Raw genomic sequence first — 83,584 nt, 5'->3', positions numbered from 1 at the left:
CGAGGGAAAAAGCTGTCCTCGCGAGAAGACAGCTGAGAACCCGCGGGTGAGCGGCTTTTCGACGTGGGCTATGCGCTGGCGCGCATCCAGACACGGCCTTCGGCCGCAAGGCAGGCGGGCTTCGCCGCCCACTGCACGGCTTCGCCGCCCAAGGCACGGCTTCGCCGCTCGGTGTGGCCTCGGCGTGACCAGGCGTGGAACTGGGAGCTGTTGAGGACCGTCCCTCTCGCGCGCAGGAGAACGGCCGGGGTCGCTCGCTGGGAGCTGACGTCCGGCCGTTCTTCGTCCCGGGGAGCCGGTCAGGACTCCGTCAGCTGGGCCTGCCACATCCAGTGGGACTTCTCCAGCTCCTGCGCGATGCTGATCAGCAGGTCCTGCGAGACCAAGTCGGTCTTGTCCGTTTCGTCGATCCGGGCGCGGACCCGGCCGATCAGCGTTCCCAGCGCCTCCACGATGGCGGCCACGATCTCGCGGTCGGTGTGCCAGCCCTGTTCGAGCGCCGGCAGTCCGGAGTTCTTCGACACCGTCGACGCCCGGCCGTCGGCCGAGACTCCCAGGGCGGCGGCGCGTTCCGCCACGTCGTCGGCGAAACCGCGGGCGGCGGTGACCAGCTCGTCGAGCTGCAGGTGCACGTCGCGGAAGAACCGGCCCACCACGTTCCAGTGCGCCTGCTTCGCCACGAGGTGCAGGTCGATCAGGTCGACCAAGGTGCCCTGCAGCGCCTTGCCGGTGATGTCCTTGTCGGAGTCGTTGAGCGGGCTGGTGATCGGAGATTGGGACGCGGTCATCACGTACCTCCTCGTACCGGGTGCGCAGTCGGTTCGGGTTCCCCCTGACGGGTACCCGCCGCGCCGCGGATCAATCACCGCCCGGCGAAACTGCAGGTCAGCAGCGGTGTTCGGCGAACTCCACGAGCTGGGTGCCGATCGTGCGCAGCGTCCCGGCGAGCTTCGGGTCCGAGCACTCCCCGTCCGGCCCGAACCGGACCTCCGTGGAGTTCACCGCCGCTCCCAGCGGCGTCGGCCAGCCGCGCAGCGAGTGCACCACCGAGCGCAGCGCCTGCAAGGTCGTCACCGCGGCCTGCCAGCCGTACGCGGCGCCCACGCAGCCGACGGCGCGGCCGTCGAAGTACGGCCGCTCGTCGTCGCGCAGGTCCTCGACGTAGTCGACGGCGTTCTTCATCAGCCCGGAGATGGTGCCGTGGTAGCCGGGCGAGGACAGCACCACGCCGTCCGCCGCGCGCAGCGCCGCCACGAGTTCCCGCGCCGCGTCGGTCCGTTCGGCGACGTGCGGGTCGTAGAACGGCAGGATCAGGCTCTCGCCACCGATGGCCCGCACCTTCGCGCCCGCCTCGCGCGCCCCGTCGAGGACGGCGTGCATCGCGCGCTCGGACTGCGAGTCCGGGCGCACCGAACCGCCGATTCCCACCACGGTCACGGTCATCGTTCGATCCTTTCATCAGACGGCGTCCGATCCCACCCGGACTTTGATCACGCTACGACCTCCAGTTAGCTTCAAGTCAAAGGTCCGCGCGGGTGTCCCGGGCCACAGCTACCTGCTAGTAGCCTCGCGGGAACGGTCCGTTCCCGGGAGGTCTTCACCCATGTCGAAAGTCGTCGAGCTCATCCCGCCCAAGCTGCGTCCCCGAGTTCTCGGCGCCGGGCTGCACGCGGCGTTCGCGCTCCCGCGCCCGCTGCGCCGGTTGATCGCGGGCGCTCCGCTGCGGATCGACGGCCAAGAGCTCTCCCTCGACGCCCAGCTGCTGCTCACGATGCAGAAGCTCACCGGCAACACCCGGCTGTCCGCCGAGACCGCCGCCCAGGCCCGCGCGCTGATGGCCCAGTCCGGCGGCATCGTCAACCGCGCCCCGCTGACCGGCGTCGCCGTCGGCGAACGCAGCATCCCCACGCCGAACGGGGAGCTCGCGGCCCGGCTGTACCGGCCGCAGGAGCTGACCGAGCACAGCCCGCTGCTGGTGTTCTTCCACGGCGGTGGCTGGGTCATCGGCGACCTCGACAGCCACGACGACCTGTGCCGCTACTTCGCCAAGACCGCCGGGGTGCGGGTGCTGTCGGTGGACTACCGGCTGGCCCCGGAATCCCCCTTCCCCGCCGCGTTCGACGACGCGTTGGCCGCGTTCCGCTACGCCGTGGAGAAGGCGGGCGAGCTGGGCACCCGGCCGGACCAGATCGCGGTCGGCGGCGACAGCGCGGGCGGCAACCTCGCCGCGTCCGTCTCGTACCACACCACGCGGCAGGGAGAGCGCACTCCGGCGTTCCAGCTCCTGATGTACCCGGCGGTGGACGCGTCGGTGCGGCGCCGCTCGCGGGAGCTGTTCGGCGACGGGCTGCTGCTGACCGACGGCGACATGACCTGGTTCCTCGACCAGTACGCGGGTCCCGCCCTCGACCGCACGGACCTGCGGCTGTCGGTGCTGCTGGCCGAAGACCTCAGCGGCCTGCCGCCCGCGCACGTGGTGACCGCGGGGTTCGACCCGCTGCGCGACGAAGGCGAGGCGTACGCGCAACGGCTCGCGGAAGCCGGTGTGCCCGTGGTGGCCCGCCGCTTCGACGACCTGATCCACGGATTCGGCAACCTCCGCCAAGCCGGAACGCGCTTCAACGAAGCCCTGAGCGAAATCGCGGGGACGCTGCGAGCGGGGCTCTCCCTGAACGTGCCCGCGAAGTGAGCCCGGCGGGCCGCTCAGGAATCCAGCATCGCGCGTAGCCGGGTGAGCAGGTCCTCTCTGGAGGTGGCACCTAGGCGCTGCTTGATCCGGCCGATGTGGTGCTCCACCGTTTTGGCCGAGATGAACAGCCGCTTTCCCACCTGCTTGTAGGTGAGACCGGAGAGGACCAGCTCGGCCACCTCCCGTTCGCGTTCGCTGAGGAGGTTGTGCTCGCCCTGCTCGCCGACCGCTCTCGGCCGGGCGGGTTTCCCCTGCAGGGAGCGGGCGCATTCGAGCAACGCCAGCATCGTCGGGCGGTCGGCGGTGCGCAGCGCGGCCTGGCCCGCGAGGCGGGCGCCGTCCCAGGTGAGCCCGGCCGCGTGCAGGCCGCGCGCGGCCTGCTCTGCCTGGCCCCGATCGACCTCCCCCGCGAGCACGCCCAGCCAGGTCTTCGCGGCGGCGGCCATCGCGGCCGACATCGGGTTGTGCGCGGCCATCGCCTCCAGCGCCGCCACGTGCGTGCGGGCGGTGTCGGCGTCCTCGCTCACCACCGCGGCCTGCAGGCACTTCCACCGCAGCAGGCCCGACCACAGCGGCGGGTCGCCCAGCTCCCCGAGCAGGGTGAACGCGGCGCGCAGGTGCGGTTCGACCCAGTCCTGGTCGTGCAGCCGCGCGCAGGACACGGCGAGTTCGCCGAGCGCGAGCAGCCCGAACAGGTCCGCCGGGTGTTCGGCGATGGCCTGGCGGGCCCGTCCGCGCACCGCGTTCAGCGCGGTGGTGTCGTTGTCGCGGTTGGCGATCCCGGCCTCGATCGCCGTGGCCAGCAGCCGGTCCCGCGCCTGCAGCGAATCCGGCGAGCACACCGCGGCGTCCAGCGCGGCGCGGGCCGCGGGGGTGTCCCCGCGGGCGAGCGGGATCCACGCCGCGAGCAGCCGGTGGCGCACCGCCAGCATCGGTCCGCCGCTGCCCGCTTCGATGGCGCGCCCCACCACGGAGGAGGCGACGTCGAGCTCACCGCAGTGCAGCGCCGCCAACGTCGCGATGGCCGCCGGCGTGTCCGGTACGAGGGTGGCGCCCCCGACCGGTTCGGCGAGCGACGCGGACCTGGTCAGCTGGGACAGGGCGGTCACCGCGCTGCCCGTGATCGACTCCCGGAGCCCGTCGACGAGCTGGTCCGTCGAGCCGGACAACGAGGTGGGCGGCCCCGGGTCGGTGACCGCACCCAGCAGCCCTTCCGCCTCGACCAGCCGTCCCGTGCCGATCAGCGACACGGCGGCGTAGGCGCGGTCGCCGGGCCAGCGCAGGTGCTCCGCCGACCAGCGGCACAGCTGCGCCGAGCGGGCGGGCAGCCCGCGGTGCGCGAGCACGCTCGCCGCGACCTGCACGCCCAACGCCCGGTCCGGCACCGTCTCGTCCACGATCACCGCGTCGGCCAGCCGCAACGCCTCGTCGAAGTGCCCGGCGATCGCGGCGGCCCTGGCTCGGCGGGCGGCCAGCCGCACGGGCGGTGTACCCGCGGAGACGGCGGCGTCGAAGAACCGCGAGGCGAGCTCGGGGGCCTGCTCGGCCGCTTCCACCCCGGCCTGCTCGAACGCCTCGGCCAGCGCGTCATCAGCGGTGGCGGCCGTTTCGGACTCCAGGAAGGGGCGCAGCAGACCCAGCACCGGCCGCCCCCGGTCGAGCTGCACCCGCACCAGCTTGCGCACGATCCGCAGCCGCTGGTCTACGGGGGTGAGCAGCTGCGCGGCCTTGCGGGCCAGCGGCAGCAGCTCGTCGGAGCCGTCGGTCAACCCGCTCGCCCGGATCGCCGACAGCGCGGGCACGACCACGGCCGGGTCGAGTTCGAGCAGCCAGGCCAGCACGTCGGGGTGCGCGGCGGCGCCGACGGCGATCGCGGCGGCGCACGCGCGGCCTTCCACCCCGAGGCCGTCGATCTCCTGCTGGACCTGCTCGACGACCCGCGACGGCACGCCGCGCCGGGTGAGGTCGTGCGGGGCGGTGTCGGCGAGCACGCCCTCCACGAAGCGCGGCACGCCACCGGTCTGCGCCAGCAGCCAGTCCAGCCATTCGGCGGGCGGTTCGGAACCGAGACCGCGTTCGACGCGGGCGGCGAGGTCGTCCGGGGTGTACCCGGACAGCACGACGGGTGGCCCGGTCCGGCCCAGGGTGTGCACGAGCTCGCTCAGCTGCGCGCCGCGCGGCCACGGCCGGTAGGCGACGACCAGCCGCGCCCGCGGGTGCCGGGTCAGCTCCCGCAGGGCGCGCAGCGCGGAGTCGTCGAGCCGGTGCGCGTCGTCGACGATCACCGCGGTGGTCTCCGGGTCGACTCCGACGGCGCTCGTCGAGACCGGAACTCCGGCGGCCCGGTAGGCGGCGGCGAGCTCGTCGAGCAGCGTGGTCTTGCCGCAACCGCCCGCCGCCTGCACACCGACCTGCACCGGCGCGGCGGGGGCTACCGCGATCGACTCCCACAGCCGGACGGCGCGGAGGCCGGTGACCAGGTCTGGGGCGGTGGCTGTCGGGTGGTTCACAGGAATCCTCGGTTCACGGAGACCTCGTCTCACGGGTCACTCGGCGGGGGCACTCGGGGATGCGGGCGCGGGTGGTGCGGCTAGCGCTGCTGGCTGGTGATCGGGCTGGCCGGTTGGTCTCCGCCGACCCCTTGCACGACGGTCAGCACCAGACCACCGATGATCAGCAGCGCCGCGGCGCTCAGCTTGAGGATCTTGAACAGTCGTTGCCGGTCTTCGTCCGGCGGTTCCAGGTACATCGGTTCGACCTCCACCGGAGGCCGTACCGGGGCTTCGCGCTCCGGTTCGCCGTCGATGACGTCCAGCCCGCCGGAGCCCGGGCCTTCTACGCGCATCAGCACGCTCGTCTCGGCGACCGAAGCGGCCTGATCGCTCACCGAGGACAGCACGCCCACCGCCGAGACCGCCGCGCCGCGGGCCGCGACGAGCTCGGGCGCGGCATCGACCTGCGGGGTCCGTTCGAGCCGCTCGGCGACGAGCTGCTTGGCCATCGGGGTCCGCATCGTGCCGCCGGCGAGCACCAGCGCCGAGAGGTCCTCCGGACTCACCGCCGCGGACTGCACGGCCTGCAGCAGCAGCTCCGGAACGCGTTCCAGGTGCGTGCGGACCAGCTGTTCGTAGCGGGAGCGGGACATCGCGAAGTCGGTGCGCAGGTTCGGCAGGTCCACGTGGACGGTCGTTCCCGGGTGGTGGGACAGCGCTTCCTTGGCCCGGACGCAGTCGGCGCGCAGCCCGGCGAGCGCCGCGCGGTGCTCGGGATCAGCCGGATCCATCGCGTCGAGCTGGGAGCCGAATTCCGCCCGCAGGTGGGCGAAAACCTCGTCGTCGAGGTCCTGCCCGCTCGGGTGCCCGGAGTCCAAGGTGGACCCGAGCACGTCGAAGCCGGGAGCGCGGCGGCGCAGCACCGTCGCGTCGAAACCGGTGCCGCCCACGTTGGCGACCGCGACCGCGTCCTGCTCGGCGACCTGCTGCTTGCTCGCGTAGTCGAGCGCCACGGCAAGCGGCTCGGGCACCAGCGTCAGGTCGCGCAGGCCGAGCCCCGCGAGCGCTTGGCGCACCAGGTGGCTGCGGAACGGTCCCCACGCCGCGCTGTGCGCGACGGTGATGTGCTCGGCCGGGTGGCCGAGTTGCTGGGCGACGTTGTCGGCGACCCACTCGACCACGGCCGCTACCAGTGCTTGCGCTGTGACGAACTCGCTGCCGACCAGCAGGGGGGCGTCGTCGCCGACCTGGCGGGTGAATCCGCGGACGACCCACTCGTGATGGGTCAGTTCCTGCCTGCTCGCCGATTCCCCGGCGACGAAGGAGCCGTCCTGGACTCGGCACAGCACCGTCGGAACGGTGTGCCCGGTGGAGCTCAGCGGCAGCGGGGTGGCCGCACCCCACCTGCCGCCCTGGCGCCGCGCGATGGCGGCGGAGGTGGCCGTGGCCCCGACATGGATCCCCAGGACGTAAGGCATGCAACCCCTTCCCGTGATCACCTTCCGGGTCATCGGACGGACTCGGACCGCACGGCCGGGGAAGTCCGGTCACGGGTCGAGCCGACCGCCCGATGACACTCAGGGCGGTGACAACTTAGCGCGTGCCCGATCACAAAGCGCTGACGGATCCCCCCATGCGTCCCCTAACCGAGTCATGGGCACATCCCCTAATAGTGTCTGCACTCACTAGGAGTCGTACCCGATGGCCACAGGCACAGCCCGCAGTAGCGTGCTCGCTGGGAGTGAGGGATCGGGCACGACCTTCACTCGGTCACACGTAACCGAGTTCCGCTGAGTCAGGAGAAAGCGTCATGATCCACTCTCAGCCGGATGATGCCCCGGATCGTGCCGAGACCCCCACTTCCACCCCGGGGGCGCAGGACGCGCCCGGCCAGCCGGACGGCCCGACGCTGTACGAGTTCCTGACGCGGCTCGTCACCAGCCCGGACGCACAGGCGGCCTTCGACGCTGATCCGCGCGCCACGCTGGATCACGCCGGACTCGGGGACATGAGCGCGACGGACGTGCTGCAAGCATCGTCGCTGGTGCTCGACTACGCGCCGGTCGAGATCGCGGATGAATACGGCCGCTCACTCCAGAGCAGCGTCGAGAAGTTCGCCGCGAGCACCCAGCATGTCGCGATCAACGAATTGCATCCCGCACAGCCACACGAGCAAGAGATGGAACTGAGCATGCTGCCTCCGCACAACACCCCGGCCCCCTCCCCCGAAGCTCCCGCCGGTGACACCAACATCGACATCGAGCAGAACGACTCGCACAACCTGATCAGCGTGCACGACGTGCTCAGCGGCAACGACATTGCCAACGGCACCGGCAACGTGGTGGGCAACACCACTACCGAGGCCACCAGCTCGGTCGACAACGCCGTCAACACCGTTGGCGACGTGACCAGCGACGTGACCGGCACGGTCGGGGACGTCACGGGCGCCGTGGGCGACGTGACCGGCGTTGCCGGCGACGTGACCGGCGTTGCCGGCGACGTGACCGGCGTTGCCGGCGACGTGACCGGCGTTGCCGGGGACCTGACCGGCGCTCTGCCCACCGGTGCCCCCGCCGGGATCGAGGCAGGCGCCCTGTCCGGCGTTGCCGGTGGCGCGCTGGACACCGTGGGCGACGTGGCCGGCGGCGTGCCGGTCGCCGGTGACATCGCGGGCCCGGCCGTCGACACCGTCGGTGGCGTGGCCGGTGGCGCCGTGGGCACCGTCGAGGGCGTCGCCGGTGGAGCCGTCGACACCGTCGGTGGCGTGGCCGGTGGCGTCGTGGGCGGCCCGGTCGCCGACGTGACCTCCGCGCTGCCCGCGCCGGCCGACCTCCCGGTCGTCGGTGACGTGGCCGAGCAGCTGCCCGTCGACGACGTGGTCTCCCACCTGCCGGCCCCGAGCGACCTGCCGGTCGTCGGCGACATCGCCGGCCCGGCCGTCGAGGACGTCGCGGGTGCGGCCACCTCGGCGCTGCCGCTGGACGGCCTGCTCTGATTCCAGGCCTCCGGGCTTGATCAAAGCGAATTGACCCGAAAGCCGGGTTCGCACTCTTCGTGCGAACCCGGCTTTCGCGTTACCACACCACAGTCCTGACACAAGTCACCCGCTCGGGTTTCTCTTCTGCCACCGAACGGTCCACAATCGCTCCTGTGATCGAGACGGCGATGGTGGAACTGATCGATCGCGCGACTGCCGAATGCGCCGAGCAGCAGCGCCCCGACCTGCACAACCGACTACGGCAGATCCGCACGCGCGTCCTGGACCCCGCCCAGCTGGTGCTGGTCGTGGGAGAACCGAAGCAGGGCAAAAGCGAACTGATCAACGCGTTGGTCAACGCCTCCGTGTGCGACTCGGGCGAAGACGCCACCACGCTCGTGCCCACTCTGGTGCGCCATTCCGAGCAACCCACCGCCCAGGTGATCGAACAGGAACCGACGAGCGGGCACGCCACCCTCGACCGGTTCCCGGTGCCCGTGGAACAGGTGCGGGAGCGCATCGACCAGGCCATCAGCAGCGGCAGGCCGGTCAGCCGCGGCGAAGTCGGCATCCCGCGCGCCGTGCTCAAGGACGGGCTGGTGCTGATGGACACGCCGGGGGTCGGCGCCACGTCCGCCACGCTCACCGCCCGCACGCTCGGTGTCGTCGCCGAGGCCGACGCGCTGCTCATCGTCTCCGACGCGACCCAGGAACTCACGCACAACGAGCTGAGCTTCCTGAAGAAGGTCACCAAGCTGTGCCCGAACGTGGCCGTCGTACAACCCAAAACAGACATAACGCCGCATTGGCGGAAAGTGGTGGAAGTCAATCAACGCCACCTCGCCGGTGCGGGCATCAACGCCAAGATCTTTCCGGTGTCTTCCACGATTCGGATGCAGGCGATGCACGCGAAAGACGCCACGCTCAACACCGAATCCGGATTCCCGCAGCTCGTCGAATACCTGCGCGGCGAAGCACTCGGACAGCACGATCAACTCACCCGGCGACTCGTCGCACAGAACGTCGCCGACGCGGTCGACGAACTCAGCGAAACCCTGAAAGCGGAACTCACCGGACAAAGTCCGCGAACCGCCGCGGAAACGCTGATCGAACTGGAGACCGCCCAACGGCGCTCCGAAGATCTGCGCCGGGTCACCGGGCGTTGGCAGAAGACCCTCAGCGACGGAGTCGGTGAACTGTTCGCCGACATCGAGTTCGACTTCCGGGAACGCAGCTGGGCCATCACCGGCCAGATCGCTGAAACGCTCGAAGAAGCCGACCCGGTGGCCGTGTGGGACGACTTCGTGGAGTGGCTGGACAACGCGCTCGTCACCGCCATCGAGGAGAACTTCGCCTGGCTCGAAGGCCGCCGGGAGCAGCTGCGCGACCGGGTCACCGACGAGTTCCTGCGCGAGCACCCCAGCATGCGCCCGCAGATCGAGCAGGTTCCCATCCCGGAACCGTTCGACCAGGTCACGCCGTTGAAGAAACCCAGCAACGGCACCTACAAGCGGCTCGACCAGGTGCTGACCGGGCTGCGCGGCTCCTACGGCGGCGTGCTCATGTTCGGCCTGATCACCACCCAGCTCGGGTTGCCGCTGATGAACGTCGTGTCCGTCTGCGCGGGCCTGCTGCTGGGCAGCCGCAGCTTGAACGAGGAGAAGGACGCCCGGCTGCGCCGCCGCCAGGCCGAGGCCAAGACGACCGCGCAGCGCTACGTGGAGCACATCGTGTTCCACGTGAACAAGGAGGCCAAGGACGCCATCCGGGCCACCCACCGCGCGCTGCACCAGCACTTCACCCAGCTCACCGAGGAAGCGCAGTTGGAGATCAGCAAGGACATCCAGACCATCAAGCGCACCGCCGAGCGCAGCGCCGTCGACCGCGAAGACCGGGCCCGCGAGATCCGCCGGAAGCTGGAAGAGCTCGCGCTGCTGCGCAGGCGCGCCGGGACGTTGGCCGCGAACCGCATCACCGCGGCATGAGCAGGCCCGACACTCCCCAGGACGGTCTGCTGCAGCGGTCCCGCGCGCTGCTGATCCGCACGATGACGTTCTACCGGGACGACCCGCGCACCTCGGCCTGGTTGCGCGGGCGGCTGGAACGGCTCGACCAGCCGCTGCGCATCGCGGTCAGCGGACGGGTGAAGTCCGGCAAGTCGACGCTGATCAACGCGCTGGTGGGCCAGCGGCTCGCGCCGACCGACGCCGAGGAGAGCACCCAGGTCAACACGTTCTACCAGTACGGGCCGGAACCCCGGATCACCGTGCACACCCCGCACGGGGCGGTGCAGAACGTGCCGGTGACGACGCTGGACACGAGCACGATCCGCGATCTGCAGCGGTGGCGGCCGGACGAGGTGTCGCGGCTGGTGATCGAGGCTCCCGCGCCGGGCCTGCAGGCCATCACGCTGCTGGAGACCCCCGGGGTGTCCTCCTCGGCGATGCAGGACACGGGTCGCTCGGCGCTCGCGCAGATCCTGTCCGAGGCGGACGCGCTGCTGTACCTGACCCGCTACCCGCAGCAGACCGATGTGCAGTTCCTGCAGTCGGTGCACGAGTTGCAGCTCGCGCGGCGCGCGCCGATCAACACGATCATCACGTTCTCCCGCGCCGACGAGATGGGCAACGGCGGCAGCGGCGCGGTGGCGGCGGCCGAGCGGATCGCGCTGCGGTTCCGCGATGAGCCGGCGGTGCGGTCGTTCACGCAGTACGCGATCCCGGTGATCGGGCTGCTGGGGCAGGCCGCGGCCACGTTCACCGGTGCGGACCTCACCGCGCTGGTGGCGCTGCGGCAGTTGCCGGAGAAGGCGTTGGAGACGTTGCTGCTGTCGTCCGACCGGTTCTCGAACAACCCCACGCCGGAATCGGTGCCGCCGAGCGTGCGCCAGGACCTGATGAACCGCTTCGGGCGGTTCGGCCTGGCCCAGGCGTTGACCGCGCTCGGCGAAGGCGTCACGGACCACAAGCGGTTGAGCGCGACGTTGCTGGAGGCGAGCAGGCTCAACGACCTGCAGGAAGCGGTGCACCAGCAGTTCATCGAACGTCAGGACGCGCTGCGGGCGCGGTCGGTGCTGCTGGCGGTGGACATGGTGCTGCGGGCGAATCCGCGGCCCGGCGTGCAGCAGCTGCGCGGGGAGTTCGAGCGGCTGCTGTCGAACGCGCCGGAGTGGGAGGAGATGCGGCTGCTGTCGGCGTTGCAATCAGGTCAGCTGAGCTTCCCGCGGCCGTTGCAGAACGACGCGCGGCGGTTGCTGGGCTCTCAAGGCCAGGACGCGGCGGCCCGGCTGGGCCAGGAACCGGACACCCTGGAGTCGATCTTGGCGGAGGAGGCCGGAGCGGCGCTCGCGCGGTGGCGCGACCAGGCGGTGAACCCGCTGCACGACCGAGCGCACCGCGACGCGGTCCGCGTCGTGCTGCGCAGCTGCGAACGCCTGATCGCTTCCCGCGTCCAGCCCTGAAGCCTCGACGCCCGCCGGAACCCCTCGGATCCAGGCCCGGACTCGTCGGTCCGGACCTGGATCCTTGTGGTGGGAGCCGCAGTCAGCGGCCAGGGGCGCGACCGGATCGGGCGCCCCGGTTCGGGTCGGCGAGCTGGTCGCCGGTCGGTCGCGCGGCGGAACGGCAGTCCGGGCACGCGCCCCAGTACACGACCTCGGCCTCGTCCACCGCGTATCCGGCGGACTCGGACGGGGTCAGGCAGGGCGCGGTGCCGTGCACGCAATCGATGTCCTCGGTCCGGCCGCAGTGGCGGCAGACCAGGTGGTGGTGGTTGTCGGCGGTCCGGGCCTCGAACCGGGCCGGGTGACCGGCGGGTTCGATCCGCCGCAGCAGTCCGGCCGCGGTGCACACGCGCAGCACGTCGTAGACGGCCTGCGTGGAGACCCCGCCGAGCTCGGGGCGCACCGCGCTCACCGCTTGATCCGCGGTCGAGTGCGGGTGCCCCGCCAGCCAGCGCAGCACCGCGACGCGGGGCTTGGTGACCCGCAGTCCGGCGTCGCGCAACCGGCCGCGGAGGGCGACCGCGTGGCCGTCCGCAGCGTCGGTGTGCCCGGTACCGGGATCGCTGTGCCGTGTCATCTCACCAGCAGTATGCCACGAACAAACTGGAATCAGTCAAAACAATGCCTGGCCGAGGCCGAACACGGGTGGTCAGAGCTCCAGGGTGCGCAACGTCCGGTGCAGTTGGTCGACCAGCGGGCGCCGGCGGGCGAGCAGCTCGGCCGCGTCGGCATCCGGGGCTACGACGCGTTCGGGCCGCACCAGAGCAGACGCCGATTCCAGCGAATCGAGCTCGCCCAGCGCCCGCCAGCCGAGCAGCACCGCGCCCAGCCCGGAGCCGCCGCTGCTCTCGGCGAGTTCCAACTCCATGCCCAGCGCCGCGGAGATCGCGGCGGCCCACACCTCGCTGCGGAACCCCCCTCCGGTCGCCCGCACGGCGCGGACGTTCGCGCCCGCGTCGTGCACGGCGTCCTTGACCAGCGCCAGCTGCTGCGCCACGCCTTCGACGACCGCGCGGGTCATCTCGGCCCGCCCGTGCGACCGGCGCAGTCCCACGAACGCCCCGGTCAGCCCCGGTTCCCACCAGGGCGCCCGCTCCCCCAGCAGGTAGGGCAGGGCGAGCAGCCCTTCGGCGCCCGGTTCGACGGCCAGCGCCTCGTCGAGCAGGTCGGCGACGTCGACGCCGAACGTGTCGGCCGCCCACTGCCCCACGACGGCACCGTTGCTCACCGCGCCGCCGATCACCCAGAGCCCGTCGGCGAGGGCGTAGCTGAAGGTGCGGCACGCGTCGTCGACACCAGGTCGTTCCCGCACCACCCGCAGCGCCCCGCTGGTCCCGAGCGACAGCGCCGCCACCCCCGGAGTCGTGGCGCCGACCCCGAGGTTCGCCAGCGGTCCGTCCCCGCCGCCGAGCACCACCGGCAACCCCTCGGGCAGTCTGGTGGCCGAGGCCATCCGAGCCGTCAGCGGCAGCGCATCGGTCGGAGCTTTGATCTCGGGCAGCTGCTCGGCGCGCACTCCCGCCACCACCAGCGCGGGCTCGTGCCAGTCCAGCGAACGCATGTCCTGCAGCCCGCTGCCGGAAGCCAGCGAGTAGTCGGTCACGAACTCGTCGACGAACGCCCCGAACACGAAGTCCTTCAGCGCGCACCAGCGCTCGACCCCGCCGATGAGGTCGGCGCGCTGCCCGGTCAACCAGGCGAGCTTCACCATCACCGACTGGGTGTGCACCGGCGTGCCGGTGGCCCGGTGCAGCTCGGCGGCGACCCCGGACTCGTCGGCCCGCAGCCGCTTCGCGACCTCGGCGGCGCGGGTGTCGGCCCAGTTGAACGAGGGCGTCACCGGCTTCCCGGCGGAGTCCAGGCCGACCAGGGTGTGCATCGCGGTGCTGAACGACAGCGCCCGCACCTCGTGCCCCTGCTCGCGCGCCCAGGTCGCGCATTCGGCGAGCGCCTCGACGGCGGCGTTCCGCACCTGCTCCGGGTCCTGCGTCGCCTCGCCCGTCTCGTCGGTCCGCAGCGGATAGCCGCGCTCGGTCTGGTGCAGCACCTCGGCGTCGCTGGTCGCGGCGACGACCTTCGTGGCGGTGGTGCCGAGATCAATGCCGAGAACGACCGGTGCGGAGCTCATGGCCCCAACCTAACCGGGCCCGAACCTGGCACCTACGCCCCGGCGGGGACGGTGAGCACGATCAACGTCCTGGTCCGCGCACCACGAGTGAAGACAGATCGGCGGCGAACTCGAACGGCATGTTGGTCTTGAACAGCCCCCCGCCTTCGAAGACCGACTCGTACCCACCTTCGCCGAGCCGAAGCGCGGTGAGCGTCACAGACGTGTCGATGTCGAAGACCCAGTAGTGCGGAATGCCGGCTTGCGCGTACTCCTGCACCTTCGTCAGCCGATCGATGCGTCTCGAACCAGGCGAGATGACCTCGACCGCGAGCGCAACATCAATGGCATTCAGTCGATTCGGATTCACGTCGAACGCCTGGGTGGATGCCAAGATCGCGTCCGGGATTCGGACGGTAGGAGGGAAGCTGGTGCCGACGACGACCTCCACGTCCTGCATCGCCTCCCACTCCGGTGGAAGCTGCGCGTCCAGAGCAGCCGTCAGCCGCTTGACAACGCGCTGGTGGACGGCCGCTGCTTTCGGGGACACCTGGAGGACGCCTTCCTGGAGTTCATAGCGCCGCGAGTTGTCCTCGGGGAGCCGGTCGAACTCCTCCAAAGTCAACAAGTGATCGGGCCAACTCATCACGGACATACCTCCACCATCGGCTCGGTCGAACAGCAGCTCGATCAAGTCGGTCTGAAGATCACCTGTTCGGGCTTGCGATCCCCACCTCTTCGTGACAATAGAAGGGCGCCTCCCTCCCGGCCAGGAGGAAGGCGCCCGTCAGCGAGGCCGCGAGGTCACTTCACCAGCGTCTCGGCGATCTCGTAGGTGTTCAGCGCCGCACCCTTGCGCAGGTTGTCCCCGCACACGAAGAAGTCCAGCGTGTTCGTGAAGTCCAGTGCCTGGCGCACCCGCCCGACGTAGGTCGGGTCGGCACCGACGACGGCCGCCGGCGTGGGGAACTCCAGCTCGTCCGGGTCGTCCTGCAGGACGATCGAGGACTGCGCCTCGAACACCCGGTGCGCCTCGGCCACGCTGACCTCGCGCTCGAAGACCGCGTGCACGGCCAGCGAGTGCGTCGTCACCACGGGGACCCGCACGCAGGTCGCGGAGACCTTCAGCTCCGGGATGCCCAGGATCTTGCGGGACTCGTTGCGGACCTTCAGCTCCTCCGAGGTCCACCCGTCGTCCTTGCGCGAACCGGCCCACGGCACCACGTTCAGCGCCAGCGGGGCCTTGAACGGCGTCTCCTCCGGCAGCCCGGCCGCGGCTAGCGCCTCGGCGACGTCGCCGCCGCGCGCGCCGACCTGCTTGCCCGCCAGCGCCTCGATCTCCGCGTGGAGCCGGTCGATGCCTTCCTGACCAGCGCCGGAAGCGGCCTGGTAGGAGGACACGACGAGTTCCTTGAGCCCGAACTCGCGGTGCAGCGCACCGAGCGAGGCCATCATGGACAGCGTCGTGCAGTTCGGGTTCGCGATGATGCCGCGCGGCCGTTCGTGCACCTTCTCCGGGTTGACCTCCGGCACCACCAGCGGCACCTCGGGATCCATCCGGAACGCGCCCGAGTTGTCCACGGCGATCGCGCCGCGCTCGACCGCGATCGGCGCCCACTCGGCGGAGATCTCGTCCGGCACGTCGAACAGCACGATGTCCACGCCGTCGAACGCCTCCGGGGCGAGCTCGACGACGGTGTTCTCCTGCCCGCGCACGGTGATCTTCTTGCCCGCCGAGCGCGCGGAGGCGATCAGCCGGATCTCACCCCACGGCACGGACTCGCGGTTGTTGATGATGTCGATCATGACGGTGCCGACGGCACCGGTGGCGCCGACGATCGCAACGGTGGGAGCCATCAGCGACCACTCCCCGCGTACACGACGGCCTCTTCGTCGCCACCGAGCTCGAAGGCGCCGTGCAGCGCGCGCACCGCGTCCTCCAGCTGGGTGTCCCGGATCAGCACCGAGATCCGGATCTCCGAGGTGTTGATGATCTCGATGTTCACGCCCGCGTTGGACAGCGCCTCGCAGAACGTCGCCGTCACGCCGGGGTGCGAGCGCATCCCCGCGCCGACCAGCGACACCTTGCCCACGTGGTCGTCGTAGACGACCTCTTCGAAGCCGACCTCGGACTTGATCTTCTCCAGCTCGGCGACCGCCTCGGCGCCGTTGTCGCGCGAGACGGTGAACGTGATGTCGGTGCGCCCGGAGCTGCTGCCCGAGACGTTCTGCAACACCATGTCGATGTCGACCTCGGCGTCGGCGACCACGCGGAAGATCTTCCCCGCGACGCCTCGGTTGTCCGGCACACCGCGCACGGTGACCTTGGCCTCCGACCGGTCGTGCGCGACGCCGGTGATCATCGCCTGTTCCACGGAAAGGTCCTCCACTGAGCCGGAAATGAGCGTTCCGGGCTTGGGTGAGTACGACGAGCGGACGTGCAGGGCGACGCCGTAGCGACGGGCGTACTCGACCGCGCGCAGGTGCAGCACCTTCGCGCCGGTCGCGGCCAGCTCCAGCATCTCCTCGTAGGTGACGTGCTCCAGATGCTTCGCGTCCGGCACGATCCGCGGGTCGGCGGTGTAGACACCGTCGACGTCGGTGTAGATCTCGCACACGTCGGCGTTCATGGCCGCCGCGACGGCGACCGCCGTCGTGTCCGACCCGCCGCGGCCGAGCGTGGTGATGTCCTTCGTGTCCTGCGCGACGCCTTGGAATCCGGCGACGAGCACCACCTGCCCCTCGGCGAGCGCTTCCTGCACTCGACCGGGGGTGACGTCGATGATCCGCGCGTTCTGGTGCGCCGAAGTGGTGATCACCCCGGCCTGCGAACCGGAGAACGAGCGGGCCTGCTCGCCGAGCGCCTCCACGGCCATCGCGACGAGCGCGTTCGAGATCCGTTCCCCCGCGGTGAGCAGCATGTCCAGCTCACGCTCCGGCGGGGCCGGGTTGACCCGCTGGGCCAGGTCGAGCATCTCGTCGGTGGTGTCACCCATCGCCGAGCACACGACGACCACGTCATTGCCCGCTTTGCGGGTCTCCACGATGCGTTCGGCGACCTTTTTGATCCGGTCGGCACTTTCCAGCGAGGAACCGCCGTACTTCTGGACGACGAGCGCCACGTGAAACTAACCTCCTCGCGCCGTTCCTCGGGTATGGGTGCCCGGAGGAAGCGGTCGTCCCGGGTGCGGGGGTTGTCCCACACTGACGCCGGTGGACGAAGAGCACCAGCGCGGTCACACCGAGTCGATCGGCGCACCGGGGAGCCCCGCGACCAGCGAGAAGCAGCTTCGACCTGGCTGGTCGAGCGGTCCCTGACTGGTCGCTCCGCTGCTGCGCCAGCCTACCGAACCGTTACCGCCCAGACCCATAGCCGTGACTGACGACTAACCTGTCAGGCCGGTTTGTCGACAAGGGCGGAGGAGCGGTTTGTCCACCACTCCGGAGGCGGTCGGGCCGCACCGTTCCCCAGGCGGGAACACGGCTGACGACCAGCAAGAACGTCCCGTCGAGCAGTGGTGGCGACGAGCCCGCGACGGGGTCGAGGACCTGGGTGTCCGGTGGGCCTTCCTGGCACCCGGTGTGGTTTACCTCGCAATCCGCCTGTTCGGTCTGCTGGTGCTCGCCTGGCTGTCGGCGGCCAACGACGAAGCGCTGTCGGACAACCTCAGCGCGTGGGACGGCGAGTGGTACCTGGAGATCGCTTCGCACGGCTACGGCGGCGTCGCGAACAGCATGGTCGACGGGCACGGGAACCGGAATCCGGAGACGCCGCTGGCGTTCTTCCCCGGCTATCCGGTGCTGGTGCGGCTGCTCGACTCGGTGCCGGGGATCAGCCTGGCCGGGTCCGCGGTCACGGTGAGCCTCATCGCGGGGATCATCGCCGCCTACGGCCTGTTCCGCATCGGGCGCGCGGTGGGCGGCACCGCGGGCGTGGGGCTGCTGCTGGTGGTGCTGTTCGCGGCCTCACCGATGGCGGTGACGTTGTCGATGGCGTACTCGGAGGCGCTGTTCTGCGCGCTGGCCGTGTGGGCGCTGGTCGGGGTGCTGGAGCGGAATTGGCTGCTCGCCGGGTTGTGCTGCGCGGCTTCCGGCCTGGTGCGGCCGACGGCGGCGGCGTTGATCGGCGTGGTGGGGCTCGCGGCGCTCGTGGCGCTGTACCAGCGCAAGGACGGCTGGTGGCCGCTGCTGGGCGCGGTGCTCGCCCCGTCGGGCATGGCGCTGTACGTGGGCTGGGTGGCGGTGCAGACCGGCTCGTTGGGCGGCTACTTCGCGCTGCAGCAGCGCGGCTGGTCCTCGGCGTTCGACGGCGGCTGGGCCACCGGCAAGTTCATGATCGAGTCCCTGACGCAGTACAAGTCGGTGCTGGAGACGTTCACCGTCTGGATCGTGCTGGCCGCGCTGGTGCTGCTGGTGCTGTGCGTGCGCTCCCGGATGCCGTGGCCGCTGGTGCTGTTCGCGTTCGCGGTGCTGGCGATGGATCTCGGCTCGGACGGGCTGATGTACTCGAAGGTGCGGTTGATGCTGCCCGCGTTCCCGCTGCTGATCCCGGTGGCGATCGGGCTGGCGCACCGGCGGCCCACGACGGCGGTGTGCTCGGCGGTGCTGCTGGTGTGCTTCGGCGCCTGGTTCGGGGCGTACTCGCTGACGGCGTGGGAGTACGCGATCTGATGTTCCGGCGGCGCGCCGCCCGATGCTCTGGAGGCTGCTGGTGACCGAGGATTTCCACGTTCCGGACGGGAAGGCGGCGGAGTCGTCCGTCCCGCTGCATCCGCTGCTGGCGTCCCGCTGGAGCCCGCGTGCGCTGGATCCGGGCGCGGAGCTCGACGATGCGGGCTTCCGGGCGCTGTTCGAGGCGGCGCGCTGGGCGCCGTCCTGGGGCAACACGCAGCCCGCGCGCTACCTCGCCGGGCGCCGGGGCGAGCCGATGTTCGACCGGATCCACGGCACGCTCTCGCGCGGCAACCGGGGCTGGACCGAATCGGCGTCGGCGCTGGCGATCGGCGTCGCCCGGACCCTCGACGACGAGGGCGAACCGCTGCCCTACGGCGAGTACGGGGTGGCGCTGGCGACGCAGAACCTGGTGCTGCAGGCGGTGGCGGAGGGCTGGGCGGCCCACCAGATGGCCGGATTCGGCCGGGAGGCGGTGCGCGCCGAGTTCGGCGTTCCGGCGGGCTACGAGCCGGTGGTGGCGATCGCGATCGGCAGGCTCGGCTCTGCCGACGGGTTGCCGGACCGGTTGCGGGAGAAGGAAAGCGCGCCGCGTTCTCGGAAGTCGCTGGCGGAGCTGGTGTTCACCGACCGGTGGGGCACTCCCCAGTTCTGACGGGCCGGTTCTGAGGTGCCGACAGGCCGACGTCCCCCGCGGGGTCGGTCCGTCCTCCGTTCGCCTGACATTTCCAACGGGAATCTGCGAACCCCATCACCCCTGTGACGTGGGAGGACGACCCGTCCGGCGGTGTTCATCGACGTTTCGCCAGGCGGACGGGGCAGTGACGCGGAGTCGATCAATGCGGTATGAATCTCACTCGTGTGGACGAGCACGAGGGTGGCCGCGGAGGCGCTGGACCGCGCCGACGAGCTCGCCACCTTGCGCGCCCGCTACGCCCTGCCCGGCGGGATGATCCGGGTCGACGGCACCAGCGGCGGCCTGCGCCCGCGGTCGACGTCCGCGCGGCTGCGGGAGTTCGTGGAGCACCGCTGGGACCACACCGGGTGGCCGCAGGTCGACGACGGCCTGCGCAGGCAGGCGCGGCTGGCCGCGTCCGCCGTGGCGCCGCTGATCGGGGCGCTGCCCGCGGAGGTCGCGGTCGCCGATTCGACGTCGATGAACCTGTTCAACGCGCTGCGCTCCGCCGCCGCGCTGCGCCCGGAGCGGCGGGTGCTGGCGATCGGGCGGAACTGCTTCGCCGCGGACCACTACCTGGCGCGTTCGGCCGCCGACTTCGCCGGCTGCACGCTGCGGATGGTCGACGACGTGGCCGAGTTGCCCGCCCAGCTCGACGAACAGGTCGCGGTCCTCGCGATGTCGCACGTCGACCCGCTCTCCGGCGCGGTGCGGGACGCGGCGGCGATCACCGCGGAAGCGCACCGCCACGGCGCGCTGTCGTTGTGGGACCTGAGCCATTCCGCCGGTGCGGTGCGGGTCGACCTGCGGGAGTGGGAGGCGGACTTCGCCGTCGGCTGCGGATACCGCTACCTCGGGGGCGGGTCCGGGGCGCCGGGCTATTCGTTCACCTCGCAGCAGCGGCGGGAGGAACTCGCGGCCGTGCAGCGGTGCGGCACGTCGTTCCCGGCGATGCCGCCGACGTTCGCGATCTCGGACCTGCGCGCCGGGCTGGCGGCGCTCAACGGCGCGACGCCCGCCGCGCTCGCCACGAAGTCGGCGGGCCTGGCCACGTACTTCCTGCGCTGCCTGCGGGAGCTGCCCGCGGGCGTCGCACCGGTCCCGGTGACGGAAGGCTCCCGCGGCGCCCACGTCTGCGTGACCCACCGCCACGCCCACTACGTGGCCCAGGAACTGCTGTCCCGCGGCGTGATCGTGGACCTCGCCGAGCCCACCACGATGCGGTTCAGCTTCGCGCCGACCTGGTTGCGCTACGCCGACGTGTGGGAGACCGCCGACCAGTTGCGGGCCGTCCTGCAGGACCTCGCGGAACGCGTGCGGCCGTGAGCTCGTTCCGCATCCGGTTCCGGTGGCGCCGCCTCGACTGCCAGGTGGGCCCGAGGGCGACGGCACGGGTCTTCGAACTGGCCGCGGTGGACTGCTTCGCGGATCGGACGCGGGATCGCGCGGGCGCGGAGACCCCGCTCAGGACACGACTTCGGTGTAGACGTCGGTGAGGCGGTTGCGGAGGGTGTGAGCCGGCGCGTCGGGCTGGATGCGCAGCTGGCGGGCGGCGGTGCGCATCGTCGAGACGATCCGCTGGGTGTGCTCCAGCCGCAGGTCGTCGCCGCCGCGCTCGATCAGCAGCGCGCGTTCGGTCGCGGCGTCCACCAGCCGTTCCAGCACGATGATCGACGGCCACCACACTTCGGCGGCGCGCCCCACCGAGGCGGGCTCCATCAGCTGCTGCTGCAGCGCGGTCCGCAGGTCCGACAGCTCCCGGTAGGTGCGGCGGCGCAGCGCGGACCGGCCCTGCACGCGCCCGGCCATGGACAGCGACACGTACTCGGAGACGGTGTCCACCGCGTCGGCGAGCCTGCCCGCCAGCGCCGGGGTTCGTCCCGGTGGCCACATCAGGTAGCCGACGACGAGCACGAGCACGCAGCCGAGCAGCGAATCCACCAGGCGCACGCGGGGCAACTGGTCCACGAACAGGTCGCTCTGGTGCATCTGCAGCAGCACGATCATCGTGACGACCATGGTGAACAGCCCGTAGTGCCTGCTGAGCGCCTCGGGGACGAACGCGGCGACCAGCACCGTCGCGATCGCGAGCCCCCACCCGGACGGCACCGCCAGCATCACGAGCCCGGCGATGAGCACACCGACCAGGGAGCCGATGCCGCGCAGCACGGTGCGGGCGAACACCGACCCGGAGTTCGGTTTGAGCACCAGCGCCACGGTCATCGCGATCCAGTACGAGTTCTGGAACTGCAGCGCGATCCCGATGCCCTCGGCGACCGACAGGCACAGCACCATGCGCAGCGTCAGCAGCCATCCGGTGCGGCCGATGCTGATGTTGCTGCGCCACAGGCGCAGGCGCTCCCACGGGCCGAGCCGTTCCCGGTAGTCCGGCAGGTCGGTCTCCTTGGCGCGCCGCCAGGATTCGATGAGGTCGGCGAGGCCCTGGTCCAGCGCGTGCACCATGATCGAACCGGAGGCGGCGGGCCGGTAGTGCGGCACGGTGGTGCCGTCCCGCACGCAGCGCGCGATGGTGCGCATCGCCTCCAGGGTGGGTTCGGCGGGCCGGATCCGGGCGTGCGCGAGCGCCACCGACGCCTCCACGACGGGGGTGGCGCGGGTGAGGATCACGTACAGCCGGTCGTGCACCCGGCTGCGGGAGATGGAGGCGCCGCCGACGAGGATGTCGTGCGCGTTGTCGAGCGCCTTCGTGAGGTCCTGCCGAGCGGTGATCGCGGCATCGGTCCCGGCGGCGTCGAACAGCCGCAGCAGCGCCTCGAAGACCCGCGCGACCGCGCCCCGCGCCGGGGCGGACCGGCGGAACGGCCAGGTCGCGGCGACCATCACCAGCAGCAGGACCTCACCGGCGACGAACCACACGATCTGCTCCCCGACGGGGATGCCCGCCGTGACGTGCCCGGTGGCCACAACGCAGAACGTGAGCATCTGCGCCCCCGCCGCCGCGCACAGGTCGTTGACCCGGCTGGAGAGCACGGACGGGATCGCGACCGCGACGACCACGACGGCCGCCCACAGCGGGGTCGGGGCCAGCGCTCCCGCGGCGAACCCGAACCCGCCGCTGAGCACGGTGAGCCCGACGCGGCGGATCCGGTACCGGTAGGAGCCGGTGAGGTCGGAGAAGCTGGCGCACAGCGCGCCGACGGAGACGAGCACCGCTTCGTCGAGCCGGTCGAACGCGATGCCTGCAAGGGTGGGTCCGCCGATGCCGAGGGCGGCGGCCACGATGCGGGTCCAGTCGAGCGGCAGCGGAGCGGGGCGCAACATCCGCAACAGCCATGCGGGCAGCAGTGCGCGCGAGTACCTGGTGGGTGCGGCGAGCGTTTCGGTCCGTGTCACGCACATCCCTCTCGCTGGTGGGGAATCCGCGCTCCACGCCGAGCGGCTGAGTGCGTGCATTGTCACGCCACTTCGCCACCGGTGGTTCAGCTCAGTGCAAGCATCACACGTTGCGGTGCATCACATCACCGGGTCGGGGTCAGCCGAAGGCCCTGATGATCCGGACCGCGATGGAGGTGATGATCAACCAGAACACCGCGGCGATGCCGAAGTTCACCAGCACGGCCAGTTGCGGGTTCTCCGGCGTGAACAGGTTCGAGAATCCGAGCGCGAGCGGCTGGGACCAGTCGGCCACGAAGCGGGTGATCCCGTTGTCCGGGTTGGCGCCGCCGACCGTGAGCACCACGTGCACCGTGAGCACCAGCGCGGCGAGCGTGCCGACCCAGCGGATCACCGAGGCGAGCACTCCGACGACCTGCGCGCGGGTCTTCGCCCAGTCGTACGACTTGCGCAGCCGCCGTCGCCCTCCGTTGGACCGGTCGCCGTCCTGCTCACCGGTGGTCGTGCCACCGACGTTCTCCGACATGCCCGGAAGTGTGACACGCGGCAACCCTCGAGAACTACCGCCGGGTAGCTCCCGTAGCTGGCTCGTGACCTGCGCTCACCGTGCGCATCCGGCTCGGCGCTCAGCCGAACACGCGGGCCAGGAGGCTGGCCACCAGGACCCAGAACGCGGCGGCCAGGCCGTAGTCGAACAGCAGCTGGAGCTGGGCGTTGGTCGTCTGGATCAGGCCGGGGAAGAACAGCGCCAACGGCTCGGCGGCGCCGCGCACCGAGTCGGCCAGCCCGTTCTCGCTGGGCAGGTGGAACAGCACCAGGACGATGTGCAGCACCAGGATGACGGCGAGCAGGAAGCCCGCGCCGTTGATCAGGGTGGCGATGCCGGAACGCCCCTTTTTCGCAGCCATGATCCCCAGTCTGCCCTCCCCGGCGACCAGGTCATTCCGCCGCATGGCGGTCGCTGCCGACCCAGCATGTGGGATAGCGGGTTGCGTCGCGGGCACCTCGTGCGGTTAACCTGGCGGACGTGGCACGCGTTCTCCTGCTTCGCCGCCGCGACGGGGTCAGTTAGACCGGCCCCTCGTCGCGGGGTAGCAACCTGTCGGTCGTCTGGTTCGCATTCAGACACCCACCAGCAGGAGACAACGCAGATGACTTCCGCGCAGGAACCGCAAGCACCGTTCGCGGGCAAGGTTCGCACCCCGTCCCGCCCGGCCCCTGCCGATCAAGCCCCGTGGAATCCGCAGCGCGGTTCCTCGATGCCCGTCCACCGCTACCGCCCGTTCCACGAGCTGGTCGAGGACGTATCGCTGCCGGACCGCACCTGGCCGGACCAGCGCATCACCCGCGCTCCGCTGTGGTGCGCGGTCGACCTGCGCGACGGCAACCAGGCGCTGATCGACCCGATGTCGCCCGCCCGCAAGCGCCGCATGTTCGACCTGCTGGTCAAGATGGGCTACAAGGAGATCGAGGTCGGCTTCCCGGCGGCGAGCCAGACGGACTACGACTTCGTCCGCGAGATCATCGAGGACGGCGCGATCCCGGAGGACGTGCGCATCCAGGTGCTGACGCAGTGCCGCCCGGAGCTGATCGAGCGCACCTTCGCCTCGCTGGAGGGCGCGCCGCGGGCCATCGTGCACGTCTACAACTCGACGTCGATCCTGCAGCGCCGCGTGGTGTTCCGCGAGGAGCGCGAGGGCATCAAGAAGATCGCCAAGATGGGCGCCGAGCTGGCGATGGAGTACGCGAGCAAGTACTCCGACACCGACTTCCGCTTCCAGTACTCCCCCGAGTCCTACACCGGCACCGAGCTGTCCTACGCCGCCGAGGTGTGCGACGCGGTCACCGAGATCTGGCAGGCCACCCCGGAGAACCCGGTGATCCTGAACCTGCCCGCGACGGTGGAGATGGCCACGCCGAACGTCTACGCCGACTCCATCGAGTGGATGCACCGGAACCTGGCGCGCCGCGACTCGGTGATCCTGTCGCTGCACCCGCACAACGACCGCGGCACCGGCATCGCCGCGGCCGAGCTGGGTTACCAGGCGGGTGCGGACCGCATCGAGGGCTGCCTGTTCGGCAACGGCGAGCGCACCGGCAACGTGGACCTGGTGGCGCTGGGCATGAACCTGTTCAGCCAGGGCGTCGACCCGCAGATCGACTTCTCGGACATCGACCACATCAAGCGCACCGTGGAGCACTGCAACCAGCTGCCGGTGCACGAGCGCCACCCGTGGGGCGGCGAGCTCGTCTACACCGCGTTCTCCGGCAGCCACCAGGACGCCATCAACAAGGGCCTGGAGGCGGTCCGGGTCGAGGCCGAGCGCGCGGGCGTCGACGTGGCGGACAACGAGTGGGAGGTCCCGTACCTGCCCATCGACCCGAAGGACGTAGGCCGCAGCTACGAGGCCGTGATCCGGGTGAACTCGCAGTCCGGCAAGGGCGGCGTCGCCTACGTGATGAAGAGCGAGCACCAGCTGGACCTGCCGCGCAAGCTGCAGATCGAGTTCTCGAAGCTGGTGCAGGCCCGCACGGACTCCGGCGGCGGCGAGGTCTCCCCCGACGCGATGTGGCAGGTGTTCTCCGAGGAGTACCTGGAGCCGCGCACCCCGCTGGAACTGGTCTCCCGCACCCTCAGCGGCGAAACGGGCCACGAGACGGTGACGGCGAAGGTCGTCGTGGACGGCACCGAGCAGGAGATCACCGGCTCCGGCAACGGCCCCATCGCCGCGTTCGTCGACGCCCTGAGCACCATCGGCCACGACGTGCGCGTCATGGACTACAACGAGCACGCCCTCACCGCCGGCGACGACGCGCGCGCCGCGTCGTACCTGGAGTGCGCCGTCGGCGACGAGATCTTCTGGGGCGCGGGCATCGACACCTCCACCGTCACGGCCTCGCTGCGCGCGGTCGTCTCGGCGGTGAACCGGGCCCACCGGTGACCGCCTCCCGCTGAACCGCCGCGAAGAGCCGCGCCCGCACCCGGAAACGGTGTGCTGGCGCGGCTTTTCGCGAGCACGACCTCCGAACCGGGCGCGGCACGGCGCATCCGAGGGACGTCGGGCGAGGTTCAGGAGTCCTGCCGCCGGTGGGCGCCCACTCCTCTGGGGTCGACGAGGCTTCGGAGGTCTCGGCCGCCGGGTTCGAAGGTGGGGAGGCTGCCGACCAGGATGGTCTCGCCCGGGGTGAACGGATCGCCCTTGCGGTGGCGGAACTTCGAGCGCGGCATCCTCGTGTCCATGATGGACAGACCGGTCAGCCAGGCGGAGAGGCCGCGGTGGTTCGCGGTGCACCACACCGCGATCGCGGTGCCCAGGATGAAACCGGCGGCCACCCGGTTCAGCTCGCCCGGACCGAGGTCGGCGAAGCCGATCAGCAGCACGTACTGACCGCTGCCGAAGAACAACCGGATCAGCAGCCGCGCCTTGCCGGGCAGCGCACCGTCCGGCAGCGCCGGGCGCAGCAGCACCGCCCGCTGCCCCAGCGTGCCGCCGCTGCCGATCAAAGTCGGCACCAGCAGCACCAGCGCGCCCGGCAGCCAGGCGTTCAACACCGCCCGCGCCGGCTCCGGCAGCGCCATCGACGGTGACGCCCCCGTGGTCAGGACCAGCACCGCCACGGCCGCGCTGTGCAGCGCGGCACCGGTCAGCGTCACCGCCGCCGCATCGCAGGCCATGCCCAGCAAGCGGCGCCCCGGCGTCACCCGGCGCGGCGTGAGCGGGCGCTCGGCGGGCTTCCCGCCGACCAGGTCCAGCACCGGCGTCAGCAGCAGGCCGAACGCGGCGCCCGCCGTGTTCGCCAGCAGGTCGTCCACGTCGAACAGCCGGTACGCGCACGGGTAGAGGAACCAGACCCCGGTGAACTGCGTCGATTCGATCAGCAGCGAGGCGCCGAGCCCGACCGCGATCGTCTTGAACCGGCCGAACCGGAACAGGTGGCGCACGAACATGCCCAGCGGCACGAACAACGCCACGTTCAGCAGCGCCTGCCCCACCATCGGATCCCGCACCAGCGCGCCCGCACCTCCGCTGGCGGCGCGGAAATCGTCGAGGAAGTGCAGCGGAACGAGCTGCGGCGCGTACTCGTCGGTGGCGCAGAAACCCGGCGACACCTCGGGCAGCGGCAGCAGGGTGTAGGTCATCAACGCCCAGCAGTGCACGACGAAGCCGAGCACGACCACGAGCCTGCCGACGCCGATGTCGCCGCGCCAGCGGTATTCGCGAGCCACGAACGGGACGAACAGCAGCACCGCCAGCACGACGCCGAACGCGATCGCCGTCACCGCGGGCGTCACCCGGTCGATCAACTCCACTCCTCGATCACTCGGCGCCTGGCGGAGGGCGCTCGCTCGGCCGGGCGCCCGGCGTTCCGCGCCGCCCCACCATTTCGCACCGTGCGCCGAGATCCCATCGGTCCGCGTCGAATGACGCAATCCCGCCTCCGACAGCGGTGCGTGCGCATTCGTTCACCCTCCGCAGGAATTCACGTCCTCGCTGGCAGGAGCGCCGGAATTCGCATTTTCGAGCGGACGCGGATGGCCGGATCACGCATAGCGCGACGAGAGGCCGAACAGCGCAACATTCGATTCGCGAAATCCGCCTTCCGGACTACCGGTACCGCCGGGCGGACCGCCGCGACCGGCTCATCCACTCAACTAAAGGAGGTAGTCGCAGGCGATCTTGAAGGGAGAAAATGCCACCGCGGCAAAAGGTTGCTGTGATCAGACTCACCCCTGGGGAAATTCGGGAGAGCGGCCGGTGGGCCTCCGGCCTGTCGGGGCCGGCCGCTTTCCCAGCGCGACGCTCCTCGCCGCCACCCGGGCCGGTCGCCACCACGCGAAGTTGATCACGATTGGCCACCCGATCGGTCGATGCCACTTGTCGCTTCCCCTCGCGCGCGGTTCAGTCGTCCTTTGCCGCACTGGCTCCCGGATCAAGCCCGAGGTGGACTGGACGACATGCTGCCGACCGACGACCACAGCGAAGACCTCCGATGGCGGATTCCCTGCCGCGACTCGGGCGGCGAGAATCGCACCGTGTCGGTCCTGGTCATGGGCGACCGGGTGGCCGTCGTGCTCCCACCCGGCGACACGCTGATCTTCGACGCGAACGAGGCGGACGATTTCGCGGCGCTGCTGGACAAGGTTTCGACTTTCACCGAACCGTCCGCCTGAACCCGCGGGAGCGCTCATGGCCCTGATCGACGCGGACCTGAGCTTCGACCCCCGAGACCCGTACTTCCCGCTGCCCGGCGAAACCGGTGACGTCCGGTGGGCCGTGCAGATCTTCACCACAGACAACGGTCACGGCCTCGACCCCGCGAGCACCCGGTTCCACGACGGGCACCTGCGCTGCGACCGGCTCGCGCTGCTCGGCCAGCAGCGCACCGCCGAAGGCGGTGCCGACGTCGACGTGCACCGGCGCGGCGACCGCGTCGAATGGTCCATCTCCGTCCGGCACCCGGAACCGGTGAAGGCGGTGAAGCTCCTGCTCACCGGACTTCCCGAGCGGACGTGGTGGGCGGCGAACACCGCGCGCGGGCAGGAGCACGGCATCGACGGCCGGCGCTTCCAGCTCGAATACCCCGGCCCGGACTGGGCGACCCCCTGGGCGGCGAGCGGCGACCTCACGCTCAGCGTGCGGGATCCGCTGGTGCGGCGGCAGATCCTGCACGTGCACCGGCCCGCCTACGCGCCCGGCCGGATCGTCGAGCTGGTGCACGTGCCCGCCGCCTCCGCGCGGACCTCCCAGTACCAGGTGCCGCCGATCCTGCTGCGCCGCAACGCGTCCGCACCCGACGGCGACCTCGACGAACACCTGTCCTTCGTGGAACGGGCGCACCGGGTGCAACCGTGGGAGCGGCGCCGCGACGTGCCGGACTGGCTGCGGGACGTCGCGCTGGTCGTCACGCTGCACGGCCAGCACTGGACGGGGCACGTGTTCAACACCTTCCCCGCCATGGCCGAAGCGCTGCGCTTCGTCACCGGGCACATCGAGCCGCACCGGGTGCTGGCGTACCTGCCCGGCTGGGAAGGCCGCTACTACCACGACTACCCGCGCTACCGGCCCGGCGCGGAACTCGGGGGGACGCAGGGGTTCCGCGAGCTCACCGACGCCGCCCGCGCGCTCGGGGTGCGGCTGATGCCGATGTTCGGCGGGCACGGGGCCAACGTCGCGCAGTACGCGGACTGGCGGAGCTCGGTGTTCCAGAACGACACCGGGCGCTACGTGGAACTGCTCAACCGGCCCGACTGGGACGGGGACCGCACCGGCGAGGGCGATCAGGTCTTCCTCAACCCCGGCGAGCCGGGATTCCGGGCGCACCTGGTCGATTCCGTGTCCGCGATCGTGCGGGAGTTCGGCGTGGACGCGGCGTTCTTCGACACCGTCGGCTACTGGTTCAACGATCCGCGGTACGAGCTCGTGGACGGCTACCGGCGGCTCGCCGAGGAGCTTCGGGAGCGGCACCCGGAGCTGCTGCTGGCGGCGGAAGGCTGGTGGGACGCGTTGTCCGGCATCTTCCCGCTGAGCCAGCAGTGGTTCGGCGTGGACCGGGACCTGCGGGCGCCGCAGGTGCTGACGCGGTACGCGCGCACCACCGGCCACCTCGCGGAGGGCACTCCGGGGCCGGGCAGCACCGGGGTGCACGAGAAGGGGTTCGTGCCACGGCGCGCGGACGTGGCGCGGCCCGGCCACATCCCCGTCGTGAGCATCGTCGGGGACACCCTCCCCGCGCACGCCGGCGACGTCGCCGCCATCGCCCGCTGGGCCCAGGACCACGGCGCGCCCTGACCGCCGCAAAACGCTCGGAGGGGCGGATCAGCGCCCGCGCTTTCGCGAACATGTCGAGTCCACGAAGGACCTCCACTGCTACCTCCGAGTCGCTGAACCGCGCGCACCACGAAATCCGCGACTCATGGCCGGGAAGGCGGCGAACGATCTCCCGCGAGTCGTCCCCAGCCGTTCAGGTGGTGATGGCCGTGGATTCGGCGCGGAGGGCGGCGAGGGCCGCGTGCACGGCGGGACGCCCGGAGGCACCTCGGCGGGTGAGGGCCTCGATGTTGCGACCGGCGCGGACCCCGGCGAGCGGGCGCATCACCAGGTTCGGGTTGTCCACCAGGTAGCGCGGCAGCAGGGCCACGCCGTGCCCGGCGGCCACCAGCGCCTCGGTGATGCGGAAGTCGTTGACCCGCTGCACCACTTCCGGCCGCGTCCCGGTGCGCACCGCGAGCGAACGCAGCACGTCGTCCACCGGGAACCCGACGTTGACGCCGATCCACGGCTCCCCCGCCAGCTCCGTGAGCTCCACCCGCGCGTTCCCGGACAACCGGTGTCCCGGCGGCAGCGCCACGTCCAGCGGTTCGCGGTAGAGCGAGGTGATCTCCGCGCGGGCCGCGTCGAACGGCGGCGCGTGATCGTCGCGGTGGGTCACGACCACGTCGAAGTCCGCGAGCAGCGCCGGCACCTCCGCCGAGGTCATGTCGACGTCGCGGAACTCCAGGCGCAGCTGCGGCTCGGCCGCCAGCCGCCGCAGCAGTCCGGGCAGCACCAGCAGCGCACCGGACGGGAACATCGCCAACCGCACCGTGCCGCGCGGCGCGGACCGGAAGCTGTTGAGCTCCGCGTCCATCCGGTCCATCGCGGCGAGCACCTCGTCGGCCCTGGTCACCAACGCCCAGCCCGCGTCGGTGAGCCGCAGCCCCCGCCCGGCGGGTTCGGTCAGCGGCACGCCCGCCTCCGCCTGCAACGCCCTGATCTGCTGGGAGACGGCGGACGGGGTGTAGTCCAATGCCTTCGCGACCGCGGTCACCGTCCCCCGGTCGGCCAGCTCGCGCAGCAACCGCAACCTCCGCACTTCCATGCAGCAAAGCTACATGGATGATGCAGACAATATTGCTTGTCCTTCACAGAAGGCCCGAGCACGCTCGCAAGCGTGAACGCCAGAGACCGCCTCCTCGCCGTGTTCGTAGCCGTGCTGTGGGGGATCAACTTCATCGCCATCGACTTCTCGCTCCGGCAGTTCCCGCCGATGTTCTTCGCCGGGCTGCGGTTCGCGGTGATCGCGGTGCCGACGCTGCTGCTCGTACCGCGTCCCGACGTGCGATGGCGGTGGCTGCTGGGCTACGGGTTCGGCTTCGGCACCTTGCAGTTCGCGTTCCTGTTCCTGGCGCTGGAATCCGGGATGCCGACCGGGCTCGCCTCGCTGGTGCTGCAGGCGTCGGCTCCGTTCACGGTGCTGCTGGGCGGGATCCTGCTGCGGGAGAGGATCCGCGCGGCGCAGGCCGTCGGCATCGTCGTGGCCGTGCTCGGCATGGCGGTCATCGGCTGGCACCGGGCGCAGGCGGCGGCGCTGCTACCGGTGGTGCTCACGCTGTGCGGAGCGCTCGGCTGGGCGTTCGGCAACCTGTGCAACCGCCAGGCGAAGGCGTCGGACCCGCTGCGCCTGACGCTGTGGATGTCGATCGTGCCGCCGCTGCCGATGTTCGCGCTCTCCGCGCTGGTCGAGGGACCGGGCCTCGGGTGGCGCGCGCTCGCCGGCTCGGTCACCTCCGCCACGGGCTGGGCCGCGCTGGGCGGGCTGGCGTTCACCGCGGTGCTGGCGACGGTGCTCGGCTCGGGCATCTGGACGACGTTGATGGCGCGGCACCCGGCGAGCACGGTCGCCCCGTTCTCGCTGCTGGTGCCGGTCGTGGGAGTCACCTCGGCGTGGCTCGTCCTGGGCGAGCGGCCACATCCGATCGAGCTCCTCGCGGGCGCGGTCGTCATCACCGGAGTCCTGCTGGGCAGCCTCCCGCCCCGATCGACACCACCACCCCTCCGGCCGACGGGGACCACCGCCCCGGAACCCGCACGCCCCGCATGACTGCACCCGCTCCGGGATGAACGGCGTCAGGTCGCCGGTTGTGCGGTGCCGAGGGGGCTCAGGTCGGGGGTTTCCTCGGTGGCGGGGTGGAGCAGGCCGTCCCGGATGGCTTCGGCGTGGTGGCAGGCGACGCGGTGGCCGCCGGTGATGGTGCGCAGCTCGGGGCGTTCCGTGCCGCAGCGGTCCGGACTGCTCCACGGGCAGCGGGTGTGGAACCGGCAGCCCGCCGGTGGCGCCGCGGGCGAGGGCAGGTCGCCGGAGAGCAGGATCTGCTCGCGGTGGTCCTCGACTTCCGGGTCCGGCACGGGCACCGCGGACAGCAGCGCGCGGGTGTACGGGTGCAGCGGCTCGGCGTACAGGTCGTCCGAAGTGGCCTCCTCCACGAGCCCGCCGAGGTACATCACGCCGACCCGGTCGGCGATGTGCCGCACGACGGCGAGGTCGTGCGCGATGACCAGGTAGGTGAGCCCGAACTCCCCCTGCAGGTCTTCGAGCAGGTTGACGACCTGCGCCTGCACGGACACGTCGAGCGCCGAGACCGGTTCGTCGGCGACGATCAGGTCCGGCCCCACCGCGAGCGCCCGCGCGATGCCGATGCGCTGGCGCTGGCCGCCGGAGAACTCGTGCGGGTACTTGCGCAGCGCGGAGACGGGCAGGCCGACGGCGGTGAGCAGCTCGCGGAGCCTGGTCGCGGTGGCCTCGCGACCGCGGTCGAGCCCGTGCGCGCGCATCCCCTCCACCAGCAGCGCCTCCACGGACTGCCGCGGATCCAGCGAGGACAGCGGGTCCTGGAAGACCATCTGCATCCGGCGGCGCATCGTGCGCAGCGGTTCGCCCTTCATCCCCGACAGGTCGGTTCCGTCGAACACGACGCTGCCCGCGGTGGGCCGCTCCAGGCGCAGCAGCGCTCTGCCCAAAGTGGACTTCCCGCAGCCGGATTCCCCGACCAGGCCGTAGGTCTCGCCGCGCCGGATGCTCAGCGACACCCCGTCGACGGCGTAGACGTGGCCCACGGTGCGGTCCAGCACGACGCCGCGCTTGATCGGGAAGTGCACGGCGAGGTCGGTGACCTCGACCAGCACCTCGGGATCCGCGTCGCTACCAGTGGGTTCGTTCGTCATGACAGCTCCGCAGTGCTCACGGCGTTCTCCCGGACCGGGTTGTGGCAGCGCAGCAACCGCGCCCCCACGTCGATGCTCACGTCCGGCGGTTCCTGTTCGCAGATCTCCAGCGCGTTCGGGCAGCGCGGGCAGAACGCGCAGCCCGTGTCCCACGGGATGTTGTCGCTCACCGAGCCGCGGATCGGCGAAAGCCGTTGGCCCCGCGGCGAATCCAGCCGGGGCACCGAAGCCAGCAGCCCGGAGGTGTAGGGGTGGCGCGGCCGGGAGAACAGCTCGTGGCGGGTGGCGCGTTCCACGACGCGCCCCGCGTAGAGCACGTTGACCTCGTCGCACAACCCGGCCACCACGCCCAGGTCGTGCGTGATCATGATCAGTGCCGTGCCGGTGTCGGCGACGAGCTTCGCCAGCAGGTTCAGGATCTGCGCCTGGATCGTCACGTCCAACGCGGTCGTCGGCTCGTCGGCGATGAGCAGCCGCGGCCGGCACGCCAGCGCCATCGCGATCAGCGCGCGCTGCCGCATGCCGCCGGAGAGCTGGTGCGGGTACTCCTTGAGCCGCCGGGTCGGGTCCGGGATGCCCACGCGGCGCAGCAGGTCCGACGCCTCCGGCATCGCCTGCTTGCGGCTGAGGCCCCGGTGGCGCTCGATCACCTCGGAGACCTGCAAACCGATGGGCACCACCGGGTTCAGCGAGCTCAGCGGGTCCTGGAACACCATGCTCAGGTCCCGCCCGCGCCGCTGGTCGAGCTCCTTCTTGCCGAGCGCCAGCAGGTCCGTCCCGTCGAACCGCACCGAGCCGGTCACCTCCGCGCCGCGCTGCGGCAGCAGGCCCATGATCGCCAGCGAGGTGACGGACTTTCCGCACCCGGACTCCCCGACCAGGCCGACGGTGCGGCCCGGTTCGACGTCGAAGGAGATGCCGTCGACCGCCGTCATCGGCGGCTCACCTCGGCGCGCGAACACCACCGACAGGTCGCGGACTTCCAGCAATGCCATATCCGAGGTCCTCACACGGGGAAGGTGACGGCGATCAGCGTCGCCGCTTCGGGTCCAGGGCGTCCCGCAACGACTCGCCGACCAGGGTGAACCCCAGGGCGACGAGGATGATGCAGCCCGCGGGCCAGAACGCCAGCTGCGGATGCGAGTCGATGACGTCCTGCGCACCGCCCAGCATCTGGCCCCACTCGGGAACCGAGTCGTCGGCCGCGCCGAGCCCCAGGAACGACAGCGCGGCGGCGTCGATGATCGCCACCGCCAGCACCAGCGTGGCCTGCACGACCACCGGTCCGAGCGCGTTGGGCAGCATGTGCCGGAACACGATGGCGCTCTCCCGCACGCCCAGCGCCCGCGCGGCGAGCACGTGATCGCTGGCGCGCTGCGCGAGCATCGTGCCGCGCAGCAACCTGCCGAAGATCGGCACCTGCACGATCGCCACGGCCAGGATCACCGTGAACTGGCTCTGCTGCGCGAACAACGCCCCGATGGACACCGCCAGCAGCAGCGACGGCACCGACAGCAGCACGTCCACGACGCGCATCACCAGCGAGTCCACCCAGCCGCCGAACGCGCCCGCCAGCAGACCGAGCACCAGCCCGCCGCCGAGCCCGATCACCGTGGCCAGCAGCGCCACCAGCAACGTCTGCTGCGAACCGAGCAGCAACCGGGAGAACAGGTCCCGGCCGTACTGGTCACCGCCGAGCGGATGTCCGGGCTGCGCGGGCGGAATCGTGTTGTCCGCGCGCGACACCTGGTTCTCCAGCAGGTGCAGTCCCGGGTCGTGCGGCGCCAGCAGCGGCGCCAGCAGGGCCAGCAGCACGAACAGGCCGATGATCGTGGCCCCGACGAGGAACACCGGGCTGCGCCGCACCCGCCGCCACGCGGAGGCGACCAGGCTCACCCCGACGTCGGGTGCCGATTCGGCGAGCTCGTCGATGCGCGTCTTGCGCGTGGTGGGGGTCGTCATGGTCACCTCGCCCGCAATCTGGGGTCGATCAGCGCGTACGAGAGGTCGACGAGCAGGTTGACCAGCACGTACACCATCGCCGCTGCGAGGATCACCACTTGCAGCACCGGGAAGTCCTTGCGTTCGAAGCCGACGGCGACGGCTTGGCCGATGCCCGCGATGTTGAACACCCGCTCGGTCAGCACCGCGCCCGCCAGCAGCGCACCGGTCTGCAGGCCGATGGTGGTGACCACCGGGAGCATCGCGTTGTGCAGCACGTGCCTGCCGCGGATCACCATGGCGCTGAGGCCCTTCGCGCGGGCGGTGCGCACGTAGTCCTCGTCGAGCACGTCGAGCACCGCCGCCCTGGTGATCCGGAAGATCACCGCGAACGGGATGGTGGACAGCGCGATCGCGGGCAGGACCAGGTGCACGAACGCGTTCCACGACGCGTCCCACTCGCGGGTCAGCAGCCCGTCGAGGATGTAGAAGCCGGTGACGTGGGTGGCTTGGATCCCGGTGTCCTGCCTGCCCGACGCGGGCAGCACGCCCAGCTGCACGGCGAACACGAACTTCAGCAGGAACGCCAGGAAGAACACCGGCACCGCGACACCGACCAGCGACCAGGTGATGCTGATGTTGTCCCACCAGCCGCCGCGGCGGCGCGCGGCGAGGTAGCCGAGCGGAATGCCCACGGCCACGGCCAGCAGCAGCGCGAACAGCGAGAGCTCGATGGTGGCGGGGAACCGGACCAGGAAGACCTCCAGCGCGGGCGCTCCCCGCTCCACCCCGGTGGAGGTGCCGAAGTCACCGGTGAGCGCGCGCAGCAGGAACTTCCCGTACTGCACCCAGATCGGCTGGTCCAGGCCCAGCTGCGATTCCAGCTGGGCGCGGGCTTCCGGGGTGGCCCGGTCGCCGAGCAGCGCCGAGACGGGCCCGCCGGGCAGCATGCGCAACCAGCCGAACAACAACATGGACAGGACGAAGACGACGAGCACCAGCTGCGCCAGTCGTCGAATCGTGTAGCGGAGCAAGCGTCCCCCGTTGAGCGGTCGTGAACTGCGGAGCGGGGGCCGGACGCGACCGCGGGACCTGCTCGGTCACCTGCGGGCGGGTGCGCGCCCGGCCCCACCTGGTCAACCGGTGACGCTGACCCCGGCGAACTCCTCAGCGGTCAGCGGCGACGGGACCAGGCCCTGCACCCGCTCGCTGACCACGATCGCCGGCGGCGAGTGGGACAGCGGCACGGCGGGCAGGTAATCGCTGAGCAGCTTGCGGTTGACCTCCTGGTAGAGCGCGTCGCGGCGCGCGTCGTCGGGTTCGGCGTCGGCGGTCCGCAGCTCCGTCGCGAGCTGCTCGCCCCACGGGGACGCCGCGGTGTAGAAGCGGTTGTCCGGGGTGCCGAAGAACGTGCCGATGAAGTTGTCCGGCGTGTTGTAGTCGCCGGTCCAGCCGAGCAGGAACACGTCGGCGCGGGCGTTGTCCACGTCGTCGATGTAGCCGCCGTTCCACGGCTTGCTCACCGCGTTCACCGTGATCCCGGCTTCGCGGAGGTCCTCGGCGAGCGCGTTGAAGATGCCCTGCGGGTCCGGCATGTACGGCCGGGTGACCTCGGCGGGCCAGTAGAAGTTCAGCGTCAGCCCCGTTGCCCCGGCCTCGGCCAGCAGCTGCTTGGCGCGCGCTGGGTCGTGCGGGTACTGCTGCACGTCGTCGGCGTAGCCGTCGACGGTGTCCGGGTAGAACGCCTTCGCGACCTCGGCGCCTTCCGGCAGGTTCGCCTTGACCAGGTTCTCCCGGTCCACCGCGTGCGCCAGCGCCTGGCGGACCCGCAGGTCCCGCAGCGCGGGGTTGTTCTTCTGCGTGATGCCCAGGTACATGATGTTGAACGGGTCGCGGACCTCGACCTTGTTGCCCGCCTCGCGCAACGCCTTCAGGTCGGCGGCGTTGGGGAAGTCGTAGGCGTCGATGCCGCCGGATTCGAGTTCCTGCTTGCGCGTCGTCTCGTCCGGGATGATCCGGAACGTGAGGTCGTTGAGCTTGGCCTTCTCGCCCCAGTACTCGTCGTTGCGCTCCAACCGGATCGCGGCGTTGCCCGAGTCGTAGGAGGCGAACTTGAACGGCCCGGTGCCCGTCGGGTGCGCACTGGCGTACTCGGGGTAGGCGAAGCTGTCGCCCACGGCCCGCACGTCGTTGGCCTTGTACTGCTCCATCGCGGCCGGGGACTGCATGCTGAACGACGGAAGTCCCAGCAGGTCGGGGAACTTCGAGGTCGCGCGCGTCAGGTGCACCGCGGCGGTGGCCGCGTCCGGGGAGTCGCACGACGCGTACAGCGAGGGCTTGGCGCCGTCGGCGAAGCCGCCGAAGTTCTCGATCCAGTAGTACGACAGCGCGTTGTTCTGGCCCGCGCCGGTCTGGTCGTACCAGCGCTCGAAGTTCTTGCAGACGGCCTCGCCGTTGAAGTCGGTGCCGTCGTGGAACTTCACGCCTTGGCGCAGGTGGAACGTCCAGGTCTTGCCGTCGGGGCTGTGCTCCCAGCGCTCGGCGAGTTCGGGTTCGACGTCCGCGGTGCCTTCCTTGAACCCGACGAGTCCCTCCATGATCTGGCGGGTCACCCGGAACGTCTCCCCGTCGGACGCGTAGAACGGGTCGAAGAGGTCCGGGGCGCCGGCTGCGCCGAAGGTGAGGCTGCCGCCCTCACCACCGCCTTCGCCGCGCTGCGATTCGGCACATCCTGCCGCTGCGACCGCTAATGCGCAGGTGATCCCCACGACGGCGGCCCGACGCCGGACACCGGTCGAGCGGAGCGGCCTCGACGGAGCTCTCATCTAAAGCACCTCGATGTGTCTCAAGTCTCACATTGCCGAGAACAGTAGTCCGCTTCGCCGCCCCTTTGGAGTAGTTGAGGTTACGATCTCGCTACTCGAGCGGACTTTGCGCACTTCTTTTTCCCGCGACTTCCCGAAATACTGGGAATCCGGTCACCGCATTCGACGCGGGGCGCTCTTTCGGGCCGCGCACGTCCGCTGACCTCGAATGATCCGCGATGCTCCCGAAAGATGATCCGAGGACGATCAATTAACCCGGACGGCGCAACGAATGTGGACCGTTCACCTGAACCGCGCGGAACGACGAGAATCCGAGAACGATCACCGGCGAAGATCGAATTGCGCCCGGCGCGGAGATCAGTCGAGCGGCCCGTCCGGGCGAGCGCGGACGTCGGCGCGGGCTCGGGTGCGGTCCGCGGCGAACCACTCCCGCTCGAAGTGCTGCCAGCGGCGCAGTTCGCGACGGGAGCCTTCACCATCGCGGGCCACGGCGCGCTCCAACCGCAGCGACTCCGCCACCTCCACCCAGACCGCGGTGGACAGATCAGGCGCGGCTGCCGCGCGAGCGGCGGAAACCCCTTCCAGCACCAGGATCCGCGGCACCGCCACGTCGACGCGAGCCCCGAGCACCGGCCGCCCGCCCGGCCACTCCGTGCGCCGGTAGCTCCCGGCGCGACCCGCCCGCAGCGGTTCGAGCACGCCGTCGCGCAACCGGGGCCACCACTCGACGGGCTCGTCCCACGTGGCGAAGTCATCGGTGCGGATCAGCCGCACCGGACCGGGATCCGCATCACCGGGCGCCCTCGGGGCGGACAAGCGGGAGATCAGCAGATCGGCGAACGTGGACTTGCCGGAACCCGACGGCCCGTCCACGGCCACGAACCGCACCCCGCCGAGCCGAGCCGGAGCAGCGCGGACGTGCTCGGCCGCCGCAGCGACGGCCGACCGGAAATCGCTCATCACGCGCACCGCTCATCGCCAGGCGGCGAGCACCGCGTGGGCGGGCGCACGTCCCGCCCACGCGGGCTCACATCGAGCGACGCCCCGACAGGGCGCGACCCAGCGTCAGCTCGTCCGCGAACTCCAGGTCACCGCCCATCGGGAGCCCGGAAGCCAGTCGCGTCACGTTCAAACCGGGGAAGTCCCGCAGCATCCGCACCAGGTACGTCGCCGTGGCCTCCCCCTCGGTGTTCGGGTCCGTCGCGATGATCACCTCGGTGATCTCGTCGGTGCCGATGCGCGTCAGCAGCTGCCGCACCCGAAGCTGGTCCGGCCCGATTCCCGACAACGGATCCAGCGCCCCGCCGAGCACGTGGTAGCGGCCCTTGAACTCGCGGGTGCGCTCCACCGCGAGCACGTCCTTGGGCTCCTCCACCACGCACACCACCGACACGTCGCGGCGCGCGTCCTGGCAGATCCGGCACTTCTCGTGCTCGGAGACGTTGCCGCAGACCTCGCAGAACATCACGCCTTCCTTGACCTTCTGCAGCACCTCCTGCAGCCGGGTCACGTCCGCCGGTTCCGCCGCCAGCAGGTGGAAGGCGAGGCGCTGGGCGCTCTTCGGACCGATGCCGGGCAGCCTGCCCAGCTCGTCAATCAAGTCCTGGACCGGACCTTCGTACACTGTGGACGCTCCGTCACATGCCGGGCAGGCCGAGGCCGCCCAGTCCCTGACCGCCCAGCGCGCCGGTCACCGGGCCCATCTTCTCGGCTTGCAGCTCCTGCGCCGCGCGGTTCGCGTCGCGCACCGCGGCCACCACCAGGTCCGAGAGGGTCTCGGTGTCCTCGGGGTCGGCGGCCTTCGGGTCGATGTTGACCGACTTCAGCTCGCCCGTGCCGCTGACCACCGCCGTCACCAGGCCGCCGCCCGCGGTGCCGGTGGCCTCCGCGTCGGCGAGTTCCTGCTGCGCGGTCATCAGCTGCTGCTGCATCTGCTGCGCCTGTTCCATGATCTGCTGCATGTTCGGCTGGCCACCCGGTTGCACCGTGGTCCTCCCAGAGCTGTTCTTGGTCACCGCTGGAGTTCGCCGCGGGGCGTTCGCACCCGGCGTTCCGGTCGCGCGACCGGTCCGAACCCAGCGTGGGCACGTGCCCGAACCGGGCACACCACCAGGGTAGTCGTGCCCCGCCGCCACCCGGCGCAACCACCCAGCATGTCCCCCGCCGCCGCACACCGACCCCGACCGGAGTGAACGGACCGTTCGCCCAACGGGATCGGACGAACGGTCCGCTCGCTCAACGCACCACCGCCGCGCCGCGCCCCGGGATGGGGTGAACGGACCGTTCGACCAACCGGATCGGACGAACGGTCCGCTCACCCGGAACCGGCCGCGCGCTCCCGGCAAACGGCACCTCCCGCCCCGCTCGAAGCGGACGGGGCGAACGGACCGTTCGTCCCACGGGATCGGACGAACGGTCCGTTCACTCGCGGTGCCGTGCGCTGCCGGTTCCGCGGCGCGCCGGGATCGGCCATCGGAATGCCGGGACGCCCCCGACCACCGCGACGATCAAGGTGTTGATCATCACCTACCGGTCGATCACCGCGGCGGGCGTGCGTGACAAGGTGAGCGCATGGCGGTGGACATGGTGCGGTTGCTGGAACTGGCGAGCTGGCGGGCGTTCGACGTGGACGAGGCGGGACGAGTGCTCGCCGGATCCGACGAATCGGGCTCAACCCAGCTCGTGGAGCTGTCCCCGAACGGTCGCGTGACGGCGCTCACCGCCCTGTCCGGCGCCGTCACCGGCCGCTACCTGCCCGGTGAGCGAGCGGCGATCATCCAGCACGACACCGGCGGCAACGAACGCGGCCAGCTCTCCCTGATGCGCCTGGACCGCCGCCGCACCCGGCCCGCCGAACTCGGCGACCTCCAGCCGCTGGTCCGCGACCCGAGGTACGTGCACCGGCTGCTCGACGTGCTGCCCGGCAGGCTCGTGTACTCCACGAACCGGCGCAACGGAGTCGACTTCGACGTCGTCATCCGCAGCGCCGTCACCGGCGAGGAAATCGTCGTCTACGACGGCGGCGGCATGGTGCAGGAGGTCGTCGCCTCCCCCGACAGCCACTACCTGGCGCTGACGCTGCCCGGTGCGCAGCCGATGTCCGACCGGATCCTGCTGGTCGACACGATGCCCGCCACCGCCGACGAACGGTTCCGGGCGCTCACCGGCCTCGGTGAGCACACCCGCAGCACCCACATCCGCTGGCTGCCCGACGACTCCGGGCTGATCGTGAGCACCAACGCCGACCGGGACCGCACCGGTGTCGCCCGCCTCGACGCGCGCACCGGGGAGCGCACGTGGCTGGTGACCTCCGAGGAGCACGACCTGCTGGGCTGGTTGTCCCCGGACGGGCGCACGCTGCTGGTGCAGACCAACGACGACGGCGCCGCGCGCCTCGCGCTGCACGACGCGCGGACCGGGGCGCTGCGCCGCTCGGTTCCGCTGCCCGGAGACGGGTGGTGTTCGTTCCCGCTGCCGGCACCGGTGTGGTCGCCGGATTCGCGGCTCATCGCCCTCTCGTTCAGCTCGCCGGAGGTGCCCGGCGACGTGCTGGTCGTCGACGTCGAGCAGGAGGCGCCGATCACGATGACCGACTCGGCAGCCGCGCTCGCCGGTGAACGGCTCGCGACGCCGACCGCGCACCGGGTTCCCGGCACCGACGGCGCCGGGGTGCCCTGCTTCGTCTACGAACCAGCCGAGCCCACCGGCTCCTCCGTGCTGATGATCCACGGCGGGCCGGAAGGCCAATCGGTGCGCACGTTCAACCCCGTCGTGCAAGGACTCGCCGCGCAGGGGCACACCGTGCTGGTGCCGAACGTGCGCGGCTCCACCGGCTACGGCAAGAGCTGGTACAGCGCCGACGACGGGCGCAAGCGGCTGGACTCGGTGCAGGACTTGGCGGCGTTGCACGAGTGGCTCCCGCAGCTCGGCCTCGACCCGGCCCGGTCGGCGTTGTGGGGCGGGTCGTACGGCGGGTACATGGTGCTGGCGGGCTTGGCGTTCCAGCCGCAGCGGTGGGCCGCCGGGGTCGACATCGTGGGCATCTCGTCGCTGGTGACGTTCCTGGAGAACACCTCGCCGTACCGCCGGGCGCACCGGGAGCGGGAGTACGGGTCGCTGGCCGACGACGCCGAGTTCCTGCGGGAGGCGTCGCCGCTGACGCACGTGGACGAGATCTCCGCGCCGCTGTTCGTGATCCACGGGGCGAACGATCCGCGGGTCCCGCTGTCGGAGGCGGAGCAGCTCGCGGAGGCGGTGCGCCGCAACGGCGTCGAGTGCGAGCTGCTCGTGTTCGACGACGAGGGCCACGGCTTGGCGAAGCGCTCCAACCGCTTGGACGCCTACCCCCGCGCCCTGGCGTTCCTCACCCGCCACCTCCTCTGACCACCGCAGCCCCGGAGTGAACGGCCCGTCCGTCCAATCCCGTTGGACGAACGGGCCGTTCACCCTGCCCGGAGCACACGGCCGCACCTTCCCGAGCACACGCCGATGTGAGTGAACGGACCGTTCGCCCAAACCCGTTGGACGAACGGGCCGTTCACTCCGTCGGCTTTGGAGCCGTGCCGGAGCGCCGATCGCGGTGGAGGCACGTCGGTTCGGGAGTGAACGGCCCGTTCGCCCAAACCCGTTGGACGAACGGGCCGTTCACTCGGATCGCGGACCACGGCGGCGGTGTGCTCGGGAGCGGCGGCACCGCGCACGAGGAACGGCGCACGTCCCGGGCGGGGCGTGCGCCGTTCTTCTTGCTGCTGCGGGTGCGCCGGTTCAGTCTTCGATCTTGCGAGCGCCGAGTTCGGCGGCGAAGAGCTCGACGGCCTCTTCCTCGCGATCGCGGCGCGGGGCCGCGTCGGCCTCCGAGGCCGGGGAGGAGCCCGCGATCATGGCTTCCTCGTCCTCGTCGTCCGGCGGCGGCGCGGGCGGGAGGGCGTCTTCCGGCGGTGGCTCGTCGTCCGGCGGCGGCTCCGGAGGCGGCGGGATGTCGTCGGAGGACGACCGCGCCCGGCCGTTGGCACCGGACGGCCGCGCGGGCCGCTCCGGGGCGGGTTTGCGCTGGCCACCGTTGCCGGAGTCCGGCGCGGGCTGCTGCGCCTGCGCTTGCCGAGCAGCGCTCGGGCGGCTGTAGGTCGGCGGAGCGGCGGGCTGGGGCGGATCCTTCTTCGCACCGTTCCCGGCTGAGCCCGCCCCGGCGGCACCGGCGGGGCGCTGCGGGGCCGGTGCGGACCCGGCTTCGACGCACCGCACCTCGTAATCCGGCCCGGCGCCGAGCACGTCGCTCATCGCTTCGCGCACGAAGTCGATGCGGCGCTGCTGCGCGAACTGCTTCACCAATCCGGAGGTGGGCATCGTCAGCACCAGCGCGCCGTCGACGTAGTCGTGCACCGTGGCGTTGAGCAGCAGTGCCTGCGTCGGCCGGTTGCGCTGCGCCACGGCCCGCAGCAGGTCCGTCCACACCCGGCGCACGTCGGCGGCGCCGAAACCGGCGGAGTGCGCGGCGCCCGGTTCGGCGACGGCGGGCCCGGTCGGTTCGGCCTGCGGGGGCGCAGGAGCGGGAGCGGGACGAGCCGGTTCCTGCGACGCGGCGGGAGCACTCGGGCCCGGTCGCTCCGCAGGCACCTGAGCGGCGGGCTGCTCAGCGGTCGCGGCGGGCTGCTGCTGCGCGACCGGCTGCTCGTTCTCCGGGACGCGCTGCTCGTTCACGGACCGCTGCTCGGCGGCGGGCTGCTCGGTGGCGGGTTCGCTCGCGGCCTTCGGCGCGGCGGTCGGCGCCTGCCGGTCCGCGCCGTCGGAGCCGCCGGGCGCCTGCCGGTCGCTGGGCCGCTGGAACACCCGCCGACCGCCTGCCGGAGCCGCCTCCGCGACCGGAGCAGCGCCGGCGGGAGCTCCCGCGGCGGGAGCCGCGCCGGCTTCGGCGGGAGCGCTCGCCGGGGGCGCCAACGTCATCCGCCGCTCGACCTGCTCGATGCGTTGCAGCAGCGCGCTTTCCGACTCGGACACGGCGGGCAGCATCATCCGAGCGCACAGCAGTTCCAGCAGCAGCCGAGGCGCGGTCGCCCCGCGCATGTCCTGCAGCCCGGTGTGCACGATCTCCGCGTACCGGGACAGCGTGGCCGCGCCGAGCTGCTCGGTCTGGGTCTGCATCTTGGTGAGCTCGTCGCCCGCCGTGTCGATGAGCCCGCGGGTGCCCGCGTCGGGCACGGCGTGCAGCAGCACGAGGTCGCGGAGCCGGTCGAGCAGGTCGGCGGCGAAGCGGCGCGGGTCGTGCCCGGCTTCGACGAGCTTGTCCACGGTGCCGTACACCGAGCCGCCGTCCCCGGCGGCGAGCGCGTCGACCATGTCGTCGATCAGCGCCACGTCGGTGACGCCGAGCAGCGCCACGGCCCGCTCGTAGGTGACGCCGTCGTCCCCGGCCCCGGCGAGCAGCTGGTCGAGCACGCTGAGCGTGTCGCGCGCCGAGCCGCCGCCCGCGCGGATCACCAGCGGGTACACGGCCGGTTCGACCTGCACGCCTTCGTCGCCGCAGATGCGTTCGAGCAGATCGCGCATGACGCCGGGCGGCATCAGCCGGAACGGGTAGTGGTGCGTCCGGGACCGGATGGTGGTGAGCACCTTGTCCGGTTCGGTGGTGGCGAACACGAAGATGAGGTGTTCGGGAGGCTCTTCGACGATCTTCAGCAGGGCGTTGAAGCCCTGCGTGGTGACCATGTGGGCCTCGTCGATGATGAAGATCCGGTACCGCGACTGGGCGGGCGCGAAGAACGCCCGATCGCGCAGTTCGCGGGTGTCGTCCACGCCACCGTGGCTGGCTGCGTCGAGTTCGACGACGTCGACGCTGCCGGAACCTTCCGGGGCCAGCGCCACGCACGAGTCGCACTCGCCGCACGGGTCCGGGGTCGGGCCCTGGGCGCAGTTCAGCGACCGGGCGAGGATGCGCGCGGACGAGGTCTTGCCGCAGCCGCGCGGCCCGGAGAACAGGTACGCGTGGTTGATGCGCTGCGCCGACAGCGCGGTGCGCAGCGGTTCGGTGACGTGCTCTTGGCCGACGACCTCTGCGAAGGTCGCCGGACGGTACTTGCGGTAGAGGGCGAGCGCCACGGTCGAGACCCTACGCGGTGGCACCGACAGCCCGGATCGGGGCGGCCCCGGATCGGGCCGCGGGTGCGGCGGCCGGGGAAAAGTAAGCGGGACCCCGTGCACCCGCCAGAGCCCGCTTACCCTTGCTGCCTTCCGGCCCTGGGGGAGTTCACAGGATGGACGTCGCACGGAGTCCCACCAAGAGTCTAACGCGTCCGCTCCGGAGCCGGGAACACTCCCCCATCGGGGGTGTCGTCACGCTTACCACCTGGGCCGGTGATCGCCTGTTTCGCCTGTTTCCGGCATGATCTGCGACATGTCTCAGCGGATCACTTTTGCCGGTCGCCGGGTCCTCGTCCTCGGCAGCGCCGTCGCGGCCCTCGCGTTGACCGCGTGCACGCCCCCTGGCGAGCCGTCCTCCCAGCCGCCCGGCCCGGGCACGCCTCCGCCGCCGGCGGAGCAGACGCAAACCGGTGGCGGCGACGCGAAGACCGGTTCGTTCGAGGGCACGCTGGCCCAGCCCGGCGGCCAGGGTGCGGCCTTCACCTACAACCCGGCGCTCGCGCCGGCGGGGGCGAAGGTCAAGGCCACCGTCGAGGGCTCCGAGCAGTCCACGGTGGTGGACTTCGAGGTCACCGGCTTGCAGCCGAACCGCGGTTACGCGGTGCACGCGCACGTCAACGCCTGCGGCCCGACGGGCGACGCGGCGGGACCGCACTTCCAGAACAAGCAGGACCCGGCCGCCTCGCCGGAGAGCCCGTCCGCGGACCCGGCGTACGCCAACCCGCAGAACGAGATCTGGCTGGACCTGCGGACCGACGCGCAGGGCGCGGGCCAGGCTTCGGCGAACGTGCCGTTCGGCATCACCGGTGAGCGCGCGCCCAAGTCGATCGTGATCCACGAGGAGTCGAACACGAACACCGCCGAAGGTCAGGCCGGCAAGGCCGGTGGCCGCGCCGCCTGCTTGAACATCGAGTCCTGAGCCCGGAGGCCGGTCGGCACGGGGCACCCGCGCCGACCGGCCCGCAGGTCCGCAGCCCGGCGCTTCCAGCGGCGGCACCCGCGCCTTTCCGGAATGCGGCAGGACTTCTCGGGTATCCGATGAGTTCCACGTCCGCTCGGGGTCTACCCGGTGGAACGTGAGTCAGAGCTCTCCAGGAGGCCCGCCATGCGCATGATCTTCGTGAACCTGCCGGTCAAGGACGTGCAGCGCTCGAAGGCGTTCTTCGCCGAACTCGGATTCGGCTTCAACGACGAGTTCTCCGACGAGAAGACGATCTGCATGGTCGTCGAGGAGAACATCATGGTGATGATGCTGGAGCACGATCGCTTCGCCGAGTTCATCAACGGCGACATCAGCGACGCCACGACCACCACCGAGGTCCTCAACTGCCTCAGCGTCGACACCCGCGACCAGGTCGACGGCCTCATCGCGAAGGCCATCGAGGCGGGTGGCAAGCCGTGGAAGCCGACGGCCGAGATGGGGCCGATGTACGGCGGCAGCTTCCAGGACGTCGACGGCCACGTGTGGGAGCTGGTGCACGCCGAGAGCTGAGCCCCTGGTGACCAGGCCTTAGCCGTTCAGCGATCGCGCGACCGGCGGAGATCGTCGGTGGTGGCGCCTAGCCTCGCCCCCGACTCCGATCGGAAGCCGAGGACACCGTGCCGCTCGAACTGGACCCCGAACTGAAACCGGCGATGGACGCGTACTTCGCGAACCGCCCCGCGCCCGAGGCTCGCGGCGACGCGCTCGCGATCCGACGCCAGATCGAGACGGCCATGAGCGCGGTCGCCGCGCTGCCACCGGTGCCGGGCGTGTCCAGGACCGACTTCACCGCGATCAGCGCCGACGGCACCGAGATCGCACTGCGGTGGCTCGCCCCGGACGGCGAACGGCCCGGCTCGGCGGTGGTGTGGCTGCACGGCGGCGGGATGGTCTTCGGCGACGTCGAGCCGTGCCTGCCGCAGGCCGCCCGGCTCGCCGCCGCCTGCGGGGTTCCGCTGCTCGCCGTGGACTACCGGTGCGCACCCGAGCATCCGCACCCCGCGCCCGTCGAGGACGCATTCGCGGGCTTGGCCTGGTTGCACGAGCACGCCGCCGAACTGGACGTCGACCCCGCACGCACCGCGATCATGGGTGAGAGCGCGGGTGGCGGTCTGGCCGCGGGCGTCACGCTCCTCGCGCGGGAACGCGGGCTGCCCATCGCCCGGCAGGTCCTGATCTACCCGATGCTCGACGACCGCAACACCGAACCGGACCCCGAGTTGGAACCGCTGCTGACCTGGTCCTACGACCGCAACTTCACCGGCTGGCACGCGCTGCTCGGCGACCTCGCGGGAACCTCGGACGTCCCCGCCACCGCCGCGCCCGCCCGCGCCGACGACCTCAGCGGACTGCCCCCGGCCTACGTGGACGTCGGCGACCTCGACATCTTCCGGGACGAGGACATCGAGTACGCCCGCAGGCTCGCCGCCGCGGGCACGCCGGTGGAACTGCACGTGCGGCCGGGGTGCCCGCACGCGTTCGAGAGCGCCGTCCCGGAAGCCGCCGTCTCGCAACGCTCCCAGCAGGATCGGATCCGGGTGCTGCGCGCGCTCTGATCGGCACGCCGCTCGCACGGTCGATCTTCGCCGTCGCTGGTCAGCATGCGGGGGACCCCTGCACGGACTGATCATCGGCCTCACGTACACTTCCGCGTGGAGGATTGGCCGAGCGGCCTAAGGCGCACGATTGGAAATCGTGTTGGGTTAATAGCCCTCACGGGTTCGAATCCCGTATCCTCCGCAGATCGGAAGGCCCGGTGCTCAGCGAGCACCGGGCCTTCCGCGTTTTCGCGGGCTCGATCCGGGTCCGCACGACTCGGCGCCCACCGAACGCCCGGCCGCCGTGGCACGAGCTCGGCTCAGGCCGCCCCGACGTGGCCCGCACCGCTAGGCCGAATCGCCCAGCTCCTGCACTTCGCCTTTCGACACGTCCCGCTGCGGCTGCCCCATAACTCCCCCCTTCGTCACCCAGTGACCACAGCGTACTCACTTTGAGTGACACCCAGTAGGGCAGAAATGAAGTCGGCGACGCAAATAACCCTGGCCGACGAAAAGATTCACCAGATGACCCCCAGAACGGCGCACTGGAAAATTCCACATCCGAGCGCCAGACTCGACGAAGTACTCCACCTCGGTGAATCCCCTGAACGAGGCACGGCAACGACGCCACGCACCCAAGACGGTGCGCTACCCTGAGGATACGACTGGATACACTCAGTGACCGAGAGCGCAGGATGACCGCCGCACTGATTCGGGTCACATCCGCAGAACTCCACGCCCGACGTGCCCAGCTCTTGGCGCTCGTGCCGTTCAGCGAAGACGAACTCGTGCAACGAGCGGCAGAGGACCACACCGCATCACCTGACGAGCGCGAGATCTACAACGAACTCGTGGAGATCGATTTTCTGCTGGGGAACGTCCGTGCCGATGAACGTCCAAGCGAGGGCGACGGCCTTCGCTGAACAGGTCCAAGACCTGCTCCACGCCACTCTCCCCGTCGCGGCCGGAGCGAACCGCGAAGACCGCCGCGTCAACTGCCTGGTCTTGGGCGAGAACTACGCCGTCCACCCCGCACCACGACCAAAGGCGCGTTGGAGCCACTGCTGCACGCCGGTAGGCACGTCGCGAGCCTGCGCCTGTCGTACCTGTGCGCGGGAGATACGCACGGCCACTACCTCGCAGTGCAACGGTCGAGCTTCGAGCTGAAGGTCCACGGCCGGGGTGACAACAACGCCCCATCTTCCGGCTCGACTACCTGCGGGACGCCCATTCCGTACCGGCCGCGCATTGGAACGTGCACGCGGAACGCGGAGCGGTGAGCCACTTGCTGGCTCAGACGAACGAGAAGCACCAGGGCATGTTGTCGAAGGTCCACCTCTCGGTGGGTGGCGCACGCGGACGTCCTTGCCTCGAGGACTTCCTCCAGATGCTGCTCGACGAATTCCGCTTCGATCACGTGGACGGCGCGAAGGAGGCCGTTGAAGCGGGCCGCGAGGACTGGCGAAGGCGGCAGATCGCGACGCTGGTCCGTGACGCGCCCGAGGTCGCCGTCGGCGCGCTTCCCGAACTGGGATACACGATCACCGAGCCGTCCGCCGGCCCCCGCCCCGTGAACCGAGCGGCCTTGCGCCGCGGTTGACGCCCCCCGTCGCGATTTCGGACGCGGAGGCGGCGGATCACCGCACGCGGACGAGTTGGGGGTCGTGGTCGCTGGCCTGGTCGGCGAACTCGGCGTTGATGTGCACGACGTCGTAGTCGACCTCGCCGACGCCGGGCGTGGTCAGGACGTGGTCGAGGGCTTGGGCGTTGCCCTCGTAGACGTAGCTGTAGCGCTCGTTCGGCGGCAGCGCCGCAGCGGGCGACGACAGCAGCCCTCCTTCGGTCAGCGCGGACACCGCCGGGGAGAAGCCGAAGTCGTTGAGGTCGCCGGTGACCAGGACCTTCGCCTCCGGGTCGATCGTCACCAGGTCGGCGACGAGCCCGCGCACCAGCCGGGCCTGCGCGGTCCGCTGCTGCTCCGAACTCCGCACCGGCGGCTGGAAACGACCGTGCAGCGGCTGGTCGCCGCCCTTGGAGGTGAAGTGGTTCGCGACCACGAACACGGGCTCGCCGCGGAAGGTGAACTCGCCGACGAGCGGCTTGCGGCTCGCCCGCCACGCGTCGTCGCCTGGCGCGATCCGGCCGGGCGAGGCGCTCAGGCCCGCGCGCTCACCGGCTTCAACGGCCTCCACTGGAGTTCCCGCGTCCCCGCCGGGACGGTCCACGAAGGACACCCGCGCCGGGTTGAACAGGAACGCCACCCGGATGTTGCCGCCCGGTTCGCCACCATCGGCCCCGTCGACCGGGTCGATCTGCCGCCACTCGTAGCGCGGTCCGCCGGCCGCTTCGATCGCGTCGACGAACCGGCCCAGCGTTCGCTCCGCGGTGACCACGCCGTCGTCGGTGGCTCCGGTGTCGTCCTGCACCTCCTCCAGCGAGATCACGCCGGGGGCGGCGAGGTTCGTGGTCACGCCGTGGGCGAGCCGGTCGTACTTGCCCTGCTCGTCGGTCGCGGAGAGGTTCTCGACGTTGTAGGTCGCGACCGCCAGCTCGTCCTCGCCCGGCGGGCGGGTGACCTCCGGGCGCACCCCGACGGGCCGGTGCTCGCCCAGCGTCGTCGCCGCCAGCAGGTAGCCGCCGAAGCGGCTGTAGTCCAGCGGGCCTTCGGTGCTCCCGGCGAGCTGATCGCCGACGTTCGCCGCCGGAGCGGGCGCGCCGATCGGCTCCACCTTCAGCCGCCCCGAGTTCTGCTGGTCGTAGCCGGTGTAGGTGGTGGTGCCGCGCTCGCCCGCGTTCTGCCGGGGCTTCGAGGTGACGGTGAGCGCGCCGTAGGAGTCCGTGGGCCCGACCACGCGGGCGTCCTCGACGGCGATGTTCACGTGCTCGCGGGACTCGTAGAAGTCCAGCGCGAACCGGGCCGGGTCCAGCGGCAGCGCGTCCAGCTCGCCCTCCGGCGCGTACGCCTCCGGCACCGAAGCCGGGGTGATCGGCTCCGCGGCCGGAACCGGTGCGGTTCCCGTGACCTGCCACGTCGCGCCGGAGAGCTCGGTGACCGACTGGTTCGGCGTGGTCTCCGGCTGCTCGCCCTCACTGACCGCGTAGTACTCGGCGACGGTGCCGGACACCGACACCACGTCGCCCACCGCGACCCGCGGCGCCTCGTCGGGGGTGTAGACGAACAGGCCCTCGCTGGTGCGCGGGTCACCGTCCGGATTCGGGTCCTGGAACCAGAAACCCGGCGACGTCCCGTCCGGACGAACCGCCGTGACCACGCCCCGGACCCCGCCGACCGCCTGGCCCAGCAGCGGGGAGACCCGGCCTTGGCCTTGGACGTCGTGGATCCGGATCTCGGCCGCGACTGCGGAACCCGGCAACACCACCAGCACTCCGCACGCGGCCACCACCCCGGCCAGCGTCTTCGACGATCCGTGCACGCCCCACCCCCAGCAGTCGACGATCACAACGGAGCGACGCTACCGGCCGGGGATGACGCCCGTCCCCCTTTCCAGTGGCCGAACGGGAAACCCGCGCGCGGCCACGGGCGCCACCAGGCACGGGGGTGGATGCCGGTGGCGGATTCCCGCCACCGGCACCGTGCGGACTACGGCACCCGGATCTGCGGGCGGTACACGTCCATCCAGGTCGCGATGTCCAGGGCGCGGTCGAGCTTCTCGCGCTCGTGGTCGGGCAGCACCGCCGGCGGCGTGTTCACCGTGACCTCGAACCACTTGCGGTAGATGACCTGGAACATCCGATGGCCCTGGGCGAGCCGTTCGCGGCCCATCGCCTGCAGCTTGCCCGCGTAGCCGGGGTCCTGAGTGGACGGGTACTCTTCACCCGCTTCAGCACCGACTGCGGCAGCACGTCCCGCGCGGCGGCGCGCAGCAGGCTCTTCTCCCTGCCGTCGAAGCTCTTCATCGCCCACGGCGCGTTGTGCACGTACTCGACCAGGCAGTGGTCGCAGAACGGGACCCGCACCTCCAGGCCGACGGCCATGCTGATGCGGTCCTTGCGATCCAGCAGCGCCCGCAGGAACCGGGCGAGATGTACGTGGCTCATGACGCGCATCCGCGCCTTCCCCCGACAACGGCTCGACTTCGGCGACCGCGTCGCGGTAGCGGTCGCGTCCGGCCCGCGGCAGGCCATCGTCTCGGTCATCGCCTCGACGACATGCCGCTTCCGGTTCAAGTCGTCGCCGAACGACACCCCTCCCGCGATTCCACACATGTTCTGCGCTCCTCCGCCGCCGGCGCCTGCTGACCGGCCCCTGCTCGAAGGATTGCGCTTTCATCCTCGGCATTTCATCGAAGGTCGTCCGCGAGTTCGCGCGGGATTTCCCTGAGCCAGTCGCGATTCCTCGGAATCGGCAGCACGGACACGTCCGAACGGCGCATCAGGTGTTCCATTCGGAAACGCGAAATCGAACACGCGGAAGTCGCGGATGCGGATCCGCGCGCCCCGGTGCTCGCACTCGATGCCGAGGCGCTTCGACCGGACAGCGGTTCGCCCTCCGCTCAAACGCCCCGTCCAGGGCGCTCGCACGGAGGGCGATGTCCGCGGAGGATCAGCCGCGGATCACGCGACCCACAGCTGGACCGGCGGGTTCGGACCGGTCTCCGCGGGGCGGTAGGTGCAGCTCGTCCACCGGCCTTCCTTCTTCCCGACCTCGCACGCCTTGGCGGCCAAGTCGTGCGACGGGTAGGTGCGGTAGTACGACGGAGCGGCCGAGGCCGGCCCCGCGAGGGCGAGCATGCCGACCACCACCGACGCCACGAGCAGAGCACTGCGCTTCATCAAGAAGAGTCCTCTCAGTTCCGGAAGTGCTTCGCCGAAGAAGCTAGGGCACCGCGAACCCTCGCCATCCGGCGAGATCTTCTCCCGCCGAAAAACTAGAGAATTCCCCCACGAGACCACTCCCCCGCGGAGTTCAAGTGTGCCGCCAGGGCCGGGTTTCGCCTGCTGTTCGGCCACGAGATCGCCCGACTTTCCCGAACGCGCAAACCTGTCGCCCGTTCTCCTCCGTTCGATTTCACGACCTTCTCGTGAATCCGCGGAGTCGCGAATCCCGCTACGTCGACCGGCAATTCCGCGGAGCCCTGGATCGGCTGGCGCCGTGCCGTGTCGGGGGGCTGATCTAGTCTCGCGCGGCATGAGACCTGGATACGGATATTCGCTCGTGCTGCGGCCGGGCGAGCACCTGAGCCGACGCGCGGTGAGCTGCCCGACCGGCGAGTACAGCCTGGTGCACCAGCACGACGGCAACGTCGTCCTGTACCGAAACGCGGACTCGTTCGCGGTCTGGGCCACCGGCACGAACTACCAGCGCAGCGTGTGGCAGCACCACTCGCCGTACGCGTTCGACCACGACGCGGCGTTCGGGCTCCCCGGTCGCCTCGCGCTGGAGGAGGACGGCGACCTCGTCGTGTACTCGCACACCGGTGAGCGGCTCTGGTCCACCGGCCCCCAGCGCGAACCGATCGCGAGCCTGATGGTCCACGACTGGGGCAAGATCGTGCTGAAGAACGAGCAGGGCCACGTGCTGTGGGAGTCGCCGCGCGCGCCGAAGCGCTGGGACGGGTGGAACAGCCCCGCCGACGGCCACCGGATGCGGCGCGGGCAGTCGCTGCGCAACGGCTCGCTGACCTCGGCCAACGGCGAGTACCAGTTCGTCGTCGGTGAGCGCGACGCGTGCTTCCTGTGCCGAGTGGACGGTCCGGTCCTGTGGCACGAGCCGATCCGAGAAGGCGACGGGTTCGCGCTCACCGAGGACGGCGAACCGCGCACCGTCCGACCGGACGGCTACGCGCTGCCCGGCGTCTTCGGCCCCCTGGCGCGGGACGCGCGCGCCGAAGCGATGCTGGTGACCGATGACGGGCGCCTCGTCCTGGTCGACGAGCACGACGAGGTCCTGGGGGCGCACGAACCGAAGCAGCTGCCCCCCGAACCGCCCGCGAAGCGGTCGCGCCGCCGGAAGCCGAAGCGCCCCGCGGGCCTCCCCGAGCTGCCCGCCACCGAGGAAGTTCCCGTGGTGCGCACCGACTTCTCCGACGACGCGGCCTGGGCGGCGACCGCCGCCCGCACCACCGCCGAGTACTCCGAACCCGGATCGGACGACCTCGGGTCGGCGAACGTGGTCCCGCTCGACGACCGAGGTTACGCGGGCCTCACCCCGGAGCAGCTGGCCTCGCTGGTCCCGGAGGACTCGGACTGGCCGCTGCTCGTCATCGCCGACGCGCACACCATGACCGCCCCCGAGCACGACGTGCTGGTCGTCAGCCTCGACGAGGACAGCTTCGGTGAGACCCGGCGCGCCACCACCGGGGCGCTCGTCGAGATGGAGATCAACCTGTCCCTCGCCAACATGGACTGGGAGGACTTCGCGGGCGACGAGGACACCGGGCTCATCGAACCGATGAATCTCGAGAACCGCCCGCGCACCCCGGCCGCCTGACCCCGGAAACGCCGAAGAGCCGGCCCTCCCCGTGGGAGGACCGGCTCTTCGCTGGCGGTAGCGGTGGGATTCGAACCCACGGAGGCTCTCACCTCACGCGCTTTCGAGGCGCGCTCCTTCGGCCGCTCGGACACGCTACCGCCGACAAGGCTACTGGACGCCTGTTCGGCATCAGCAGACGGGGGTCAGCGATCGGCGGAGCCGCCGGTCTCGCCGCCACCGGAGCCCTTGAACTTGTCCTGGACGTCCTGCACGGCACCGGCCGCCTTGTCCTTCACGTCCTGGCCGGTTTCCTTCACCTTGCCCTCGGCCTGGTCGCGCTTGCCGGCGTCGCGGAGTTCATCGTTGCCGGTCGCGCTGCCCGTGGCCTCCTTGGCCCGGCCGGTCAGCTGCTGAGCTTGGTGCTTGACCTTGTCGAACACACCCATGGGTGACTCCTTCCGCAGGGTTCGTCACCGTGGGAGTACCCAACTTGATCCGCCATCACGCACGGGTGGGGCAGCTCACCGGCGGCCGTCGAAGAACTCTTCCAGCAGCGCGGCGCATTCCGCGGCGAGCACGCCGCCGACGACCTCCGGGCGGTGGTTGCTGCGCCGGTCCCGCACCACGTCCCACAACGAGCCGACGGCTCCCGTGCGCGGCTCCCACACGCCGAACACCACGCGGCTCACCCGCGACAGCACCAGCGCGCCCGCGCACATCGTGCACGGCTCCACAGTGACCGCCAGGGTGCACTCCGAGAGCCGCCAGCCGTCGCCCCACGCGCGGGCGGCGGCGCGCAGCGCCAAGATCTCCGCGTGCGCCGTCGGGTCGGCCGAGGCCTCCCGCCGGTTGTGCTCGCGGGCGAGGATCGAACCGTCCGGGGCCGCCACGACCGCGCCGATCGGCACGTCACCGGTGGTCAACGCACCGGGAGCGACCTCCAGCGCCGCGCGCACCAGCTCGGTGTCGCGGGCCGTCACTGGTCCAGCTTCTCCAGCACGCCCGCGAACTGCTCGCCGAAGCCGCAGCGCTGAGCGATCATCTCCAGCTGCTCGTCCGGGTACAGGTCGACCTCTTCGATGATCACCAGGAGTTCGCCCTCGGGCAGGCCGATGTCGGACAGGATCGACAGGTTGCCCTCGGGCCACACCTCGTCGTCGTCCTCATCCGGCGCGTCCGCGCGCAGCAGGTCCAGCACGTCGGCGGCGATGTCGTAGTCCAGCGCCGCCGCGGCGTCCGAGAGCAGCAGGTCCACCCCGCCCGGAATCGGGCGGATCAGCACGAAGAACTCGTCGTCCACGTTGCACATGCCGAACACCGCGCCGGTGGAGCGCAAGTCGCGCAACGCCGTGATCGTGGCGTCGAGCCCACCCAATACCGAACCGTCCAACGCGCTGCACCGCCACCGGCCGTCCTCACGAACAACGGCAACGGCGAAGCCCGCGACCGGCTCCTGCCCTGTCATGCGCCCAACCGTAGAGCGTGCCGGTGCCACCCGAAAGCACTATTGCGCGCTCGTGACCTTCAGCACCGCGATCGGGGGTGCACAACCGCACGACCGGGTGGCCCGCGCACTCACCGGAGTCGGGCAGGATGTGGTCATGCGTGCCGTGTGCGTGATCGGACTGGGATTGATCGGTGGCTCGGTGCTGCGGGCCGCCACCGCCGCCGGACGCCCTGGTTGGGGCGCCACCGCCGGGGCCGACGACGCCGTCAGAGCCGGCGACGACGGCTACGAGGTCACCGGCATCGAGGACGCGCTGCGCCGCGCGGCGGCCGAGGACGCCCTGATCGTCATCGCCACTCCGGTGACCGCCGCGCGCGACGTGCTGCGCAAGATCGCGTGGCACGCACCGGAAGCCCGGCTCACCGATGTGATCAGCGTGAAGGATGCCGTCGACGCCGAGGTGCGCAGCCTGCTGCCCGGGGCCCGCTACGCCGGTGGGCATCCGATGGCGGGCACCGCGTCGTCCGGGTGGGCCGCCGGATCCGCCGACCTGTTCCAGGGGGCGCCGTGGGCCGTCGCCGTCGAAGAGGGCACCACGCTCGGCGCGTGGCGCGACGCGGCCGAACTGGCGCTGGACTGCGGCGCCCACGTCGTCGCCGTCTCCGCCGCCGAGCACGACTCGGCGGTCGCCCGCATCTCGCACCTGCCGCACGTGTTCGCGAACATCCTCGCCGCCGTCGGCGCCGACGGGGGGCCGCTCGCGCTGTCGCTGGCGGCAGGTTCCTTCCGGGACGCCACCCGCGTCGCCGCGTCCGAACCGGAGCTGGTGCGGGCCATGACCGAGGGGAACCGGGTGGCGCTGCTCGACGCCGTCGACGACGCGCTCGGCAGGCTCGGCGCGGCGCGCGGCTCGCTCGCCTCCTCGGGGGCGTTGAAGACGACCGTCGACGGCGGTCATGCCGCCCGCGGCGAACTCGACCGGCTCAGCGACGGCGGGTGGACGCGCACCACGGTCCAGCTGCGCGGCGACCGCGATCTGCGCAAGCTGCGCGACCTCGGCGCACGCGGCGGGCGGGTCACCGCGCTCACCGAGAAGGCCGCCGCGGTGGAACTCCCGGCGACCGAATAGGCCCCGCGCGGACCTTTAACGACGCCACCCGTTCGGTCAGCATGGGGCCATGGCCCGCGCCTACGTCCTCGACGCCGCCCGCACCCCGTTCGGCCGATACCGGGGCGCGCTGTCCGGGATCCGCGTCGACGACCTCGCCGCGCTGCCCCTCACCGAACTGCTGCGCAGGCACGGGCCCGCGGGCAGCGGGCTGCTGGACCCGGCACGGGTCGAGGACGTGCTCTACGGCAACACCAACGGCGCGGGCGAGGAGAACCGCAACGTGGCGCGGATGGCCGCGCTGCTGGCGGGGCTGCCCACGACCGTCCCCGGCGTCACCGTGAACCGGCTGTGCGCCTCCGGCGGGGAGACCTTGGTGCAGGCCGCGCGGGCCGTCAAAGCGGACGAGGCCGAACTGCTCATCGCGGGCGGGGTGGAAGGCATGAGCCGCGCGCCGTTCGTGGTGCCGCGCGCCGACCGCGCCATGCCGGACCGGATGGAGACGGCGTCGACCGCCGCGGGCTGGCGGCTGGTGAACCCTCGGATGCCGTCGGCGTGGACGGTGCCGCTGGGGCACGCCGCGGAACGGACCGCGCTCGACCTGAGCATCACCCGCGACCAGCTGGACGGGTGCGCGCTGCGCTCGCACCGCCGGGCCGCCGCCGCCTGGGACGCCGGGCTGCACGACGGGTTCACGTTCCCCGTGACCACGCCGGACGGGACGGTGGTGCGCCGGGACGAATCGGTGCGCCCCGACACCGACCTGCGCAAGCTCGGCAGGCTCGGTCCCGCGTTCTCCCCCGACGGCCCGGTCACGGTGGGGAACTCGGCCCCGCTGTCGGACGGGGCGCTGGCCGCGCTGATCGGGACCGAACAGCAGGCGGAGCGGTTGGGCGTGCGGCCGTGGGGCGAGCTGGTGGGCTCGGTGAGCACCGGGACCGATCCGCACCACTTCGCGCTGTCCGCGGTCCCCGCGATCCGAGCGCTGCTGCGCAAGCTCGGCGTCACCGCGGCCGACGTGGACCTGTGGGAGATCAACGAGACGTTCGCCGCGGTCGTGCTGGCGGTCCTCGAATACCTGCCGGGCGTGGACCGGGAACGCGTCAACGTGCACGGCGGAGCCCTCGCCTACGGCCACCCGCTGGGGGCCTCGATGCCCCGCATCGTCCTCGACCTCTGCCGCCACCTGCGCCACCGAGGCGGCGGCCTCGGCATAGCCGCGGCGTCGGTCGGAGTAGGCCAAGGAATGGCCATCGCGATCAGGGCCTGACCCTCGTGGCGCTTGCAGGGTTGGCTCGCGCGGCGGAACCTCAACGGCTCCGCCGCCGACCAGGAGAAGACCCCGCCCATAGGGAAAGGGGCCGTCCTTACGGACGACCCCTTTCCAGGGAGCTGCCGGCCACCACCAGGTTCAGGACCACCCTCGCCAGGTCCCGCCGGTCGGCATCGGCCGAGCAGCGGAGCGGTGACTACTGCTGCGGCCCTGAGTCCTGATTGCGGAAGTAGTCCTTGCCCTTCTCGGCGGCCTGATCGACCTGCTGCTCGTGGCCGAACTTCTTCTTGGCTGCGTCACTTCCCTTGTCGATGCCTTGTTCGACCTTGTCGCTGTGCTGCTTGCCCATGTTCATCAGCTTGTCCTTGAGGCTGCCGAGTCCCATGACGGCTCCCTTCTCGCGACATCTCAGGTGACCCTCGAAGCTAGTCCTCCTGCCGGGCGAACGCGCGCCAGCCAAGAGCGTCCAGGCAGGTCAGACACTACGAAGCTGCACTTTCGGGTGACGAGGGACGGTGCTGGAACAGCAGCCGTGACGCACCGTCGCCGGTTCCGGTGAGCGCCCCGCGAGGTTCCACCACCCCACCGCGCGGCAGCACTCGGCGAAGGCTCCCAGCGAAATAACTCGACATCACGAGCGTGCGCTGGGGTCTTCCCGAATCGCAGTTCTGGTTGCGCGGTGAACGACAGGCGGCCCCGTCCAGCAGGAACGCGACCACCGCGGAGGTGGAGCCGGGCGGGCTGCGGAGCCCGGCGGACCGGCCGGTGACGGCGTGGCTCGGCGCTTGTCGACGGGCGGGGAAGGGGCTAGCGTGACCACGTGACCAGATGAGCAAATTCGGTCACGTGGACACGGCGGTCGGGCCGGAGGCCCGGCGCAGGAAAGGACACCAGGTGCCCCGCGACACCGAACGAGCAGACCGGATCCTCGACGCGGCAGGCGAACTGCTGCTGCGCCACGGCTACCGGAAGGTGACCATCGACGACGTCGCCCGCCAGGCGCACGTCGGCAAAGGCACCGTCTACCTGCACTGGAAGACCAAGGTCGCGCTGTTCCAGAGCCTGCTGGTGCGCGAGTCGATCGCGCTGGTCGAAGACCTCCGCGGCGGGCTGCGCGCGGACCCGAACGAAGTGCGCCCGCACCGGCTGCTGCGGCTGGCCTACCTCACGACCTTCCGCCGGCCGCTGGCGCTGGCGCTGGTCACCGGGGACGTCGAGATGCTGGGCGAACTCCGGCGGCGGTCCAGCGGCGACCAGGCCGACGACGAGTGGATGCAGGCGATCAACGAGCGCTTCTTCTCGGTGCTGGCCGAATCCGGACTGCTGCGCACCGACGTGCCCGACCTCGCCTACACGCTCAACGCCGCCGCGCTCGGCTTCTTCCTCGCCGATGACTACAAACCCGCGCTCTCCGGCATCGACCGGGAGCAGAAGGCCGACGCTCTCGCGCACACCATCCGCCACGCCTTCGAACCGCCGGGCGCGCCGGACGCGGCGGCGGTGCACGCGGTCGCCGACCGGGTCGACGCGTTGCTCACCGAACTGATCACCCGCTACCGGGAGCTGTTCACCGCGCTCGACGCGGCGAACGCTCCGGTGAAACCCACCGACCACTGATGGAGGGGACATCATGACCGCGATCGAGGAGTGGGGATTATCGGAGTCGCAGTTCTGGCTGCACGGGGAACAGCCCAGCAGCCCCGTGCAGCACGACGAATCGCTCGGGTTCTGGAACGTCTACGGCTACCCGGAGGCGATGCGGATCCTCAGCGACCCGGCGACCTGCTCCTCCGACACCACGCGGGTGTTCCCCCAGGGCAAGCAGTTCGCCGAGGGCAACCTGGTGCGGATGGACCCACCGGAGCACAACAAGCTGCGCAAGCTCGTCAGCCACGCCTTCACCCCGAAGGTCGTCGCCGGGCTCGAACCGCGCATCGCCGAACTCACCGGTGAACTGCTCGACGCCGTGGACGGAGCGGACCGGCTGGAACTGGTCGCCGACCTGGCCTACCCGCTGCCGGTGATCGTCATCGCGGAACTGCTCGGCGTGCCCGGCAGCGACCGCGACCTGTTCAAGAAGTGGGTGGACGGGATGTTCACCCGCGACGCGCGGATGTCGCTGAGCGACCCGACGCCGGAGCAGCAGCGCGAACTGCAGGAAGTGCTGGCCCAGGTCGGCCACCTCACCGACTACCTGGGCGAGCACGCCGCCGAACGCCGCAGGCACCCGCGCGAGGACCTGCTCAGCAAGCTCGTCGAAGCCGAGGTGGACGGCGAGAAGCTCACCCACGACGAGGTCGTCAACTTCGCGAACGTGCTGCTGATCGCCGGGCACATCACCACCACGATGCTGCTCGGCAACACCGTGCTCTGCCTCGACGCCCACCCCGAGCACCAGGCGCGCGCTCGCGCCGACCGCTCGACCCTGCCCGGCGTCATCGAGGAATCACTGCGGTTCCTCAGCCCGTTCGCCGCGGTCGGCCGGATCACCACCACCGAGGTCGAGCTCGGCGGGCGGCGCGTTCCCGCCGATCAGCTGGTGCTCACGTGGGTCGCCGCGGCGAACCGGGATCCGCGGCGGTTCCCGGACCCGAACGTCTTCGACCCGACCCGCGACCCGAACCCGCACCTCGGCTTCGGCCGCGGCATCCACTTCTGCCTCGGCGCCCCGCTCGCGCGGCTGGAGGGGAAGGTCGCGCTGAACCTGCTGCTGGACCGGTTCCCGAAGCTGGCCACCGACCCGGCCGACCCGCCGGACTTCCAGCCGAACCCGAACATGACCGGCGTCCGGAAGCTCCCGCTGCGCACCACCTGACGGCCTCCGGACGATTCCCGCGAACCGTCCGCTCCGCGGGAATCGCGGCGGTACCGTCCTCGACTCGGGGGTGGACCGGTACCGCCGCCCGACGGGCGCTCGGGGTGAAATCGGGTTGCCGGGCCGGACCGGACCGCGCCGGAGTTCGGAGATGACCGGCATCATCAACGCGTTCAGCGCACGACTCCGGGAACTCGAGGCCGGACGGCTGAGGGGCCGGACATGAGAAAGGGCCGCCGGTGCGCCCGGCGGCCCTCTCTCACGCGTTGAGGATCAGAACGACAGCTTGCGGAAGATCACCCGCGGCAGGTGCCGCAGCACGACCATCACCCAGCGCATCTGGCCCGGGACCCAGATGGACTCCTTGCCCTTGCGGACCGCGTCGATGATCGCGGCGCCGACCTGCTCGGGCGTCTGCGCCATCGGGGCGGGCTTCATGCCGGCGGTGAGCTTCGTCTTCACGAAGTTCGGGCGCACGACCGTGACCTTCACGCCCGAACCCTCCAGCGCGTAGGTCAGGCCGGAGTAGAACAGGTCGATGCCGCCCTTGGCGGAGCCGTAGACGAAGTTCGTCCGGCGGGCGCGCTCACCGGCGGGCGAAGCCATCATCACCAGGTGCCCGTGGCCCTGCTTGCGCAGCTTGTTCGACAGGTGCACGCCCAGCGACATCGGCGCCACGTAGTTGACCTCTGCGGTCAGCCGCGCCGCGGCCGGGTCGGTCCAGCACTTCTCGTTGTCGAGCTGCACGCCGAAGGCGACCAGGGTGACGTCGATGTCACCGTCGGCGAAGGCCTTCTCGACGACCTCGCCGTGCGTCTCCGGGTCGCGGGCCTCGAACTCGATCGTGCTGACCGTGCTGCCGGTCTTGCGCAGCCGCTCGGCCGCGGCCTCGACCAGGTCGGCCTCCTCCGGGCGCGCGGCCAGCACGATCCGCAGCGGGCGCTGGTTCGCGTACTGCTCCGCGGTCGCCAGGGCGATGTCGGAGGTACCACCGAGGATGAACAGGGACTGCGGGTTTCCAACGGCGTCGATCACAGGGCCAACCTTCGGGACAGATCGGAGTGGAAGATTCCTTGCGGGTCGACGGCGGCGCGCACCTTGCGCCACTCGTCGAGACGGGGGTACATCTGCTGGATCATCTCCGGCGTGGTGCGCGAATCCTTCGCGAAGTACAGGCGACCACCCGCACCCAGCACCAGGTCGTCGAGCTCCTGGCAGAACCGGCTGAGCCCGTCCTTGATCGGGAAGTCGACGGTGATCGTCCAGCCCGGCATCGCGAACGACAGCGGCGCGCGGCTGCTGTCGCCCATCCGCTTGAGCACGTTCAGGAACGACACGTGCCCGGACTCCGCGATGCGCTTCACCAGCGTGCGCAGGGCCTCGTGCTGCTCGAACGGCAGGATGAACTGGTACTGCAGGAACCCGTTGGAGCCGTAGGCCCGGTTCCACTCCCCGAACATGTCCAGCGGGTGGTAGAAGGCCGTCAGGTTCTGCACCTGACCACGGCCGGCCTTCGGCGTCTTGCGGTACCAGACCTCGCTGAGCGTGCTGAACGTCAGCTTGTTGGCCAGCCCGTTCGGGAAGACGTCCGGGAAGGTCAGCAGCTGCGGGGCGTCGAACTTCAACGGGTCCGCGCGCAGCTTCGGGGGCAGCTCGTCGAGCTTGGCCAGCGAGCCGCGGGAGAACGCCGAACGGCCCAGCTTCGGGCCGGTGGAGATCGCGTCGAACCACGCCATCGAGTAGTCGTAGTTCATGTCGGAGCCGTTGGAGAACAGCTCCAGCGTCTCGTCCAGGTCCTTCGTCCGGTCGGCGTCGACGATGAAGTACGCGCTCTCGGTGCGCTTCATCTTCACCTTGGCGCGCAGCACGATGCCGGTCAGACCGACACCGCCCACCGTCGCCCAGAACAGCTCCGCACCCTCCCCGTCCGGGGTCAGGGTGCGGACCTCGCCGTCGGCGGTGAGCAGGTCCATCGACACCACGTGGTTGCCGAAGCTCCCGTGCGAGTGGTGGTTCTTGCCGTGGATGTCGCAGCCGATGGCCCCGCCGATGGTGACCTGGCGGGTGCCCGGCAGCACCGGAACCCACAGGCCGTGCGGCAACGCCGCCTTCATCAGCTGGTCCAGGCTCACGCCCGCGTCCACGTCGACCACGGCGTTGTCCGGGTCGATGTCGTGGATGCGGTTCAGCGCGGTCATGTCGATGACGGTGCCGCCCGCGTTCTGCGACACGTCGCCGTAGCTGCGGCCCAAGCCGCGGGCGATCACGCCGCGCTCATCGGCCTCGCGAACGGCGCGGGCGATGGCGTCGACGTCAGGGGTGCTCAGCACCTGGGCGTGGGTCGGCGCGGTGCGCGCCCAGCCCATCAGCTTCCGGTTCTGCAACGCTGCGGTCACAGGCTCAACCTCCGGGACAGGTCGGAATGGAACACGCCCTCGGGGTCGACCGAGGCGCGGATCTTGCGCCACTCGTGGATGCGCGGGTACATCCGCTCGATCATCTCCGCCGACGTCCGCGACTCCTTGGCGAGGTAGAGCCTGCCGCCCGCGTCGAGAACCAGCTCGTCGAGCTCCTGGCACAACCGGTCGAGGCCGGGCGTGATCGGGATGTCGACGGTCAGCGTCCAGCCCTCGCTGGGGAAGGACATCGGGGCGTCGTTGCCCTTGCCGAAGGTCTTGAGCACGTTCAGGAACGACGCGTGCCCGCTGGCGCTGATCTTGTCGATGGACCGGCGGAACATCGCCTCCTGCCCGAACGGCACCATGAACTGGTACTGCAGGAAACCGTTCGGACCGTAGATCCGGTTCCACTCGCCGACCAGGTCGAGCGGGTGGAAGAACTGGGTGATGTTCTGCACGGCCCCGAACTTCGTCGGCGCCTTGCGGTACCAGACCTCGTTGAAGGCGGTGATCGTGTACTTGTTCACCAGCCCGTTCGGGAAGATCGGCGGCGCGGTCATCAGCTGCGGGGCGTTGAACTTCAACGGGTCCTTGCGCAGCTTCTTCGGCAGGTCCTCCAGCGTCGCGGAGTTCCCCCTGGTCAACAAGGCGCGACCCAGGTTCTCGCCACGCGCCAGCGAGTCGAACCAGGCCACGGAGTAGATGTAGTTGCCGTCGGAGCCGTCGGTGAAGTGCTCGATCAGCTCGTCGAGGTTCTTCGTCTGCACGTTGTCGACCAGGAAGTACGCCGTTTCGACGCGCTTGAGCCGGATCGTGGCCTTCAGGATGATGCCGGTCAGCCCCATGCCGCCGACCGTCGCCCAGAACAGCTCGGAGCCGGCGCCCTGCGGCGACAGGGTCCGCACCGAACCGTCGGCGGTGAGCAGGTCCAGCGACAGCACGTGGCTGCCGAACGAACCCTGCGAGTGGTGGTTCTTGCCGTGGATGTCGGAACCGATCGCGCCGCCGACGGTGACCTGGCGGGTACCCGGCAGCACCGGGATCCACAGGCCGTACGGCAGCAGGCGGCGCATCAGCGTGTCCAGCGAGACGCCCGCGTCGACCACGACCGTCGCCTCGTCCGCATCGACCTGGTGCACGCGGTCGAGCGCGGTCATGTCGATGACGGTGCCGCCCGCGTTCTGCGACGGGTCGCCGTAGCTGCGGCCGAGGCCGCGGGCGATGACGCCGCGCGGGCCGGCTTCGCGGACCGCTTTCGCGATCACGTCGACGTCCGGGGTGCTCACGACTCGAGCCGAGGTCGGCGCCGTGCGCCCCCACCCGGCCAGTCGCTGAACCCGTTCGCTGGTCGCATGGTCGTGCTGTCCCGATCCCACCCAGCCGAGTCTATCCGCGTCGCGTCCCCGAGTACGGGCGGGTAGCGCCCCGCTAGCACAGGTGCACCGGGGGGCGCAGAGGTTCACCGCTACACTTTTCGGGGCGACTTGTGGGTCGTCCGCCTCCGGGCTGCCGTACCGACGCTGTTGCCGACACTTGGGGTGAACCAGTGGCCGTGGCCGAATCCGGCGCAGACGCCGAGAGCAAGAAGCTCGGACTGTTCCAGCAACTCTTCCGCTTCGTGGCCATCGGCGGATTCTGCGCGCTGATCGACTTCGGTACGTACTCGCTGCTGCTGGGCGTGGCGGGCTGGCCCGTCTGGTTGTCCAAGTCGATCTCGTTCATCCTGGGCACCACCGCGTCGTACCTGATCAACCGGAAGTTCACCTTCAGCGGCGCCAGCTCTGGCAACTCCAAGGCGAAGGCCGGCGCGTTCGTGGTCGTCTACACGACCACGTTCTTCGTGAACATGGGCTCGAACCAGCTGCTCGTGCTGCTGTTCGACGCGCAGGAGGCCTGGCAGTTCACCCTGTTCTGGGTGATCGCCCAGGGCCTCGGCACGCTGATCAACTTCGTGATGCTGAAGTGGGTCGTCTTCCGCGACTGACGCCGTGGTCGCACGGCCCGAGCGGTGAACGGCCCAGTCCGCCCGGTCCTGCCGGGCGCACGGGCCGTTCACCCCACGCGGTGCCCGGCGCTCAGCTCGCGAAGCCGGTGGTGCGGTTGGGCGCTCCGTAGGCGTTGCTGTCGGAGCGGGTGCTCTCCACGTGCGCGGTGGCGACGTGGGCGAAGTTCACCGCGAACTTGCCGCCGTCCGCGGTGGTCAGCAACGTCGTACCGCCGGAGCCCATCAGCTCCGCCAGCCGCCCGTCGAGCGTTTCCGCTTCGGTGGCGTCCAACGCGATGTGCAGGGGTTGGGACACGCCTGCCAAGTGCAGGATCAATCCTGGTCGCTTCTCGCTCATGCCCCCAGCGCACCACCGCCCGCGCCGCGGCGGCAGGCGCTTTCACCCTCGGCGGACGCCCAGCACCCCGTTTTCACCCAGGGCGGACGCGAAGCGGCCCGCCCGACCTGATCCGGTCGAGCGGGCCGCTCCGCCGAAGGCGTTCGACGCCAGGCGCTACTGCTGCGGCTCGTCGCCGCCGAGCTGCTTGACGTCGTTGCGGTCGTCGGAGCTGGGCACGTCGCCCGGCAGCTCCACCGTCTTCGTCAGCGGCCCCGGCGTCCACAGACCCGAGTGGGTCTCGGAGCTCACGTGCATCGCGGCCTCCGCTGGCAACGCGTCCGGCTGGTACGGGTCCACCTCGTAGAGCGAACCCCAGTCCCGCGTCAGGTCCCCGCGCATGTACGTCGGCAGTTCCCGCACGCTGGAGCTGACGTTCATCCAGCCGAACGGACCGCCCGCGTCCGGCGAGGACCAGCCCGCGCCGATGTCGCGCACCTCGGCACCGGCCGACACCCGGAACCGCGGCATCTCGGCGACGCCGTTGTGGATCCCGGAGATCTGCAGGCACGGGTGCACCAGCGCCGCCGTCCACTCCACGAACGTGGGGGCGTCGCCGACGACGTCGGTCATGTTCTGCAGCTGCGGCGCGCGCGGCGCGCTCACCGCCAGCCAGCCGTTCGGCGAGACCGCCTGGTCGACACCGACGACGCGCATCTTCGTGGCGCCCTCGGCCTCGCCGCCGACGGTGAACCGGTAGTCCCGCCACTGCGGAGCCGGGCCCTGCGCGACGAACTGCCGGTGCATCATCTCGAAGCCCTGCGGGGTGTCCCGGCCGAACTCCAGCACCAGCGCGTTCGCGCCGCCCTCGGCGCCCGCGAGGCTCAGCACCACCGGCACCTCGCCCGTCGCCGCGCGCTCCGGCAGGTCGTACCACTGGGTGCGCAGCTCACCGGTGCCGGTGCCCGCCTCGTCGTAGCTGCCCCACACCGGGGCCTTGTCGTCGCCGAACTGGTGCGGCGGGCGCCAGTCCGGCTCCTCCGGGTCGGAACCGTCGCCGACCGGCAGGCCCGGCTTGCGGAAGCCCTCCATCTTCGGCGCCAAGTACTGCTCGCCGTTCTCCTTGTCGGCGTTGCGCTTGGGCACCTGGAAGTCCGGCACGGGCTTGGTCGGCTGCTGGCCGGCAACCGGCAGCATGCCCGCCTTCGGGTCGGGCTCCACGTACACGTAGTCCGACAGGCCGCAGCTGGAACCGGCGAGCTGCTTGATGTTGTCCATGCCCAGGCTGTAGGTGCCCGCCTGCTTCTGGATGACCTTGCCGAAGGTCGCGAGCTCGCCCAGCACCAGCAGCGCGCAGATGATCGCCAGCGGCGCCGTGCCGAGCCGGAGAGCGCGGCTGCGCTTCTCCATGCCGGTCCGGCCGGGTTCGACGCTCTCGACGACCTTCGGATTCTTCTCGTCCAGCCTCAAGTGCTCGACGAACGCCACGATGCCCGCGATGGCCGCGATGCCCAGCAGCAGCGTGCTCGCGTTGCGGCCGTCGATCGACGGGGCCTTGTCGAACCACGGCACGCCCCAGCCGGAGACGTACCACCACGCGTTCGGCCCGGTCGAAGCGAACGCGCAGATCACCATGAGACCGGAGAAGAACGCCGCCCGGTTGCGCCGCGAGCGCAGCACCGTGCTGCTCGTGGCCAGCGCCGTCAACGCGGCGAGCGCACCGCCGACGGCGGCGAAGATGCCGAAGTGGTGCGACCACTTGGTGGGGGTCAGGGCCAGCGCCACGAACGACAGCGCGGCCACGGCCAGCAGCCGGCGGCTCGGGCCGAGCGCCGCACCCCGGATGCGACCGCGGCGCAGCAGCATCACCGCGCACGTCGCGAGGCACAACATCACCAGCAGCACCGGGAACCGGCGCACCAGCGAACCGTCCGGGGTGGGGCTGAACAGCAGGTTGTAGCGGTTGAGCTCCTGGTACCAGTCCTCGCTCGGGCCGATCTCGGTGCGCAGGTCCGTGGCATCCATGATCGACTGCCAGGTCTGGTCCGCGAACACCGCGGCGAGGATGATGAAGCCGCACGCCGCGATCGGCGCCAGCACCGGTACCCAGCCGTAGTCCTTGGCCCGCTGCCGCACCAACCGCAGCAGCGGCTTGAGCGCCGCGATGTAGGGCAGCACCGCGACCAGGCCGTGCGGACCCGCGCCCAGCGCGAGCGCGGCCACGACGAGGCCCAGCGCGGCGGGCATCAGGCGACCGGTGGCGACCGCGCGCTCCACGGCGCACAGCGCCAGCAGCGAGAACAGCGCGATGACCGGCTCGGCGCGCAGGCCGTTGTTGTAGGGCAGCCAGAACGCGAGGAACACGGCGGCGGCGGCCCACCCGGCGGCGTTGCTGCGCCGGACCTGCTGGCCCAGCCTCGGCAGCACCTCGCGGCTGATCAGCAGCCAGCTGACCGAGCCCATCAGCAACGCGGGCAGCCGCACCCACGGCGTGGCCGTGGAGACCTGCACCCACATCGAGTACAGCTCGTAGAACCAGCCGAACGGCGCTTCCGGCACCGCGAACCAGCGGTAGTAGTTGCTGATGTAGCCGGCGCTCTCGCGCGCTCGCGCGATGGTGAGGATGTAGCCGTCATCGGAGGTCATCGCGCCCGCGATCCACCAGATGATCAGCGCACCGAACACCGAGACGTCCCGCAGCGTCGGCTTCCACCAGCCGCGGGGCACCAGCCGGGGCGGGCGGCGTCCCGCGCGCACGTCCAGGCGCCGCAGGCACACCACGGAGCCGATGAAGGCCAGCACCGCCAGACCGATCACGGTCAGCTTGATCGGCGTCGCGCTGCTCTCGTAGCGGTTGTCGACGCGTGCCTCGAAGGACAGGCCGTCGATGTCGTCGCGGGTCGAGTCGATGTCGGAGAAGATGCCGGTCAGCTGCGGGCGCTGGTCGCCGCGCAGGTTCGCCAGCGTCTCGTCACCGAGCTTGACCTTGGTGCCGACCACGTCGGACCGCACCGTGATGGCGCAGTCGCCCGCCGGGACCGGCACCGTGCCGACCTGCTGCCCCTTGGACAGCAAGGTGACCTGGCCGTTGTCGGCTTGCAGGGTCATGCCGGTGAGGTTGCCGTAGTCCGAGTTCGGCGGGTTCGTGCTCAGCAGGTTCGCCGGACCGTCGGTGCGCGCGTCGACGCTGCGCACCGACTCGCACGGCACGTTCGCGTTCATCCACAGCGGCGAGAAGCTCACCAGCGGCGCGGAGACCGACTTGGTGCCCTCGGCGGTGGGCCATCTCAAGGTGTTGATGTTGTGGTCGACCGGCAGGAAGGGCACCGCGATCGCCAGTGCGGCGCCCAGCAACCCCAGCACGGAGGCGAACCACCTCAGCTGCTTCGCGGACGGGTCGCGCCGGCTCGCCGCCGGGCGTGCCGGAGAGTCCGCCGCCTGATCCGAGGACGACTCCGATGGGTCGTCCTTGCGACTGCTGTCTTCCTGCCCCTTAAGCACGCCAGGAGAATAGTAGTCCCTGGTCCTGGGGCGTCCGGCGCGTTCGACGCGGCCTGAACCGAGATGTTTGCCGACGCTATGAGCAGCCCCGATCGAGTGATTCTCAGGTGTCTCTCAGCGTCCCGTGATCCCCCGTGACCGATCGGTGACCGTCGTACGGGAGGGTTCAGGATGCCTCCGCCATCAGTTGCGCGACCCGCTGGTGCGACGTTCCGATCACCTCGGCGATGGCCCGCTGGCTCAAGCCCGCCGAGCGCAACGTCGTGATGATCTCCCGTCGCGCCCGCTCGGCGTTCGCGGCCGCCTGCTTGGATTCGGCCGCCCAGTGCCGCAGTTCCTCGACCGGCCGGGTGTACTCCACGTCGCCTTGCAGGTAGCGCCAGTCGATGCGGAACGAATCCGGCTCGCGATCGGCGAGCCCCGCGATGAGGTCTCGAACTTCGAGATCGAGCTCTTCAAGGTGATCGACCTCGGTCGCACCGGCGGGGAGGCCTTGGACGTGCGCCACCCAGCTCCTGTCCTCCCGGCTCACGTGCACTCGGTAGCTGCTCAGCTGCTCAGCGCTCATCGGTCCTCCAGCCACTTCTCGCCGAAAATGGAAGCCAAACCGGTCTCGATGTGCGTGAGCACGTACCAAGAGATCTCTTTGTTGCGGCCGGTTAAACCGAACCGGGCCACTTCGACACCTTCCCGGTCGTAGACCGCGAAGATCCGATGCGGCCCCTTCCCCCTGCCTGGGATCTCTTGGATCGTCGTCTTCGCATTGCGAGCCGCACGGCGCGCCAGACTGAGCACCTTGGCCGACTTCAGCTTCTTGTTGACCACAGCGCACTTCTATCGCAATGGACACTCAAGTGGCAAACGAGCTAGACGCGTTCGTGGGGCACTGGACGGGTGAAAGGTGAACCGCCCCGTTCAGCGGCGGAAGAACTGCTCCCGGCGCCCCTGCCGGACCAGGCGGAGCCATTCGCGGAAGGCCTTCAGGTCGCGGCGCTGGCCGATGAAGTACAGCCCGAACCGCAGGAACTCCAGCGCCCCGATCTTGCGCATCCCCGGCTGCGAGAGCAGGTAACCGCGGTTGCGGTAGGTGTAGTAGCGCTTGTTCTCGTCCGACGGGTCCTGCGCGTGGAACCGGCCGCCGAGCATCGGCTTGAACTCGTCCGAACCGTCCGGGTGCACGAACCGCGTCTTGAGCGAGGTGCCGAACGGCAGCCCCGACCGCACGACGCGGCGGTGCAGCTCCACCTCGTCGCCGCGGACGAACAGCCGGTAGTCCGGCACGCCCACCACGTCCAGCGTGGCCGCGCGGAACAGCGCGCCGTTGAAGAACGACGCGATCCCCGGCAGGAAGTCGGCGTCCCCACCGGGAGCGCTGAGCTCCTCCGGGCGGCGCTTCCAGGTGAGGCCGCGGCGCAGCGGGAACGCCAGCTTGTCCGGCCGGTTGATGTTCACCACGACCGGCGAGACGGCGGCGAGCTTGCGGGTGCGCGCCACGTCCAGCAGCGTCGCCAGCGCCTGGTCGTCGGCGGGCCTGCCGTCGTCGTCGCCGAGCCACACCCACTCCGCGCCGAGCGCCAGCGCGTGCAGCATGCCCAGCGCGAAACCGCCCGCGCCGCCGAGGTTGTGCCGCGAGGGCAGGTACGTCGACGGGATCGGGCAGTCCTCGACGACCTGCCGCGCCGGTTGGTCCGGCCCGTTGTCGACGACCACCAGGTGATCCGGCACCCGCGTCTGGGTGGCGATCACCTTGAGCGACTCCGCGAGCAGCTCGCGGCGATGCCTGGTGACGATCACCGCGACGACGGAATCTGCGGGAAGTTGCGGCTGCTCGGCGGAGTCGGCGCTCATGGTGCTTTGTCGCTCCCGATCGTGGCGGTGGCCGTGTCACTGACCTGCGCCAGCATTTCCGGACTGAGGTTTTCGAACGGGTCTTTGCCCTTGTACGACGTCAGCACGCTGCGCAGCGAACCGTGCTCGCGGATCCCGCCCTTGTCCATCCACACGGCCGAGTTGCACAGCTCCATCAGGAACTCGTCCGAGTGCGAGGCGAAGATCAGGATGCCGGAGCGCTTCACGAGCTCCTTGAGCCGGTCGCGCACCTTCTCCAGGAAGTCCGCGTCGACCGCGCCGATGCCCTCGTCGAGCACCAGGATCTCGGGGTCGATGGAGGTGACCACGCCGATGGCCAGGCGCACCCGCATGCCCGTCGAGTAAGTGCGCAGCGGCATGTCCAGGTAGTCGCCGAGTTCGGTGAACTCGGCGATCTCGTCCATCCGCTTTTCCATCTGCTTGCGGTTCATGCCGAGGAACAGACCGCGGATGATGATGTTCTCGTACCCGGAGATCTCCGGGTCCATGCCGACGCCGAGGTCGAACACCGGCGCGACCTTGCCGACGACGCGGGCGCTGCCGCGGGTCGGCTCGTAGATGCCCGCCAGCAGCCGCAGCAGCGTGGACTTGCCCGCACCGTTGTGGCCGACCAGCGCGAGCCGGTCGCCGTGGCTGAGGTGCAGGTTGATGTCGTGCAGGGCTTCGATGATCGGCACCTTGCTGTCGGTGCCGATCTTGCCGCCGGCCTTGCCGAGCACGGCCTTCTTCAGCGAGCGGGACTTCGCGTCGAAGATCGGGAAGTCGACCGCCGCGTTCCAGACGTCGATGCTGACCATCGTTCGATCTCCCTCAGACCCAGTAGGGGACGCGGGCGCGGTAGTTGCGCAGGACCACGGCTGCCAGCAGGAAGCCGCCGACGGTGCAGCCCAGGACCCAGTACCAGTGGTACAGGTGCTGGTCGAACCCGATCAACGGGTCCCGGAAGATCGCGATGTAGTGCGACAGCGGGTTGCCGTCGACGAAGATCTGCCGCCACGCGTTCTGGTCGTTGTGCTCGAACTCGAACATGCCCCAGGTGATCGGGGACATGAACAGCGCCATCGTCATGATGCTCTGCACCACCGGCGGGATGTCCCGGAAGCGGGTGGCGATCACGCCGAACAGGGTGGTCACCCAGATGCCGTTGATCATGATCAGCAGCAGCGCCGGGATGGCCACGATGACCGTCCAGTTGATCGGGATCGGCGTCCCCACCAGCGCGAAGATGGCCAGCAGCAAGAAGTAGATGATCAGGTTGTGCAGGAAGAACAGCGTCTGGCGCCACACCAGCCGGTAGATGTGCACGCTCAGCGGAGCGGGCAACTGCTTCATCAGCCCCTCGTTCCTGATGAACACCTCGGTGCCCTCATTCACGCAGTTGCGGATGAACTCCCAGATGATGAAGCCGACCGCGAGGTGCGGCAGCTTCTCCCGCAGGTCCGTGCCGAACAGGCTTCCGTAGAGAATGCCCAGCCCGGTCACCATCACGCCCATGCTGATGGTGATCCACAGCGGTCCGATCACCGAACGGCGGTACCGCTGCTTGATGTCCTGCCAGCCGAGATGCGCCCACAGCTGACGCTGCTTGGCGCCCTCGACGAGGTCGTTGAACGCTTTGGACCAGGTCCGCGACGAAGTCTCGGGCGGAGCCGCTGGTCTCTCGATCGTGCTCGTGGCCTGCACGGTGCGTAAGAGTACCGACAGCGCCCTGGTCACCGGGGAGAGGGAGGCACCCATGCCGACCGGGACGCACATTCCGGACAGCTCGGGCGCACCCACGCGGTCGGACCGGCGCCGTCCCCGCTCGGGCACGCGTGCGCGCCCGCGCAGGTCGTCACCGTTCCGTGAACCCCCGGACGAGCGCAGCCGTCACAGGTACTGGCCGGTCCCCCTCGACTGCGGGGCCTGCTCCGCCTCACCGCCGCTGCCCGCGGGCAGTCCCCGGCGCATCTGCTCCAGCTGCGCCCGCGCCGCCATCTGCTGCGCGAACAACGCCGTCTGCAGCCCGTGGAACAAACCCTCCAGCCAGCCGACCAGCTGGGCCTGCGCGATGCGCAGCTCCGACTCCGAGGGCGTCGACTCCTGGGCGAACGGCAGCGACAGCCGCTCCAGCTCCTCGATGAGCTCCGGGGCCAGCCCCTCCTCCAGCTCCCGGATGGAGGACTGATGGATCTCCTTGAGCCTGCTGCGGCTCGCCTCGTCCAGCGGCGCGGCCCGCACCTCCTCCAGCAACTGCTTGATCATCGTGCCGATCCGCATCACCTTCGCGGGCTGCTCGACGAGCTCGCCGACGTTCTCCCGCTCGCCCATGCCCTCGGCGGAGGGGTCCACGCCCGAGCCGAGCGGCGTGCCCTCCCCCACCACGAAGATCTCGCGCTGCTGGTCCTGTTCGTTCTGGTTCATGCCCCCATCCTGACGCCTCCGCGCGCATCGGACGCACGAGGAGCCGGAATGGGCCACCCGGCGGTCATCAGGTCCGGCGCGCTCACTACGGTATGACCATGGCGTTCGACGTCGCTGCTGTTCGCGGGCTTTTCCCCGCGCTGGGCGACGGCTGGGTGCACCTGGACGCCCCGGCGGGCATGCAGGTTCCCGAGCAGGTCGCGACCGCGGTCTCCACCGCGTTGCGCGCGCCCGTCTCCGGGCCTGGCGGGATCTTCCCCGCCTCGCAGCGCGCCGAGGCCATCGTGGACGCAGCTCGTCGCGCACTGGCCGATCTCGTGGGTGCCGACCCCGCAGGGGTGGTGCTCGGGCCGAACTCCGCCGTGCTGCTGCAACGGCTCGCCGACGGGCTCGGCGACGGCTGGATGATCGGCGACGACGTCGTCGTGTCCCGGCTCGACCACCCGTCCAACGTGATGTGCTGGCAGCGCGCCGCGCAGCGCTCCGGCTGCCAGGTGCGCTGGGCCGAGGTGGACATCGAGACCTGCGAGCTGCCCGCGTGGCAGTACCGGGACCTGATCAACGAGCGCACCAAGGTCGTCGCCGTCACCGCCGCGTCCGGCGCGGTGGGCACCCGGCCGGACGTGCACCAGATCGCCGAGATCGCCGCCGAGCACGACGCGCTCGTGGTCGTCGACGCCTCCGCCGCCGCACCGTTCCTGCCGCTGGACATCACGGCGATGGGCGCCGACGTGCTCGCGCTCAACGCCTCCGCGTGGGGCGGGCCGCCGGTGGGCGCGCTGGTGTTCCGGGATCCGGCGATGATCGACCAGTTGCCGTCGGCAGCGCTGGAACCCGGCTGGCGCGGACCGGACCGCCTGGAACTCGGCCCGCACGCCTACCCGCTGCTGGCGGGGCTGGTGTCGTCCATCGACTACCTGGCGGGCCTGGACGACGCGGCGGTCGGACCGCGGCGGGAGCGGCTGCTCACCTCGCTGAGCTCGGCGAAGGCCTACCAAGCCGGGCTGCTGGCGAACCTCACCGGCGGACTGCGCAGGCTGCGGCACGTGATGGTCATCGGCGACGCGATGCGCCGGGTGCCGTCGATGGCGTTCACCGTCAACGGCGTGAAAGCCGTCGACGCCATCGAGCACCTCGCCGACCAGGGCGTGTGCGCGTTCGCCGACCCCGGCACGCACGGCGTGTTCGCGGTGCTCGGCGTCGGTGAGGTGGGCGGTGCCGTCCGCGTCGGCCTCACCCACTACACCAACACCTACGAGGTCGATCAACTCCTGCGGGCGGTCGCCGCGCTCGACTGATCCGCGACGGCCCCGCCCCGGTCAGGAGCGGGTGAGCAGGATCTTGCCGTGGACGCCGCCCGCTTCCAGCAGGGAGTGCGCGCGGGACGCCTCCGGCATGGGGATGCGGCTGTGCACGATCGGGCGGACCCGCCCGGCGGCGACGTGCGGCCACAGCTCCTTCCGCACGTCGGCGACGATGGCGGCCTTGCCCGTCGGCCCGTCCAGCGGACGTCCGCGCAGTCCCAGCACCGAGATCCGCAGCCGCTTCACCAGCATCCGCCCCAGGTCCAGCTCGGCTTTGCGACCGCCCTGCATGCCGATCACCGCGAGGTGGCCGTCCGGCGCCAGCGCCGAGAGGTTCCGGTCCAGGTAGGACGCGCCCATGTTGTCCAGGACCACGTCGGCCCCGCCTAGCCCCTTGACCACCTCGACGAAGTCCTCGTCGCGGTAGCCGATCACCGGGTCGGCGCCGAGCTCCCGGCAGAATTCGCGGCTCTCGGCCGCACCCGCGGTCGCGGCGACCCGAGCGCCCAGCGCCCGCCCGATCTGGATGGCGCTGGTGCCGATGCCGCCGGAGCCGCCGTGCACCAGCAGCAACTTCCCGGCGGTGAGCCCGCCTTCCATGACCACGTTCGACCACACCGTGCACGACACCTCGGCCAATCCCGCGGCGTCGACCAGGTCCACGCCGTCGGGCACCGGCAGCAGCTGGGCTGCGGGCACCACGACCCGCTCCGCGTACCCGCCACCGGCGAGCAGCGCGCACACCTCGTCGCCGACCCGCCAGTCCGCGACGCCCTCGCCCAGCTCGGCGACGGTGCCGGAACATTCGAGGCCGAGGATCTCGCTGGCGCCCTTCGGCGGCGGGTAGTTGCCCTGCCGCTGGGACAGGTCGGCCCGGTTCACGCCGGCCGCCGCGACGTCCACGAGCACTTCACCGGGACCGGGCCGCGGATCGGCCTGCTCGGTCCACTCCAGCACTTCCGGGTCACCCGGCTCACGGATCGCGATGGCGTACATGGTGACGACCGTAGTCCCTGCCGCCGATCCGGCAATACCGGGAAAAACCGTTCCGCTGTAACCATTATTCGGACAATCTTGACTTCCCCGGTGAGAGCTGTCGAAGCTGTCCACCACACACTCACCCTTGGGGAGCAGAACAGAATGACTGCTGTGAGATCAGGCCGCCGCTTCGCGGCCGTGTTCACCACCTTCGCCGCGGCTCTGCTCGTCGCCGCCCCCGCTTCCGCCGCGCCGGCCGACCTGGGGGCTCAGGTCGAGGTCGACGCCGTGCACCGGCACCTCGTCGCCCTGCAGCGCATCGCCGACAGCAACGACGGCAACCGCGCGTCCGGCCGCGAGGGGTACGAGGCCAGCGTGGACTACGTGGCGGCCAAGCTGCGCGGCGCCGGATTCGACGTCACCACCCCGGAATTCGACTACCAGGCCTACTTCCTCGACTCGTTCGCGCTGGCGGTGGCCGGTGCGCCGGTCGCCGGGGACGCGCTGGAGTACTCGCCCGCGACCCCGCAGGGCGGCTTGACCGCGCCGCTGTCGGTGGCCGCGGTCGACGACACCCCCGGCTGCGAGGCGGCCGACTTCCCCGCCGACGTCGCCGGATCGGTGGCGCTCGTGCAACGCGGATCCTGCACCTTCGCGGAGAAGCAGCAGATCGCCGCTGACCTCGGTGCCGTGGGCACGATCATCTACAACAACGTCGAAGGCCCGGTCAACGGCACCCTCGGCGACCCCGCCGACGCGCGGATCCCGAGCGCGGGCGTGGACCTGGCCACCGGGCAGCGGCTCGCCGAGCAGGCGGGCGCGGAAGTCCACCTGGACGTGCAGTCCCGGCTGCAGGACATCACCACCCGCAACGTCATCGCCCAGACCCGCACCGGGCGCACCGACAACGTGGTGACCGCCGGGGCGCACCTGGACAGCGTCGCCGAAGGCGCGGGCATCAACGACAACGGCAGCGGCACCGCGGGCCTGCTGGAGACCGCGCTCGCCCTCGGCGGCGCTCCGGACACGCCGAACGCGGTGCGCTTCGCGTTCTGGGGCGCGGAGGAATCCGGCCTCGTCGGGTCCACGAAGTACGTGCAGAGCCTCAGCTTCGAGCAGCAGCTCGACATCGCGCTGTACCTGAACTTCGACATGATCGGCTCGCCGAACGCCGGGTACTTCGCCTACGACGGGGACGACTCCGACGGTGTCGGCGCCGGCCCCGGCCCGCACGGCTCGGGCGCCATCGAACGCGACCTGGGAGCTGCGCTGCTGGCGCAGGGCGTGGAGGTCGAGGGCACCGACTTCGACGGGCGCTCGGACTACGGCGAGTTCATCGCCAACGGCATTCCCGCGGGCGGCCTGTTCACCGGCGGGGACGGCACCAAGACCGAGGCGCAGGCCGCGAAGTGGGGCGGCACGGCCGGGCAGAACTTCGACCCGAACTACCACACCCCGCAGGACAACCTGTCCAATGTGGACAAGGTGGCGCTGGAGCGGAACGCGAAGGCGCTGGCCACCACGATCGGCCAGTACGCGCAGAGCACCGAAGGCGTCAACGGCGCGCAGGCCCGCGCCGCCCGCGCCGGGTTCCGCACCGAGCAGGCGCCCCTGCCGGCCCTCGGCGACCACGACCGCATCTGAGCGGGACCGCACCGATCTGATCGAAGTGAACGGACCGTTCGTCCCATCCCGTTGGGCGAACGGTCCGTTCGCATCCCCGGATCGTCGTTCACCTGCGCGTCGCCGAGACCTGTGAGAGTGGCGCCGACACCGGGAGGACACCGTGAATCGACGCTTCACCGCGCTCGCCGCCATCGGCGCCGTCGTTGCGAGCACCGCGCTCACCACCCCCGCGACCGCCGCCGGAGGGGAGCCGACGGTCCGCTTCGCCACGTTCAACGCCTCGCTGAACCGGCCCGCCGCGGGCGAACTGCTCGCCGATCTGTCCACACCGGACGACCCGCAGGCCGCGAAGGTCGCCGAGGTCGTGCAGCGAGCCCGGCCGGACGTGCTGCTGCTCAACGAGTTCGACCACGTCGAAGGCGGCGCGGCCGTGGACGCGTTCCGGGACAACTACCTCGCCGTCGGCCACCACGGCGCCCGGCCGATCGACTACCCGCACAGCTACACGGCTCCCGTGAACACCGGCGTCCCCTCCGGCATGGACCTGGACCACGACGGCACCGTCGGCGGCCCCGGCGACGCCCACGGTTTCGGCGAATTCCCCGGCCAGTACGGCATGGTCGTGCTCTCGAAGCACCCCATCGACGAGGACGCGGTGCGCACCTTCCAGCGGTTCCGCTGGGCCGACATGCCCGGCGCGCTGCTGCCCGACGACCCCGCCACGCTCGAACCGGCCGACTGGTACTCGCCGGAGGAGCTGCGCGAGGTGCGGCTGTCGTCGAAGTCGCACTGGGACGTCCCCGTCGAAGTCGACGGCCGCAGGATCCACCTGCTCGCCGCCCACCCCACTCCCCCGAACTTCGACGGCACCGAGGACCGCAACGGCCTGCGCAACAACGACGAGATCCGCTTCTGGTCCGACTACGTGCACCCGGCACGCGGCGGCTACCTCTACGACGACGAGGGCCGCCGAGGCGGACTGGCCCCCGGAGCGCGGTTCGTCATCGCGGGCGACCACAACTCCGACCCCGCCGACGGCGACAGCGTCCCCGGCGCCGCGAACCGCCTGCTCAACGCGCACCGGGTGCGCGACCCGGAACCCGCCAGCGCGGGCGCGGTCCAGGCTGCGCACGACCAAGGCGGCGCCAACACCGGGCACCGCGGCCCCGCCCGGCTGGACACCGCCGACTTCAACGACGACGCCCCCGGCAACCTGCGCGTGGACTACGTGCTGCCGTCCTGGCCGTTGCGCACCACCGGAAGTGGCGTCTTCTGGCCAACCCCGCAAGACGCGACGGCACACCTCAACGACGCCTCCGACCACCACCTCGCCTGGGTCGACCTGCGGGTGTGACGGGAGGCGCGGCCCCGCCGGACGGCTCCCGCCCCGGCACGAACCCGACTAACCTGACGACGTGATCGATGGGAGCGAACGACAGGTCCGCTGGCTCGACGACGAGGAGATGGCGGCGTGGCGCTCCTACATCGAGGGCAGCGCCCTGCTGGAACACCGCCTCAACCGGGAACTGCAAGCGGCCCACGACCTCTCCATCGCCGACTACGAGATCCTGGTCCGGCTGTCCGAGCAGCCTGACCGGCAACTCCGGATGAGCGAACTCGCCAAGGACGTGGCGCACTCGAAAAGCCGCATCTCGCACCAGATCCGCAGGTTGGAGAACGCCGAACTGGTGCGCCGCAACGACTGCCCCGACGACGGCCGCGGCGTCCTGGCCGTGCTCACCGACCGCGGCGAGGAAGTCCTGCGCGCCGCCGCCCCCTCCCACGTCGCCGGCGTCCGCGAGCACCTGATCGACCTGCTGGAACCCGCGGAGAAGCAGGTCCTGGCCGCCGTGTTCGAACGAGTCAGGACCCGCCTGCGCGACCACGCCGAGCCCTGACCCGCCCCCTCCCCGATGCCCCGGCACCTGCCCAGAGCGCTAGGCTCCCGCCTTGGAAGCGTGGCAGAGCGGCCGAATGCACTCGCCTTGAAAGCGAGCGTCCCGAGAGGGACCGGGGGTTCGAATCCCCCCGCTTCCGCAACGGTGACCAGCAACGACAGAGCCCGGCAGGGATGACTCCCGCCGGGCTTTGTTGCGTCCGGTTGCAGTTCCGGTTGCAGTTGCGTCCTGTCAGCCGTCCTGTGGCGGCTCAGCCTCCTTCTCGGTGGAGCCTTCCGCGGTCTCCGACGGGTTCCACAGCAGTCCCCCAACCCGGTCGGCCACGTCTCGCCGAATGGTGGCGGTGATGTGCTGGTACCGGGCCGCCATCGCGGTATTGGACCAGCCCATGACTCCCATGACTGTCCGCTCGGGGACTCCGAGCAGCAGGAGAACCGTCGCGGCGGTGTGCCGGGCATCGTGCAGCCGCCGTTCCGACACTCCGGCTCGTTCGAGGAGCCGCCTCCACTCGGAGTGATCCGTACGCGGGTGCAGCGGCTCCCCCGTCGGCGCGGTGAAGACGTAGTCGCTGCTGTGCCACAGCTCGGCCGCTACCTCTCGTTCCCGCGTCTGCTGCTCGTGGTGCTGTTTGAGCAGGTGAACCAGTTCATCCGGTAGTCCCATCCCCCGCTTACCGGCGCGGGACTTCGTCGCGGCGGTCTCCTCTCGAAGTGCGATGCGCTGCGGGCAGTGCCCGCCGTGCTTGTGCCCACAGCCACCGTTGCACCCGTGCCGCCACTTCGGCCGCAGCCGACTGCGCCGGACCAGGAGCGTGCCCGCATCGAGATCCATATCCGACCACTGAAGGCCGAGCACTTCCCCTTGCCGCAGGCCGAGCGCTAGCGCAATCGCCCACCGCGCACTGTTCCGCTGCTCTTGCGCCGTTTCGAGGAGGCTCTTCACCTCTGCGACCGAGTAGGGCTCGACTTCCGTCTCATCCACCTTCGGAGCACGTGCGAGAGTCGCCGGATTTTCCACGATGTGCTTCCGGCGCATTGCCTCATTCAGTGCCGCTCGGACCGTTCGGTGTACCTGGTGGGCGTTTCCCGCAGAGGAACCCGATTTGGTCATCTTCCGGTAGAGCCGTTCCAAGTGTTCCGGTTCGAGCTTGTCGAGACGGTGCGCTCCCAACCCTGGGATCAGGTGGACGCGCACAGCATTCGAGTACGCGTCCCAGGCATTCTCTGTGATCGCGGGCGGAGCAACGATGTTGTCCAGCCAGTGCGAAAGCCACTGCTCAATGGTCCACGTCTGCCCAGCCTTGCGGACTTTCCCGTCCTCTCGCTGCTGTTCCAGCTTGCTGACTTTCTCGGTCACCACAGGCTTGGTCTTGCCTCGGACGTGACGACGGTCAGGATTCCCGTTGTCCTTCGTGCCGACGGTCACCCAGCCATGCCATACCCCATCGCTGCCCTTGTAGATGCTCGATCGGCCGTTGGCATTCCTGCTCTTCTTCGCCACGGGTTCCCTTTCAGGCTGCGTTCTGCTGGGGCTGCTGGACAAGGCGCGCGGCATAGGCGTTGATCGCTTCCTTCGGGATGCGGCGGAGTCGGCCGATGCGGACTGATTCGAGTTCGCCGGACCGCACCAGGGCGTAGGCGGTCGTGCGGCCGACGCCGAGTTGTTCGGCGGCCTCTTCGACGGTCAGCAGCACGCGGGATGGCATCACGCGCACGGTCCGATCGGGCTGGGGCGCGGGTTGCTCTTGCTCGGCGAGCAGCGCGGCGAGCTTGGCCAGGGTGGCGGCGATGTCGGTAGCGCGGTCGGTCATGCGGCGCCCCTTTCCGTGGTGGAGGGGGTAGCCGTCCCAGCCGTCCCAGGCGTCGCGATGCTGGTCAGGCTGGGACGGTTTGGTTCGGTGGGACGCTTTGATCCGTCCCGGGGGTGCAAGGCGTCCCGCGTTGAGCTGGGCGGCGACGCTTGGGACGGCTGGGACGGCTCACCCCCGGCGGGCGGGCAGTAGCGGGTCCAGGCGTCGAGGAAGTCCGCACGGCGGTAGCCCTTGGACTGGGAGCCGTCGGGGAAGCGGACGTTTCCCGAGCGGATGTCGAACTCCCCGAGCAGCCGGGCGAGCTTGGCCTGAGTGAGCCCTTGGGAGCCGTAGTCGCGCCAGGGTGCTTCGGGGTCGGCGTTGAGCTGACGGATGAGTTCACCGCTGGCGATCTCGTACTGATCACCGAACGCGGTCCGGCAGTCGATCAGCAGGCGGGTGCGCAGCGTTCCTTCGTTGTCGCCCTGGGACTCGGCGATCAGCGTCAGAGCGGCTTCCCTGGCCCGGTCGGGCCAGTCACCGCCCGCGTGATCGGCAACAGCGATCAACGGTTCCCAGGTATCGGCCGCGCGGTCCTCGATCGGCATCGGGGGTTCGGCGCGTTCGAGCTGGGCCAGGTCGGCGCGCAGCCATTCACCGACCCGCCCCGCGAGTTCCACGAGCGCGGGCCGGTCGCGCCGGTGCCGGTAGGGCGCGACCTTCTCGCCAGGTGCTCGGCGGCGCATCCGGATGATGACGGCCCGGTCTTCAATGGTGTCGGGCATGGTGCCGATCCCGGCGAGCGCGGCCATCGCGAACGTGGCAATCGACTCCACGCGGTTGGTGGCGGCGTCATAGCGCTTGGCCGGGCGGTTGCGCTGATGCCCGGCGTTGAGCAGACCCCGAAGATCTTCGTTGCCGTCGGCGTTCGGGCCGAAGATCGTGTCGGCCTCGTCGACGAGCATCGTGGGCGGGTCCTCAGTGATCGACCGGTACACGGCCGCCGGGCTGGCATTGACGGTCAGAAACGGGTCATGGCAGGTCGCCTCCACGACGTCGAGCAAGCGGGACTTGCCGCAGCGCTTCTCGGGTGCACGGATGACCAGGCGCGGGGCGTGTGCCCAAGCAAGCTGGGCATGGCTGGCAGCGGTCCAGAGGACAACGGCGTCCAGGGCGTGCGGGCTGGGCAGGATCACGTAGCGAGTCAGAGCCGCGTGCAGCTCGTCGAGCAGTGCGGCGCCGGTGCGGGCGGGTTCAGGCGTCATCGGGGTACCTCCGGGAAGCGGTGGAGTGGTCATGCGGTGTGGCCGAAGCCGTGCAGCGAGTCCGGGCCGTCGTGGCTGCCGCGCTGCCAGCCACGGGCGGCGTTGCGACGAGCAGTGGCTTCCTCGATCGGTTTGCCGGTGCGCTGGCGGCGGCGGATCGCCGCGTCCACCAGGGCGCTGATCGCGTCGTGTTCGGACCACGGGGCCGTGTCGTGGGCGGCGAGGTTCGCCAGACGGCGGGCGGAGGCGTAGACGAGGCGCCAGCGCTCCCCGTCGCGGGTTTCGACCTTGTGCAGCTCGGCGTCCCAGACCTGCCGCCAATAGCCGGGCGCGTGGTCACCGACAGGACCGGCCGGGAGGTTGGGAGCCGTGGTCGTCACGGCGGAGCGTGGTGCGACTCGGTGGGCCAGCCAGGCGGGCAGCTCGGCGATGTCGATCCGGTCGGAGGTGCGTTCGTAGGTGCCGGTGCAGTCCTCCGGCGGTGCGGTGATCCGGCAGGCCGGAGCCACCACGTAGCCGCCCTGGGCGCGGACGTCGATTTGGTGACCGACTCGGCCGGTGGCGTCGCTGGTCGCGTCGAGATCTGCCGGAGCACGGAAGTACAGGTGCCGCCCACCGCTCGGTGTCGAGACCTCCAACGTCTCCGGCACGTGCACACCCTCAGCCGTGGTGATGGTGTGCAGTGCTTCCAACCCGTCCGCGACGAGGTTGGGCACGTCGTGTGCGGCGGGTGCGGCTGGCTTGTTCTTGCGGTCCAGGTCGAGCACCACGAGCCCGGATGCACCGGTGCTGATGCCGACGTTGGCGCGCGGGGTGTAGGTCCACCACCGGCGAATCACGGCCGGGTCGGTGCTGGCCGAGAGGTAGCCGTGGCAGGGCCGAGCGGTCTTCAGGCAGTGGCATTCCGCGGGAGTGCACTTGTCGGCTTTGCAGGGCAGACAGTTTCCGAACGGGCGCTTGCTGTCCGGCCGCAGCGGAAAGACGTGCAGCCCGTGGTGTGCGAGCCAGATGGCGAGTTCGAGGTAGCTGGTCACGATGAGTTCCTCCTTCAGGCGGCGTGGTCGGGCTGCGGCGGCAGGTCGCGGACTCGGCGCGGTCGCCCGGCCAGCGACACGGCCGACCGGCGGGTGTGCTTGGCGGCGTACATCCGCCGGTCAGCGGCGCCGAGCAGATCGCTGAGGGAAGCGCCGGCATCGGCCACGGCGAGCCCGACGCTGCCCAGCACGGTCAGGCGGTAGCCCCCGACTTCCAGCGGCTCGGCGAGTACCTGGGCGATCTCGTCGGCCCGGCGCTGCGCGGCGGCACGGCTGGCGACGCGGCCCAGGTGGAGAGCGAATTCGTCGCCGTGCAGCCGCACGGCTCGTTCACCGGGCGCGGTGTGCTCGGCCAGACGGGCGGCGACGGCGGTCAGGACGTCGTTGCCGAAATGGTGGCCGTGGGTGTCGTTGATGGCCTTGAAGTGGTCCAGGTCGATCAGCAGCGCCCCGACGAGCCCGCACCGGCGGAAGCGCCGTGAGTGGCGTCGGAGTGCGGCGCGGTTGCCGATGCCGGTGAGTTCGTCGGTGTGCAGTCGGCGGTCCAGGAAGGCCACGGCGGCGGTGGCGGCCGTGGCCCATCCGGCGGTCATCAGGGGCAAGGTGAGTTCTGCGAACATGAGCGGTGCGCTCCTTCGGGAGTGAAGTGGTCCCGCCCGTCGACCTCCGGCCAGAGACAGCCGGGCGGGACCGCGGTTTCCTCAGCGGTTGCGACGGTTCGTGCGGTGCAGGCGCCGGTAGGCGTTCCAGGCCTTCAGCCCGGCACGGGGCTGTAGCCCGGTGCTGCGGCAGGCGGGGCAGAGTCGGATGGCGCGGATGAACGGGGAGCGGAACTTGCCCTCGCCGTTGCAGGTCCGGCACGCCTTGAACGGCCAGAGCACACAGCTCGCGACGTAACCGAGCGTGATGATGAGCAGGGCGGCGATGAGGATGGCGCTCGCGGAGTTTGCGGGGGTCACAGGTGGCCTCCAGGCGGTTTCGGGCATAGGTCGGCCCGCACGCCTCTAGGAACTAGGGCGCTGGTGGAAAAAGGGATGGGTGTCTAGCGGGGCCTCTAGACCTAGAGGCGGCACCGTCTAGGGCTAGAGACCTGCCGGGGGCTATCCGGCATCGCGATGGCTGTTACGTTCCGTGACTTCTTCGGCGATGTCGGCGCGTGTGATGCCGATGCGGCTGGCGCCCTTGCCTTCGTCGGTGGTGCCCCAGACCTGGGCGGTGCGGATGCCGTGGCGCTTGAGTGCGGCGGTGAG

General features: G+C 70.7%; 77 protein-coding genes, 3 tRNA genes and 1 other RNA gene (1 of these 81 cut by a window edge). 29 read left to right on the top strand and 52 right to left on the bottom strand.

Annotation, left to right across the window (positions count from 1 at the left end; all coding sequences use genetic code 11):
• Positions 1–299: 299 nt before the first annotated feature.
• Positions 300–788, bottom strand: a complete 489-nt coding sequence (locus OOZ19_RS20300; protein ID WP_266091703.1) for a Dps family protein — start codon at positions 786–788, stop codon at positions 300–302.
• A 97-nt stretch (positions 789–885) separates the two neighbouring features.
• Positions 886–1,443 carry an NADPH-dependent FMN reductase gene (locus OOZ19_RS20295; protein ID WP_266091702.1) on the bottom strand — a complete coding sequence of 186 codons (558 nt, stop codon included), beginning with the start codon at positions 1,441–1,443 and terminating at the stop codon, positions 886–888.
• 160 nt (positions 1,444–1,603) lie between these two features.
• On the opposite strand from OOZ19_RS20295, the gene OOZ19_RS20290 reads away from it, so the two are divergent.
• A complete protein-coding gene (locus OOZ19_RS20290; RefSeq protein ID WP_266091701.1) occupies positions 1,604–2,689 on the top strand; it encodes an alpha/beta hydrolase in 1,086 nt (361 codons plus the stop codon).
• Between the two features lie 14 nt (positions 2,690–2,703).
• On the opposite strand, the gene OOZ19_RS20285 is transcribed toward OOZ19_RS20290, so the two are convergent.
• The gene (locus OOZ19_RS20285; protein WP_266091700.1) at positions 2,704–5,199 is read right to left on the bottom strand and encodes a LuxR C-terminal-related transcriptional regulator; all 2,496 of its coding nucleotides are present in this window, start codon (positions 5,197–5,199) and stop codon (positions 2,704–2,706) included.
• A gap of 80 nt (positions 5,200–5,279) precedes the next feature.
• Positions 5,280–6,659: an Hsp70 family protein gene (locus OOZ19_RS20280; protein ID WP_266091699.1), complete on the bottom strand. Its 1,380-nt coding sequence runs from the start codon at positions 6,657–6,659 to the stop codon at positions 5,280–5,282.
• A 332-nt stretch (positions 6,660–6,991) separates the two neighbouring features.
• On the opposite strand from OOZ19_RS20280, the gene OOZ19_RS20275 reads away from it, so the two are divergent.
• From OOZ19_RS20275 to OOZ19_RS20265, 3 genes are all read left to right on the top strand, one after another.
• On the top strand, positions 6,992–8,176 hold the full coding sequence (locus OOZ19_RS20275) for an IniB N-terminal domain-containing protein (RefSeq protein ID WP_266091698.1): 1,185 nt from the start codon (positions 6,992–6,994) through the stop codon (positions 8,174–8,176).
• 155 nt (positions 8,177–8,331) lie between these two features.
• Positions 8,332–10,143 carry a dynamin family protein gene (locus OOZ19_RS20270; protein ID WP_266091697.1) on the top strand — a complete coding sequence of 604 codons (1,812 nt, stop codon included), beginning with the start codon at positions 8,332–8,334 and terminating at the stop codon, positions 10,141–10,143.
• Positions 10,140–11,618 carry a dynamin family protein gene (locus OOZ19_RS20265; RefSeq protein ID WP_266091696.1) on the top strand — a complete coding sequence of 493 codons (1,479 nt, stop codon included), beginning with the start codon at positions 10,140–10,142 and terminating at the stop codon, positions 11,616–11,618. The genes OOZ19_RS20270 and OOZ19_RS20265 overlap by 4 nt, the downstream gene beginning before the upstream one ends.
• Positions 11,619–11,700: 82 nt before the next feature.
• On the opposite strand, the gene OOZ19_RS20260 is transcribed toward OOZ19_RS20265, so the two are convergent.
• The 5 genes from OOZ19_RS20260 to OOZ19_RS20240 all read right to left on the bottom strand — a co-directional run bounded on the left by OOZ19_RS20260 (position 11,701) and on the right by OOZ19_RS20240 (position 16,889).
• Positions 11,701–12,237, bottom strand: a complete 537-nt coding sequence (locus OOZ19_RS20260) for a Fur family transcriptional regulator (RefSeq protein WP_266091695.1) — start codon at positions 12,235–12,237, stop codon at positions 11,701–11,703.
• A gap of 72 nt (positions 12,238–12,309) precedes the next feature.
• Complete coding sequence (locus OOZ19_RS20255; protein WP_266091694.1) at positions 12,310–13,788, bottom strand: gluconokinase; 1,479 nt, start codon at positions 13,786–13,788, stop codon at positions 12,310–12,312.
• 61 nt (positions 13,789–13,849) lie between these two features.
• Positions 13,850–14,461, bottom strand: a complete 612-nt coding sequence (locus tag OOZ19_RS20250; protein WP_266091693.1) for a Uma2 family endonuclease — start codon at positions 14,459–14,461, stop codon at positions 13,850–13,852.
• A 110-nt stretch (positions 14,462–14,571) separates the two neighbouring features.
• Entirely contained in the window at positions 14,572–15,624 is a 1,053-nt protein-coding gene (locus OOZ19_RS20245) for an aspartate-semialdehyde dehydrogenase (RefSeq protein ID WP_266091692.1), read from the bottom strand.
• On the bottom strand, positions 15,624–16,889 hold the full coding sequence (locus OOZ19_RS20240) for an aspartate kinase (protein WP_266091691.1): 1,266 nt from the start codon (positions 16,887–16,889) through the stop codon (positions 15,624–15,626). Before OOZ19_RS20240 ends, OOZ19_RS20245 begins: the two co-directional genes overlap by 1 nt.
• A 307-nt stretch (positions 16,890–17,196) precedes the next feature.
• On the opposite strand from OOZ19_RS20240, the gene OOZ19_RS20235 reads away from it, so the two are divergent.
• The 3 genes from OOZ19_RS20235 (at position 17,197) to OOZ19_RS20225 (ending at position 20,440) form a co-directional block, all read left to right on the top strand.
• Entirely contained in the window at positions 17,197–18,438 is a 1,242-nt protein-coding gene (locus tag OOZ19_RS20235; RefSeq protein ID WP_266091690.1) for a mannosyltransferase family protein, read from the top strand.
• A 40-nt stretch (positions 18,439–18,478) separates the two neighbouring features.
• A complete protein-coding gene (locus OOZ19_RS20230; RefSeq protein WP_416309471.1) occupies positions 18,479–19,093 on the top strand; it encodes a nitroreductase family protein in 615 nt (204 codons plus the stop codon).
• A gap of 204 nt (positions 19,094–19,297) precedes the next feature.
• Positions 19,298–20,440, top strand: a complete 1,143-nt coding sequence (locus tag OOZ19_RS20225; protein ID WP_266091688.1) for an aminotransferase class V-fold PLP-dependent enzyme — start codon at positions 19,298–19,300, stop codon at positions 20,438–20,440.
• 138 nt (positions 20,441–20,578) lie between these two features.
• Here the strand turns inward: OOZ19_RS20225 and OOZ19_RS20220 are convergent, their stop codons facing one another.
• The 3 genes from OOZ19_RS20220 to OOZ19_RS20210 all read right to left on the bottom strand — a co-directional run bounded on the left by OOZ19_RS20220 (position 20,579) and on the right by OOZ19_RS20210 (position 23,376).
• Positions 20,579–22,468: an FUSC family protein gene (locus OOZ19_RS20220; RefSeq protein ID WP_266091687.1), complete on the bottom strand. Its 1,890-nt coding sequence runs from the start codon at positions 22,466–22,468 to the stop codon at positions 20,579–20,581.
• Positions 22,469–22,607: 139 nt separating this feature from the next.
• The gene (locus OOZ19_RS20215; RefSeq protein WP_266091686.1) at positions 22,608–22,994 is read right to left on the bottom strand and encodes a hypothetical protein; all 387 of its coding nucleotides are present in this window, start codon (positions 22,992–22,994) and stop codon (positions 22,608–22,610) included.
• Between the two features lie 100 nt (positions 22,995–23,094).
• Positions 23,095–23,376, bottom strand: a complete 282-nt coding sequence (locus tag OOZ19_RS20210) for a hypothetical protein (protein WP_266091685.1) — start codon at positions 23,374–23,376, stop codon at positions 23,095–23,097.
• A gap of 243 nt (positions 23,377–23,619) precedes the next feature.
• Here OOZ19_RS20210 and leuA point away from each other — a divergent pair, with 243 nt between their 5' ends.
• On the top strand, positions 23,620–25,410 hold the full coding sequence (gene leuA / locus OOZ19_RS20205) for a 2-isopropylmalate synthase (protein WP_266091684.1): 1,791 nt from the start codon (positions 23,620–23,622) through the stop codon (positions 25,408–25,410).
• Between the two features lie 128 nt (positions 25,411–25,538).
• Here the strand turns inward: leuA and OOZ19_RS20200 are convergent, their stop codons facing one another.
• Complete coding sequence (locus OOZ19_RS20200) at positions 25,539–26,774, bottom strand: VanZ family protein (RefSeq protein WP_266091683.1); 1,236 nt, start codon at positions 26,772–26,774, stop codon at positions 25,539–25,541.
• 651 nt (positions 26,775–27,425) lie between these two features.
• Between OOZ19_RS20200 and OOZ19_RS20195 the strand changes: the two genes are divergently transcribed.
• Positions 27,426–27,641 (top strand): hypothetical protein, encoded by a 216-nt coding sequence (locus OOZ19_RS20195; protein ID WP_266091682.1) that lies wholly within the window; start codon positions 27,426–27,428, stop codon positions 27,639–27,641.
• Between the two features lie 16 nt (positions 27,642–27,657).
• Positions 27,658–29,259 (top strand): hypothetical protein, encoded by a 1,602-nt coding sequence (locus OOZ19_RS20190; protein ID WP_266091681.1) that lies wholly within the window; start codon positions 27,658–27,660, stop codon positions 29,257–29,259.
• 172 nt (positions 29,260–29,431) lie between these two features.
• Here the strand turns inward: OOZ19_RS20190 and OOZ19_RS20185 are convergent, their stop codons facing one another.
• Positions 29,432–30,328 carry a LysR family transcriptional regulator gene (locus OOZ19_RS20185; protein WP_266091680.1) on the bottom strand — a complete coding sequence of 299 codons (897 nt, stop codon included), beginning with the start codon at positions 30,326–30,328 and terminating at the stop codon, positions 29,432–29,434.
• A gap of 72 nt (positions 30,329–30,400) precedes the next feature.
• On the opposite strand from OOZ19_RS20185, the gene OOZ19_RS20180 reads away from it, so the two are divergent.
• Entirely contained in the window at positions 30,401–31,330 is a 930-nt protein-coding gene (locus tag OOZ19_RS20180) for an EamA family transporter (RefSeq protein WP_266091679.1), read from the top strand.
• Between the two features lie 26 nt (positions 31,331–31,356).
• Here the strand turns inward: OOZ19_RS20180 and OOZ19_RS20175 are convergent, their stop codons facing one another.
• The 8 genes from OOZ19_RS20175 to OOZ19_RS20140 form a co-directional block, all read right to left on the bottom strand.
• Positions 31,357–32,451, bottom strand: a complete 1,095-nt coding sequence (locus tag OOZ19_RS20175) for an ABC transporter ATP-binding protein (protein WP_266091678.1) — start codon at positions 32,449–32,451, stop codon at positions 31,357–31,359.
• The gene (locus OOZ19_RS20170) at positions 32,448–33,446 is read right to left on the bottom strand and encodes an ABC transporter ATP-binding protein (protein ID WP_266091677.1); all 999 of its coding nucleotides are present in this window, start codon (positions 33,444–33,446) and stop codon (positions 32,448–32,450) included. The genes OOZ19_RS20175 and OOZ19_RS20170 overlap by 4 nt, the downstream gene beginning before the upstream one ends.
• Positions 33,447–33,480: 34 nt before the next feature.
• The gene (locus tag OOZ19_RS20165; protein ID WP_266091676.1) at positions 33,481–34,413 is read right to left on the bottom strand and encodes an ABC transporter permease; all 933 of its coding nucleotides are present in this window, start codon (positions 34,411–34,413) and stop codon (positions 33,481–33,483) included.
• Between the two features lie 2 nt (positions 34,414–34,415).
• On the bottom strand, positions 34,416–35,426 hold the full coding sequence (locus tag OOZ19_RS20160; RefSeq protein ID WP_266091675.1) for an ABC transporter permease: 1,011 nt from the start codon (positions 35,424–35,426) through the stop codon (positions 34,416–34,418).
• 102 nt (positions 35,427–35,528) lie between these two features.
• Complete coding sequence (locus tag OOZ19_RS20155; protein ID WP_266091674.1) at positions 35,529–37,217, bottom strand: ABC transporter substrate-binding protein; 1,689 nt, start codon at positions 37,215–37,217, stop codon at positions 35,529–35,531.
• Positions 37,218–37,574: 357 nt separating this feature from the next.
• Complete coding sequence (locus tag OOZ19_RS20150; protein WP_266091673.1) at positions 37,575–38,177, bottom strand: uridine kinase family protein; 603 nt, start codon at positions 38,175–38,177, stop codon at positions 37,575–37,577.
• A gap of 67 nt (positions 38,178–38,244) precedes the next feature.
• Positions 38,245–38,841 carry a recombination mediator RecR gene (recR, locus tag OOZ19_RS20145; protein ID WP_266091672.1) on the bottom strand — a complete coding sequence of 199 codons (597 nt, stop codon included), beginning with the start codon at positions 38,839–38,841 and terminating at the stop codon, positions 38,245–38,247.
• Positions 38,842–38,854: 13 nt separating this feature from the next.
• On the bottom strand, positions 38,855–39,202 hold the full coding sequence (locus tag OOZ19_RS20140; RefSeq protein ID WP_266091715.1) for a YbaB/EbfC family nucleoid-associated protein: 348 nt from the start codon (positions 39,200–39,202) through the stop codon (positions 38,855–38,857).
• A gap of 586 nt (positions 39,203–39,788) precedes the next feature.
• Here OOZ19_RS20140 and OOZ19_RS20135 point away from each other — a divergent pair.
• On the top strand, positions 39,789–41,600 hold the full coding sequence (locus OOZ19_RS20135; protein ID WP_266091671.1) for an alpha/beta hydrolase family protein: 1,812 nt from the start codon (positions 39,789–39,791) through the stop codon (positions 41,598–41,600).
• Between the two features lie 381 nt (positions 41,601–41,981).
• Here OOZ19_RS20135 and OOZ19_RS20130 read toward each other — a convergent pair whose 3' ends face one another.
• A complete protein-coding gene (locus tag OOZ19_RS20130; RefSeq protein ID WP_266091670.1) occupies positions 41,982–44,309 on the bottom strand; it encodes a DNA polymerase III subunit gamma and tau in 2,328 nt (775 codons plus the stop codon).
• An 82-nt stretch (positions 44,310–44,391) separates the two neighbouring features.
• Positions 44,392–44,488, bottom strand: an RNA gene (gene ffs, locus OOZ19_RS20125) — signal recognition particle sRNA small type.
• 116 nt (positions 44,489–44,604) lie between these two features.
• Between ffs and OOZ19_RS20120 the strand changes: the two genes are divergently transcribed.
• The 6 genes from OOZ19_RS20120 to OOZ19_RS20095 all read left to right on the top strand — a co-directional run bounded on the left by OOZ19_RS20120 (position 44,605) and on the right by OOZ19_RS20095 (position 48,471).
• Positions 44,605–45,270, top strand: coding sequence for a superoxide dismutase family protein (locus tag OOZ19_RS20120; protein WP_266091669.1), 666 nt, complete (start codon positions 44,605–44,607; stop codon positions 45,268–45,270).
• Between the two features lie 186 nt (positions 45,271–45,456).
• Positions 45,457–45,843 (top strand): VOC family protein, encoded by a 387-nt coding sequence (locus OOZ19_RS20115; RefSeq protein ID WP_266091668.1) that lies wholly within the window; start codon positions 45,457–45,459, stop codon positions 45,841–45,843.
• Positions 45,844–45,950: 107 nt separating this feature from the next.
• Entirely contained in the window at positions 45,951–46,889 is a 939-nt protein-coding gene (locus OOZ19_RS20110) for an alpha/beta hydrolase (protein WP_266091667.1), read from the top strand.
• Positions 46,890–46,987: 98 nt separating this feature from the next.
• Positions 46,988–47,073, top strand: a tRNA-Ser gene (locus OOZ19_RS20105).
• 493 nt (positions 47,074–47,566) lie between these two features.
• Positions 47,567–47,794, top strand: coding sequence for a hypothetical protein (locus OOZ19_RS20100; protein ID WP_266091666.1), 228 nt, complete (start codon positions 47,567–47,569; stop codon positions 47,792–47,794).
• A gap of 464 nt (positions 47,795–48,258) precedes the next feature.
• A complete protein-coding gene (locus OOZ19_RS20095) occupies positions 48,259–48,471 on the top strand; it encodes a hypothetical protein (RefSeq protein WP_266091665.1) in 213 nt (70 codons plus the stop codon).
• A gap of 37 nt (positions 48,472–48,508) precedes the next feature.
• Here OOZ19_RS20095 and OOZ19_RS20090 read toward each other — a convergent pair whose 3' ends face one another.
• The 4 genes from OOZ19_RS20090 to OOZ19_RS20075 all read right to left on the bottom strand — a co-directional run bounded on the left by OOZ19_RS20090 (position 48,509) and on the right by OOZ19_RS20075 (position 51,665).
• Entirely contained in the window at positions 48,509–50,305 is a 1,797-nt protein-coding gene (locus OOZ19_RS20090; RefSeq protein WP_266091664.1) for a DUF8508 domain-containing protein, read from the bottom strand.
• Positions 50,306–50,472: 167 nt separating this feature from the next.
• Positions 50,473–50,655, bottom strand: a complete 183-nt coding sequence (locus OOZ19_RS20085; protein ID WP_266091663.1) for a hypothetical protein — start codon at positions 50,653–50,655, stop codon at positions 50,473–50,475.
• On the bottom strand, positions 50,580–51,017 hold the full coding sequence (locus OOZ19_RS30210) for an asparagine synthase-related protein (protein WP_416309473.1): 438 nt from the start codon (positions 51,015–51,017) through the stop codon (positions 50,580–50,582). Before OOZ19_RS30210 ends, OOZ19_RS20085 begins: the two co-directional genes overlap by 76 nt.
• Positions 51,018–51,446: 429 nt before the next feature.
• A complete protein-coding gene (locus OOZ19_RS20075) occupies positions 51,447–51,665 on the bottom strand; it encodes a hypothetical protein (RefSeq protein WP_266091661.1) in 219 nt (72 codons plus the stop codon).
• Between the two features lie 355 nt (positions 51,666–52,020).
• On the opposite strand from OOZ19_RS20075, the gene OOZ19_RS20070 reads away from it, so the two are divergent.
• The gene (locus OOZ19_RS20070; RefSeq protein WP_266091660.1) at positions 52,021–53,322 is read left to right on the top strand and encodes a DUF6924 domain-containing protein; all 1,302 of its coding nucleotides are present in this window, start codon (positions 52,021–52,023) and stop codon (positions 53,320–53,322) included.
• Positions 53,323–53,374: 52 nt separating this feature from the next.
• Here the strand turns inward: OOZ19_RS20070 and OOZ19_RS20065 are convergent.
• The 4 genes from OOZ19_RS20065 to OOZ19_RS20050 form a co-directional block, all read right to left on the bottom strand.
• Positions 53,375–53,462 (bottom strand) — tRNA-Ser (locus OOZ19_RS20065).
• A gap of 45 nt (positions 53,463–53,507) precedes the next feature.
• A complete protein-coding gene (locus OOZ19_RS20060) occupies positions 53,508–53,750 on the bottom strand; it encodes a CsbD family protein (RefSeq protein ID WP_266091659.1) in 243 nt (80 codons plus the stop codon).
• 75 nt (positions 53,751–53,825) lie between these two features.
• Complete coding sequence (locus tag OOZ19_RS20055) at positions 53,826–54,284, bottom strand: nucleoside deaminase (RefSeq protein WP_416309470.1); 459 nt, start codon at positions 54,282–54,284, stop codon at positions 53,826–53,828.
• Positions 54,281–54,769, bottom strand: coding sequence for a tRNA adenosine deaminase-associated protein (locus OOZ19_RS20050; RefSeq protein ID WP_266091658.1), 489 nt, complete (start codon positions 54,767–54,769; stop codon positions 54,281–54,283). The genes OOZ19_RS20055 and OOZ19_RS20050 overlap by 4 nt, the downstream gene beginning before the upstream one ends.
• 136 nt (positions 54,770–54,905) lie before the next feature.
• On the opposite strand from OOZ19_RS20050, the gene OOZ19_RS20045 reads away from it, so the two are divergent.
• Together OOZ19_RS20045 and OOZ19_RS20040 are read left to right on the top strand one after the other, a co-directional pair.
• Entirely contained in the window at positions 54,906–55,880 is a 975-nt protein-coding gene (locus OOZ19_RS20045) for a prephenate dehydrogenase (RefSeq protein ID WP_266091713.1), read from the top strand.
• Positions 55,881–55,929: 49 nt separating this feature from the next.
• Positions 55,930–57,129, top strand: a complete 1,200-nt coding sequence (locus OOZ19_RS20040; RefSeq protein WP_266091657.1) for a thiolase family protein — start codon at positions 55,930–55,932, stop codon at positions 57,127–57,129.
• A 199-nt stretch (positions 57,130–57,328) separates the two neighbouring features.
• On the opposite strand, the gene OOZ19_RS20035 is transcribed toward OOZ19_RS20040, so the two are convergent.
• Positions 57,329–57,517, bottom strand: coding sequence for an antitoxin (locus tag OOZ19_RS20035; RefSeq protein WP_246457108.1), 189 nt, complete (start codon positions 57,515–57,517; stop codon positions 57,329–57,331).
• 443 nt (positions 57,518–57,960) lie between these two features.
• Between OOZ19_RS20035 and OOZ19_RS20030 the strand changes: the two genes are divergently transcribed.
• Positions 57,961–58,749, top strand: a complete 789-nt coding sequence (locus OOZ19_RS20030; RefSeq protein ID WP_266091656.1) for a TetR/AcrR family transcriptional regulator — start codon at positions 57,961–57,963, stop codon at positions 58,747–58,749.
• A 13-nt stretch (positions 58,750–58,762) separates the two neighbouring features.
• Positions 58,763–59,947 (top strand): cytochrome P450, encoded by a 1,185-nt coding sequence (locus OOZ19_RS20025; RefSeq protein WP_416309469.1) that lies wholly within the window; start codon positions 58,763–58,765, stop codon positions 59,945–59,947.
• A 273-nt stretch (positions 59,948–60,220) separates the two neighbouring features.
• Here the strand turns inward: OOZ19_RS20025 and dprE2 are convergent, their stop codons facing one another.
• Genes dprE2 through dprE1 (OOZ19_RS20010) form a run of 3 tightly spaced genes read right to left on the bottom strand, consistent with a single transcriptional unit; the run spans position 60,221 to position 63,722 of the window.
• The gene (gene dprE2, locus OOZ19_RS20020) at positions 60,221–60,982 is read right to left on the bottom strand and encodes a decaprenylphospho-beta-D-erythro-pentofuranosid-2-ulose 2-reductase (protein WP_266091655.1); all 762 of its coding nucleotides are present in this window, start codon (positions 60,980–60,982) and stop codon (positions 60,221–60,223) included.
• Positions 60,979–62,313, bottom strand: coding sequence for a decaprenylphosphoryl-beta-D-ribose oxidase (gene dprE1 / locus OOZ19_RS20015; protein ID WP_266091711.1), 1,335 nt, complete (start codon positions 62,311–62,313; stop codon positions 60,979–60,981). Before dprE1 (OOZ19_RS20015) ends, dprE2 begins: the two co-directional genes overlap by 4 nt.
• A 26-nt stretch (positions 62,314–62,339) precedes the next feature.
• Positions 62,340–63,722: a decaprenylphosphoryl-beta-D-ribose oxidase gene (gene dprE1 / locus OOZ19_RS20010; protein WP_266091654.1), complete on the bottom strand. Its 1,383-nt coding sequence runs from the start codon at positions 63,720–63,722 to the stop codon at positions 62,340–62,342.
• A gap of 170 nt (positions 63,723–63,892) precedes the next feature.
• Here dprE1 (OOZ19_RS20010) and OOZ19_RS20005 point away from each other — a divergent pair, with 170 nt between their 5' ends.
• Positions 63,893–64,330, top strand: a complete 438-nt coding sequence (locus OOZ19_RS20005; protein ID WP_266091653.1) for a GtrA family protein — start codon at positions 63,893–63,895, stop codon at positions 64,328–64,330.
• 91 nt (positions 64,331–64,421) lie between these two features.
• Here OOZ19_RS20005 and OOZ19_RS20000 read toward each other — a convergent pair whose 3' ends face one another.
• From OOZ19_RS20000 to OOZ19_RS19965, 8 genes are all read right to left on the bottom strand, one after another.
• Entirely contained in the window at positions 64,422–64,688 is a 267-nt protein-coding gene (locus tag OOZ19_RS20000) for a hypothetical protein (RefSeq protein ID WP_266091652.1), read from the bottom strand.
• A gap of 156 nt (positions 64,689–64,844) precedes the next feature.
• On the bottom strand, positions 64,845–68,168 hold the full coding sequence (locus tag OOZ19_RS19995) for an arabinosyltransferase domain-containing protein (protein ID WP_416309468.1): 3,324 nt from the start codon (positions 68,166–68,168) through the stop codon (positions 64,845–64,847).
• Between the two features lie 166 nt (positions 68,169–68,334).
• Positions 68,335–68,736, bottom strand: coding sequence for a MerR (locus tag OOZ19_RS19990; protein ID WP_266091650.1), 402 nt, complete (start codon positions 68,734–68,736; stop codon positions 68,335–68,337).
• Positions 68,733–68,993: a hypothetical protein gene (locus tag OOZ19_RS19985; protein WP_266091649.1), complete on the bottom strand. Its 261-nt coding sequence runs from the start codon at positions 68,991–68,993 to the stop codon at positions 68,733–68,735. Before OOZ19_RS19985 ends, OOZ19_RS19990 begins: the two co-directional genes overlap by 4 nt.
• A 90-nt stretch (positions 68,994–69,083) precedes the next feature.
• On the bottom strand, positions 69,084–70,016 hold the full coding sequence (gene glfT1, locus OOZ19_RS19980) for a galactofuranosyltransferase GlfT1 (protein ID WP_266091648.1): 933 nt from the start codon (positions 70,014–70,016) through the stop codon (positions 69,084–69,086).
• Positions 70,013–70,834, bottom strand: coding sequence for a galactan export ABC transporter ATP-binding subunit Wzt/RfbE (wzt, locus tag OOZ19_RS19975; RefSeq protein ID WP_266091647.1), 822 nt, complete (start codon positions 70,832–70,834; stop codon positions 70,013–70,015). Before wzt ends, glfT1 begins: the two co-directional genes overlap by 4 nt.
• A gap of 13 nt (positions 70,835–70,847) precedes the next feature.
• Entirely contained in the window at positions 70,848–71,720 is an 873-nt protein-coding gene (gene wzm / locus OOZ19_RS19970; protein WP_266091646.1) for a galactan export ABC transporter permease subunit Wzm/RfbD, read from the bottom strand.
• Positions 71,721–71,906: 186 nt separating this feature from the next.
• Positions 71,907–72,440 carry a bacterial proteasome activator family protein gene (locus OOZ19_RS19965; protein ID WP_323055162.1) on the bottom strand — a complete coding sequence of 178 codons (534 nt, stop codon included), beginning with the start codon at positions 72,438–72,440 and terminating at the stop codon, positions 71,907–71,909.
• A 98-nt stretch (positions 72,441–72,538) separates the two neighbouring features.
• Here OOZ19_RS19965 and OOZ19_RS19960 point away from each other — a divergent pair, with 98 nt between their 5' ends.
• The gene (locus OOZ19_RS19960; RefSeq protein WP_266091645.1) at positions 72,539–73,738 is read left to right on the top strand and encodes a cysteine desulfurase-like protein; all 1,200 of its coding nucleotides are present in this window, start codon (positions 72,539–72,541) and stop codon (positions 73,736–73,738) included.
• 21 nt (positions 73,739–73,759) lie between these two features.
• Here the strand turns inward: OOZ19_RS19960 and OOZ19_RS19955 are convergent, their stop codons facing one another.
• Positions 73,760–74,740 carry an NAD(P)H-quinone oxidoreductase gene (locus OOZ19_RS19955; RefSeq protein ID WP_266091644.1) on the bottom strand — a complete coding sequence of 327 codons (981 nt, stop codon included), beginning with the start codon at positions 74,738–74,740 and terminating at the stop codon, positions 73,760–73,762.
• A gap of 144 nt (positions 74,741–74,884) precedes the next feature.
• Between OOZ19_RS19955 and OOZ19_RS19950 the strand changes: the two genes are divergently transcribed.
• The 4 genes from OOZ19_RS19950 to OOZ19_RS19935 all read left to right on the top strand — a co-directional run bounded on the left by OOZ19_RS19950 (position 74,885) and on the right by OOZ19_RS19935 (position 78,385).
• Entirely contained in the window at positions 74,885–76,366 is a 1,482-nt protein-coding gene (locus OOZ19_RS19950) for a M28 family peptidase (protein WP_266091643.1), read from the top strand.
• 142 nt (positions 76,367–76,508) lie between these two features.
• Entirely contained in the window at positions 76,509–77,702 is a 1,194-nt protein-coding gene (locus tag OOZ19_RS19945) for an endonuclease/exonuclease/phosphatase family protein (protein ID WP_416309467.1), read from the top strand.
• A gap of 109 nt (positions 77,703–77,811) precedes the next feature.
• Positions 77,812–78,246 carry a MarR family winged helix-turn-helix transcriptional regulator gene (locus tag OOZ19_RS19940; protein ID WP_416309472.1) on the top strand — a complete coding sequence of 145 codons (435 nt, stop codon included), beginning with the start codon at positions 77,812–77,814 and terminating at the stop codon, positions 78,244–78,246.
• A 54-nt stretch (positions 78,247–78,300) separates the two neighbouring features.
• A tRNA-Ser gene (locus OOZ19_RS19935) sits at positions 78,301–78,385 on the top strand.
• Positions 78,386–78,477: 92 nt separating this feature from the next.
• Here OOZ19_RS19935 and OOZ19_RS19930 read toward each other — a convergent pair.
• The 7 genes from OOZ19_RS19930 to OOZ19_RS19900 form a co-directional block, all read right to left on the bottom strand.
• Positions 78,478–79,746 carry a tyrosine-type recombinase/integrase gene (locus OOZ19_RS19930; protein WP_266091641.1) on the bottom strand — a complete coding sequence of 423 codons (1,269 nt, stop codon included), beginning with the start codon at positions 79,744–79,746 and terminating at the stop codon, positions 78,478–78,480.
• A gap of 10 nt (positions 79,747–79,756) precedes the next feature.
• Positions 79,757–80,056 (bottom strand): helix-turn-helix domain-containing protein, encoded by a 300-nt coding sequence (locus tag OOZ19_RS19925; RefSeq protein ID WP_266091640.1) that lies wholly within the window; start codon positions 80,054–80,056, stop codon positions 79,757–79,759.
• The gene (locus OOZ19_RS19920; protein WP_266091639.1) at positions 80,053–81,300 is read right to left on the bottom strand and encodes a DUF3631 domain-containing protein; all 1,248 of its coding nucleotides are present in this window, start codon (positions 81,298–81,300) and stop codon (positions 80,053–80,055) included. The genes OOZ19_RS19925 and OOZ19_RS19920 overlap by 4 nt, the downstream gene beginning before the upstream one ends.
• Positions 81,301–81,329: 29 nt before the next feature.
• On the bottom strand, positions 81,330–82,334 hold the full coding sequence (locus OOZ19_RS19915) for a bifunctional DNA primase/polymerase (protein ID WP_266091638.1): 1,005 nt from the start codon (positions 82,332–82,334) through the stop codon (positions 81,330–81,332).
• Positions 82,335–82,348: 14 nt separating this feature from the next.
• Complete coding sequence (locus OOZ19_RS19910; RefSeq protein WP_266091637.1) at positions 82,349–82,954, bottom strand: GGDEF domain-containing protein; 606 nt, start codon at positions 82,952–82,954, stop codon at positions 82,349–82,351.
• Positions 82,955–83,035: 81 nt separating this feature from the next.
• Positions 83,036–83,293, bottom strand: coding sequence for a hypothetical protein (locus OOZ19_RS19905; protein WP_266091636.1), 258 nt, complete (start codon positions 83,291–83,293; stop codon positions 83,036–83,038).
• 141 nt (positions 83,294–83,434) lie between these two features.
• Positions 83,435–83,584, bottom strand: the final stretch of a protein-coding gene (locus tag OOZ19_RS19900) for an FtsK/SpoIIIE domain-containing protein (protein WP_266091635.1). Its footprint extends 2,034 nt past the window's final position; only the last 150 of its 2,184 coding nucleotides appear in the window; its start codon lies beyond the right edge, outside the window; it ends in the stop codon at positions 83,435–83,437.

It is taken from the genome of Saccharopolyspora sp. NFXS83 (assembly GCF_026241095.1).
Taxonomy (GTDB): Bacteria; Actinomycetota; Actinomycetes; order Mycobacteriales; family Pseudonocardiaceae; genus Saccharopolyspora_C.
This window is presented reverse-complemented; position numbering and strand designations above follow the sequence as displayed.

Bases quoted from the DNA above. Each gene is read 5' to 3' on its own strand.
- OOZ19_RS20280 (WP_266091699.1), bottom strand. From the start codon at position 6,659: ATGCCTTACGTCCTGGGGATCCATGTCGGGGCCACGGCCACCTCCGCC.
- OOZ19_RS20295 (WP_266091702.1), bottom strand. From the start codon at position 1,443: ATGACCGTGACCGTGGTGGGAATCGGCGGTTCGGTGCGCCCGGACTCG.
- OOZ19_RS20095 (WP_266091665.1), top strand. From the start codon at position 48,259: ATGCTGCTCGACGAATTCCGCTTCGATCACGTGGACGGCGCGAAGGAG.
- OOZ19_RS20190 (WP_266091681.1), top strand. From the start codon at position 27,658: ATGGCCCTGATCGACGCGGACCTGAGCTTCGACCCCCGAGACCCGTAC.
- OOZ19_RS20260 (WP_266091695.1), bottom strand. From the start codon at position 12,237: ATGACACGGCACAGCGATCCCGGTACCGGGCACACCGACGCTGCGGAC.
- OOZ19_RS20215 (WP_266091686.1), bottom strand. From the start codon at position 22,994: ATGTCGGAGAACGTCGGTGGCACGACCACCGGTGAGCAGGACGGCGAC.
- OOZ19_RS20030 (WP_266091656.1), top strand. From the start codon at position 57,961: ATGAGCAAATTCGGTCACGTGGACACGGCGGTCGGGCCGGAGGCCCGG.
- OOZ19_RS20000 (WP_266091652.1), bottom strand. From the start codon at position 64,688: ATGAGCGAGAAGCGACCAGGATTGATCCTGCACTTGGCAGGCGTGTCC.
- OOZ19_RS20165 (WP_266091676.1), bottom strand. From the start codon at position 34,413: ATGACGACCCCCACCACGCGCAAGACGCGCATCGACGAGCTCGCCGAA.
- OOZ19_RS30210 (WP_416309473.1), bottom strand. From the start codon at position 51,017: ATGGCCTGCCGCGGGCCGGACGCGACCGCTACCGCGACGCGGTCGCCG.
- OOZ19_RS20135 (WP_266091671.1), top strand. From the start codon at position 39,789: ATGGCGGTGGACATGGTGCGGTTGCTGGAACTGGCGAGCTGGCGGGCG.
- OOZ19_RS20245 (WP_266091692.1), bottom strand. From the start codon at position 15,624: ATGGCTCCCACCGTTGCGATCGTCGGCGCCACCGGTGCCGTCGGCACC.
- leuA (WP_266091684.1), top strand. From the start codon at position 23,620: ATGACTTCCGCGCAGGAACCGCAAGCACCGTTCGCGGGCAAGGTTCGC.
- OOZ19_RS20025 (WP_416309469.1), top strand. From the start codon at position 58,763: ATGACCGCGATCGAGGAGTGGGGATTATCGGAGTCGCAGTTCTGGCTG.
- OOZ19_RS20195 (WP_266091682.1), top strand. From the start codon at position 27,426: ATGCTGCCGACCGACGACCACAGCGAAGACCTCCGATGGCGGATTCCC.
- OOZ19_RS20040 (WP_266091657.1), top strand. From the start codon at position 55,930: ATGGCCCGCGCCTACGTCCTCGACGCCGCCCGCACCCCGTTCGGCCGA.
- OOZ19_RS19925 (WP_266091640.1), bottom strand. From the start codon at position 80,056: ATGACCGACCGCGCTACCGACATCGCCGCCACCCTGGCCAAGCTCGCC.
- OOZ19_RS20175 (WP_266091678.1), bottom strand. From the start codon at position 32,451: ATGACGAACGAACCCACTGGTAGCGACGCGGATCCCGAGGTGCTGGTC.
- OOZ19_RS20290 (WP_266091701.1), top strand. From the start codon at position 1,604: ATGTCGAAAGTCGTCGAGCTCATCCCGCCCAAGCTGCGTCCCCGAGTT.
- OOZ19_RS20120 (WP_266091669.1), top strand. From the start codon at position 44,605: ATGTCTCAGCGGATCACTTTTGCCGGTCGCCGGGTCCTCGTCCTCGGC.
- OOZ19_RS20275 (WP_266091698.1), top strand. From the start codon at position 6,992: ATGATCCACTCTCAGCCGGATGATGCCCCGGATCGTGCCGAGACCCCC.
- OOZ19_RS20155 (WP_266091674.1), bottom strand. From the start codon at position 37,217: ATGAGAGCTCCGTCGAGGCCGCTCCGCTCGACCGGTGTCCGGCGTCGG.
- OOZ19_RS20045 (WP_266091713.1), top strand. From the start codon at position 54,906: ATGCGTGCCGTGTGCGTGATCGGACTGGGATTGATCGGTGGCTCGGTG.
- OOZ19_RS19950 (WP_266091643.1), top strand. From the start codon at position 74,885: ATGACTGCTGTGAGATCAGGCCGCCGCTTCGCGGCCGTGTTCACCACC.
- OOZ19_RS20150 (WP_266091673.1), bottom strand. From the start codon at position 38,177: ATGAGCGATTTCCGGTCGGCCGTCGCTGCGGCGGCCGAGCACGTCCGC.
- OOZ19_RS20050 (WP_266091658.1), bottom strand. From the start codon at position 54,769: ATGACAGGGCAGGAGCCGGTCGCGGGCTTCGCCGTTGCCGTTGTTCGT.
- OOZ19_RS20300 (WP_266091703.1), bottom strand. From the start codon at position 788: ATGACCGCGTCCCAATCTCCGATCACCAGCCCGCTCAACGACTCCGAC.
- OOZ19_RS20185 (WP_266091680.1), bottom strand. From the start codon at position 30,328: ATGGAAGTGCGGAGGTTGCGGTTGCTGCGCGAGCTGGCCGACCGGGGG.
- OOZ19_RS19910 (WP_266091637.1), bottom strand. From the start codon at position 82,954: ATGTTCGCAGAACTCACCTTGCCCCTGATGACCGCCGGATGGGCCACG.
- OOZ19_RS20060 (WP_266091659.1), bottom strand. From the start codon at position 53,750: ATGGGTGTGTTCGACAAGGTCAAGCACCAAGCTCAGCAGCTGACCGGC.
- OOZ19_RS19920 (WP_266091639.1), bottom strand. From the start codon at position 81,300: ATGACGCCTGAACCCGCCCGCACCGGCGCCGCACTGCTCGACGAGCTG.
- OOZ19_RS20070 (WP_266091660.1), top strand. From the start codon at position 52,021: ATGAGACCTGGATACGGATATTCGCTCGTGCTGCGGCCGGGCGAGCAC.
- OOZ19_RS20255 (WP_266091694.1), bottom strand. From the start codon at position 13,788: ATGAGCTCCGCACCGGTCGTTCTCGGCATTGATCTCGGCACCACCGCC.
- OOZ19_RS19960 (WP_266091645.1), top strand. From the start codon at position 72,539: ATGGCGTTCGACGTCGCTGCTGTTCGCGGGCTTTTCCCCGCGCTGGGC.
- OOZ19_RS20035 (WP_246457108.1), bottom strand. From the start codon at position 57,517: ATGGGACTCGGCAGCCTCAAGGACAAGCTGATGAACATGGGCAAGCAG.
- OOZ19_RS20170 (WP_266091677.1), bottom strand. From the start codon at position 33,446: ATGGCATTGCTGGAAGTCCGCGACCTGTCGGTGGTGTTCGCGCGCCGA.
- dprE1 (WP_266091711.1), bottom strand. From the start codon at position 62,313: ATGGGCTGGGCGCGCACCGCGCCGACCCACGCCCAGGTGCTGAGCACC.
- OOZ19_RS20210 (WP_266091685.1), bottom strand. From the start codon at position 23,376: ATGGCTGCGAAAAAGGGGCGTTCCGGCATCGCCACCCTGATCAACGGC.
- OOZ19_RS19965 (WP_323055162.1), bottom strand. From the start codon at position 72,440: ATGAACCAGAACGAACAGGACCAGCAGCGCGAGATCTTCGTGGTGGGG.
- OOZ19_RS20265 (WP_266091696.1), top strand. From the start codon at position 10,140: ATGAGCAGGCCCGACACTCCCCAGGACGGTCTGCTGCAGCGGTCCCGC.
- OOZ19_RS20100 (WP_266091666.1), top strand. From the start codon at position 47,567: ATGACCGCCGCACTGATTCGGGTCACATCCGCAGAACTCCACGCCCGA.
- OOZ19_RS20085 (WP_266091663.1), bottom strand. From the start codon at position 50,655: ATGGGCCGCGAACGGCTCGCCCAGGGCCATCGGATGTTCCAGGTCATC.
- OOZ19_RS19955 (WP_266091644.1), bottom strand. From the start codon at position 74,740: ATGTACGCCATCGCGATCCGTGAGCCGGGTGACCCGGAAGTGCTGGAG.
- OOZ19_RS19990 (WP_266091650.1), bottom strand. From the start codon at position 68,736: ATGAGCGCTGAGCAGCTGAGCAGCTACCGAGTGCACGTGAGCCGGGAG.
- OOZ19_RS19940 (WP_416309472.1), top strand. From the start codon at position 77,812: ATGGCGGCGTGGCGCTCCTACATCGAGGGCAGCGCCCTGCTGGAACAC.
- wzt (WP_266091647.1), bottom strand. From the start codon at position 70,834: ATGGTCAGCATCGACGTCTGGAACGCGGCGGTCGACTTCCCGATCTTC.
- glfT1 (WP_266091648.1), bottom strand. From the start codon at position 70,016: ATGAGCGCCGACTCCGCCGAGCAGCCGCAACTTCCCGCAGATTCCGTC.
- OOZ19_RS20075 (WP_266091661.1), bottom strand. From the start codon at position 51,665: ATGAAGCGCAGTGCTCTGCTCGTGGCGTCGGTGGTGGTCGGCATGCTC.
- OOZ19_RS20115 (WP_266091668.1), top strand. From the start codon at position 45,457: ATGCGCATGATCTTCGTGAACCTGCCGGTCAAGGACGTGCAGCGCTCG.